118 protein-coding genes and 1 tRNA gene are annotated in these 112,515 nt (G+C 37.1%); 21 read left to right on the top strand and 98 right to left on the bottom strand.

Features of this window, described 5'->3' with window-relative positions; genetic code table 11:
- Positions 1-248 precede the first annotated feature (248 nt).
- From ND2E_RS15140 to ND2E_RS15160, 6 genes are all read right to left on the bottom strand, one after another.
- Complete coding sequence (locus ND2E_RS15140; RefSeq protein ID WP_033093021.1) at positions 249-578, bottom strand: hypothetical protein; 330 nt, start codon at positions 576-578, stop codon at positions 249-251.
- A 122-nt stretch (positions 579-700) separates the two neighbouring features.
- Positions 701-1,681 (bottom strand): questin oxidase family protein, encoded by a 981-nt coding sequence (locus ND2E_RS15145; protein WP_033093020.1) that lies wholly within the window; start codon positions 1,679-1,681, stop codon positions 701-703.
- Between the two features lie 125 nt (positions 1,682-1,806).
- Positions 1,807-2,088, bottom strand: a complete 282-nt coding sequence (locus tag ND2E_RS15150; protein WP_033093019.1) for a hypothetical protein — start codon at positions 2,086-2,088, stop codon at positions 1,807-1,809.
- 390 nt (positions 2,089-2,478) lie between these two features.
- Complete coding sequence (locus ND2E_RS23060) at positions 2,479-2,652, bottom strand: hypothetical protein (protein ID WP_190277810.1); 174 nt, start codon at positions 2,650-2,652, stop codon at positions 2,479-2,481.
- A 107-nt stretch (positions 2,653-2,759) separates the two neighbouring features.
- A complete protein-coding gene (locus tag ND2E_RS15155; RefSeq protein ID WP_033093018.1) occupies positions 2,760-3,968 on the bottom strand; it encodes an acetyl-CoA C-acetyltransferase in 1,209 nt (402 codons plus the stop codon).
- A 41-nt stretch (positions 3,969-4,009) separates the two neighbouring features.
- A complete protein-coding gene (locus ND2E_RS15160; protein ID WP_081961988.1) occupies positions 4,010-4,756 on the bottom strand; it encodes an SDR family oxidoreductase in 747 nt (248 codons plus the stop codon).
- Between the two features lie 646 nt (positions 4,757-5,402).
- On the opposite strand from ND2E_RS15160, the gene ND2E_RS15165 reads away from it, so the two are divergent.
- Positions 5,403-5,633, top strand: a complete 231-nt coding sequence (locus ND2E_RS15165) for a glutaredoxin family protein (protein WP_033093017.1) — start codon at positions 5,403-5,405, stop codon at positions 5,631-5,633.
- 145 nt (positions 5,634-5,778) lie between these two features.
- Here ND2E_RS15165 and ND2E_RS15170 read toward each other — a convergent pair whose 3' ends face one another.
- From ND2E_RS15170 to yejK, 12 genes are all read right to left on the bottom strand, one after another.
- Complete coding sequence (locus ND2E_RS15170) at positions 5,779-6,216, bottom strand: universal stress protein (protein WP_033093016.1); 438 nt, start codon at positions 6,214-6,216, stop codon at positions 5,779-5,781.
- A 34-nt stretch (positions 6,217-6,250) separates the two neighbouring features.
- A complete protein-coding gene (locus ND2E_RS15175; protein WP_033093015.1) occupies positions 6,251-6,724 on the bottom strand; it encodes a hypothetical protein in 474 nt (157 codons plus the stop codon).
- A gap of 297 nt (positions 6,725-7,021) precedes the next feature.
- On the bottom strand, positions 7,022-7,240 hold the full coding sequence (locus ND2E_RS15180; protein WP_033093014.1) for a hypothetical protein: 219 nt from the start codon (positions 7,238-7,240) through the stop codon (positions 7,022-7,024).
- A 193-nt stretch (positions 7,241-7,433) separates the two neighbouring features.
- Positions 7,434-8,000 carry a tellurite resistance methyltransferase TehB gene (gene tehB / locus ND2E_RS15185; RefSeq protein ID WP_033093013.1) on the bottom strand — a complete coding sequence of 189 codons (567 nt, stop codon included), beginning with the start codon at positions 7,998-8,000 and terminating at the stop codon, positions 7,434-7,436.
- Between the two features lie 115 nt (positions 8,001-8,115).
- On the bottom strand, positions 8,116-8,328 hold the full coding sequence (locus ND2E_RS15190) for a hypothetical protein (RefSeq protein ID WP_033093012.1): 213 nt from the start codon (positions 8,326-8,328) through the stop codon (positions 8,116-8,118).
- Between the two features lie 102 nt (positions 8,329-8,430).
- Positions 8,431-9,690: a hypothetical protein gene (locus tag ND2E_RS15195; RefSeq protein WP_033093011.1), complete on the bottom strand. Its 1,260-nt coding sequence runs from the start codon at positions 9,688-9,690 to the stop codon at positions 8,431-8,433.
- Positions 9,690-10,313, bottom strand: a complete 624-nt coding sequence (locus tag ND2E_RS15200) for a hypothetical protein (protein ID WP_033093010.1) — start codon at positions 10,311-10,313, stop codon at positions 9,690-9,692. Before ND2E_RS15200 ends, ND2E_RS15195 begins: the two co-directional genes overlap by 1 nt.
- A complete protein-coding gene (locus ND2E_RS15205; RefSeq protein WP_033093009.1) occupies positions 10,306-14,037 on the bottom strand; it encodes an ATP-binding protein in 3,732 nt (1,243 codons plus the stop codon). Before ND2E_RS15205 ends, ND2E_RS15200 begins: the two co-directional genes overlap by 8 nt.
- A gap of 38 nt (positions 14,038-14,075) precedes the next feature.
- On the bottom strand, positions 14,076-14,915 hold the full coding sequence (locus ND2E_RS15210) for a M23 family metallopeptidase (protein WP_033093008.1): 840 nt from the start codon (positions 14,913-14,915) through the stop codon (positions 14,076-14,078).
- Positions 14,908-15,798 carry a 6-carboxytetrahydropterin synthase gene (locus ND2E_RS15215; protein WP_033093007.1) on the bottom strand — a complete coding sequence of 297 codons (891 nt, stop codon included), beginning with the start codon at positions 15,796-15,798 and terminating at the stop codon, positions 14,908-14,910. Before ND2E_RS15215 ends, ND2E_RS15210 begins: the two co-directional genes overlap by 8 nt.
- A gap of 145 nt (positions 15,799-15,943) precedes the next feature.
- Positions 15,944-16,975 (bottom strand): dihydroorotase, encoded by a 1,032-nt coding sequence (pyrC, locus tag ND2E_RS15220; RefSeq protein ID WP_033093035.1) that lies wholly within the window; start codon positions 16,973-16,975, stop codon positions 15,944-15,946.
- A gap of 222 nt (positions 16,976-17,197) precedes the next feature.
- Positions 17,198-18,253, bottom strand: coding sequence for a nucleoid-associated protein YejK (gene yejK / locus ND2E_RS15225; protein WP_033093006.1), 1,056 nt, complete (start codon positions 18,251-18,253; stop codon positions 17,198-17,200).
- Positions 18,254-18,401: 148 nt separating this feature from the next.
- Here yejK and ND2E_RS0121325 point away from each other — a divergent pair, with 148 nt between their 5' ends.
- The 3 genes from ND2E_RS0121325 to ND2E_RS15235 all read left to right on the top strand — a co-directional run bounded on the left by ND2E_RS0121325 (position 18,402) and on the right by ND2E_RS15235 (position 20,643).
- Positions 18,402-18,608, top strand: a complete 207-nt coding sequence (locus ND2E_RS0121325) for a YejL family protein (RefSeq protein ID WP_033093034.1) — start codon at positions 18,402-18,404, stop codon at positions 18,606-18,608.
- 43 nt (positions 18,609-18,651) lie between these two features.
- Positions 18,652-20,436: a DUF3413 domain-containing protein gene (locus ND2E_RS15230; protein ID WP_033093005.1), complete on the top strand. Its 1,785-nt coding sequence runs from the start codon at positions 18,652-18,654 to the stop codon at positions 20,434-20,436.
- Between the two features lie 130 nt (positions 20,437-20,566).
- Positions 20,567-20,643, top strand: a tRNA-Pro gene (locus ND2E_RS15235).
- Positions 20,644-21,197: 554 nt separating this feature from the next.
- Here ND2E_RS15235 and ND2E_RS15240 read toward each other — a convergent pair.
- The 5 genes from ND2E_RS15240 to ND2E_RS15255 form a co-directional block, all read right to left on the bottom strand.
- The gene (locus ND2E_RS15240) at positions 21,198-21,413 is read right to left on the bottom strand and encodes a hypothetical protein (protein ID WP_033093004.1); all 216 of its coding nucleotides are present in this window, start codon (positions 21,411-21,413) and stop codon (positions 21,198-21,200) included.
- Between the two features lie 140 nt (positions 21,414-21,553).
- A complete protein-coding gene (locus ND2E_RS0121320; RefSeq protein WP_033093003.1) occupies positions 21,554-21,805 on the bottom strand; it encodes a hypothetical protein in 252 nt (83 codons plus the stop codon).
- Between the two features lie 7 nt (positions 21,806-21,812).
- Complete coding sequence (locus ND2E_RS15245; protein ID WP_033093002.1) at positions 21,813-22,361, bottom strand: peroxiredoxin family protein; 549 nt, start codon at positions 22,359-22,361, stop codon at positions 21,813-21,815.
- Positions 22,362-22,437: 76 nt separating this feature from the next.
- The gene (locus tag ND2E_RS15250; protein WP_033093001.1) at positions 22,438-23,172 is read right to left on the bottom strand and encodes an EAL domain-containing protein; all 735 of its coding nucleotides are present in this window, start codon (positions 23,170-23,172) and stop codon (positions 22,438-22,440) included.
- Positions 23,173-23,268: 96 nt separating this feature from the next.
- Entirely contained in the window at positions 23,269-24,408 is a 1,140-nt protein-coding gene (locus ND2E_RS15255; protein WP_033093000.1) for a cell division protein FtsZ, read from the bottom strand.
- Positions 24,409-24,890: 482 nt separating this feature from the next.
- Here ND2E_RS15255 and ND2E_RS15260 point away from each other — a divergent pair, with 482 nt between their 5' ends.
- Entirely contained in the window at positions 24,891-25,316 is a 426-nt protein-coding gene (locus tag ND2E_RS15260; RefSeq protein WP_033092999.1) for a type II toxin-antitoxin system HicB family antitoxin, read from the top strand.
- Positions 25,317-25,584: 268 nt separating this feature from the next.
- Here ND2E_RS15260 and bioD read toward each other — a convergent pair whose 3' ends face one another.
- From bioD to bioB, 4 genes are all read right to left on the bottom strand, one after another.
- Positions 25,585-26,373, bottom strand: coding sequence for a dethiobiotin synthase (gene bioD, locus ND2E_RS15265; RefSeq protein WP_033092998.1), 789 nt, complete (start codon positions 26,371-26,373; stop codon positions 25,585-25,587).
- Between the two features lie 153 nt (positions 26,374-26,526).
- Complete coding sequence (bioC, locus tag ND2E_RS15270; protein ID WP_033092997.1) at positions 26,527-27,324, bottom strand: malonyl-ACP O-methyltransferase BioC; 798 nt, start codon at positions 27,322-27,324, stop codon at positions 26,527-26,529.
- Positions 27,324-28,472: an aminotransferase class I/II-fold pyridoxal phosphate-dependent enzyme gene (locus ND2E_RS15275; RefSeq protein ID WP_033092996.1), complete on the bottom strand. Its 1,149-nt coding sequence runs from the start codon at positions 28,470-28,472 to the stop codon at positions 27,324-27,326. The genes bioC and ND2E_RS15275 overlap by 1 nt, the downstream gene beginning before the upstream one ends.
- A 127-nt stretch (positions 28,473-28,599) precedes the next feature.
- Positions 28,600-29,703, bottom strand: a complete 1,104-nt coding sequence (gene bioB / locus ND2E_RS15280; RefSeq protein WP_052056306.1) for a biotin synthase BioB — start codon at positions 29,701-29,703, stop codon at positions 28,600-28,602.
- Between the two features lie 87 nt (positions 29,704-29,790).
- Between bioB and bioA the strand changes: the two genes are divergently transcribed.
- Positions 29,791-31,140, top strand: coding sequence for an adenosylmethionine--8-amino-7-oxononanoate transaminase (gene bioA, locus ND2E_RS15285; protein ID WP_033092995.1), 1,350 nt, complete (start codon positions 29,791-29,793; stop codon positions 31,138-31,140).
- 50 nt (positions 31,141-31,190) lie between these two features.
- On the opposite strand, the gene ND2E_RS15290 is transcribed toward bioA, so the two are convergent.
- Entirely contained in the window at positions 31,191-31,580 is a 390-nt protein-coding gene (locus ND2E_RS15290; RefSeq protein ID WP_033093032.1) for a hypothetical protein, read from the bottom strand.
- A 253-nt stretch (positions 31,581-31,833) separates the two neighbouring features.
- On the opposite strand from ND2E_RS15290, the gene asnS reads away from it, so the two are divergent.
- Positions 31,834-33,234: an asparagine--tRNA ligase gene (gene asnS, locus ND2E_RS15295; protein WP_033092994.1), complete on the top strand. Its 1,401-nt coding sequence runs from the start codon at positions 31,834-31,836 to the stop codon at positions 33,232-33,234.
- Between the two features lie 144 nt (positions 33,235-33,378).
- Here the strand turns inward: asnS and ND2E_RS15300 are convergent, their stop codons facing one another.
- Together ND2E_RS15300 and ND2E_RS15305 are read right to left on the bottom strand one after the other, a co-directional pair.
- The gene (locus ND2E_RS15300) at positions 33,379-34,548 is read right to left on the bottom strand and encodes a hypothetical protein (RefSeq protein ID WP_033092993.1); all 1,170 of its coding nucleotides are present in this window, start codon (positions 34,546-34,548) and stop codon (positions 33,379-33,381) included.
- Positions 34,549-34,661: 113 nt separating this feature from the next.
- Positions 34,662-35,261 carry a nitroreductase family protein gene (locus ND2E_RS15305; protein ID WP_033092992.1) on the bottom strand — a complete coding sequence of 200 codons (600 nt, stop codon included), beginning with the start codon at positions 35,259-35,261 and terminating at the stop codon, positions 34,662-34,664.
- Between the two features lie 508 nt (positions 35,262-35,769).
- Between ND2E_RS15305 and ND2E_RS15310 the strand changes: the two genes are divergently transcribed.
- Positions 35,770-36,666, top strand: coding sequence for a DMT family transporter (locus tag ND2E_RS15310; RefSeq protein ID WP_033092991.1), 897 nt, complete (start codon positions 35,770-35,772; stop codon positions 36,664-36,666).
- Between the two features lie 171 nt (positions 36,667-36,837).
- On the opposite strand, the gene ND2E_RS15315 is transcribed toward ND2E_RS15310, so the two are convergent.
- Positions 36,838-37,536 (bottom strand): HvfX family Cu-binding RiPP maturation protein, encoded by a 699-nt coding sequence (locus tag ND2E_RS15315; RefSeq protein ID WP_033092990.1) that lies wholly within the window; start codon positions 37,534-37,536, stop codon positions 36,838-36,840.
- A 224-nt stretch (positions 37,537-37,760) separates the two neighbouring features.
- Between ND2E_RS15315 and sppA the strand changes: the two genes are divergently transcribed.
- Both sppA and ansA read left to right on the top strand, forming a co-directional pair.
- Positions 37,761-39,674 (top strand): signal peptide peptidase SppA, encoded by a 1,914-nt coding sequence (gene sppA / locus ND2E_RS15320; protein WP_033092989.1) that lies wholly within the window; start codon positions 37,761-37,763, stop codon positions 39,672-39,674.
- Positions 39,675-39,982: 308 nt separating this feature from the next.
- The gene (ansA, locus tag ND2E_RS15325; RefSeq protein WP_033092988.1) at positions 39,983-40,996 is read left to right on the top strand and encodes an asparaginase; all 1,014 of its coding nucleotides are present in this window, start codon (positions 39,983-39,985) and stop codon (positions 40,994-40,996) included.
- Positions 40,997-41,088: 92 nt separating this feature from the next.
- On the opposite strand, the gene minE is transcribed toward ansA, so the two are convergent.
- The 16 genes from minE to ND2E_RS15400 form a co-directional block, all read right to left on the bottom strand.
- On the bottom strand, positions 41,089-41,367 hold the full coding sequence (gene minE / locus ND2E_RS15330) for a cell division topological specificity factor MinE (RefSeq protein WP_033092987.1): 279 nt from the start codon (positions 41,365-41,367) through the stop codon (positions 41,089-41,091).
- Position 41,368: 1 nt separating this feature from the next.
- Positions 41,369-42,178: a septum site-determining protein MinD gene (minD, locus tag ND2E_RS15335; protein ID WP_033092986.1), complete on the bottom strand. Its 810-nt coding sequence runs from the start codon at positions 42,176-42,178 to the stop codon at positions 41,369-41,371.
- Between the two features lie 28 nt (positions 42,179-42,206).
- On the bottom strand, positions 42,207-42,926 hold the full coding sequence (gene minC, locus ND2E_RS15340; RefSeq protein ID WP_033092985.1) for a septum site-determining protein MinC: 720 nt from the start codon (positions 42,924-42,926) through the stop codon (positions 42,207-42,209).
- 187 nt (positions 42,927-43,113) lie between these two features.
- Positions 43,114-43,428 carry a cell division protein ZapA gene (locus ND2E_RS15345; RefSeq protein ID WP_033092984.1) on the bottom strand — a complete coding sequence of 105 codons (315 nt, stop codon included), beginning with the start codon at positions 43,426-43,428 and terminating at the stop codon, positions 43,114-43,116.
- Positions 43,428-43,658: a hypothetical protein gene (locus ND2E_RS15350; protein ID WP_033092983.1), complete on the bottom strand. Its 231-nt coding sequence runs from the start codon at positions 43,656-43,658 to the stop codon at positions 43,428-43,430. The genes ND2E_RS15345 and ND2E_RS15350 overlap by 1 nt, the downstream gene beginning before the upstream one ends.
- Positions 43,659-43,979: 321 nt before the next feature.
- Complete coding sequence (locus ND2E_RS15355; protein WP_033092982.1) at positions 43,980-44,234, bottom strand: hypothetical protein; 255 nt, start codon at positions 44,232-44,234, stop codon at positions 43,980-43,982.
- A gap of 205 nt (positions 44,235-44,439) precedes the next feature.
- Complete coding sequence (locus tag ND2E_RS15360) at positions 44,440-44,775, bottom strand: PBPRA1643 family SWIM/SEC-C metal-binding motif protein (RefSeq protein ID WP_033092981.1); 336 nt, start codon at positions 44,773-44,775, stop codon at positions 44,440-44,442.
- Between the two features lie 271 nt (positions 44,776-45,046).
- Positions 45,047-48,232 carry an EAL domain-containing protein gene (locus tag ND2E_RS0121315; protein ID WP_052056298.1) on the bottom strand — a complete coding sequence of 1,062 codons (3,186 nt, stop codon included), beginning with the start codon at positions 48,230-48,232 and terminating at the stop codon, positions 45,047-45,049.
- A gap of 435 nt (positions 48,233-48,667) precedes the next feature.
- Positions 48,668-51,946 (bottom strand): amidohydrolase family protein, encoded by a 3,279-nt coding sequence (locus tag ND2E_RS15365; protein WP_223303557.1) that lies wholly within the window; start codon positions 51,944-51,946, stop codon positions 48,668-48,670.
- Between the two features lie 317 nt (positions 51,947-52,263).
- A complete protein-coding gene (locus ND2E_RS15370) occupies positions 52,264-52,773 on the bottom strand; it encodes a GNAT family N-acetyltransferase (RefSeq protein WP_081961985.1) in 510 nt (169 codons plus the stop codon).
- A gap of 237 nt (positions 52,774-53,010) precedes the next feature.
- The gene (locus ND2E_RS15375) at positions 53,011-53,532 is read right to left on the bottom strand and encodes a thioesterase family protein (protein WP_033092979.1); all 522 of its coding nucleotides are present in this window, start codon (positions 53,530-53,532) and stop codon (positions 53,011-53,013) included.
- Between the two features lie 249 nt (positions 53,533-53,781).
- Positions 53,782-54,168, bottom strand: a complete 387-nt coding sequence (locus tag ND2E_RS15380; RefSeq protein ID WP_033092978.1) for a hypothetical protein — start codon at positions 54,166-54,168, stop codon at positions 53,782-53,784.
- Positions 54,169-54,279: 111 nt separating this feature from the next.
- Positions 54,280-57,147, bottom strand: a complete 2,868-nt coding sequence (locus tag ND2E_RS15385; RefSeq protein WP_190277809.1) for a DUF349 domain-containing protein — start codon at positions 57,145-57,147, stop codon at positions 54,280-54,282.
- Positions 57,148-57,199: 52 nt separating this feature from the next.
- Positions 57,200-57,523 (bottom strand): YeaC family protein, encoded by a 324-nt coding sequence (locus ND2E_RS15390; RefSeq protein ID WP_033092977.1) that lies wholly within the window; start codon positions 57,521-57,523, stop codon positions 57,200-57,202.
- A gap of 79 nt (positions 57,524-57,602) precedes the next feature.
- Positions 57,603-57,932 (bottom strand): Zn-ribbon protein, encoded by a 330-nt coding sequence (locus ND2E_RS15395; RefSeq protein WP_033092976.1) that lies wholly within the window; start codon positions 57,930-57,932, stop codon positions 57,603-57,605.
- A 336-nt stretch (positions 57,933-58,268) separates the two neighbouring features.
- Positions 58,269-58,907, bottom strand: a complete 639-nt coding sequence (locus tag ND2E_RS15400) for a DUF3313 domain-containing protein (RefSeq protein WP_223303556.1) — start codon at positions 58,905-58,907, stop codon at positions 58,269-58,271.
- Between the two features lie 309 nt (positions 58,908-59,216).
- Here ND2E_RS15400 and ND2E_RS15405 point away from each other — a divergent pair, with 309 nt between their 5' ends.
- Complete coding sequence (locus ND2E_RS15405) at positions 59,217-60,236, top strand: AraC family transcriptional regulator (protein WP_033092974.1); 1,020 nt, start codon at positions 59,217-59,219, stop codon at positions 60,234-60,236.
- 98 nt (positions 60,237-60,334) lie between these two features.
- Here the strand turns inward: ND2E_RS15405 and ND2E_RS15410 are convergent, their stop codons facing one another.
- The 31 genes from ND2E_RS15410 to ND2E_RS15545 all read right to left on the bottom strand — a co-directional run bounded on the left by ND2E_RS15410 (position 60,335) and on the right by ND2E_RS15545 (position 83,787).
- Positions 60,335-61,864: an alanine/glycine:cation symporter family protein gene (locus tag ND2E_RS15410; protein WP_033092973.1), complete on the bottom strand. Its 1,530-nt coding sequence runs from the start codon at positions 61,862-61,864 to the stop codon at positions 60,335-60,337.
- Between the two features lie 165 nt (positions 61,865-62,029).
- Positions 62,030-63,172, bottom strand: a complete 1,143-nt coding sequence (locus tag ND2E_RS15415; protein ID WP_033092972.1) for a M14 family metallopeptidase — start codon at positions 63,170-63,172, stop codon at positions 62,030-62,032.
- Positions 63,173-63,277: 105 nt separating this feature from the next.
- Positions 63,278-63,787 (bottom strand): TlpA family protein disulfide reductase, encoded by a 510-nt coding sequence (locus ND2E_RS15420; protein WP_223303555.1) that lies wholly within the window; start codon positions 63,785-63,787, stop codon positions 63,278-63,280.
- A 208-nt stretch (positions 63,788-63,995) separates the two neighbouring features.
- Complete coding sequence (locus ND2E_RS15425) at positions 63,996-64,367, bottom strand: hypothetical protein (RefSeq protein ID WP_033092971.1); 372 nt, start codon at positions 64,365-64,367, stop codon at positions 63,996-63,998.
- Between the two features lie 170 nt (positions 64,368-64,537).
- A complete protein-coding gene (locus tag ND2E_RS15430) occupies positions 64,538-64,804 on the bottom strand; it encodes a hypothetical protein (protein ID WP_033092970.1) in 267 nt (88 codons plus the stop codon).
- A gap of 172 nt (positions 64,805-64,976) precedes the next feature.
- Positions 64,977-65,372, bottom strand: a complete 396-nt coding sequence (locus tag ND2E_RS15435; protein WP_395858404.1) for a GNAT family N-acetyltransferase — start codon at positions 65,370-65,372, stop codon at positions 64,977-64,979.
- Positions 65,373-65,571: 199 nt separating this feature from the next.
- Complete coding sequence (locus ND2E_RS15440; RefSeq protein WP_033092968.1) at positions 65,572-66,981, bottom strand: M28 family peptidase; 1,410 nt, start codon at positions 66,979-66,981, stop codon at positions 65,572-65,574.
- 67 nt (positions 66,982-67,048) lie between these two features.
- A complete protein-coding gene (locus tag ND2E_RS15445) occupies positions 67,049-67,363 on the bottom strand; it encodes a hypothetical protein (RefSeq protein WP_033092967.1) in 315 nt (104 codons plus the stop codon).
- Positions 67,364-67,857: 494 nt separating this feature from the next.
- The gene (locus tag ND2E_RS15450; protein WP_033092966.1) at positions 67,858-68,148 is read right to left on the bottom strand and encodes a YkgJ family cysteine cluster protein; all 291 of its coding nucleotides are present in this window, start codon (positions 68,146-68,148) and stop codon (positions 67,858-67,860) included.
- Positions 68,149-68,221: 73 nt separating this feature from the next.
- Positions 68,222-68,554 (bottom strand): hypothetical protein, encoded by a 333-nt coding sequence (locus ND2E_RS22340; protein WP_052056296.1) that lies wholly within the window; start codon positions 68,552-68,554, stop codon positions 68,222-68,224.
- A 132-nt stretch (positions 68,555-68,686) separates the two neighbouring features.
- Positions 68,687-69,145, bottom strand: a complete 459-nt coding sequence (locus ND2E_RS15455) for an SMI1/KNR4 family protein (RefSeq protein ID WP_033092965.1) — start codon at positions 69,143-69,145, stop codon at positions 68,687-68,689.
- Between the two features lie 353 nt (positions 69,146-69,498).
- A complete protein-coding gene (locus tag ND2E_RS15460) occupies positions 69,499-69,879 on the bottom strand; it encodes a VOC family protein (protein ID WP_033092964.1) in 381 nt (126 codons plus the stop codon).
- 260 nt (positions 69,880-70,139) lie between these two features.
- Positions 70,140-70,958: a lysoplasmalogenase family protein gene (locus ND2E_RS15465; protein ID WP_052056294.1), complete on the bottom strand. Its 819-nt coding sequence runs from the start codon at positions 70,956-70,958 to the stop codon at positions 70,140-70,142.
- An 82-nt stretch (positions 70,959-71,040) separates the two neighbouring features.
- Positions 71,041-72,312, bottom strand: a complete 1,272-nt coding sequence (locus tag ND2E_RS15470) for an O-acetylhomoserine aminocarboxypropyltransferase/cysteine synthase family protein (protein WP_033092963.1) — start codon at positions 72,310-72,312, stop codon at positions 71,041-71,043.
- Between the two features lie 832 nt (positions 72,313-73,144).
- Positions 73,145-73,654 carry a GNAT family N-acetyltransferase gene (locus ND2E_RS15475; protein WP_033092962.1) on the bottom strand — a complete coding sequence of 170 codons (510 nt, stop codon included), beginning with the start codon at positions 73,652-73,654 and terminating at the stop codon, positions 73,145-73,147.
- Positions 73,655-73,746: 92 nt separating this feature from the next.
- The gene (locus ND2E_RS15480; protein WP_033092961.1) at positions 73,747-74,319 is read right to left on the bottom strand and encodes a YdeI/OmpD-associated family protein; all 573 of its coding nucleotides are present in this window, start codon (positions 74,317-74,319) and stop codon (positions 73,747-73,749) included.
- Positions 74,320-74,426: 107 nt separating this feature from the next.
- On the bottom strand, positions 74,427-74,939 hold the full coding sequence (locus tag ND2E_RS15485) for a nuclear transport factor 2 family protein (RefSeq protein WP_223303554.1): 513 nt from the start codon (positions 74,937-74,939) through the stop codon (positions 74,427-74,429).
- A gap of 126 nt (positions 74,940-75,065) precedes the next feature.
- Positions 75,066-75,677, bottom strand: a complete 612-nt coding sequence (locus tag ND2E_RS15490) for a CAP domain-containing protein (protein WP_033092960.1) — start codon at positions 75,675-75,677, stop codon at positions 75,066-75,068.
- Between the two features lie 144 nt (positions 75,678-75,821).
- Positions 75,822-76,865 (bottom strand): acyltransferase family protein, encoded by a 1,044-nt coding sequence (locus ND2E_RS15495; RefSeq protein WP_033092959.1) that lies wholly within the window; start codon positions 76,863-76,865, stop codon positions 75,822-75,824.
- A 109-nt stretch (positions 76,866-76,974) separates the two neighbouring features.
- The gene (locus tag ND2E_RS15500) at positions 76,975-77,382 is read right to left on the bottom strand and encodes a GFA family protein (RefSeq protein WP_033092958.1); all 408 of its coding nucleotides are present in this window, start codon (positions 77,380-77,382) and stop codon (positions 76,975-76,977) included.
- 42 nt (positions 77,383-77,424) lie between these two features.
- On the bottom strand, positions 77,425-77,847 hold the full coding sequence (locus tag ND2E_RS15505) for a nuclear transport factor 2 family protein (protein ID WP_223303553.1): 423 nt from the start codon (positions 77,845-77,847) through the stop codon (positions 77,425-77,427).
- 144 nt (positions 77,848-77,991) lie between these two features.
- A complete protein-coding gene (locus ND2E_RS15510) occupies positions 77,992-78,417 on the bottom strand; it encodes a hypothetical protein (protein WP_033092956.1) in 426 nt (141 codons plus the stop codon).
- A 70-nt stretch (positions 78,418-78,487) separates the two neighbouring features.
- The gene (locus ND2E_RS15515; protein WP_033092955.1) at positions 78,488-79,513 is read right to left on the bottom strand and encodes a S41 family peptidase; all 1,026 of its coding nucleotides are present in this window, start codon (positions 79,511-79,513) and stop codon (positions 78,488-78,490) included.
- Positions 79,514-79,558: 45 nt separating this feature from the next.
- Complete coding sequence (locus ND2E_RS15520) at positions 79,559-80,017, bottom strand: nuclear transport factor 2 family protein (protein WP_033092954.1); 459 nt, start codon at positions 80,015-80,017, stop codon at positions 79,559-79,561.
- Positions 80,018-80,127: 110 nt separating this feature from the next.
- A complete protein-coding gene (locus tag ND2E_RS15525; protein WP_033092953.1) occupies positions 80,128-80,490 on the bottom strand; it encodes a hypothetical protein in 363 nt (120 codons plus the stop codon).
- Between the two features lie 127 nt (positions 80,491-80,617).
- Positions 80,618-80,818: a hypothetical protein gene (locus ND2E_RS0121300; protein WP_033092952.1), complete on the bottom strand. Its 201-nt coding sequence runs from the start codon at positions 80,816-80,818 to the stop codon at positions 80,618-80,620.
- Between the two features lie 101 nt (positions 80,819-80,919).
- Positions 80,920-81,417 (bottom strand): GNAT family N-acetyltransferase, encoded by a 498-nt coding sequence (locus tag ND2E_RS15530; RefSeq protein ID WP_033092951.1) that lies wholly within the window; start codon positions 81,415-81,417, stop codon positions 80,920-80,922.
- 59 nt (positions 81,418-81,476) lie between these two features.
- Entirely contained in the window at positions 81,477-82,190 is a 714-nt protein-coding gene (locus ND2E_RS15535) for a ZIP family metal transporter (RefSeq protein WP_033092950.1), read from the bottom strand.
- 60 nt (positions 82,191-82,250) lie between these two features.
- Positions 82,251-82,619, bottom strand: coding sequence for a tautomerase family protein (locus ND2E_RS15540; RefSeq protein ID WP_033092949.1), 369 nt, complete (start codon positions 82,617-82,619; stop codon positions 82,251-82,253).
- A gap of 98 nt (positions 82,620-82,717) precedes the next feature.
- Positions 82,718-83,308: a DUF2238 domain-containing protein gene (locus ND2E_RS0121295; RefSeq protein WP_033092948.1), complete on the bottom strand. Its 591-nt coding sequence runs from the start codon at positions 83,306-83,308 to the stop codon at positions 82,718-82,720.
- Positions 83,309-83,469: 161 nt separating this feature from the next.
- Positions 83,470-83,787, bottom strand: a complete 318-nt coding sequence (locus tag ND2E_RS15545; RefSeq protein WP_033092947.1) for an antibiotic biosynthesis monooxygenase family protein — start codon at positions 83,785-83,787, stop codon at positions 83,470-83,472.
- A gap of 209 nt (positions 83,788-83,996) precedes the next feature.
- Here ND2E_RS15545 and ND2E_RS15550 point away from each other — a divergent pair, with 209 nt between their 5' ends.
- The 3 genes from ND2E_RS15550 to ND2E_RS15560 all read left to right on the top strand — a co-directional run bounded on the left by ND2E_RS15550 (position 83,997) and on the right by ND2E_RS15560 (position 91,278).
- Complete coding sequence (locus ND2E_RS15550) at positions 83,997-85,286, top strand: MipA/OmpV family protein (RefSeq protein WP_033092946.1); 1,290 nt, start codon at positions 83,997-83,999, stop codon at positions 85,284-85,286.
- Positions 85,287-85,534: 248 nt separating this feature from the next.
- A complete protein-coding gene (locus ND2E_RS15555) occupies positions 85,535-87,361 on the top strand; it encodes an autotransporter assembly complex protein TamA (RefSeq protein WP_033092945.1) in 1,827 nt (608 codons plus the stop codon).
- The gene (locus tag ND2E_RS15560) at positions 87,358-91,278 is read left to right on the top strand and encodes a translocation/assembly module TamB domain-containing protein (RefSeq protein WP_033092944.1); all 3,921 of its coding nucleotides are present in this window, start codon (positions 87,358-87,360) and stop codon (positions 91,276-91,278) included. Before ND2E_RS15555 ends, ND2E_RS15560 begins: the two co-directional genes overlap by 4 nt.
- 136 nt (positions 91,279-91,414) lie before the next feature.
- Here ND2E_RS15560 and ND2E_RS15565 read toward each other — a convergent pair whose 3' ends face one another.
- Positions 91,415-92,146, bottom strand: a complete 732-nt coding sequence (locus tag ND2E_RS15565) for a hypothetical protein (protein ID WP_033092943.1) — start codon at positions 92,144-92,146, stop codon at positions 91,415-91,417.
- A gap of 209 nt (positions 92,147-92,355) precedes the next feature.
- On the opposite strand from ND2E_RS15565, the gene ND2E_RS15570 reads away from it, so the two are divergent.
- From ND2E_RS15570 to ND2E_RS15585, 4 genes are all read left to right on the top strand, one after another.
- On the top strand, positions 92,356-93,132 hold the full coding sequence (locus ND2E_RS15570; protein ID WP_033092942.1) for an ABC transporter ATP-binding protein: 777 nt from the start codon (positions 92,356-92,358) through the stop codon (positions 93,130-93,132).
- Entirely contained in the window at positions 93,126-95,609 is a 2,484-nt protein-coding gene (locus ND2E_RS15575) for an ABC transporter permease (protein ID WP_033092941.1), read from the top strand. Before ND2E_RS15570 ends, ND2E_RS15575 begins: the two co-directional genes overlap by 7 nt.
- A 439-nt stretch (positions 95,610-96,048) precedes the next feature.
- Positions 96,049-96,747, top strand: coding sequence for a response regulator transcription factor (locus ND2E_RS15580; RefSeq protein WP_033092940.1), 699 nt, complete (start codon positions 96,049-96,051; stop codon positions 96,745-96,747).
- Positions 96,748-98,058, top strand: coding sequence for a sensor histidine kinase (locus tag ND2E_RS15585; protein WP_223303552.1), 1,311 nt, complete (start codon positions 96,748-96,750; stop codon positions 98,056-98,058).
- Between the two features lie 63 nt (positions 98,059-98,121).
- Here the strand turns inward: ND2E_RS15585 and ND2E_RS15590 are convergent, their stop codons facing one another.
- Together ND2E_RS15590 and ND2E_RS15595 are read right to left on the bottom strand one after the other, a co-directional pair.
- Positions 98,122-98,595 carry a L,D-transpeptidase family protein gene (locus tag ND2E_RS15590; protein ID WP_033092939.1) on the bottom strand — a complete coding sequence of 158 codons (474 nt, stop codon included), beginning with the start codon at positions 98,593-98,595 and terminating at the stop codon, positions 98,122-98,124.
- A 138-nt stretch (positions 98,596-98,733) separates the two neighbouring features.
- Complete coding sequence (locus tag ND2E_RS15595; protein WP_033092938.1) at positions 98,734-99,636, bottom strand: LysR family transcriptional regulator; 903 nt, start codon at positions 99,634-99,636, stop codon at positions 98,734-98,736.
- Between the two features lie 94 nt (positions 99,637-99,730).
- On the opposite strand from ND2E_RS15595, the gene ND2E_RS15600 reads away from it, so the two are divergent.
- Complete coding sequence (locus tag ND2E_RS15600) at positions 99,731-100,330, top strand: short chain dehydrogenase (protein WP_033093022.1); 600 nt, start codon at positions 99,731-99,733, stop codon at positions 100,328-100,330.
- A gap of 186 nt (positions 100,331-100,516) precedes the next feature.
- On the opposite strand, the gene ND2E_RS23280 is transcribed toward ND2E_RS15600, so the two are convergent.
- The 10 genes from ND2E_RS23280 to ND2E_RS15655 all read right to left on the bottom strand — a co-directional run bounded on the left by ND2E_RS23280 (position 100,517) and on the right by ND2E_RS15655 (position 106,615).
- A complete protein-coding gene (locus tag ND2E_RS23280; protein ID WP_033092937.1) occupies positions 100,517-101,206 on the bottom strand; it encodes a PEP-CTERM sorting domain-containing protein in 690 nt (229 codons plus the stop codon).
- A gap of 318 nt (positions 101,207-101,524) precedes the next feature.
- Positions 101,525-101,875: a DUF4156 domain-containing protein gene (locus ND2E_RS15610; RefSeq protein ID WP_033092936.1), complete on the bottom strand. Its 351-nt coding sequence runs from the start codon at positions 101,873-101,875 to the stop codon at positions 101,525-101,527.
- Positions 101,876-102,015: 140 nt separating this feature from the next.
- Positions 102,016-102,354 (bottom strand): hypothetical protein, encoded by a 339-nt coding sequence (locus ND2E_RS15615; RefSeq protein WP_033092935.1) that lies wholly within the window; start codon positions 102,352-102,354, stop codon positions 102,016-102,018.
- Between the two features lie 39 nt (positions 102,355-102,393).
- A complete protein-coding gene (locus tag ND2E_RS15620) occupies positions 102,394-103,419 on the bottom strand; it encodes a hypothetical protein (protein ID WP_033092934.1) in 1,026 nt (341 codons plus the stop codon).
- 69 nt (positions 103,420-103,488) lie between these two features.
- The gene (locus ND2E_RS15625; protein ID WP_033092933.1) at positions 103,489-104,037 is read right to left on the bottom strand and encodes a histidine phosphatase family protein; all 549 of its coding nucleotides are present in this window, start codon (positions 104,035-104,037) and stop codon (positions 103,489-103,491) included.
- A 97-nt stretch (positions 104,038-104,134) separates the two neighbouring features.
- A complete protein-coding gene (locus ND2E_RS15630; RefSeq protein ID WP_033092932.1) occupies positions 104,135-104,638 on the bottom strand; it encodes a GNAT family N-acetyltransferase in 504 nt (167 codons plus the stop codon).
- Between the two features lie 461 nt (positions 104,639-105,099).
- Entirely contained in the window at positions 105,100-105,348 is a 249-nt protein-coding gene (locus ND2E_RS15640; RefSeq protein WP_033092930.1) for a DUF3297 family protein, read from the bottom strand.
- Positions 105,349-105,557: 209 nt separating this feature from the next.
- Positions 105,558-105,782, bottom strand: a complete 225-nt coding sequence (locus ND2E_RS15645; protein ID WP_033092929.1) for a DUF3955 domain-containing protein — start codon at positions 105,780-105,782, stop codon at positions 105,558-105,560.
- An 18-nt stretch (positions 105,783-105,800) separates the two neighbouring features.
- Positions 105,801-106,106 (bottom strand): DUF1330 domain-containing protein, encoded by a 306-nt coding sequence (locus tag ND2E_RS15650; protein ID WP_033092928.1) that lies wholly within the window; start codon positions 106,104-106,106, stop codon positions 105,801-105,803.
- A 50-nt stretch (positions 106,107-106,156) separates the two neighbouring features.
- Entirely contained in the window at positions 106,157-106,615 is a 459-nt protein-coding gene (locus ND2E_RS15655; RefSeq protein ID WP_033092927.1) for an HPP family protein, read from the bottom strand.
- A 98-nt stretch (positions 106,616-106,713) separates the two neighbouring features.
- Here ND2E_RS15655 and ND2E_RS15660 point away from each other — a divergent pair, with 98 nt between their 5' ends.
- Positions 106,714-107,259 carry a TetR/AcrR family transcriptional regulator gene (locus ND2E_RS15660; protein WP_033092926.1) on the top strand — a complete coding sequence of 182 codons (546 nt, stop codon included), beginning with the start codon at positions 106,714-106,716 and terminating at the stop codon, positions 107,257-107,259.
- 296 nt (positions 107,260-107,555) lie between these two features.
- On the opposite strand, the gene ND2E_RS15665 is transcribed toward ND2E_RS15660, so the two are convergent.
- From ND2E_RS15665 to ND2E_RS15675, 3 genes are all read right to left on the bottom strand, one after another.
- On the bottom strand, positions 107,556-107,969 hold the full coding sequence (locus ND2E_RS15665) for a GNAT family N-acetyltransferase (RefSeq protein WP_033092925.1): 414 nt from the start codon (positions 107,967-107,969) through the stop codon (positions 107,556-107,558).
- Between the two features lie 29 nt (positions 107,970-107,998).
- Positions 107,999-108,490 (bottom strand): GNAT family N-acetyltransferase, encoded by a 492-nt coding sequence (locus ND2E_RS15670; RefSeq protein WP_033092924.1) that lies wholly within the window; start codon positions 108,488-108,490, stop codon positions 107,999-108,001.
- Positions 108,491-108,803: 313 nt separating this feature from the next.
- Positions 108,804-109,175: a nuclear transport factor 2 family protein gene (locus ND2E_RS15675; RefSeq protein WP_033092923.1), complete on the bottom strand. Its 372-nt coding sequence runs from the start codon at positions 109,173-109,175 to the stop codon at positions 108,804-108,806.
- Positions 109,176-109,435: 260 nt separating this feature from the next.
- On the opposite strand from ND2E_RS15675, the gene ND2E_RS0121290 reads away from it, so the two are divergent.
- Positions 109,436-109,723 carry a hypothetical protein gene (locus ND2E_RS0121290; RefSeq protein ID WP_033092922.1) on the top strand — a complete coding sequence of 96 codons (288 nt, stop codon included), beginning with the start codon at positions 109,436-109,438 and terminating at the stop codon, positions 109,721-109,723.
- 203 nt (positions 109,724-109,926) lie between these two features.
- On the opposite strand, the gene ND2E_RS15680 is transcribed toward ND2E_RS0121290, so the two are convergent.
- The 4 genes from ND2E_RS15680 to ND2E_RS15695 form a co-directional block, all read right to left on the bottom strand.
- Positions 109,927-110,487 (bottom strand): PEP-CTERM sorting domain-containing protein, encoded by a 561-nt coding sequence (locus ND2E_RS15680; RefSeq protein WP_033092921.1) that lies wholly within the window; start codon positions 110,485-110,487, stop codon positions 109,927-109,929.
- Positions 110,488-110,726: 239 nt separating this feature from the next.
- Entirely contained in the window at positions 110,727-111,026 is a 300-nt protein-coding gene (locus ND2E_RS15685) for a hypothetical protein (protein WP_033092920.1), read from the bottom strand.
- A gap of 75 nt (positions 111,027-111,101) precedes the next feature.
- Positions 111,102-111,944, bottom strand: a complete 843-nt coding sequence (locus ND2E_RS15690) for an IS3 family transposase (RefSeq protein ID WP_223303558.1) — start codon at positions 111,942-111,944, stop codon at positions 111,102-111,104.
- A gap of 11 nt (positions 111,945-111,955) precedes the next feature.
- Positions 111,956-112,264: a transposase gene (locus tag ND2E_RS15695; RefSeq protein ID WP_033092918.1), complete on the bottom strand. Its 309-nt coding sequence runs from the start codon at positions 112,262-112,264 to the stop codon at positions 111,956-111,958.
- Positions 112,265-112,515: the final 251 nt, after the last annotated feature.

Raw genomic sequence — 112,515 nt, 5'->3', positions numbered from 1 at the left:
AGCCGATCACTCAATACCATTTTGACCGAAAAGTGATCGGCATCGATGGTATTGAGTGATCGCGATGGATGGTATTAGGTGATCGGCTTAGATGGTATTAGGTGATCGCGATGCATGAGAATATGCACTAATCACACACTATCCTTATTAAAGATTCATAACGCCCAAATAATAGACAAATTATAGCTGATTAAAATAAGCGACGAAGGAGCAAAAAACAACGGTAATAGTCCTGATTAATTTGCTTGTTAGCATCTCAACTCTAATATACTAGCAACCCTATCTTGTGTCTCTTGACTGAACATTTTAAATTGCTCTTTAGTAAAAATACCGTAACTTTTTAAAGAAACTAATTTCATAAGTATATTATTACGAGTTGGATTATTGAACATCTCAGCAATTTTTGCATCTTCAGCTTGAATTAAGTCATATAGATCTAAGTACGACTTATGCTCTATACCTTCTCTTTTTTTAGATAGCTCTTCAACTTTGATAAATATTACTTCACAAGCTTTTGCTGTTAAATCATTTTGTAGTTTTCGAAATAGCTTCCAATCTTTTTCAGTTACTGATGACATGCTAGATCCTCATTGAGTGCTAACGCCCTGTTAACAGACAATAAAATAGTTGGTTAAAATAAGCGACGAAGGAGCAAAAGCCAACTGTTTTTTGTCCTTGTTTAACAGCTTGTTAGCTACGATTACTGAGATACCATTCTTTTGGCAACAGTATAATATAATGGATCTTTATCCTTAGTATATTCACAGAAACATGTATAAACTAATTTAATTACATGGGAATCATTTGACTTTAATGCACTACTAATGACAAGAGGGAAATCAAAGCTATTTTCTGATATTTGTATTTCTTTATCTGCATAATCAAGTCCAGTGCTCAGGTAAGCTACTAAAATAGCTTTCCACAGCTCTTTTAACGCAATATCAACATATTCAATGTAAGGCATGACAATAGAGAATGCGTGGCAACCAGTTACTGTGTGTAATAATGTGAAGTCATCTTTTGCACAGTAAGCTTTTAAAGCAAACTTCTTTAAATCTGACAAATTGACTGAATGTGGTTGAATAACACAATTTTCATGTTTTAGTAAACTACCAATTTCAGACATTCTATTAACTATTATTCTGGGTGAAAAATTATGATTTACCCCTACTGGAGCCAACCTTGTAAGGATTTCCTCCAAGGATTCATTCGATGTCTCAATACTAAGCTCAAACGATTGATATTCGGCACACCAATAAGCTAAAGCAATTGCTATTTCGCTTTTATTATTAGCTTCAATGGCATATGCCAAACGAATTAACGCATGAAAGGCTGAAGCTGCCACACCTGAAATTAACACGGGCAATGATTGTTTTAGGACAGTATCAATACCATGAATCCTTAGCTCACCTTTAAAATACTTTAAATAACTCCTGAAGCTATTACTGTTACCTAAGTCATGCTCTATATTTTTGACTGGGGTTATACTGTCTAAGTCACCTATGTGTTCAAGCCCCTTAACACTTTCGTCAAAAGTATTATTAAGCTTAGTTTGTGAAGCATTTAATTGCGTTAATGCAATCATAACCATAGGTAGGTGAGTAGCAAGACCTCCTCCGTAAAGTGGGTGATACTTTCCTGCTTTATCAAGCAGCACATCTAAAGTGTTCGATTCTTCCATGAGACTCCGTTAAAGATGAATAGCAGCTAACGCCTCGCTAACTGGCGAAAAATTTTTGGCTAAAATTACGAAGAATGAGCGCAAGCCAACTATAATTTTTCCGTTTAAGCGCCTTGTTATATGCATTACTCTACTTTACACCCACATTTATGGCAGTTGTCTTGAGGCCAACGTAAATCGAGGGCATTGAAACTGCGAAAAACTTGCCTAGTACCACATTTAGCACAATGTAGATTATACGCAAAAAAAAGAACATAAATACCAAAAGACATACCTAACCAGTATGTCCAGTTTGAAAGATGAAACCAATCATCTCCTTGGAAGTTTGCGATATCTGATCGATGTAAGATAGTAATTAGTATTTGAATCACCAGTAGAGTGATCAACTTCTTCTTATTTTTATTCATCAAAACTCGCAAATATCCTTATGCATATAACAGCTTATTGGAAGGCATAGTGCCTTATTTAAACAAGGTATTATGCCTACTTTTATAATTTATTGAGTTCAACCATAACGGTTAATTCAATGATTTTCAAGGAATTGCCAAGTACAAGGTTTTATACCATAAGTTGAAATAAGGCGTTATGCCTGATTTTTCTCAAAAGGTGATATCACCTCTTAATCTGTACATAAAACCAGTGATAAATACAGACGTAATGCATGAGAAAATATATGGCTAACAGCTATAGGTTAATGTCGGCAAAGCGCACCGAAAAGCCGTTAGCTGTTGTCATTTACATGTTGTTTTTGATGCTTTTAGACAGTAGAAATGTAGTTGAAGTTTTAGGCTCAAGGATTAGTTATAACCTCGAATATAATTACAGGTGACAAAATCGTTTAAACCCGTCTCGTCAAAAGCTTTAGATGGCGCAGCCCTAGCCTTTAACTTCTCATCATCTGTTGATTGTCTGTTATATTGATCTTTTTTAGTTGTCTGCACTCGTTTTTGACGCAATAGACCTTTTTCCATTAGTGCCTCCATTTATCGTTAATTTACTTGCCATTACATTGATTATATTACGTTTTTTACGCATCATCGAATAATATATTCGATGATGCGCAGACTGATTAGAGTGATTAATCGAGCAGTTTTACAATCACAGCGGTACCCATACCGCCACCGATGCAAAGTGATGCCAGTCCTAACTTGTTTCCACGTTTTTTCATTTCATGGATTAACGTAACGATGATGCGGTTGCCAGAAGCACCTAATGGATGCCCTAACGCAATAGCACCGCCATTAACATTAGTGCGTTGTTTTAAGTTATCCAAGTCTTCATCATGCTCAGCACATAACTGCTTCATTACACCTAGTGCCTGAGCGGCAAAGGCTTCATTGAGCTCTAGCAATTCGATATCAGAAAATTCAAGATTGGCTTTAGCCAGTGCCTCTTTTATTGCCGGCACTGGGCCCAATCCCATAACAGTTGGATCGACGCCTACTTGAGCATAACTCACCAACTCCGCAACAGGTTTAAGCTGATGTTGATCAACAGCCGCTTGCGAGGCAACTAAAATTGCAGCGCCGCCATCATTAACACCTGAAGAATTTCCTGCGGTTACAGTGCCCTCTTTTTTAAATGCTGCTCTCATTTTTGCTAAAGATTCTAATGAGGCATCTTGGCGCGGATATTCATCTGTTTCCACAACCGTCGTCTTACGGCGCACAGTTACGTCAACGGGCACGATTTCATCACTAAACTTGCCTGCTTCTTTTGCGCTTACAGCGCGACATTGGCTTTCTAAGGCAAAGGCATCTTGCTCTTCACGACTCACACCAACTTGTTCCGCTATATTTTCAGCGGTAATGCCCATGTGGTAGTTATTAAAGACATCAGTCAAGCCATCGGTGATCAGCGAATCAGCTAATTCTAAGTTGCCCATTTTGCTGCCAAAACGAATATCTGACGTGACGATATAAGGGAAACGTGACATATTTTCACCACCGCACGCCATCACAAGGTCGGCATCACCAGCCTTGATGTGTGACGCTGCATCCATAACCACCTTCATGCCACTGCCACAAATCATGTTAACGGTATAAGCAGGTATTGTCTCGGGAACTCCTGCTGCAATAGCGGCTTGACGTCCTGGCCCCATGCCCTGCCCGGCAGAAATGACGTTACCCATGATCAATTCATCTAATTGCTCTGGATTGACATTGGCCTCAGCCAAGACACCGTTAACGGCTGCTGCAGCTAAATTAGCGGCCGGTACCGATTTTAATGACCCGCCAAAACTTCCTATTGCGGTACGCTTTGCTGATACTAAATAGACTTTATTCATCAGTAATTCCTTTATTAAGTTTGTAGGTGTGTGAACTGGGATTAGTGCATGTATTGGCCGCCATTTATATTAAGCGTTTCACCAGTAATATAAGACGCATGTTCGCTAGCCAAGTAGCTGACTGCTTTGGCAATTTCTTTAGGCATAGCCAGACGGCCCAATGGAATTTGCGCCTTAATAGAATCGAGAATTTCATCTTTAAGTACATTGACCATAGGCGTTGCTGTATAACCTGGGGCAATCACGTTGACTGTCACGCCGCTACGGGCTGATTCTAGCGCCAATGATTTTGAGAAACCTATCATACCGGCTTTGGCAGCGGCATAGTTTGCCTGGCCAAATTGGCCTTTAAGACCATTGATAGAGGAGATATTGATAATGCGTCCGCTGCCTTGCTCACACATAGGGTTAAAAACAGGCTGAGTAACGTTGAACAAACTGTTAAGATTGGTGTCGATAACATCGTTCCATTTATCAACAGTCATGCGCTTAAATGCAGAATCTCGAGTAATGCCAGCATTGTTAACCAAGACATCGATAGTGCCATAGTCCTTCATTACCTGCTTTAATGTCTCAACGCAACTTGTTGAATCGGTGACATCTAAAGACAAAAGATTTAGTGTAGCCGAGTCAAATGATTCATCTTCAAGCCATTGCTGTGCAACATCTTCTTTGCCCGGGCGATGAGTGGCCAGTACTTTAAATCCATCTTCTACCAACTGATGACATATCTCTGTGCCAATTCCACCCATAGCACCAGTAACTAAAGCAATTTTCATATTTTCCATAACGATCCTCTATAGCTTTTTAAGGTAATAAATTCTTCTCATTATCGGAGCTAAGATTAATTGCCGACACGGCAGTTAGCCCCGATGGTTCATTAAACGTTTATTTACAGTAGACCCTACAACTCCTAATATCACTTTCTTCCAGGCTTGCTATTACTTCTATCCAAAACCAGCACATTTAGTGTGTTTTAAACACACTAAATGTGCGTCTTTCTTACAACCTTTGTATAAGTTAGCAATGGTCTGTGACGATAATATGACAGTAAGTTTTATTTGATAATTTAACTGCAAGATGGTCAGGCTAGTCAGTTAAAGTGGTATAATTAGCGGATTAAACAACATGAACTTACCACGCTGACTATCCCACGACTAACAGTATTACAATTATCACACCACAATTTAACCTACTGTTTTATAAATAATAATTAGTTTTCTCTTTGTATTTTAATGATGATTATGTGACCATGTGGTGCGTAATATTCAGCCGATGCACTAATTTGGCACCTGATAATGCTTTGCTCCATTGGTTGACGAGAGTAGCCTAAATGTCTTGGTATATAATCGATAGTTTAGTGAATTCATTTTTGTTTTTTTTAAAAGTTCAGTAAAATAGTGAGTCTTTAACAAAAGACCAAAAAGGTTAGTGATGAAACGCATTGTTTTATATATTTCAGATAAATGTCCCCATTGCCGTGAAGCTCAAAAATACTTGGATGATAATGGCATCCAATACCGATTAACAAATGCGAAAATGCAACGCGGTAGAAAAGAGCTTGATGCGATAGGTGCTCGCTCTGTGCCAGCACTTAAAATTGGTGATGAAGTCATGATTGGCTGGAATCTAAAAAACTTTAAGAAAATCTATGGCGCAGGTTAAGTAGATAAGCAATTCCAGCATGTGACTATATAGGGCAGTTTAATGATTGCTTTGGGGAATTAGCACATTTCATTTAGGGGATACTGAACGACTGCTAGTCAGGAAAATCAGCCGTTCAACGAACTTACCTCATTATTAAGATAAATCATGGTACCAATACAATAGGTACACCGACTGTATGAGCCAGTTTATTTGCTACACTGCCAAATAAAGCGTCAAAAATAGAAGATCTCCCCTGTCGACCAACAAATAGCATAACAGCATGAGTTTCGGCGACTTGTTCTTTTATGATGACGGCAGGATCACCCCAAAGTAGTTCAGTCGTAATATTTGTCGTTGAACTGTTATATTTTTCTACTAAAGGCGTTAACACTTTAGTTTTAATCTTTATTTCCTCCGCTTCTTTGTCTAATACAGGTGGAGCAACATCTTCAATAATCATAGGATGTAAATATGGCCAATCAACAACTGTGACTAGCTTTACTTTAGCACGCGTTTTTTCAGCTAAATGAATTGCACGATCAGCCGCACGGTTTCCCCATTCGCCTCCATCAACGGCAACGAGATATAATGATTTGCTCATTTTTACTCTCCCATTAATTAGTAATGAATTTGATTTATTTTACACCCTCGTTATACCCATAATAAGGATAATCACTTCTTTTAAAAGGAATTAGCTCGTAATTTGACTGTAAAAAAGTCACTAAGTTTACTAATTCTGTAACTGTCATCACATCGTTATAAACGGTCATGTTAGAAACCCCTTCAGTTTGAATGCTATCAAGCATATAACCCTTGGCAAACTTATGAGATGGATTAATCACTGACGTGAGTAAATCCGCATAAGTTTTCACTTCGGTATTTTTTCCACCAAGGAACACTGAAAATTTAGGGTTATTGTCTTGCTCCGGTTGCGGCTCTAATCCCTCTAGCACATGACATGCTAAACATTGGTATTTTAAAAATACGAGTTTACCTTCATCAATATTTCCTTCAGGCAAACTAAACCCTTTAGGTGATTTCGGCCCCAAGTCACAGCTGAATAAACCAACAGCAACTATTGCAAATAAACAAAATAATAAATGTTTCATATTCCCTCCTAACAATAAATATTTAAGGAATACTAAAATTTTAGTTTGCCGCTTAATTTTTATACAGTAACTATTCGCCGTTAACTTAAGGTAGATCAATAATTATTCAGTTAAGCTAGTTAAACACTAAAGCTTAAATTGTAGCTAGTTGGTAAGGTCAAGCAACGTTACGATAATATGTCTCTAACACCCATGATCCTTTATCGATACTTTCAATATTTAGAAACCGTCCAACACCTAGGTAGTTCATCTATTACGCCAAATAACCCTCTCTGTTTAAAGGAGTTAAATCTCTTACTATAATGTATAAATATCAGTATCAGCTCGTTTATGCATTTCACCTTGGGCGAGTAAACCATCAATTGCAGTTTGCACTTCTGCAATATTATGTGAGTACCTTTCATTGGCAAGCCATTGGTTACAAATACGTTGCGCTGACGCTGACGCCGTTGGATGAACGGAAAGGTAATTAATAATACCCCGTTGGATCTCACTATGGATGTCTTGCATTTTCATGATCACTATCCTTATTTAAAAGTGTTTCATAAACAAGTTTAGTTCGGTTTATGGTATTTTTCCTACGCTGAATGCCTTTGTTTGTTGTACGTTAGCAGGAAAAAGAAATGCACTGAATGGGAACTTGGATAACAACATAAAAAGCCTCAATAATGAGGCTTGTTATAAGAGTTGAGGTGAGTACTAATAGTTTTTAACTGGGTTTTTGCGCTAGTAGTGTTGCAAACTGCAATTTAGCACCATTGTGCATAGTGCCTACATCTTCATTGTATTTAATCAGCTCCCATCCCGCATAAGCCTCACGTAACTGATCTGTTTTTAAAGTAAATGGGAAACCAACTGGGCACGGGTGCTGTTCAGTACTCATGGCACAAACAATTAAGTTATAACCGCCAGCCAAAGTATGCTCTTGCATATCAGCAATGACTGCATTTATACGCGCTGGATTGACAAACATTAATGTCACAGTGCAGTTTATAAAGCCATAATCTTCACTAAGACTGGCATTGTTAATATCATACACTTGAGCCTTAACGTTACTCATCTCCTCTCCATTAACTATGCTTTGCAGCATATTAATGGCACCGGGGTTGGTATCTATGGCGGTAACGTTAAAGCCAAGTTGGCCAAGGTGAATCGCATTACGGCCATTGGAACACCCCATATCTAAGGTATCGCACGGCTCAATAAGTTTACACGCTTCAACGACTTCACTGTGCGCAGGGTTTAAGCCGTAACGACTATTTAGATCAACTTTCATGGTAACCACTTAATTTATGAAATAAGGGCCATTATCTTACGCTAAACATGAACAATTAATTATGAAGGGTCACACTTTGATGAGGCAGATCAACATTTATTTTGCTCAATTGGAACTATTGGTGCTCTCGGTATTTAGGATCAGTCCAACATTTAGGTAACTCTTCACCAGAAAGAAAGATTAAATCCACTTTATTGAATTCTTCAGGATCTTGTAATTCTTCACCTACTTGATAACAACCTAACACTTTATCATGAAATAAATTTGTTAGATCACTCAGTCTTTCTACATCAACTATATCGCCGTTATTTCTATTTTTTAAGAACATACCAGACTCCTATAAATCGAAATTGTTAACCTTACAATACCTCTACAGTATAGCCAATTAACTAAGGTTACGTAGAAGCACAATAACATTAACTGTTTTCGTTTAGGCCCTTAGTTCGGTTTTTAATTCTATAACAACATCACTATAACTATAATTATCTGTGGTGCCGCTTACTGCAACGCCTTTCATTTTAATATTTAGCGCATTTTGCTGAGCGCTAGTTAATTTACAATAACAACTAAAGACTAATTCAATCCAAGCTTTGGGTGCAATAGTTTGTGATTGCTCTAACCAGGCATTTTGTAGCTCTTGGTAAAAGCTTAATGCTGAAATAGCGCTACTCGTAATAATCACGCGTTCAAACAATAATTCGGTTTGCTGCTCAAAAAAATCTTCTTCGACAGATAACCTTTCAATCGGTTTAACGCTAACTTCGCTGGTCTCTCTAGCTTTAATCGGAGTGACAATACTTTGCTTACGAAGAGAATGAACCAATTCAAGTAAAGGTTGCTCAATGCTTGTTTGCTTGGTATCCACATAACTTTTAAGCGGCATGGGTGGCGCATACTTCAATGTTTCAGGTAAATTTGGCTGCTCAAAAAGATTTTCATCAAGGGTGAATTCTGGATGTTTCCGTAAAAACCTAGCCATATTACGTAGTTGACTTGCTTGTTTTTCATCACGGCGTAAGCGAAATAAACTAATGCGCATGTTATCAATGATCAAACGCAGCTTAGGCAATATTTGATTATACCAGTAAACAAAACTGGTAATTTTACGCGCGAATTCATTTGGGCATGCTAACCAATCGAGCCATTCATAACAGTCATGTGGATCAATCTGTTGCAACTCATTTAGTAACTTCTGCGCATGAGATAGGTAACGTTCATTTTGACGTATTTTGTTAGATAAACTACTTACAAAACCAAACTGACTGACAATAGCAAAATGCATATTATCTAAGTTACTGTTTAAACTATCTTTTGTTTCGTAAAGCAAATCATCGAGTTGATCTAAGTAATACTCAGCATCTTCTTGTTCTTTCGAGGTAATAGCCAGTTGGTAATCGATAACGACTTCATCAATTGCATCAATGACTTTACCCATATCAGTCAGTTGACGATAACTAGATTGCTTGCGCATTAGTCGATTTAACATGCGCTTAAGATCGGTTGTTACTCGGTACTCACCAGGTGAGTCATCAGGTCTGATCAAGCCAGATTTATGTAACAAACTAAGCGTGTTAGCATCTTGATCGTCACTGGCTATCGAACCATACACATAGGCATTAGATAACAATTCATTGTACGCACCAATTTGCCTGAGCAAGCTTGCTACTTGATTAGAATCAAAACCAGCCATTAGAAAAGTAGCTCATCTTGTTGGCTTTTTTCTTGCTCAGGTAAAGAGATTAATTCAGCATCATTTAAAAACTCAATCAGCAAATAAATTAAGTCAAAGCGCGCTGTGGCATAATAGCGACTGCTACCCGTATTTTTACGAACAAAATAATGCATCTCTTCAAGCTTTTGAAAAACCATGACTAATTGCTCACGCGTTTCAGTTTTATTGGTTTTAAATGGCTTTATTGATGTCAGTCTGCGTAGTTGCTCACTTAAAGTTTGATCATGTTCAAAGGGTTCAAACAATTCATTGATATTTAAAACAGACTTAGCACGAATCGGTAAATCAGCTTGCGTTGCGGTTAATAATAAATCTAAAAATTCTACTAATGGTCTAAAGGTACTGCGCATTTCAGTGAACAAAACACTGAGTTCGTGATGGTTATTTTCATCAACCTGATTAAACGTACAGTAGTAGGCGTCAGCACTATCAAGATAGGTTAATTTTCTATCTAAATTAGCCAGAAAATCATTCACTTTGTCATTATGACTTTCTGCTTTTAAGTATAAATATTCATCTTCATGTGCCGTTTGACAGATAACAGCACCACAAAGTAGCTTTTGAATACTTTCTTTAAACATGACTCGGCTCCCCTGCTTTATCTTCTGCTGAACTTGTTACCGATTGATTACGCTGTGCGAGTAACTCATCTAAACGAGATTGTGGAATATCTGCATGATAAATTTTGTTATCTTTTAACTTATAATGGCGATTATACAAAGACAAAATATGCCTATCAGTTGACGGTGATGCAGATAACATGCTGATATGATTGTCATTAAACATTTGTAATAACAAGTCGATATTTTCAGCCGCTAATTCACCAAGCTCATCAACAGGTAAGATTATTTGACTCGCATGTTTGCTTTCACCACGTAACATGGCTAATAAGCCAGCGAATAAAGACAACATGGCAAGATATGATAACCCTGTTGAGCTCACTTTTTTAAGTTGTTTCGCATTACGTGCCTGTTTTACTTGCCCTTTTTCGACAATGGTAAATTCTAAATCGAATAGATTATTATGTGCTAAAACAAAACCTTCATTGGGTAAGTAACTCGCCAGCTTTTGCATAGCAAAAACTAAATCATCAGGCACATCGCCTATACCATCGCGTAATTGGTCTTTATACAACTCAAATACTTCGGCAAATTTTTGCAAAGGTCCCCAGTAATCAAGCTCCTCTTGTTTCATCACAGTGGTGACATTGATATCAGCTAAGGCTTCAAAATGCGCTAAAGCAGTCACCTTAGTGGATAATTGTTTGCCAATTTGTTTAATGCGTCGACCAAAGTTTTCAATATGCTGATAAAACTCATTGATCATGGTGGCATTAACCGTGACTAGTTGATAAGTACTTTGCTGCTTTTGCTCAGCACTGTTTAATAACTCGCTAATGGGTTCACGGTACTTGAATAACGCTTTAGCCCCCGAATAACTATCGTTATCGAGCAATAGTTTTTGCCAGTTTTCAAAAAGCTCACTGCTTGAGTGGTCTTTTCTAAACCGTTCGCTAAAGGTAGTTAATTGCGTCGCCAAACGTTTTTCAATGGTTTTAAATTGCTGATAGAAGTCATGACAGAAACTGACCGTTAAATCTGCTTGGTTTGCTGGTTCTTGCTCAGACAACTCACTGTCAATGGCCGACATTTCACAGAGACGTTTATTATCATTAAGTTGCACCAATAAATCATCAGTCGCTTGTTTTTCTTGATTATTTTTTCTGATCAGCTGTTTTAAGTCATTAATTTTAGTTGTTAATTCAATACTGCTGTCTTCGTAATTAGACTCAAGATTTCGCTTGGCAATTTTTCTGTTTTGGTTTTCTTCAACGAGCGCATCACGATGGCAATAACGTTCATTAATAAAACTTTGATAGTCACGTGCTTTTTGGGCAAACACAGCACATTGCTGAAGGTTTTTCTCTAACTGTACTCGCTTGGCAATACTTTTATCGACTTCACCCTCAGGATCAAGGTGTTTAATATCGCTGGCTTGCTGCTTTTTAAGCGCAGAAGTACGTTGTTTAGCACTGGTTTTTAAAGTTTCTAGTTGCTCAGCTAAGATTGTTAACTGATTGTCTCTATCACTTTCAACTACCATGCACTTTTCTAATTTATCATTAGTCAATTCATGAAGTTGCTCTGCTTTATTTTCTTCAAAGCTGTGCTGCTTTTTTTCTAAAGCTTTTAATTGTTGATTAAAGCTTTGTAGCTGTGTTTCTACCGTTTGGCGATGTGCTTTAATAGCTAATTGCTTTTTAACCACGAGGCTTTCTTGTTGTGTTTGCAATTGGCCCATGGTCAATTTTTTCTGATTTACACTTTGGGCGTGCTCAGAAGCGCTTACTTTTAACTGATTAATTTCTTTCGCGATAGCTTTTAACTGCTCATCAAGGTGAGAAATTTTATCTGTTTGCGTTTGTAACTTGCTCTCTATTGCTTGGCGCTTTTCGCGTAACTGCGCTTCGTCTAAAAATAAAGAATCGTCACAAGGCAATTGTTGTAAATCAATGGATAAGCCATAAAGGCTAGCGGGCGTATTATTATTCTCTAACCATTGCGGATTTAAATCCGATCGTGACAGTTGTTCTGTTGTCAGTAAACGGCCAATAGTATTTTGCCAACCAAGGGCTTGTGGCTCGTTGATCAAGTAATGATGTAAAGAGTCAGCTTGTGGTAATAATTGTAATTCAACTTGATGGTAATCATGTCGTAATTGCTCAAGATAACGATTCGCTTCGCTGCGCAGAGTTAATTGCTGATCTTGTTGCTTATCTAACTGGTATTGCTGTTTCTGTAACGTTGACTCTTGTTGCAGCAATTGATTATAACTTTGCTGAGCCTGTGACAGCGCTATGATGTTTTCTTCAATATCAGTAGTTAATTGTGCCGGTATTATCGGCTGCGTTAACTGTTGTTGAGCATTACTTTGTTGGTGCTGTAAATATTGCTGATCTTTTTGTAACTTCAATTCTTCTTTATGAAGTTGAGCATTGAGTGATTGTTCTTGCTGATGAAAAACTTCATTGATATGCGCTAGCTGAGTATTAGACTGACTCGTTATCAGCGCAGATTGTTCTTTATTAGTACTAAAAGCTTTAAGTTTTTCTACTTCAATCTTTTGAATGAGCTTCTCAAATTTCTGCCCTATTTTAGTGATATTACCTTCAAAGGCTTCAATCACGGCAATGACTTCGTTTAGCTCTGCTTGAATTTGTGGTGCTTGGTCGGCCTTAATTTGATAACTACTGGCATCATCATCATCAAAATTAAGTTTATCATCGTCGAGTAATTCAATTTTACTTAAATCGGCTTCAATTTTAGCATTAAGATCTGACGATGCTTTTTGATATTGTTCAACAGTATTGGTTAATTCAGTTTCAAGATTATTGCGTTTTGCAATACTGCTTTTTTTAAGCTCATCGCGTTGTTGTTGCTTCACATCCAGGCGCTCTTGATGTGCTAATGTTTCCGCATGAAGATGTTGTAACTTGTTGACTAAACTTGCAAAGACGTTAAAGTCACTTTGCCAAATTGAAATTTTTTCGGCCACTTTTTTGATTGCGCGACTGGCTTGAATATCGGCAAGCCAGTTAGTTATATCGGCTTTATTTAAGCTGAGTTGCTCTTTTTCATCACTGATATTACGGGCAAGATGATCGCTAGCGATAGCCACCAACATACGTTTAACCGCCTCAAAATCAAGATTTTTTTCTATTGTACCGTTAATCACTTTATCAATATGCGGACATGATTGTTCACTAAATGAAAAGCGATTTTGTAGTATTCTTATTTCTTTGTGTTTACGACCACTGCGTAAGTTTTGTATAACTTGGCGATATTTATCTATACCTAAAAACTTTGAACTTTCTTTACCTACATTTCGATAATTTCTTTCTATTTCACTTATCGTAAATGGTTTAGCTTTGCTAGCTTCAGTGCTAGAAATAAAATGCTGACTTTCGTATGCGCCATCTATAAATTTAAAGTGCACGCCTCTGCCATCACTAGTTGCTAATACTTGGCACGTTTGCCCAAACGGTCTAGCATATTCGTATACTAAAATACTGGATTCTCGTGGTAAGTAAAAATCAGCAAAGTTTTTTGCTTGGTCCACTTTACTGACGATATCACTTGGTCGCATACCATAAAAAAGTGGTAACAAACGCATTAATGAGGTTTTACCTGCGCCGTTGGTACCTTCAAGCTGAGTATGGCCCGTTAAATCAAGCTCGTTGACTTGTCCTTGCCAAAAACTGTCAATAATAATAATGCGTAGCAGCGAATAACCATGTTCTGCCATAGTTTAACCTTAGGGAAATTTAGTGAGTGTCGATAATATTAATGAAGAGGTTTTACTTTTAAAACCAGCGCCGGATCAATTTTCACATTGAACCAATTGATACGCCAATCTAAATGAGGTCCGGTTGCTCTGCCACTTTTACCCACGGCAGCAACTACTTGGCCTTGTTCAACTGTATCGCCCTGTTTTACATAAGAGTTACTTAAATGTAAAAAAGTAGAGCTAACACCATGGCCGTGATCAATAATCATGGTGCCACCGGAATAAAACATATCAGGTACCCAAAGTAATACTGTACCAGATGCCGGTGCTTTTACTGGATCACCGGTGTTACCCGCATAATCTAAACCAAAATGAGGGTTTTTAGGCACACCATTATATACTCGTTGACTGCCATAAACGCCAGTAATGGTACCTTCAATCGGTGGAATAAACCCTTGGGCAAAATAGTTAAGTGAGCTGGCAACTTTGCGTGCAGTTTTCACTTGTTTGCTATCTTGTCTAGCCCTAGCAACCGATTTTGGGTTTGGCTGCATAATGCTTTTTTTAATGCCTTCAATCCGTTGAATATTATAACTACGTTTTTCAGGGCTTAGTGTTTTCTCTACCCGATCACCATTAACTGAAGTGATAACTAATTGGTAACTTTGATCATCGTCCCGAGAAAAACCAAAAGTGTAATAGCCAGATTTTGATACGGTGATCGGCTTGCCATTTAAGGTCACCGTATTTTGCGCCAAGGTTTTACCTACCAGTAGACCACCCTGCTTAATTTCACCTGTTAATACTATTTCTTGTGCAGCCGATACGAGAGCGCTAGTAACAAAACTGGTGCTAAGTGCTAAAGAAATTAAGGTTTTCCTAATTGGCTTAACCATGAACAATTGCCCCTTTAGCGACACCTTCATAAGCAATAACTTTTACACCGTTATTAGCAAGTTCAGTATATTGCGCTTTTATTTGTCTTAAAATGAAGTCTGCTAATAATTCTACCGTTGAATCACAATCAACAACATCAAGTACTTTGCTCTGTACGGCGATATCAAATCGACCTTGAGGTGCAAAGTAACTAAAATATTGGTGATCGGGCATTAAATTGTTCATTGCTTGTGCAGATAATTGAATATCATTGACAGAAATCCTGTCCGCTTCGCTAGCAATATAGATATCTTTCCATCGTTGACACCACGCAGCTTCAAGCGTTGCGTCTCTTTTATCGTCAACTAAAATTTGAATTTTAGAGCGATGACCATGTGCAATGCGTTGGCAATTTCCGTCATGTAACTTTAAACCATGAGTATAATGATAAAAATCTGTCGGGATATTTTCAGGGCGCAAAACTAAGGTTAAACCTTGCACATTATCTGGTAGGTGAGCCAATATAATTGCAGTTAAGTGTTTAGTGACTTCAGGTATAGTGATCGTTAAACAATCTATTGTAGCAAAAGCACTCGCCGGGGATTGCAGATAGTAACTTGCGACATCACTGATAAAATCAACGGTTTGATGACCATCATTATGTGTCGACTCTGCCAAGGTCAAGGCTTTCTCTTGCATAGGTAATAACAGTTTGTGATCAACTGCATCATCTATAATGGCTTTGATTTGCTTTTTTACTACGGCAAAATCAAGCACCATACTCATTTCATTTAACGATCCATCGAGTAACACATCCACAATCCAGCTCTCACCCACAATACCGCGCTGTTTACACAGGTATGAGAAATCAATAACGGTAAGATCATCTACAAATAATTGCATTTTTTTCCTTATATTAAACTTAGGTTTACTTTATTCTTTATTCTTTTTACAGGCTAAACTTATTTTTTTTTTGCTTACACCAAAGTGTAAAAATAAGCTTTATACCCAAGCCACTTAACGTAAAGGTGCTTGGGTATAGCAATATTTAACTTTCTACTTGCCACTGAATTTCTTCTTCAGCGCGAACAGGTACAACGACATCATCGCCAAAGCTCATCGTTGCTGGTACTTGCCAAGCTTTTTTAACTAGGGTGATTTTATCTGTGCTTACGGGTAATTGATAGAAGTTTGCACCATTTAGACTGGCAAATGCTTCTAATTTGTCCAACGCATTCTCTTGTTCGAAAACTTCAGCATATAACTCAATCGCTGCGTGGGCAGAATATACTCCTGCACAACCACAAGCGGACTCTTTGGCATGCTGTGCGTGTGGCGCAGAATCAGTACCTAAGAAGAATTTTTTATCACCGCTTGTTGCGGCTTCTATTAATGCTTGTTGATGAATGTTGCGTTTTAAAATAGGTAAACAGAAGTAATGTGGACGAATACCGCCAACTAACATGTGATTACGATTATACAATAAATGGTGCACGGTAATGGTAGCAGCAACGTTGTCGCCAGCTGATTTGACAAATTCTACCGCATTCTTAGTCGTGATATGTTCTAACACAACCTTAAGATTTGGGTAGTTAGCAACTAAAGGCTGTAAAATGGTATCAATAAATACTTGTTCTCTATCAAAAATATCAATCTCATCGGCAGTTACTTCACCGTGAACCAATAACGGCATACCAACAGATTGCATTGCTGCAAATACGTCAGTTAAATTAGCGACATCTGTTACCCCTGAAGAAGAGTTTGTTGTTGCACCGGCGGGATACAATTTCGCCGCATAAACGAGGCCAGACTCTTTTGCTTCGATAATATCTTGTGCGCTGGTATTATCTGTTAAATATAACACCATTAAAGGCTTAAAATGGGCACTTGGTGCAGCTGCCATGATTCTATGATAATAACTTTCTGCTAACGCAGCATCAGTTACCGGCGGTACTAAGTTTGGCATTACAATAGCTCTACCAAAATAACGACTAATATCTGCAACGGTATTTTTTAGTACCGCACCGTCGCGTAAATGCACATGCCAATCATCAGGACGAGCGATAGTTAAGGTGTTAATTGAGGTATTACTTTCATTTGTCATGTTCATATTTCCACTTTTATGCGTACCATTAAGGTACTATTCATATATTTATAAGTATTGGTTGATTTTTCATCCACCTGTCAAGAGGTAACACTCAAGTACTTGTTATATATACTTATTCGTACAAAAACCAATTCACCACCATAAAGTAACGCGATACCTTCCTGGTAACGAGTTACTTTAATTGTTGTTGTATTTTTACTCTTCTTGGCTTTGGTCACTTTCAAGAAGCGCCATAAGCTGCTCTTTTAAATTTGGCGGTACTTTATAGATAACTAACGAGTCATTATGAGGATTATAAACGACATCTTCACCAAAGTGACTACGCTCAAAACTTAAACTTATACCGTTTCCGTAGCCTGAATATTTAGTAATTTTGTTCACCACGGCTTGTTCGTGCGGAAACGATTCTTCAATAGGATAAGATTGCGTTTGGCAAAATTCATAAAAATCTTGTTCAGATCCTGCACTTTCAATGACCTTGCCTACTTCTTGTAGCGATACATCTTGAGAGCTCGCTTTTTGATCTTTACAGTAGCTGAGTAAATCTTTACGTGTTTTTTGCTTTTCTGCTGGATCTAATTGATTAACCGCAACGTAGTCTTCAACCGCTTGTACCAACGTTTGTGTTTGCTCTTTTGCATTTAAACCTTCTTCACAACCTAAAAAGTCTAAAAAGAAGTCAGACACTTTACGACCAGCTCTGCCTTTAACAAAAGATATATACCGATTACCTTGGTTATTCTCTTTATAATCAAATAAATCAATGCGTGCAGCTAGCTGTAACTTATTTGTGTCTAAATGCTGCGCTGCTGAAATATTTAATTCTCCATCTACGCTGTAATGTTCAGAAACTGGGATCACCGCAACGAAGAGATAACGACCGCCCATGTATTCATAATGACATATAACAAAATAGCCTGTCTCTTCTATGTCGTATTTTTCGATTTCATTTTTCAATACATTGCCAGCTTGCACACTAAAATCATAAAAGTTTTGTTGTTCTGTTAAGTAGCTTTCCATTAAATCAACAAAACGGGCTGAATCACCTTCACTTGGCATAGAGGAAAAACTGCCATACGCCTTACTGCCCTTTGCATTATATATGGCATGCAAACCATCAACAAAGTTGATTACCTTTGCATTTTCTTGTTCGAATTCAGCATTTTCAGGACCTAGGCGTAAAACAACTTCGCCTGATTCTTCCTTTTTAGACAAAAAATGTAGTGCAATATTATTAATTATTAAGCTCATATGATTCTTTATGTTCAGTGACTGATGTTAATTAAAGTTAGTGTTATATAGGGTAATGACTGTTATTTTTATATTAGATATATATTAAAGTGTGCAGGCATTTGATAAACTAGAGAAATTAAATTTATCATTAACGAAAACTATTATTATGCCTATTGTATCTAAATATTCGAACGAACGTGTAGAAAAAATTATCCAAGATTTGTTAGACGTGCTTGTAAAAGAGAAAGCAACACCTGATTTAGCCCTAATGTGTTTAGGTAATGCAGTCACTAACATTATTGAGCAAGTACCTGAAAGCAAACGTGTTGCAGTTGCAGACAACTTTACCAAAGCATTAAAACAATCAGTTTAACCCCTTTTTTTAATTTTACCTGCAACGAGAAGAATTATTATCAATGGTTTCATTTGATACAAAAAGCTACAGTAAAAAACTATTACATTTGATCAGTTGGAGCCATTGGTTCACATTTTTCAATATTTTAGCAGCAATTGCACTCTCCTCTTACTATTTATTTAGCGAAGCTGCACCAACGACACTCTTTGGTCAAGTTTACTTAGTAACAACTTGGGTGAGTCATATTGCATTTCTAACCTTTATGAGTTTCGTTTTAGTGTTATTTCCATTAACACTAATTCTGCCGCACACAAAGTTTATTAGAACCAGTGGCTCTATCATCTTTACCATTGGTTTATTACTGTTAGTTTTAGATGGCTTTATTTATAGTCGTTTGGGCTATCATTTAAATGCTTCTTCTAGTGCACAAATCATCAGCTTAATACAAGAAATAGCCAAAGAAAACAATTTGTTGTATACCTTTATCGGTGCTCTGGCTATCGTTATTTTGGGCTTTGAATTTGTTGTAAGTAATTACGCATGGAAACATTTAAAGCAATTACAAAAAACAATTTTTGCCCGTTTTGTAATTTTTGGCTTAGTTTTATCATTCTTCTTTAGTCATGTAAGCCATATATGGGCAGATGCAAATTTAAATTATGATATTTTACGTCAAGACACTGTTCTCCCCTTGTCATATCCTGCAACAGCAAAAACACTGTTAACCAAATATGGCTTATTTAACATTGAAGATTATATAGAGCGTAAAAATAGCCCGTTATCCTTTAGTCATGCTATTCCAACTTACCCGACTATAGAACCTGGTCTTTGCCTGAGTGAAAATGAGAACAAAGCACCAACCAACTCGACTTTCTTGATTTTAACCGAGCAACAAGTCTCAATTCCTCAGCTGAATCAATTTATTAATCGTGCCAGTGCTACCTCTTTGCACTTAACAAATAATATAGATACAGGGTTGAACGATGATGCTTGGTTTAACCTACTTTATTCTTTACCAAGTATTTACCAAGACGATATTTTAAAGCAAGGTATTAAGCCCCTTTTGTTTCAACGTATCGAACAACAGGCATTATCCACAAGTTTAACGGTAATCTCTGATGATTTTTCACCTTCTTCCCTACAAGATACTGCAGAAGAAGGAACTGTAACTGCAAATGATACCGTTATCGAACCACGTTGGTTTGAAGCGTTATTCAGTGATATAACGAAATTAGAAAATGTCTCTAGTTTGTTGTTTGCCGATAAATTAAATAATAAAGCCCCTGGTTTGCACATTATCTATTTTAAAAATAGCCTTGCTACTGATGCCAATAAAGCTGCTAAAAACAATAATCAATATCAATTTGAATTATTTATTGATGCCTTACTGTTAGCGCAGAAACAAAAAGTTAAAAAGGATATTATTTGGATCAGCTCGATTGGCAATCTAAACGATGAAACGCGTTTAAATACTAAGCCGGCCTTATTTATATACCCACAAACAGGTAAAACAACTCATACAGATCTTAGCTTTAATACCAGTAATATGGACTTACAGCCGACATTGATGAAGCAATGGTTAGCATGTAATGTTAGCGGAAATAATAATGGCAGTGATTTATCTACATTAAACAAAGATAGAGTCATTGCCAATACCACTGATAAAGGAATTATTATTTTTGATAAAGATAAATCTGTTTTTGTCGATCAAAACGGTAACTTTCAAAGTTACTCTCGGCAGTTTTCTTCGCCTATAACTGTGAATGAAGACTTCCCATTAATGATTGATGGTGTGCACTTTATTAAGCTGTTTAGCCAAGCTGATAAGCTAAAATCTTCTCAATAAAGCTTAGATCGAGTAATAGTTAGCCATTTAGTTCATCTAGGCTAACTATTCTTTTAATTCTCGTTGCATTACGTTAATAAATCATTAATATACAAGCGGTAAACTTGTTAAGCCCTAAAGTTTACATTGTCGGGGTATAGCGCAGCTTGGTAGCGCGTGCGTCTGGGGGACGTGAGGTCGCAAGTTCGAATCTTGCTACTCCGACCATATTAGTTAATAAAAGAGCCACTTTGTGAGAGTTCTCAAGACTTTCCAAGTGGCTTTTTTGTATCTGGCTGTTAGACATTACTGCTAGCAATCTTTTATCAAGTTTTCTCACTCCCTACTCAAGACATATTGTTAATTAGTAGCGCTTTATTGCACGTTACTTTATTCAAAAAACTCTTCACCTCTAGCATACTGTAAGCGCATTTTCGGCTCTGCAATATAATCATGTAGTGTCAAGCTACCTCCCTGTAACAATTATTTTAAAATAAATGCCTTTGCTCTTTAATTTTATTAAAGAAACTTGTTATTTTACTATTCTTGCCTTTCAGCAAAATATAAAACAATCACCACAGGTAACGCGTTACCTGCTATGTCATTGTTATTTATATGAATAATATTATTCCTGACAACAACTAAAGTGCACATTGGAATAATGCTATTAAGAACATAATAATCTTCATGTTGTTCAAGAAATGAGTAAAAGTAAGCGTTTTATAAAACACTAGCGCTTATTTATCATTTTGTTAGTTGAAAAATTGATAAGTTTTAAAGTGCTAATCGGCATTGATCAATGTGATTTTGTTAGAATATGTCTGCAAAAAATAATGAATACGATTAGAGCGCCTTTTAGATAACATCACTCGAATATGCCCAGCAAGTAATGCTTCACTTCGTTTCACTTTAATTAAAGGCACAAAAGGTTTGTTATCGATACTGATCGTGGTCATGTGATGACATAGTGCTTTTATTCTTGCTTGTTCGATATCCAATGAACCAATCCTACTAGAAGTTATAAGTTATGCGTATGATAGCTATCGCATAACTTATAACTGATTTAAGTTGTTCTGGAAATGTGTCATTTTGTACAAATATACTGATTTAATCACCAAGATAATAGTGATATAACACGTTATTTACACCACACTTTACCGCCAATTATTTTAAAGGCTGGTGTGCCTCTGATTAAGCAATCTCGGGCGAATACCTTGTTACATTTTGGGCAAGTACAGGGGGATTCGGTAAAGTCTTGGCTAATACGTTCTTTGAAACACTTAAGTAAAGCGCCCTTACCGCCTTTACGGTACTTAAATAAAAGAAAATTACAGCCTTTGCAGTATATATCAACTGTTTTGCTTGGGCCTTTTTTGTTAGGTTTTGCCATCAATCAATTATTTCTTCGCAATTCCTAACGCCGCTAAGTTATTTGCCATATCTTGAGCGGCCGTCTTTGGTGAAATATCTTCGTCAATTTTCACTATTTTACCTTCTTTAGAAATATAGAAAGTGATACGACTGGCAACTCTAAACATATTTAGCACCTGATAGGCTTTAGCCGTTGCTTTTGTAGGATCGCTTAACATAGGAAAGTCAGCACCGGTCTTCTTCGCAAAGTCTCTGTTATCGTCAATTGGGTCAACGCTAGCCATAACATAACTAACATCAAATTCTCGAATAAGATGCCCTTGTTCGGTCAACGATTTACACTCAATAGTGCAACCACGAGTATTTGCCATTGGATACCAAGCTAAGACTACTGCTTGTTTACCTTTGTAATCACTTAACTGGTAATAATCACCTGTGGTTGCTTGTAGTTTAAAATTTGGTGCTATATCGCCAACCCTTAACTCAGTTGCTTTCGCTGAGAAGCCAACAAGACTCGCTAAGCTACAAATGACGAGAAGTGATTTTTTTAAATTGTTTTTAAGAGTAAAGTTCATGTTAACTTTCCAGTGGTTGTACTTTATTTAATAGGGCTACTACAGTGTATTGTGTTCGCCCATTGATTAACAGTTATTAAGTGACATTCTTAAATTGATCTCGATAGTAAAACCCTTGCACAAAATCACACTTAAGCTGTTTAGCGAGTTGTAAATCTTCATACGTTTCAATCCCTTCTAAGATCACTTTTTTGCCTGCACTGTGAGCATAATCAATAATTGATTTAACAAGCAGCATGAAGTTTCGATTATTTCTATTTTTGACAACAAACTTGTCTAACTTTATGTAGTTAACCAATTGGATTACCGACGTAGAAATCATAGACTGGGGATTGCATACATCGTCAATCGCGGTGTGAATGTTGCTTTTCGCTAAATTATCAATCATGGCCAGGCTCATAATGGCATCATTGATTTCTGAGTTTTCAATTAACTCAACGACGACATTAGACTTTTGAAATGCTTTGAATAGTTTTAAGAATGGATTGCTTTGGTCAATGACACCACTAGAAAAGTACGAGTCTTGATCTAAATTGACAAAAATATCGTGACCATTAATAGCATAGGATAGTTGTAATTTTTTTTGTTGGTATTCAACTTGGAACAAACTTAGTGGACTGGTATGAAGTGATTCATAAACAAGATCGGGTCGAATAAGTTCATTACTTGCGGAATAGAATCTGGCCAGAGACTCGTAGGCAAAAATTTCTTGGTTTTTACAACTTACTATTGGCTGGTATTCAACACCGAAACGCCTATTTTCGATCAATTCGATTAAACACTCAGGGCTGAGTAATGTCTTATCTTTCATTCATTAAGGCCGATAATTTCTTTCACGACCATTCCTATAACAGTTATTTACCAACGACTGTAAATAAGAACCATTATCATGTAAAGGTTTGTTTCGTTAATCGCGATTGATTGCCATTAATTTGCGCGTAATTGCCGGTATATCGGTCATTGTTTCACCTTGATTGATAAAACTAAGTTCCTCATCGATATAGGCGGGATCGTCTGACTCAACAGCCTTGTCTGTTTCGTTATTCTTGTCTTTAAGCACTATTACTTCTTTAATCGATTCAGAAGGTACACTGCATATACCCGACCCTATTATCAAAATTTCAATTTCTGATGATAAATTTGGGTCTAAGGTAACGCCTGGCACGATAAGAACTGATTGATTGATCACCCTTGTTCTGATGTGATCAATTAAGCCATTGTAAGTAGATAGTTTTGGTTCAGATTTACAGAATAATTGAAAAATAATCCCTTTGGCAGTATCTATGTTTGCAATAGAAACCAATGGATTATTAAGCGCTTGGTCGAGTGCGTTATAAGCTTCTTCTTCTGAATTAGCTTTGCCTACCCCTAATATAGACTCCCCTTCAAACGATAAAATAGTTGAGAAGTCATTTTTGTCTACATTGACATAACCTGTTTCATTCAACATTTGTACTAAAGCAATTAACAAATTTTTAAGTACTTCATTACTTTGGTTAAAAGCAGAAAACAGACCAACGCTTTCACCTAAGCCTGCAAGTAATAGATCATTTGAGAGGGTAATATACGCATGTATTGGATCTTTAATGTCATCAATACCTTGTAGCGCGTAATCCATTCTAATTCGTCCTTCTGACTCAAAGGGTAAGGTCACGATAGCTAAACAGTTTATATTAAGTTCACGGGCTATGTTAGCGACTAGTGGACTCGCTCCTGTGCCTGTGCCGCCACCAAAACCGGCTGTAATAATAACAATGTCACTGTCCATTATTGCACTTCTAAGTAGCCCTTCACTTTCTTGCGCCGCTTGAAAACCTATACTGGGATCAGAGCCTGCGCCATATCCATTCGTTAGGTTCTCACCTATCAAAATTTTGTTTTCAACATTAATGCTATTTAACGCAGCAAGATCAGTATTAACGGCAACGAGGTTAACTTGAGTCGATAGATTATTTTCGTGGAGCATATTTACAGTATTGCATCCACAACCGCCAATACCGATCACCGTAATCAATAACTCTGGGTTACCTCTTAAAAGTTCTTTCATATCTTTCCTTGTTCGATCAATAAAGCAATTGCTAAATCTACTGCCTAATTTGTCATTAAAGTCTAGAGAAAAGGCAACTGTTTAGTTGTAAATATTAGGTCATATTTCTTACAAATTTATCTTGTATATATTTCATTATAGAGATCAAATTCTGCATGATCCAGATTAAAAGATAACCCTTATCTCTCTAAATTAAATTTTTTGCTACAACTACTTTATAAGCAAAATTTTAGTAGCAAAAATAACTAGAATTTATTTAATTATAAATTTACTTACCATTAACAAAAGCTCCTACACATAGTAAACAGTCACCTACAAATCAATTACGGGGTTATCAGAGCTATCAATACAACAAGTAAAGGGTTACCAGGGTTATATCGATAACATCTCAGAGAGTTGCTGGGGTTGTATAACTCTGGCTTTATAGGGGTATTGGAGTTACAATGATTTTTAGGACGTTTTAGTCGTGTTAGGAGTTAAAAATGAAATATGCAGTTGTGTTTATTTATGATGATAAAAAGGATGCTTATCAGGTATCAGTACCCGACCTTCCTGGGTGTGCAATTACAGAAAGAACTATAGATTTAGGTATGGAAGAAATAACAAAATCGATTAAATCTCACCTCTCGATATTAGCGGAATACGGTGAGAAAGTGCCTAATGCAAGAGGGTTAGAAAGCCATCGACAAAACTATATACTGGAAAATCCACATACATTTTCTCAAGCTTTTTGGGCGATAGTCAGTATTGATATTACCCCCTACCTTGGTAAGAGCCATAAAATAAACGTAACTCTACCCGAGTTATTGATTGCACAAATTGACGATAAGGTTAGTAAATCTTCTGAATACAAAACACGATCCGGATTTATTGCCAGTGCTTGTATTACGGAATTGGAAAAATATTAGCGATTGACTTTAAAAATCATAAACCGTGTAGTTTAAAAAAAATTTGACTGGAGAAAAATATTTGAAGCGCAATATTAGGATATTGCATTAAGAATGGATTTATTTTTAAAACTGAGCTCGTCATTGCTTTATTTTGATGATTGTTGAGTTAACACTAAGCTAAGTTTTGTTTCATCGTGATGAAGTTGAATTTATTCTTGCTAAAGTTGATTTCTGTAAACTCAAATCAGCTTTAGCAATATAAAACTAAAAGCATGCCCCATATTTATCACAGTATCGATAAATTTATCTTGTTCGCTGCACGATTTACTTTTTCAAAGTATGAAACAGTTTTACCTTCTTCATCAACATCATTGATAAAATCGAGTTGTGCAATCTTAGGCATGGGAAGAATATTTTCAAGCTCAGTAATGTTTTCTGATAAGTTATTCATCGGCTCATTAGAAGCGCAATTTGCAATCCACGCAATACACTTTAGGCCGTCAGCTTTAATTGTTTCATAGGTCAACAACGCATGATTTAAACAACCTAATTTCATATTGACAATTAGAATGACTTCTAAATTGGCCTCTTTGACAAAGTCAGAGAGAAATTGGTAAGTCGGTTTATTCGTCTTGCCATTGCTAATTGAATTATTATCAGAGCAAGTTGACACCGGACCTAATGGTAAACGCCACCCCCCAGCCCCTTCAACTAAAGTAACATCAGCATTAAACGATTTAACTTGCTGATAGTAAGAGTTTATATCTGAAATGGTAATCTTTTTGTTTTGTTTTTTTGCAGCAATGTGTGGTGCGATAGGCTCTTTAAAGGCGATGGGATTTATTTGGGCAATAGTTTGATCACAATTAGCAAAGTCACTGAGTAATTTTGCATCTTCATTAATTAGTTGACCGTTAATTAATTCACAACCGGCAGAAATAGGTTTATAGGCCGCAACTTTCAACACTTCATCATTGGCCACTTTGTTGTGTTGAGTTAACGCATGGATTAAAGCGCAGCTGACAAATGTTTTACCCGCATCGGTGTCTGTTGCCGTGATAAAGAATTGTTTCATATATATTTCTTCAGTAAATTTAAAAAGAGTTTCTCTGTTGTGTTTTTATTTTATGATTCAAATTTGTATCGTGATCAAATAACATTAAAAAGCCTTAGTACTTCTTAGAAATGCTAAGGCTGATGTATTGAAGTAAATGATAAATACCTAGCGTTAGTGGTTTAATTTAACCACTAAGCCTGAAAACAAACGATAAGTAGCTGGATATATTCCACTAGGCTCTAGAAAATCTTGATAGTGTTCTGTCATTTTAAACCACTTATCTTTCCCTGATAGGCCTCTATTTTGTTTTTCAGCTAGATGATTAGCACCTAAACCTTTTAATTCACGTGCTAAATGAATCACATTTTGGTATTCCAATACAATATCTTGGCACTTTTGTTCTACCAGTTTACCATTTTCATTATTGAATAAGGTATTTAGCTCGTTAACCGTTTTAAAATCGATAACATGCTGATCATCATCAACTTGTTTCCAAGATGACTTTAACTCATGCAATGTTCCGTCAACTAGTGTAGTGAAAATAAGTAATCCACCTGGCTTTAATACTCTTAACATTTCAGCAATAGCTTCATCTAGTGGATCAAACCATTGAATGACCAAGTTGGAATAAATGAAATCTATGCTGTTATCTGTCAGTGGTAATTTATGTGCATCAGCTTCTAACCATACAATTTTTTTATCACGGTGTTCTTTAGCGAAATTCAGCATTTCATTGGAAATATCTAACCCAATAACATGCTTGTATGTGCCCGCTAATAAGTCAGTAAAAAAACCAGTGCCAGAGCCCAAATCTAACACCGTAAGGTCATTACGATTGGGTAACCAGGGCATTAAATGCTTTCCTGAAAAACGTTGTAATCTTGCTGACACATCATAAGATTTACTGGCAGACCCGAAACTTTTACCAATGTTTACTCTGTTTGTGTTTTTATGTTCTGTTTGAACCATTAAGCTATTGCCTTATTAATGCATCCTGCTAAATACCTGATATCTTTACTGTTATGATTAGCGCAAATAGTAACACGTAACCTAGAGCTGTTAACAGCAACCGTCGGTGGCCTTATTGCGGTTAGCCAAATCCCCTGTTTTTTGAGAGTTTCACTTACGTTAAGTGCTTTTTTCTCATCGCCAATTATTATGGCATGAATTGAAGATTCTGTTGAAATTAACTCAATTTCTGGTGCTAACAACTTGCCAAACAATGCGCTCAATTCACTGATTTTTTCTCGACGCCATTGTTCTTTTCTTATGAGTTCTATACTTTTTCTTGTTGCCCAAGCAACAGCCGGTGAGATTGCGGTAGAGTAAATATAATGCCGAGAAAAGTTGATCATATACTCATGTAAATCATCACTACAGGTTAAAAAGGCACCGCTTGTTCCAATCGCTTTGCCCATGGTCGCCATGGTAATATCAATATCTGAAAAGTAATTACTACCCTGTCCTTCTGTGCCAATGACACCAATACTGTGTGCGTCATCTAAATAAAGCCAGGCATCTTGTGATTTTGCAGTTTGTGCAAGCTCGACAACTTTCGCTTGACAGCCATCCATACTAAAAACGCCTTCAGAGGCGATGAGTTTATCTGCAGACTGGTTAGCTTTCGTTAACAAGGTAGTTAAATGTTCAATATTATTATGATTGAAACGTTTTACCTTTGCCTTACTGTGGTAGGCACCGTCAATCATGGATGCATGGCTAAGCTTATCTAAATAAAAATGACTTTCTTCACTTTTCCCTAGCGCTTGAAATAGTGCCAAGTTGGCAGCAAAACCACTAGAAAATAACAAACATTTAGGTTTGTTTAACCACTGACAAATATCAGCTTCTAATGATTGATGAGCATAATGATAACCAGTCACCAAACTAGAGCTGCTTGAACAAACACCAAACTGGTCAGCGCCTTCTTGTAGTGCCCTATTTACTTCAATATGATTATTTAATCCTAAATAATCATTAGAAGAAAAATTAAGATATGACTTTCCGTCGATAACAATTTCATTATCTTGGCTTGTCGTACTATTACAAACCAACTGACGGTATCGAGACTTAGATTTTTGCTCAATGACATCATGTTGAATAAAATCAAAATTCATAAGGAATTCTACTTAAAGGGACAAGCTTATCAAAGAGATATAGGGATTAAACACCATTTCTGTTGAAGAAAGTGATTAAACCCTAATTTAATTTTCTTACACCAAAACCAGATCGCTTTTAAAGCGCTTATGCTGAAGCATTATAAAATAAATCACTATTTTGCTGATCAACAATCGCAGTTTTAATAATCTTGTCAGATAGCTCAGTATCGCCAGCTACAGTTTCGGTATTTATGCCGAGTTTTTCAAACAATGCAATATCTTGATTCGTTTCAGGGTTTTCAGCAGTAAGTAGTTTGCAACCATAAAAAATAGAGTTAGCACCCGCTAAGAAACACATGGCTTGCATTTGCTCATTCATAGCGGTACGTCCCGCTGATAAACGCACATGACTTTTTGGCATCATAATACGCGCAACAGCAATACAACGGATAAAATCAAAACTCTCTAAATCATCAACATCAGCTAATGGGGTACCTTCAACTTTAACTAACATGTTAATTGGCACACTTTCAGGCTGCGGACTTAAATTAGCAAGTTGAATTAATAAAGATGAGCGATCTACAGATTTTTCACCTAAACCAACAATACCACCACTACATACTTTCATGCCGGCACCACGAACATTACTTAAGGTATCAAGCCTATCTTGGTATGTACGCGTAGTAATAATTTGATTGTAATGCTCAGGAGAGGTATCTAAGTTATGGTTATAATAATCTAAGCCAGCGTCATTTAACTGATCAGCTTGATCACCCGATAACATACCTAAGGTCATGCATGTTTCCATACCAAGTGCTTTAACACTTTTAACCATATCAAGTACATAGGGCATATCGCGTTCTTTCGGGTTACGCCATGCTGCGCCCATACAAAAACGGGTAGAGCCCATTTCTTTGGCGCGTTGTGCTGCTTCTAATACTTTTTCAACAGCTAATAAGCTTTCTTTTTCTAAGTCAGTTTTATTGCGTGCACTTTGAGAGCAGTATTTACAGTCCTCTGGACAAGCACCCGTTTTAATAGATAACAAAGTACTAACTTGTACTTCATTAGCATTAAAGTTTTCTCTATGAACCGTTTGTGCTTTAAACATTAGATCATTAAAAGGCATAGCAAATAATGCTTCTACTTCTTTTAAATTCCAATTGTGGCGAACGGTAGAGTTTAACGACTTTGATTGTGAAGATAACTCTGGTGATTGTACTGCTTCTGATATATTTAAATCTGACATAGAACTCAATTGCATCTAATTAACTTAACGAGTAGTCTAGCCAGACTACTCATGATGTCAACGATTAATAACTTCTTTGGTTAACAAATGCACAATAAACATACAGATTTAACGCCTTCCGAACAAAATTCGCTACTTCTTTTTGATAAAGAGAACGTTTGGCATCCATATACTTCAATGTCTGAGCCTTTGCCAAGCTATTTAGTTGATAGTGCAAATGGCGTAACGATTAATTTAGCCAGTGGTGAAGAACTTATTGATGGTATGTCATCATGGTGGTCTGTTTTGCATGGTTATAATCATCCAGCTTTAAACAAGGCCCTACAAGAGCAATCGGCAAAAATGTCGCATGTAATGTTTGGTGGTTTAACCCATAAAAGTGCGATTACCTTATGTGAAAAGTTAATTAGCTTAACCCCTGATGGTTTAGATAAAGTTTTTTTATCTGATTCCGGTTCAGTAAGTGTTGAAGTCGCAATGAAAATGGCTCTACAGTATCAACATGCAGTGGCTGAAAAAAAGAAAACCCCCTTAACTAAAACAAAATTATTTACGGTTAAGAACGGTTATCATGGTGATACTTTTGCTGCAATGTCAGTATGTGATCCTGTTACTGGCATGCATCAAATATTTGAACAGGTATTAATGCAGCATTATTTTGCACCAGCCCCTTCAATTAAGTTTGGAGATAAATGGTCAAATAATGACATTACTGAACTATCAGCCTTATTTGAACAACACCATAACGAAATTGCTGCTTTTATCATCGAGCCGATCGTACAGGGTACCGGGGGCATGCGTTTTTACCACCCGGAATATTTAAAAGCGTGTCGTTTACTTTGTGATAAATATGATGTGTTACTGATAGCCGATGAAATCGCCACAGGTTTTGGCAGGACCGGTAAACTGTTCGCGTGTGAGTGGTCAGGCATTACGCCAGATATTATGTGTCTAGGTAAAACACTCACAGGCGGTTATATTACTTTAGCGGCAACATTATGTAGTTCGCACATTGCACAAACCATTAGTGAAGGCGCTGCCGGTTGTTTCATGCATGGGCCTACCTTTATGGGAAATGCCCTCGCCTGTGCCGTTGCAAATGCCAGTATCGATTTATTATTAGCAAATGATTGGCAATCTCAAGTACACGCTATTGAAGAGACCCTTGTTGAGCATATTACCCCTCTAAACAAACACGTTAGAGTAAAAGATACACGTGTTTTGGGCAGTATTGGTGCTATTGAGTGCAAACAAAGTGTCAACGTAGCACAGATACAAAAACGTTTTGTTGAATTAGGGGTTTGGATTAGGCCTTTTGGCCCACTGATCTATATCATTCCACCACTTATCATTAACACCGAGCAATTAAAGACATTAGTTAATGCAATGGCAACCGTTCTAGACGAAGACGAGTGTTTTAATTTAATAAATGAATAACTCGTTAAAAAGTTAATTGTTAAAGGTACAGTCATTTATATCTATGGAAATTACTGTGCCTTAACTAAGATATATACTAACCACGTTAAGTTAATAGCCAATAGAAACATTAAATTTCCTAAGGGAGCGTCACTGCGACGCCGGCTACGATATTTATCTGTCATCAATGCTAAATAACTGCCCAATGCACTGAGCCATAATAAAATATAAAGATAACCGGTTAATGGTGTTAACCAAAATTGACGAATCTCAATGTCATAATAGCGTAGCACGCCATAATCTTTATCTGGTGCAGCGTAATAAGACATCACCAAAGCGATTATGAAAAGCAACCAACTTAGCAGAACTAAAACAACTTGCGTGTAACTCCAAAAGTCTGTCGCTACTCGTCTGTCAGCTTTTTGCTTTATATTAGTGTGATCATCACTATTTTTTTTCATTGCCCCAGCTTTCATCCGTTTATGCGCTTTATACTACTATAGCAAAGGGATAATTAATTAACCCTATAGCTATTTGTTATTGTTCGATGCAATTAAGCATTGCATTTCAGCCTTGTCACGGTAACATATCACCCCATTTTCAGCATAATGCCATTTAGTTTAACTTTATCCTTCACCTAACGTGGATAGGTAGCACGTAAACTACTGGCATAACGCAATTTCAATCATTTACATAAGAATAAGAGGTCATTAAATGTCAGTTATAGCAATTACTGATGTATTAGCAGGAAAATTCCCTGTTAATGAGAGCATTACCGTCCACGGTTGGATAAGAACACGCCGTGACTCAAAAGCTGGTATTTCATTTTTAGCATTACATGACGGTTCATGTTTTGATGCTATTCAAGCCATTGTACCTAATGAACTCGACAATTATGAAAGCGATATTCTTAAATTAACGACTGGCTGTTCTGTCAAAGTAACCGGTATTTTGGTTGAATCTCCTGGTAAAGGCCAAGCATTTGAAATTCAAGCAACTGCGGTAGAAGTCTTAGGTTTTGTTGAAGACCCTGATACTTACCCTATGGCTGCTAAACGTCATAGTATTGAATTTCTACGTGAACAAGCTCATTTACGTGCACGTACTAATATTGGTGGCGCCGTTACACGTGTGCGTAACTGTTTAGCACAAGCGGTTCATAGATTTTTGCACAGTAAAGGTTATTTCTGGATAAGTACTCCACTGATCACTGGGAGTGATTGTGAAGGTGCTGGTGAGATGTTCCGTGTTAGTACATTGGACATGGAAAACTTACCACGTAACGATGAAGGCAAAGTTGATTACAACAAAGACTTTTTTGGCAAAGAAACGTTTCTTACGGTATCTGGCCAATTAAACGTAGAGACTTATTGTAACGCGTTATCAAAAGTATATACTTTTGGCCCTACGTTTAGAGCAGAAAACTCTAATACTACCCGTCACTTAGCTGAGTTTTGGATGGTTGAACCTGAAATAGCCTTCGCCGACTTATCTGATGCAGCTGATTTAGCTGAAGAAATGCTAAAGTATGTGTTTAAAGCGGTACTTGAAGAACGTGCTGATGATATGGCTTTCTTCCAGCAGCGTGTCGATAAGACTGTTCTTGAGCGTTTAGACTCTGTTATTAATACCGATTTTGTTCGCCTTGATTACACGGACGCTATCACTATCTTAGAGAACTGCTCGAAGAAATTCGAAAACCCAGTATCTTGGGGCGTAGATTTAAACTCTGAACACGAACGTTACTTAGCTGAAGAGCACTTTAACGGTCCGGTTGTTTTGCAAAACTACCCGAAAGACATTAAATCATTCTACATGCGTTTAAATGATGACGGTAAAACGGTTGCTGCTATGGATATTTTAGCGCCAGGTATCGGCGAAATCATAGGTGGTAGTCAACGTGAAGAAAGACTCGACGTATTAGATAGTCGTTTAGAAGAAATGGGCTTAGATGTTGCTGATTACGGTTGGTATAGAGACTTACGTCGTTACGGCACAGTGCCTCATTCAGGTTTTGGTTTAGGTTTTGAACGTTTAGTGGCGTATGCAACAGGCATGCAAAACGTACGTGACGTGATTCCATTCCCGAGAACGCCTAACAACGCTGCGTTTTAATTGTTCTAGTTAATGTGACAAATTCGAAAAAGGCGACATGATGTCGCCTTTTTTATATTATTTTGTCAATTCAATTATTTAGACGCTAATACTAATAACTAAACAACGTTTACAACTTCATTAAACCGCTTAAATTAGCTTGCTCTAAATGAAGTCACCTAGGGCTTGATATAGTAGAGTACATACAGAATATTCATCTTTATAAAGGGTTTCTGTTTCTTTAGCGACTAACCTCATCGATTCAATTTCACCATATAAATCTAGATTGTTCAGCCAAAATCTCATCAACCTATCATCTAAGAGCATCATATAATGGGATTTTTCAGTTATGTTACCCCGTAAACTGTCAGTTAGTGATTGTATTTTTTTTTGTCGTAATTTAATAGCTTCGATATTACCTTGAAATTCAGAGATTTTACTCTGGAGTGTTATGCCAATCACTTTACTTCCAATGCGTATACTTCGCCTTTCAAGTTGTTGACCTAATGATAAACAAGCATTAGTTTTAATTGACTCTTGTAAGTCTCTTATACACCATTGAATTATTGAAGAATAACCATTTGATTCTGCAGTTGCTAGTTTTCCTATAGCCGCGATAATGTTTGCCTGAAAATTGTTTTGCGGTGAGCCTTCTAATGCATTTGTATATAAAAGTAGTTTCTCGCCATATCTTTCGTTAAATAATTGTGATTTCTCAAGTTCAACTATAGAATTAATAAAATTCTCAATATCGTCTTTAGCTGCGTAGAAATTCGCAGCATACAACCAAGTAGCTCCATTATCTCGATCGAAGCTTATCGCCTGTTTGATTAAACTTTTAGTACACCTGTTATCTGAAGAATTCGCACATAAAGAAATAATATCACTAGCAACAATTGGGTTACTGGGATCTTGTTCAAAGTATTCAAATAGTAAACTTAACCTATTTTCTCCTTCTGGTGGTGTTGCATACAGAGCATAGTATAGAGGGTCAGCCATAGAAAAATAGCTTTCACTTGATTGGAGATACTGTTCGGTTTTATTCTTATCTTCTTCTTCATCAAATGAGAGTTTTAAGAAATCAAAATCGATACGCTGTAAACAGTTTAAAAAATCGAAGCTCTGATTATCTTCTGTTGAATTATTTTGAGCTTTTCCCTGTGAAGGCTCGCTAGTTGAAATACCACTTTTAATATTAATATCTTGCGAATTATAGTCTGAACTCAACATGCTTACATCGTACTGCTGAGTTATAACGCTATTGCGATTATAATTTACATATAAAACCGTAACTAAACTAAATAAGATCGAAGTTATAACTATTCTTCTTAACATATAAAAATCCATTTTTATGGTTTATATAAATAGTGTAAATATCAATCCATAACCTAAGACAACACACTTATTTGAATGTAATAATCGGTTTTTCAATAAGATATAAAGTTTTGTTATGATTGCCAGTAAGTGACTTTATCCTGATAATCTTTTGCTGGTTTAGTATTACATTCTTTCTTTGGTGTACCTATATATAAAAAGCCAGCAATCTCATTGCCCGCTTCAAGGCCTAAACCTTGTTTAACTGTTTCATCATAGGCTAAATCACCGGTACGCCACATAGCGCCATAGCCTAGAGAAAATGCAGCCATTTGCATAGCCTGAGCACAACAACCCGCGGTAATTAACTGCTCTTGCAATGGCACTTTGTTATGTTCAACATATTGGGTTGAAATGACAATAATCATAGGAGCTCGAAACGGCATTTTTGCGACCTTTGCCATTTTTTCTTTTAGCGCTTGCTCATCAATGTTGGCTCCTTCAAGTAAGCCTGTTTGCTTAGCAAGATTAATAGTGGTTGCTTCTACATAAAGATCACTTAAGCGTTGTAAGCCTTGTCCTGTGATCACATGGAAATGCCAAGGTTTCAATCCGCCGTGGTCTGGTACTCGCATACCTGCGGATAATATTGTCGATAGATCTGCTTCATTAGGCGCAGGCTCTGTTAAAACTGGCGTTGATTGTCGTTGTAATAATAATTCAATAGCGTCCATAAAGTACTTCTAACAAGTGGTTATTGCTAAAGTTTATCCTTAAGTTCAAGCTTGTGCACCTAGTTATCAGAAATAATTACATTAAACACAAAGTAATTATTTTTATCCTTGACTTAAATTAACTCAACCGCCAAGATGAAACGTAACTTAAATGTAAATTAAAAATCAACATTATTAAGATTAATTAAACAATGAAAAGCACCCTACTGGCCATAACAAATATTCGAACCTATAAAGCAGTTGCTGTTAGCTGTCTGTTTATAGTCAATCGACTGTGGCTAGTTAAGGGCCAGTCAAATTGGCCTTCCCTCTGCGGTGCATTAAAAAATCAAAATTAATCAAATCATTAATTAGTTCACTTTTAAAGCCGCAGAAATCATCTTTTGCGGCTTTTTTGTTTCTCGATTATTCCTTACAAATAAAACCGTAAAAATCTGCAGTCTGCTGGAGACATACAGCCAACTTAACCGCAGCTAGCAATTTTAAACGTAAAAAAAAGGAGAAAGAAATGTCAGTGTCAATTGCCTATTTAGCAGTACTATTAATTTGGTCTACTACACCGCTAGGCATCGTATGGAGTAGCGAATCAATTAATCCAAGTTTAGCTGTATTAGCCAGAATGCTGATCGCTTTAGTATTAGGAGCTCTTGTGATTAAAGTAAGAAATATTCATATTCCTTGGCACAAACAAGCATTAAAGCTATACAGTTTTTCAGCCTTAGGTATCTTTGGCGGCATGTTATTCTCTTATTTATCGGCTGCTTATTTATCTTCAGGCGTCATTTCCTTAGTTTTTGGACTGTCACCCGTTATTTCAGCCTTGTTAGCAAGGAAAATACTAGCAGAGCCAAGTATAAGTGCTATGCGTAAATTCTCTATGGCTATTTCATTAGTGGGCTTGGCCATTGTTTGCTCAGACAACTTCAATGTAGCGGAAAATGGTATTTACGGAGTCATTTTTATATTAATAGCGGTATTCTTCTTTAGTTTAAGTGGTGTATTAGTTAAAAGTATCTCGCTCGCAATTCATCCGCTAGCAACGACTGTGGGGGCGTTATCAGTTGCCACCCCGTTGTTTCTAATTACTTGGTTAGTACTAGATGGCACTTTACCCATTGATACTTGGCAAGCAAGATCAATTTGGGCAACCGTATATTTAGGTGTATTTGGCTCATTGATTGGTTTTTATGCTTACTTTACCGTGCTACAAAAGTTATCTGCCAGTAATGTAACCTTGATTACGCTTATTACCCCAGTGATCGCTTTGACCTTGGGAGCATTGTTAAATGGTGAAATTATCAATGACAAGTTGATACTAGGAGCCTTTATGGTGATATTAGGATTAAGTATTTATCACTTTGGCCATTTATTGCCTCAGTCAAAAAAGAAGTTGTTAGGTCGTTAACCATCCAATAAATAATCCGCTTTTAATAGTCTAAACCAGTAAATGTTAGTATTTTAGAAGTGCCGATAAAAAAAGCTGAACAGAAATATATTCTGTTCAGCTTTTTTAGTTTTGCTGGCTTGTAAAATCAGATGATCATTTCAACAACACAATGTGGTATCAGAGATTTAGCTAACTAAAGCGTTTCTCTTCTATCAAAAATCGATTGGCAACAAAATGATCAACGCTGGTATAGCGTCCCGCGCCAATAAAGAACAACGAAAGTAACATGATAAAATACGTGGTTGAAAACTCGATCCCATTGTTTAACACTACAATATTACCCTTCTCATAAAGCCAATCAGTATTACCATTTTCTTCAATTAACTCTCGCATTTTTTCAAGTCGCGTAGCTGTTTGTTCACTATTATCTAAACTAGCTTGAGCACTATCAATACCAAGCCAAGTAGCCACTTTAGCTGGGCTAATATCACTATTAGTCGGTGTGATGGCAAACCAACCATTTTCTGCATGCACAGAAGTAGCAGCAACGATCATAGTAAACATTAAGGGAATACTGATTAAACGTGTTAGCGCACCTACTAGTAATAACCAACCGCCAAAAAATTCCACCAAGATGACTAGATTAGCTAATAATGCCGGAAAGGGTAAACCTAAGCCCCAATCGCTGTTACCAAACCAGGCAATGATATTAGGGTCAGCCATAAAGGCACTAAAACCTGTGACTTCTTCATTAAGTAATTGAGTTTTACTAAAGCCAGCCATGATAAATACAGGAGCAAGGTATAACCTTATTAGTAAGGCGGGGATACCATCAAAGTTTTTGAGCTTTGCTAGAAAGGTTTGGTAGTAATATTGTAATCTTTGCATAGTGGGTATCTTTTAATAAAAATAATGATTAGTTATAAGAACGTTGAAAGCTAAAAAGTCTTTCAAATCATCTTGTAAAAAGCAGAAAAAGTTATATTAATTGATGTAAAAAGGCAATTGCCATAAATAGTTACAATCTAGCTTAGGTCGTATGTTAAGTTTTAGTGAACATTAAGGTAGTATAGCTCTGAGTTTTTAATTTAATCAATTTAAGATAAATATATATGAATAATAATCCAGGCATTATTAAACGGATCTTTTCTTCAATCTGGCGTGTATTTACGTTTACCCGCTCTTTTGTGCTAAACCTAGTATTTTTTATACTGTTATTTTCATTTATTGGCATTATTCTCTCTAGTGGTGAAGAACAAGTTCCGGTACCTGATAAAGCAGCCTTAGTACTCAATCTCGTCGGTGATGTAGTAGAGCAAAAACGTGAAGTTGATCCAATGGAAGCTTTTTTAAGTGAAGCCATGGAACAAAAAGATGAAAAGCCTGAAGTTTTATTGGCTGATATTATTGATGTTATTGGAACAGCTAAAAAAGATGATCGGGTAGAAATATTAGTTTTACAACTGCAAGGTTTAAACCGAGCAGGGTTAACTAAGTTGCAAGACATTGCTGCAGCACTAGAGGACTTTAAAACTAGTGGTAAACAAATTATTGCCTTGGGTGACCAATTCTCACAGGACCAATATTATCTTGCCAGTACTGCTAACGATATCTGGTTAAACCCACAAGGTTTTATGTTACTTGATGGTTATGGCCGCTATAAAATGTATTTTAAAACGGCATTAGAGAAATTAGCAATTAACCAGCACATATTCCGTGTAGGTACGTTCAAATCAGCGGTCGAACCTTTTATTCGTGATGATATGTCAGAGGCAGCCAAGAAAGCTAACAAACTATGGTTAGCTGATTTATGGATGCAATATAAAGAAGATGTTGCTAATCGTCGAGGTTTTGGTATCGACAATTTTGATGAAAATATAGATAATTTAGTAGCTAAATTTAGCGCCGCTGACAGCAGTTTCGCTCAATATGCACTTAAAAATAACTGGGTTGATCAATTAAAATCTCGCCATGAAATGCGCAGCGAACTCATTGAATTGGTGGGTACCAACAAAAAAGGCGATAGTTATAGCCATATTGGTTACAAAGATTATATGGCTGCGACTAATTCTTCGTTAGATAAAAGTGCAGAGCTTACAGGTAAAAATATCGATAGAGTTGCTATTGTTGTTGCAAAAGGCAACATATTAGATGGCACACAAAAGCCTGGCACCATTGGTGGTGACAGTACCGCAAAATTACTACGTAAAGCACGCAACAATGATAACGTTAAAGCGGTAGTACTACGCGTAGATAGTCCTGGTGGCAGTGCTTACGCCTCTGAAATTATTCGTCAAGAAGTTGAACTATTGAAAAAAGCAGGTAAGCCTGTCATTGCTTCAATGGGTACTTACGCTGCATCAGGAGGTTACTGGATTTCAGCGCCTGCAGATAAAATATATGCAGCCCCCTCTACCATCACAGGATCTATCGGTATTTTTGGTATGATGATGACGTTCGAAGATTCATTAAGCAAAATGGGCATTCATACTGATGGTGTAGGCACCACTGATATTGCCGGATTTGGGCCAACTCAAGCCTTGACTCCAGGTATGGCAAATTTATTCCAACTATCAATTAACCGAGGGTATCAAGAATTTATACAACTGGTTGCAACTAATCGCGATATGACATTAGAGGAAGTTGATGCTATTGCTCAAGGACGTGTTTGGTCAGGTAAAAAAGCAAAAGAACTAGGGTTGGTTGATGAACTCGGAAATTTAACTGATGCTGTTGTAGCTGCTGCAACACTGGCAAAGCTTGAACAATACGACACCTTATTGATTGAAAAAGAACAATCACCACGTAATAAAATCATGCAACAGTTATTGGGGCAATCTACAACATTAGTAAGTTTATTCTCAGCTAATGAAGAACTGTTTTCAATTGACTTAGCGACTCATTCAGTGAAGAACAAACCGTTATCACAGTTTATTACCATGATGACAGACGAGTTAAAGCTGATGAATCAATTTAATGATCCACAAGGTCGCTATACTTTATGTATTGCCTGTGGTGCGAATTAAGCTCATTGTTAGCTGAAGTAGAAACATAATACTCAATTGAACGTCAACTCGTATTATTTTGAAGAGGTAGTTAAGTAATTAACTACCTCTTTTTTATGTCATATTTCTTGTCAAACGCCCTCATTTTAATCTAGCTGCAATCACTCATTTGTCCGTAAATTAAAGCAATTGATGTTACGACTATAGTAAATATCACAGTTGCTAAGATATACTATGACTCATCTCAAAACGGTCAGATAAATCATTACTCACATATTAATGAATACCGATCACATTAATTTATCGAAAGAGAATAAGTAGTCAAAGTTATGATGAAAAAAAGAATTTACGTTGCTTACACTGGCGGCACCATAGGCATGATGCAAAGTACTCAGGGTTTTGTCCCAGCTAAAGGCCATCTTACTGAATCTATCAATGCCCTACCTGAGTTTCATCGTAGTGAAATGCCAGATTTTACCATCAGTGAATATCAGCCATTAATTGATTCATCAAACATGACACCGAGTGATTGGCAACGTATCGCCAACGACATTAAAGCTAATTATGATGATTACGATGGATTCGTGGTATTACACGGTACTGATACCATGGCTTATACCAGCTCGGCTTTATCATTTATGTTCGAGAATTTGAGTAAACCCGTTATTGTTACGGGCTCACAAATTCCATTAAGTCAACTACGCTCAGATGGACAAGTCAATGTACTCAATGCGTTATTCATAGCTGCTAACTACCCAATTAGTGAAGTTAGCTTGTTTTTTAATAACAAACTTTATCGTGGTAATCGCTGTATTAAAGCCTATGCTGATGGTTTCAATGCATTTGACTCACCTAACATGCCAGTATTACTTGAAGCTGGTATTAACATTCAGTTGGTTGCAGGTACTCTAGCTCATTCTGTAGACAATGTTGAATCTTTGCAACTTTCAACAATGACACCACAACCAGTCGGTGTTGTTCATTTATACCCTGGCATAAGTAGCGAAGTCATTGAAAACGTAATAAAACAACCTGTCAAAGCACTTATTTTACGAAGTTATGGTGTAGGTAATGCGCCACAAGATAAGGCATTACTTGCTTGTTTAAGAAAAGCTAAAGAGCAAGGTATTGTAGTGGTTAATTGTAGTCAATGTATCAAAGGTACGGTAAATATGTCGGGATATGCGACAGGTAATGCTTTGAGCGAGACAGGCGTTATTAGTGGCCATGATATGACTCTAGAAGCGACATTAACCAAATTACATTATTTATTAAGTAAAAACTTACCCTATGATGAAATGTGCCGGCAAATGGAAAAAAACTTACGTGGTGAATTGAGTTAAACTGTCAGTTTTATCAGGTAATTGCAAACAAAAGATAATTCTACCAACCGGATAATTTTACAATGCCAGTTGGTAGCTTAACACAGAAAAGTCTAGCCTGTTTTCTGCTCATCATGTAATTCAATATTTAGTTCTAATACGTTTAAATCGCCATCTTTTTTATCTAGATTGATCGAAAAACTTTCATCAGATACTTTAATATATTTACGTAATACTTTAAGAATATCTTCCGTCAGTTGTGGTAAATAATCTGGCTGTTTATTTCGATTATTACGCTCATGGGCAACAATGATTTGCAGACGTTCTTTAGCTTTAGATGCTGTTGTGACTTGCTTTTCTTTTTTACGTAAAAAATAATCTAAAAGTGCCATGTTATCCTCCAAACATACGACTGAAAATGCCTTTTTTCTCGGCAACTAAAAACCTGAAATCAACTGTTTCACCTAAAAGACGATCTATAACGTCTTGATAAGCCTTACCTGCATCACTTTCAGTATCTAAGATGACTGGCTCACCAGCATTAGAAGCTTTGAGAACAGCTTGAGATTCTGGAATAACGCCTAACAAGGGTATAGATAGAATATCTTCAACATCTTCTACACTGAGCATTTCTCCTTCTTCGACACGTTTTGGTGAATAACGAGTTAACAATAAGTGTTCTTTAATTGGCTCTAAACCAAGCTCAGCTCTGCGAGAGCGACTCGCTAACATACCTAAAATTCGATCCGAGTCACGCACCGAAGACACTTCAGGGTTGGTCGTTACAACTGCCTCATCCGCATAATAAAGAGCCATCATAGCCCCCGCTTCAATACCAGCTGGCGAATCACAGACAATAAAGTCGTAGCTTTTGCCAAGTTCTTCGAGCACTTTACCTACATTTTCTTTATTTAGCGCATCTTTATCACGGGTTTGTGAAGCCGGCAAAATAGATAAACTGCTAACGCGTTTATCTTTAATTAATGCCTGATTTAACGTTGCTTCACCATTGATCACATTAACAAAGTCATACACTACGCGACGTTCACAACCCATGATCAGATCAAGGTTTCGTAGACCAATATCGAAATCAATTAGCACAACTTTATGACCTTTTAACGCTAATCCAAGACCAATTGCAGCGCTTGATGTTGTTTTACCAACACCACCCTTGCCTGATGTAACCACTATTATTCGTGCCATAGACCGAATATCCTTTATAAGTTAATAATTAAATAAGTTTTGCTGATGACAATTCGCTATCAGTCAAATTAATAAATGCAGGAGAGCCCCAGTGTTGCTCCATTGACTCACTCAGCCAATAATTACCATTGATAGAAACTAATTCAGCCTCAAGATTCTGGCAGTAAATTTGTGCCTTATCGTGCCCTTGCGCTCCGGCAATTGCTCGCCCACGTAATGAGCCGTAGATATGTATGTTACCGTCAGCAATCACTTCTGCACCTGCTGAAACTGAGCCAATGACCACAAGGTTTTGAGCTTTTGCATAAATCTGTTGACCAGATCGAATTTGTCCTCGATGTATCTTGTCAGTGAATAAATGCTTTTCAGGGCTAGCAGTAATTGCTTGAGGTTCTTTTACTAATGCTTGCTGTTCTTGAGGATTTTTTTGTGAGTGTTCAATTTTGCTTGTATTAACAAAAGAAAAGCCAAGTTCACGAATAAGTTTGCGTTGCTCATTGCCCACAGCACCAGTAAAACCGACAAAAGTAAACTTTAATTCTTCTATTAAGCTTTTGACCGCTTGATAATCAATTGAACAATCAAGTTGTTCAATATTTACCACGATTGGAACGAGATAAAAAAAATCGGGCGCTTGGGACACTTTTTTTACTAAATCTGCCCGTATATTCGCTAATTCTGCTGTTTTTATATGTAATACTGATAGGGTAAAACTTGTACCTTTAAATTCAATGCTGGCATCAGCCATAATGAAAGTTTTCCTATATAAGACAACTCAATGTCACCAAGTATTATAGCTCTAAAAGATATGTCTTCAGACAGTAGATATAGAGGCTATATACCTAGAAATAAAGTTTTCAATATCACTGGTACCTAACTAGTGGATAGCGGTCATACTGAATAAATCACAACGTTTAAAATACTCAATGGATCAATTATTGATCATTTATAGATAATTGATCCGATTGGTATAACGCACTTTTTAGTGTAGAAATTAACGCATCTTGCCCATGCTGGTTACGCTCAAGTTTATCATTCGCAATTAACAGTGAATAACTTAAATTAATTGATGCGACCAATAAAGCACGTTCGTTGTTAGCCATACTATGCTTTTTCTTAATGTCTTCACACATTACCGCGAGATTGTTAGCTGCTTGATTTAAATCCTCTGCTTGTTCAGCTGAGCAATTAAACTGATGTTGTTTGCCCATAATTTCAATGCTGATACCTTTAGAGTCTTCAACAATCATTAATTAACCTCTTCTACACTTTGTAATTTACCTAATAAACTGGTTAATACACTGTTGGTTTGTTTTTGTTTCTCTTCACCATCAAGCGCTTCAAGTTGCAATGTTTCATTTTCGTCAAGCAATAAAGACTTTTGCTGCTCAAGTTCAGCCACTTGCTTTTTTAGCTGGTTATTTTTTTCAATGATATCTTCAATCAGTTGTTCGAGTTGAGGGAGAGTATTTTCTAACATAAGGCGCTCTTGTTAACTGTAATAAATTAGGGCGGCAAATTTAATCTAAACTGAGACAGAATGCTACTCTTTAGCAAGATTATTAGCGTAAATAATGTAACAATTTTCAACGCAAGGAAGGATTAATTAATTACGTTCAAAAAACAAACGTTAATGTTAAAAATCATACAATTACATTAAAAATATAATGTAAGAAATTCTGAAAGGGGAAATGCGTAATTTTAACTGAGTTGAGCACAAAGCTGGGAAATTTTGAAATAGATCCCTTGAGTATTTCGACAGTAACCTAAGGTACTTTACCTCGAAACTTAGCGAATTAGCTTATTTTTTTCTCGCTACAGTCAAATTTGCGTAAATAGTTGTCGCACCACCGGCAATAATAGATAGCATTGCAACACCAAACATGGCGTTGTTTTGAGACTCAAATGCTAAAAGATATGCCCCTAAAGCGACAAAGAACAAACCAACTAAGGCGAAGGCTTTTGGATTAGACGAAATCAAACCTGCGGGTGCTGTTTTTACTGAAGTTGTTTTAACATGAGAAGTTGCTTTTCGTTTGTGTTTATTTGTTGGCATCACCGACTCCTTGCGTTAACGTAACTAACTCGATTGAGTACTTATCAGGATCCACATTATCAAATATTTTATTACAATAACATTCAAGTTTTATAAACTTACTGGTTAGTTATAATGGAGTAGCCAGTGTTGATGTCGACAATGCTAAAGACCCTCTGATCTGAAAAATTAAACTAAAGAGAGTCATCACAGCAGAATAAATATTTTATTTACCACAACATTTTTTATATTTTTTCTCACTACCACACGAACATGGATCATTACGATTAGGTGTTTTGTCAAATATAGTGGTCGTTGGCTTGTTTAGCAAACCTTCAAGCTCAAGAATATTTTCTTCAACAGCACTATCTACAGTGATGTCAGCAAAAAGCTCATTTTCATTAGCAATTGCTGCCACTTCTGCTTTTCTCTCATCACTTGCCACCACCAACGTTAAAGGATGTTTTTCACTACCAAGCTTAACAGCACGTTTATTATTATAACCGGTGTTTATATGGTTATGTCTGGTGTGAATACGCCCTTTGTAATAAAGATCGTGCATAATGTTCTCCGCAAATAGTAAAAACTTGATTTTATCGCGGCAGTATAACGCAAAGTAATAAATAGTCGACTGATGAATTGAGACTCAGCGCATTATTTTTATTATTCACTGCATTGGCTTTTTCTTACACCATGTTACCTTACCAAACACATGTTAGTCAGAGTGGTTTAATTCTGTGATTTTTACAATTGTTTCAATAATATCTATTTTTTACTCCTTCTTATTCAACAGCTAATGGAGGTAAATAAGGTTGATATCCGTAACTACTTAGCTATAAAACGGCTTGTTTTTCTAAGACTGAAAGTAAATCATCAAATACACTATGTAAGTTAGTCAGTTCGTTTTTGGTGGGTGGTTTGAAATTAGCCTGACGATTATTAACAAGCTCTTCAGTGACAAAGTTCACTACATTTAGTGCCTGCTGTAGTTTATTAAGCCATATATCTTCGAATAAGTTTTCCTGTCTCAACCGAATAATCCATTTATCAAAATGACAACTCATGACACATGAATCTATAGAAACATCCACATCACCTTGTAAAAATAGCTCTACATTCTTCAACCAATGGTTGAAAATTAATTCAAGCTGTTTCATCCTCTTGACTGGAAGAGTCATGTTCACCTGAGTGCTTTCCGACCAAATTTTGTTAGGTTTGTAAGCTTTAATCCACTCGACTAATTTATCAGTAGGAATCGGTTTAGAAATAGCATATCCCTGTGCATTTTTACAGCCCATTAAAAGTAACATAAGGCCATGCTCTGTGCTTTCTACTCCTTCGGCAATAACATCTCGGCTAAAAGACTTACTCAAACCAATGACACCATCAATAATTGCAAAATCATCAGGGTCGATTAAAACATCTCGGACAAAGCTTTGATCTATTTTGATTGTATCAGCGGGAAGTTGTCTCAGGTGTGATAATGATGAGTAACCTGTACCAAAATCATCTAAGGCAATTTTCACACCTAAATCATTGCGACAAGCGCTGATTATTTTACTAATGCGCTTCAAGTTCCCTAATGTACTACTTTCTAACACCTCTAACTTGAAGTGGCGGGCATTAATTGCATGGTGACGTTTGAGAGATGCCTTAAGGCTATCTAGAAAGCAATCACTTAAGAATTGCATCGAAGAGACATTGATACTCATTTCAATAGTAAATCCCTCTGTATTCAATCGTTCAAGTTGAGTCATGCTTTGTTCCATGATCCACTCCCCTACTTGAATTTCTATATCTGTTCCTTCAATCAAAGGTAAAAAATCTACGGGGGAAAGCAGCCCTTTAACCGGGTGTTGCCAACGAATTAAAGCTTCTACGCCAATGAGTTTGCCTGACGCCATATTTACTTTTGGTTGATAATATAGACAAAGCTCATGATTTATAAGAGCCTGCTGAATTTCTTGAGATTTGACATGTCGTCGATTAGTTTTTTGTTCTCTTTCTAAATCAAACAGTTGGTAATTTTTCTTTCCTTCTTGTTTCGCTTGATACATAGCATGGTCGGCGTGACGTAGTAATGAGTCTAACTCCATCCCATCTAATGGCGAGAGGCTAACACCTATCGATGCGCTAATATTGATTGAATGTTCATCGATAAAATAAGTAGCACTAATGGAGTGGATAATCCTTTCCAACATTTCATAACATTGATTTCTTGACTTTATATCGCCTAGTAACAGGGAAAATTCATCTCCGCCAAGACGTGAAACGGTATCTTCAGATCGCAAAGCTAGCTTGAGACGATGTGCTACATCAATCAACAATTTATCACCTACGTCATGTCCAAAAATATCATTAACTGGCTTAAAATCATCTAAATCTAGAAAACACACTGCTAGCAATGTGCCCGAACGCTTAGAGTGTGCAATTGCTTGATTAAAACGATCGAACAGGAGAGCTCTATTGGGTAACCCAGTCAATTGATCATAATGAGCCATCCGACGCATACTTTCTTGCTGGCGTTTACTGTGAGTGATATCAGTAAACATGCCTAAATAATTAACTATGTGACCATCTGAGTCCTTTAATAATGAGGTGGTAAGTAATTCTGCATAAATTTCACCATTTTTTCTCCGATTCCAAATTTCACCTTGCCAATACCCTTGATCAGTTATTTGTTGCCACATCATGCTATAAAACTGAGGTTGGTGTTTTCCTGAACTCAAGATGTTAGGCTTCTTCCCTATCACCTCCTCTCTACTGTAACCTGTTATATCAGTAAACGCTGGGTTAACATCAACGATAATTTTATCTGCATCTGTAATTATGATGCCTTCATGTGTGTCGCTGAACACTCTCGATGATAATCTTAATTCCTTTTCGAGTTTTTTAAGTTCAGTTATATCAACAATACTCACAGGAACATTGCGGAAATGGTTTGTCGACGAAGGTGTTTGAAATGATATTAGTGCTTTGATTTCCCGACCATCTATGGTTTTAAAAGCTGCTTCTGATAAGAAAGTTTCTTGCTTAGTCCAAATGGCACACATTTCATTTATAAACACATCAATAGCATCTGGGCCAAAGGTTTTGTCGATTTTGGTCATAAATTCACTTTGGCTTTTTGCACCAAATAGCTTTAACGTGGCATTATTCACAGAATTAACTTTTATCATGCCAACTAAGTCCCAAGCTTGATCTAAATTTTCATGCAAGTATTTTTTTAAATCAACGACACCTTCTTGCCTTAACTTTTCTAAGGCTACAACAACGGTAGAAAAATCTTCGCTCCAAATAGACACTTCAGCATTATTAAAAATAGCTTCAAACCGTTCTTCACTTTCCTTACGCGAATTCTCAGCCTTTTTGACTAGAAATATGACAAAAATGGCGGTAAAAATACTCGACAAAATAGTAAAGATGAGTAAAGAATAAAAAGAAGTCTTGCTTAAATCGTGGGAGTCTAAGCTCGTATCCTTTAATTCTATCGCCTTATTCCTAGCAAAATCAGTTAAAAAATTCATGCTCTTGTTTAATTTTTTAACATGTTCAGCCCCTTTACCTTTCGTAATACTTGCCGCTAGTTGATGTTGATTATTGCGCTTCAACGTGAGCACTTCATCACGGATAGATTTCCACTGAATAAAAGTCACGAAAGCGGCATTAATTTTTTCTTTATCGCCAAGAAATCGATCTTTGATTAACTCAAAATGGCGGAAGACGTCCTGTTCATGATGATTTACCAGAGAGATAGCTGAATCTAATTCACTTTGATTACTCGCTAATACGACATCCTTCATATAGCGATGCATAGCAAGTATGTCACCTCTTGCTTGTAAAACCGCGATACTGACAGAAAAGGGGTGCTTATACATTGTCGTATTGAGATCGGCATGTTTTTTGTTTTCTTGTACTGCCATATAGGCAAACAAAATCACTAACAAAATGATGATGACAAAACCAGCTGATATGATCCGTATAGATGATTTACTGTGGGATGAGTCATAACGCATCATGCTAACTCTATAATCGTTAAACGCAATATAGAGATAAAATTACATATCATTTTAATCACAATCCTTTGGTCAAATAAAATAATGTAAGTCGGTACACCGCCAAAACTATTTACGATTAATATCAGTTATTGTTCATTTACTAATATTAGTTGTTAAATATGGCAAGACCTTCACATTCCATACTAGGTCGTTAATTATTGTAAGTCCATATTTAACGTGTATTTTTTGATCGATTATTGGGCGTATCGGTTAAGATTCGAGCTAAAAAGGTGGCTGATATTGTTCTATGAAAGGGTAAGATCTGTTTTTAATTTAAAATGACATCCCCCATAGATTAACTAGGATTTTTACTTATAAAAAAGCCAGTAAATGATTATTACTGGCTGATATATGCGCTATGTTAGCTCTTATTCGCTAGGGGACAAGCTAGCTGCTTCACAGCTTCTTTTCGAAATAGAATTTTTTACGCTTATTATCGTAATTACCTATTTCATTCATCGTATCTGCATTATACAAACGGCCGTTGATCATGGTGTGGCTAACTTTATCACTAAGGCGAATATCTTTAGTGATATCACCGTCAATAACAATCATGTCCGCCAGTTTACCGACACTTAATGAGCCTAAATCCTTATCTAAGCCAAGTGATTTGGCTGGTGATATCGTTGCCGTTCTAATAGCTTGTAATGGCGACATGCCACCTTGTGCCATCATCCACATTTCCCAATGCATTGCTAAGCCTTCACGTTGACCATGCCCCCCTGCATTAACCTCTACACCTAAATCTTGCATTTCTTTAGCTACTTTTGCGACATTAAAGTGATTGTAATGATGTAGTGGTGCTTTTGGGCGACGCATAGAACGAGGGTCTAAAAATTCACTCGGTACATACTGACTTAGACGTGGGTGCTGCCATACATCAGTTGTATCATACCAGTAGTTTTCACCGGAAATTCCCCCATAAGCTACGCCCATCGTTGGTGTGTAAGCCATTGCAGATTGTGACCATAACTGTTTGATATCAGCATACACTTTAGCGGTAGATATAGAGTGTTCTAGTGTTGTATGGCCATCAACAACCATGGTTAAGTTGTGCTGTAAAAGTGAGCCTCCTTCAGGCACAACCATCATTTCTAATTCACGTGCCGCTTGGATAAACTGTTGACGTTGATTTCGACGTGGTTGGTTGTAGCTTTTCACACTAAAGGCCCCTGCCGCCTTTAAGCGTTCAACATGAAATTTTGCATCATCTAAACTATCAACATGTGAGGTATACCCAGGGATAGTGGCACCATATAAAATAGTGCCGGTTGAGAATAAGCGTGCAGCAACAATTTTACCGGCTTTTTGCATTTCACTTGCAGCAAAAAACTCAGTGGTATCATTAGATGGATCATGAATGGTTGTAACACCTAACGCTAAACCAGCATAATTTTTCCAGTTTTGTTGTGGAATAATTTCATTGCTACCTTGAGGACCATGAGCATGCGCATCAATTAAACCAGGCATCACGGTTTTGCCAGTAATATCAATTATTGTCGCATCACTTGGGATCTCTACTTGGTCCTTAGTGCCAACCGATTTGATTTTATTACCTTCAACAATAACAACCCCATTATCAATAACCTGCTCGCCCTCCATCGTAATAACTTTACCGCCAACAAACGCGATATGACCCGATGGAATATCAACTTTTTGTTTGTAACTTAAGTTAATAACATTTATGTCATGGTTAACAGTCGGTGCACTCGTATTAGATTTTGACTTTTCCTCTTCTTCCTTCGAGGTTTTAGCAGTAATGGCAAATAATCCTTTTATTGATGCTTGATATAAATCAGCCCCAAGACTCCAATAAAGTTCGTTCGATTTACCATTCCAATTGATGCCTTCACCCGCTCGCATTGATAACTGCTCTACCGGCAAGTTTTCAGCTTCAGGACCAATCTCTATAACATCACCTCGTTCAACAAAGGGAGTAACAAAGACTTTAAAGCGTTCGGCAAACGCTAGATACTGACCATCAGGCGAAATACGATACTCAGAAGCAAACTTGCCTTGATATAACTTGGTATCATGCTGACCATCAATATCTATGCGTGAGATATGTGGTGTTTCCCCCTCACGGGTTACATAAATACGATCATTTCGAGCACCAAAGTGGGGTTGAATACCCTCTTCAGTCACCAGAGTTGCCTTGCCACCTTTTGCCGAAACAGCGTATACCCCCGGATTCAAACCCCAGGTAGGATCCGTAATAAAACCACCACTTACTTTACGGTAAACCACGGTTTTTCCATCAGGAGAAAAACTCGGCTCAACATATTTCCCTGGTTCTCGGGTAATGGTTTTCCCTTTACCACCACGACTAGAGACAACACGAACTTGGCCTAAATTATCATCATCCCAGCTAACATATACTATCTTTTTACCATCGCGCGAAAAACTTGGGTTTAACTCAAACTGACTTTTTTGTTTAGTTAAGCGTTTAGGCTTGCCCTTTGGAAGGCTCTTGCTGTAAAGGTGGCCCATTGACTCATAGACAACGAGTTTACCGTTAGGTGAGACTTTGACATCACGAAGCATTCTGGTGTCAAAGCTTGTTTGATCTAAGTCTTGCTGAAAACGTACGGCGGTTTGAATTTTCTTGGTTGTTTTAACATGAAAGTCAATCACTTTAGTGGTTTTTGATTCTAGTGATAATTTGTTAATTTTCCCTCCAGACCAAAATACTAAACCGTCACTATCAGGTGTCCACGCCATGGTAGGATATACTCCGTGAATGGCCCACGTTTCTTGCATATCGCGCTCTAAACCATCATAAACTTTGGTTTGTTCACCGCTTTTAAGGTTATAGACATATAAATTTGATTGAAAATCATCACGACTAATAAAGGCTAAATATTTTCCATCAGGTGAAAGTGTTGGTCTTATTGCTCCACCTTTCCCTGATACCACAATTTTAATTTCACCCGTTTCGAGTTCAAGGCGCTTAATTTTATAAATACCTTTTTCAGAATCTTTTGAATAATGAAAAGTTTTACCTGGTGTTGCATCTTGTGAAAAGTAAACATACTTACCATCATGTGAAAAAGCTGGCTCACCTAAATCTTTCTGTTCGTTCGGGCGTTTAGTCAGCATTACGCCATTACCACCCGACTTATGATACATCCACACTTCACCAGCACCTAAAGACCGAGAGCCCGTATAATGTTTACGGCCAACAATATAGTTCCCATCTGGTGACCAGGCTGGGCTGTTTAATAAACGGAAAGTTTCGGTTGTTACTGCTTTTGCTTCGCTTCCATCCGCTTTCATGATCCATAAGTTGTCACCGCCATCTTCATCTGATGTAAAGGCGATATATTTACCGTCAGGGCTAAACCGTGGTTGCATTTGCCAAGCAATATCAGTCATTAATGGTGTTGCTTCACCGCCAGAAGCTGGCATAGTGTAAATATCACCTAATAAATCAAAAACAAGAGTTTTGCCGTCAGGACTTAAATCAACATTCATCCAAGTTCCTGAGCGTACATCTATATCAGCTGTAGTGAAATTGCCTTGTGGCGCGTTAACTGACCATTTAGGCGTAGTTTCTTCTGTCGAGGCTTCATTATCCTTAAGTGATTGTGCAAAAGTGGTTGGCAGAGCCAACATAATGCTAAGCGCAACACCTGAAAGTAAGTGTTTTTTTGACAACATGGTTTTCGATGGCATAAATGCGTACCTTTGACGTTTGTTTCAATTAAAGTGAATATTTGTAATGGCACCTACTTAATCATAAACACTCGAAAAATGTAAGGGAATCACCTTGGATAATACAAATTGTAGGATGCGGTTAAAACGATAAAACCTGTTGGATTGTAAGGCTATGCTGCCAGTGTAAATAGTGATATGTGCCAAATGAGTTTGTTGTTACTAGCAAGTTTTGTGCTTTAGGTATTTGTTAGTTAACTTTTTAAAAAGACTGCTATTGGCTTATCAAAAAGCAAGCACCCTGTTGCAAAAGGGGTATTTTACGCTTTAACCATTCCCTAAATAGTTACTTGCCAATAACCAACATCTAACCAACGGTTAAATTTCCAGCCGACTTCGTTAAAGTGTGCAACTTTTATCATGCCGAATTTTTCATGTAAAGCGACACTCCCTTCATTTGGCAGCGTAATTCCACCGATAGCACTGTGAATATTTTTACCTTTGAGCTCGTCAAATAATACTTGATATAATTTCGTGCCAAGACCCTTTGAAATATACTTAGGGTCCAAATAAACAGTGACTTCAACTGAAAACCGATAAGAAAACCTATCACGCCATTTAGCTGCGTAGGCATAACCTAGGATATTGCCAGCCCTATCTTCAGCAACAAACCAAGGTAAACCGTCAGCAGTAATTTTTCCGATACGCTTGGTTATCTCCGATGCCGTTATAACTTCTTCTTCAAAGGTTACAACTGTATGTACAATGTAATGGTTATAAATAGCACTAATACGGTTAGCATCTTCTACTTGTACTGCTCTAATCATTAGATTTGTTTCTAATTTCATTATTGATCGCTTTTATTTCAGCTTTACATTGTGTATTTTGCTTACTAGTGCCTTTCGTACATGGCTTTGATGGATTGCCCCCAAGGTCACGTTGAACACCATAATAGACACACGACGACAGTAAAAAAGGACAAAGTAAGGCAAAAATAAATTTCATTTTAATTAGGCTAACAAATTGTTTTATTGACGATAATTAGATTGTATAGAGAATATAGTTTTGTGTAAATATAATCGCAGTTACGGCCAAGGTCGCTGACTTTCAGCGTCAATCCATGCATTAACCCACTCAGGAACATCGAAGTTGGGTATTGGTTTACCGTAGGCAGCTAACACTTCTGTGGCAGGAACTAATCCGTTTTTTGAGGTAAATGCAGCTTTAATTAACGCTGACGAACAAATTTTGTTTTCGGCATGAGTTTCTTGTAAAAAATAAAACCAACGTCCATCATGACAAATAACTTGGCTAGTGACGGTAAATTTTTTCCAAAAAGCGATCCTTCTTCGATAGCGCACACTTGCACCACCAACGGCAAAAGCCCATTTGTTTTGCCTCATCAGGCTAAGTAAGCCAGTGCGTTGAGCAAAATCCCAACGACCAAATTCCATATACGTTAGATGACGTGCATTATTTAATTCAACAAAAATATCAATATCAGTTAATCCTGCACGGCAACTCAACACACTTTTATCATCCAAGTTGAGCTGAGGGCTCTTTTTGGCCCTCAATAGGGTTGCGATTAACTTAAAATATGGATACATACTATATTTCACTCCTTTTTTATATTGAAAACAAGCAGTAAGAGTACGCGGTAGCATTAAGGAAGGAAAGCAATAATAGCAGAAGGATTTATTTATTGAGCCGTTTAGCGTTTCGAATTATTGCATATGCCCGTTAATTTTTGAGCAATATAGTTGATTAGGTCAATAATGATACGTCGACTTACGAGCTTGGTTGCTCATTAGGTTTTTCACACAAATCGAAATTATTCATTAATAGAATTCAAACACTTACTTCATTGCACCGGTTAATGTTTGTAATGCTTTGGCCATAGTTTTTTTACCTTCCTCTGTTACCATCATGTTATTAAGCATTCTTTGTTTAAATAAACACTGTTGTGCTAATACCGCAGTAGCTTCGACATTGTTTTGTTTGGTTACCGGGCGATAAGGCGAGCGCTTAACTAAATCCATCACTGCTGGAAAATTATTTTTAAATAACGACAGTGTTTTGCTAAAGGCAGCTGCATCTTGTTTAGGGCACAATGCCAATGCACCATCTGTAAGTTGATATATTCCTTTAACTATTCTGCTTCTTTGTTGCTCTCTTTCAGAAAGATTAGCTGAGGTTGCTGAATAGCATAGTAAAATTAACAAGAGTGTGAGGTATTTTTTCATAGTAATACTCCAGTTTTATATCTGGGAGAATAAAAAAATCAGTGTGTCTCTTAGGGCAGAGACAAACTGATTTTTCATTTAGCTATAGGGCTTATTATCACCATTTATCTATTAGCAATAAATGGCTTTTAACCGCTCAATAAGTGGTAAATCACTTTCAACCAGTGCGCCTAACATCAACCAATCAACCAGTAACCTATTTAAATTGATGTCAGAGCCTGAAAGCATTTGTTCTTGCATTAATTGCACTTGAACTTTCATGCGCTGCTCAGCTAACTCCGCAGGAGAATCGCTTTTACCTAAAATTTCAATCTCTAATGTTTTGTCAAAGCGAACACCGGCTTGCGCTTCTTTTGTTAACTTTGCATGCTCTTGAAAACGTTTTTGCCAATAACTAGACATACTATTAAACAGCGTTGACGTTTGCAATGTTTCGAAGTCTTGGCTGTTTTGAGCACTCAGAGACATTAATTCAAACAAATTACACCAAGTTTGTTGCTCTTTCGCTTCAGTCTTAGTTTGAATTAATTGAGCAACTTTTTTAATAATTTTTTCAATGCGATTAACCACAGGTTTAATTACGGGTCTATTTGCAATAACTTCTGCTAATAATGCCTCAGCTTGCTGTTCAATTGATTGTAGTACTTGCTGATCATTCTCAACCGTAACGGCGTTTAACGACTCTTCAATAATAATGACTTTGTCAGTAAACAGTTGTTGTTGAGTCGATAAAACCGCTTGTTGCTCTGATTTAAATTGCTGCCTTTTACCAAATAACTCATCATTTACTTGACGAAATTTTTGCCAAAGTTGATTTTCTTGATGATTGCCAGCAAAGCCAACTTTGCGCCATGATTGTTGCAACTGCTTAGCCGTTTCGATTGCTGCTAATATGTCTTCATTTTCCAATAAAGCTTCAGCTTCAACAATTAGCGCTTGTTTTGCGGCAATATTACTCGAATGAAAAATACCTATGGCAGTTTTAATCGGTGCTATCGAATTTTTAAATTTCAACTGCAATTTTTTGTATTGATTACGATCCACTTCACCCGCATTATTCCATTGTTGTTGCAGATTATTGAGCTGAGCATCAAGTTGTTTAAAATCTGGCTTATCTGATGCTTGTTCATCATTAAGCTGCGCAGCATATAACTCTGCTTTGGCAATTATTTTTTGACGTTGATCTAAATGCTGCAAACGCATTTTATCTTGTTCAGCATAGAATATACGACAAGGCGCAAACGCTTGCTCGCATCGCTGGTTAAACTGCTCATTTAATTGCTTATCTATATCTTCATCTGCATGACCTAATGAATTCCAAGTGCTACGAAACGCTTTAACTTTTGCTGCTTGTTCATTTGGATTATCTAATGGTGCATCAACAAGTTCTTGAATGGCTAACAACAGTTCTTGCTTACGGGGTGTCGCAATATAATGTTCCCAATCGCTTAGCTCGATCATTTTTTCATTTACTTGATCAAAATCACGTTGTAATTGCTGATGTTGCTGAGAAGACAGCTGATGAAAACTTTCTTTCACCCCCTTAAATAAACCAAAACAAACTTTGTATTTGCCATTGTTAAGTAGACGCTTTATGTCTTGGAGTTTTTTCTTGTGTTGAAAAAACAACTCTTTTTGCTGGCTTTGCAGCGACTTTAATCCGCCCTGCCACGTTGAAACTATTTCTTTTTGAGCTTGCACAATCGACTCAGGTAAAATACCAGCAGTTTTCTGCTCAATAACACGCCAGGATTTTAACCAATCATTATAGGTTTGCTGACGATCGTTTAGTTCATCTAATGATTTAGGTAATGTCAGTTGTGATATTTTTGAAATTAAATGAGTCGCTTGACTAACCGATTCAGCTATTTCAGGTATTTCATTCAACCGTTTAGTTAATTGCACAACTTGCGCAATAAACACTTGTTGTTCCTCTTTATTAAGAACAGAAGCTTTAATACGGGTTGTTAACGTTTTCAACAACTCTTTGAAAGATTCCTCATCAAATTTGTCACTTGAAAAAACGGCTGTGGTAATCGATTGACTAATGTGATTAAGCTGTTGTGTAAAATCTTTTTTATCTTGCTGCTTATCATGGGCCAACTTATCAGCAATGATTTGTTGTTGATAGTTTTCAGCTTTGGCAATGAACAACTTTTCTAAATGCGCAATAATACTTTGATATTTTTCTGTAAACGCTAAGTTTTTTTCTTCCGGAAAAATATCCAAATCTGTTGCAAGTAGTTGCCAATCATTAATTAGCGTTGCTTTACGGTTTTTATAAACACCATAATCACCCACATCTTTTAGCGCTTGTAATTTAGCTAATGTTAATTGTATTTGCTTTTCTAATTTTTGAGGTTTCTCAACGGCAGTTTGTATAGCACTTAGTTTGTCTTGAATCTGTTGCGTTAATTCTTTATTACAAGCTTTTTTACTTAATTTTTCTAACACTTTGCCATCGTCAACTTGATTGATAATGTAAGCTTGAAATTCTGGGTCTTGCTTTTGACTGAAGCTGTGAGTCAATAGATGCGTTGTGGTTTTACGCGCACTGATTTGTTGATAAAGGGAAATCATAATAGCGCTATCTTGTTCATGAGCTAGCCATGCTTCTAATAATGCTGTGCCTAATAGTGATAAAGTATCTTGTTCGGCTAATAGTGATTGTTTTTGCTGTGAGCTGATCACAACATTATGATCTGTCGTTAAAATATCGTGTACTTGTTTGTTAGCAAACTGCTTTACTTTTGGTTGATCATTATCCTGACTTGCAGCTAGATAACACTCAAGTGTTCCTACTTTGATTAAGGCTGCGCGACGCACTAAATCACTGCTATCTTGCTTGATAAGGTCCATCAAAATGGCAAGTTGTTCACTGTTATCAGCTGATAATTCATCATTAATCGCTGCAATGCGCACGGTAGCGTCTTTGTGTTGCCATTTAATTTTTGTTTTAAATAATTTGGAGAAGATCATAGTTTTTTAATTCATTCAGTTGGAGAATAACAAGAGCGATTTGAATACAGGGCTACAGCTCATTGTTACTGAAATAAGCGATATCCGCTTGTGTTGGTTTTGTGCAGCTTTTCAATTCTTCTTCGGCTTTATAGCTAGAGAATTCAGACTTTAACTGACGTTTGTTTTTTTCAACTACATGGCCATCTGGACCGATAGTGAGCAATTCATCATTTTTCAGATGTCTCGCTTGATAAGCCATACTTAATTGTAATGCCGTGGCACGTTGAGCTTCGTCGACAACGGTACCTTCAGGCCACTTTCCTGTTTCGGCAGCACATTTTAGGCGTAAGTACATGTCATTTGACATTGCGTCTATGGTTTTGATTACATCCATTAGAATTCCGAGGTATAAGTTGTATGAAAATTAGGGTAAACATTTTTATTCTATGCATATCAATGATGGCATTATTAAACTATTTTGCTTTGCGTTTGGTAAACAGCAACATGGCACGGATGACGATATACATGACAAATCCGATAATAGTACTGCCCATAGCAAGATTGTGCTGCCAACTGCCCGGCTCGACACCTTCCCAAAACATAAAAAGGAATCCACCACAAAATAATAACATGGCGATAAAAGAATAGTTCATTAAGCGTTGTGTTGTATTGATTAAATTAACACGGTTTAGGCTGGCAAGTTTATCGGCGTCGAGTTCAGATAAATCAAGGTTACAATGATTACAAGTTTTTGCTTTATCAGAGATTTTTTTCTTACAACTCGGACAATTGATAACGGCCATTTAGATACTCATACAATGATAGTTAAACGTTTAAGCAGGCACTTTAGCATAAAAAAAAATAAGACTGCCTGAATTAATGTCGCTTAGTATACCTGACCTATTTTGCTATTTCACTAATCTAGCGAGTAGAAATAACCAAGATTGAATTAATAATTATTTAAGTGGATTAATCATGCGTTACTCGTCTCACCATCAAATAGCAGTTTTGTAGTAAGCATTGATAAGTTCTAGCGGCACTATTTTTATATGTTCTGATACTATTACAACGTTATGAAAAACAGCAACGACCCAAGAAACTACGCCTAGAAAAGTTATACGAATAATAGATGATTAGTATTACACACCATCATATTTATCCGCGCGTATTTCAACTAAACGGTCAACAAACTTTGCTGCCCACATATCAAGTAATTCTTTGACCACCTTTATATTATCTTCGCCTGAGTTAGCAATAGTTGTATCAACATATTTAGTGCTAATTGCAGCAAGAACCCTTTCACGGCGAATGCCTTTTAAAAATTCAATTTCTACTGAGACCTTAGTGGTCACATCACTTTTATCAACTATTTGCAAATATGCCAAATTCCCCGCATTCATTACCATGCGAAAAGGAACAAAGTCTGTTGGCATTATTGCTGGCTCTTCAAATTTCACCCCTGAAAAAGCACCTTGGATAATTAACGTTCTTGGGCCCAAAAAATCAACCACTTCGTAGTTATTTGCAGTTAATCGCGCTGTCATTTGTTGATGAAAATATTGTGAAAATTCTTTCAACTCTTCAGGCGTAAACTTAGCGTCATCTCTTGGTGTAATCCACATTTCAAATGGCACTAATTTTACCCGTTGCATATCTGCAATCATGTCTATAGTGAAATTTTCACTTCGATACACTTTCGTGTAATCAGGATCATAAACATCTTCAAACCCATCATAGTTTTTGAGAAATCCTGATTGTTGTTGCTCAGTAATATTCATGCATCCACTAAGCAAAAAAATAACCAATAAAATACTGTTCAAAGTAGAAAATGTTTTATGTATTTTTACTAACATTGTTTGCCTTTATATATGAATTATTTTCAATGCATAAGGAGGTTTATTTTCCCACTGAAATTCTGCATTTTGATTGCTTACGGGTATATAATGCTAGAATTTAATTTACCTCGCTGAACACCTTGTGCCATTTTCTGTGCAAAATAGGACAATCTACTCTTGTGGATACCCGCTAACACAGATTATTGATAAAAACGTAAGGTTGTTTTTTATAAATAACTCAATAGAGAATTTATGAGCCAAACTACACTGTCAACAATTCCACGCCTCATTGCCCAAGTACTTTCTATTTACGATGTAGAGCCTGACCCAATATTTTTAGCGGCTAATATTGATATTACCAGTGATGCTCAAACGCGAGTATCTATGGAAAAAATGGCAATATTATGGAAAATCGCTGTACGAGAAACCCAGAATAATGAACTTGGTTTAGTTGCCGCTTCTTTATTTCAACCGGCTTACTTAAAGAGTATCGGTATGGCTTGGCTTGCTAGTGCAAATTTAGAAGAAGGATTAAAACGTTTTATTGCTAGTAGCCAGTTGATTAATACCGCGATGCAAATTGAATTAACAGAGCGTGATAATGGCGACGGGCAAGAAGTATTAATTGAATATCAACGGCGATTAACTTACAACGATATCATTAAAACCCACCCTTGTGCTATTGAACTAGGCCTTGGTTTTTTCTTAAAAATGTTTCGATTGGCTGCAGGTAAAAACATCCCTGCTAAAGGTGTATATTTTAAATTCCCCATAGCGGAGAATAACACAACCTATGAAGAGTATTTTCAGTGCCCTGTTTATGGTGATCAAGCAGTCAATGGTATCGCTTTTTCTAAAGCGCTGCTCACTGAAACACTACCTACTCATGATACAGAGTTAGTCGAAATGAACGAAGTGTTTATTAATAAACAACTTGCTTCAATGAATAATGGCGAAACAAGTAATAAAGTCATTAAAATGATAAATGAGCTATTACCTTTAGGCTGTCCAACAGAAGATGTCATTGCCTATAAATTACATATGAGTAAACGTACTTTGCAAAGAAAACTGAGTGTTGAGAAGCAATCATTTTTAGCCCTCCTCACCTCAGTCCGCCTAATGTTAGCCAAGCAAAAATTAGCGAGCAAAAATATATCAATTACTGAAATAACCTACCAACTTGGTTACAGCTCTCCCAGTACATTTGCCCGGGCTTTTAAAAAACAAACGCATCTTTCCCCTCTTGAATACCGTAGCAAATTATTGAACTAACCGTAAACGAACAGTTGCTTCAAGTTGGTTCATTTTATTAAAAGTACCAATAAAAAAGCCGTTCATCATGAACGGCTTTTGTTAATCACTGTGAATTATTAATCTGCAGTATTTTTGTTTATTGATTTACTTGCTTGTGAGTTTTCTTTCGCGAAGCGTTCTTCCCAAAAATCAGCATTTTTAATGCCTAATGATTTAGGGTCAAAAGTGAATTTTGTTACGCCTGCTTTTTGCTGAGCTTCATAATCTTTTAATGCTTTTACAGCAGGTTTTGCCATAAAGAAGATAATGATAATGCCAATGATATTAAGCCAAGCCATCAAACCAACACCAATATCACCCATGCCCCAAGCTGCACTTGGTTGTGCGACTGTGCCATAAAAGACAGCTGCCATGAGAATGACTTTTAACACAAATCGTAATGCTGGAATTTTAATGGTTCTATTGATATACGAAACATTGTTTTCTGCGATGAAATAGTAAGCAAGTACTGTAGTAAAGGCAAAGAAAAATAAGGCTAGAGCGATAAATGGTTTACCGAAACCTGACAATACGCTATCTACGGCAATCTGCGTAAATGCAGGGCCACTGATCACAACATCAGCAGCAAGGTTTTGCACTAACAAAACACTGCTGCCTTCAGGCATTACATTATAAGACTTAGTAATTAAAATCATAAACGCAGTAGCAGAACAAACAAATAAGGTATCAATATAAACAGAGAATGCTTGCACTAAACCTTGTTGTGCAGGATGTTCAACTTCTGCAGCGGCTGCAGCATGAGGTCCAGTACCTTGACCAGCTTCATTTGAATAAACACCACGTTTTACACCCCAACCTATTGCGGCACCAAAACCAGCCATAGGCGTAAAGGCATCTGAGATAATTGACATGAATATCGCAGGTAAAATATCAATGTGCAAAGCGATAATAACACAAGCAATGATGATATAGGCCAACGCCATAAATGGCACAACAATTTGTGTGAAGTGAGCAATACGTTTTACACCACCAAAGATGATAAACCCTAGAATTAATACAATCATTGTTGCTGCATAAACTTTAGTTAATGGTAAGTCTCCTAAAAATGAAGTAACTGTGCCACCATTACCAAAAACATTAACCAATGAATCACCAATACCATTAGATTGAACGACAGGTAATAATACACCACACGCCAAAATTGTTGATATTGCAAAAATCCATGCATACCACTTTTGCCCCATGGCTTTTTCGATGTAATATGCTGGACCACCACGATAAACACCGTCTTCTTCTTCTTTATATATTTGTGCGTTGGTTGATTCTATATAAGCCGTCGCAGCACCAAAAAATGCGACAATCCACATCCAAAAAACAGCACCGGGGCCACCAAAACCGATTGCTGCAGCAACACCTGCAATATTACCAGTACCTACACGTCCTGATAATGAAACAGCTAATGCTTGAAACGATGAAATACCCTGGTCTGAACTTTTACCTGAAAGTAATAAACGAAACATTTCCCTAAAATGACGTAATTGAACAAAGCGCGTCACGACAGTAAAAAATAACCCCGTACCTAAACACAAATATATAAGGGCTGGGCTCCAAATGACGCCGTTAATAGTATTGACTAATTCTTCCACAGTTAACTCCTGTTGCTTGTTATTATTCTTATTTTTTCTTTTGTTTTTTTAACTCATACTTAGTTGAAAACTGTATAAACGTCATAAACAAAAAAGCACAATGGTGACCAAAATCACTCAGTGCTTTTAATGTATGAATTAGCTTATACAGTGCTCAACTCAAAACTAACGTAAATCATCTACCATATGATATACACCAGTTAAAAAGTCTCTGCCGAGTAAACTACTGCGTTCATCAGACCAACCCACGCTGTAATCAGGTAATAAATCATTATCTTTAAATGGCATTTCAATAGTATAAGCTAAACACTTAAATTGATTGCCAACCCAGTTTGTACCAACGGTAGGGTTGGCTTTACCTGGTTCATCTTTATCATAACCACGATCATCTTGAAATTCAGGTGTGATAGCAATCATGATTTCTTTAAATTTATCTTCAAGTGCTTTATGACGGGCATCATAGGCAACAACACCTTCACACCCTGCAACAAAGTTAACTGGCAGCGCTTCGTCACCATGAACGTCAAGGAACATATCCACGCCAGTAGCTAACATTTTTTCACGTACCAAAAAGACTTCTGGGCTACGCTCCATGGTTGGCTCTAACCACTCACGATTTAAGTTTGCACCTACAGCGTTAGTACGTAGGTGGCCTCGAGCACTACCATCAGGGTTCATGTTGGGCACCACATAGAATACGGTTTTGTTTAATAAAGCACGGGCAACACCGTCATCTTCATCAAGTAAGCGGTCTAACATTCCTTCAACAAACCATTCTGCCATTGTCTCCCCAGGGTGTTGGCGAGCAGTGATCCAAATTTTACGTTTACCTTCGCCTTCTTCACCAATTTTTAGCAATGTCATATCACGGCCATCAAGTGTTTGACCTAATACTTGCAACTGACAATCAAGGTGCATTTGCGCATTATGAATCAAGTCTTGATGACGTTCGTAACTGTATGGTGCAAAGTAAGCAAAATATACTGAATCGTATTCAGGTGTTAATGTGATAGTAAGTTTTTCACCATCATATTGGGTAGGTACACGGAACCAGTGTTCACGATCATAAGAAGCAACGGCTTGGTAATCTTCCCAACCTTCAACGTAAGCTGCTTTACCTGCATTGTTTAAATGCATAACATGCTCTAGACGATCGCCATTAGCACTAAGGTCAGTTTGCAGCTTAAAGTGAAACCATTGATAAAAATCAGACTGATTGTCTTTTTTTATTTCTAGTTGAATATTGCTTGCATCAGATGCATCAATAACTCGAATGTTACCGCTGTCAAAATTGTCAGTAATTTGCATAATAATTATTTCTTAGATTGTTTGGTTTTAAACCAATGAATAATTGAATAAGACAGTGTACACAAACAATTTGAAGATCACTATACAGATCGCACTAAATTTTTTTTATAATGATCGCAAATACAGCCCTAACTCTGAAGAATATCCCATAGATTTACCAATAATCACATTATCTTCATTTAAAACGTAATAACTCGGATATCCAGTAATTTCAAAAGCATGCTTAATGGCTTCATTACCTAAAGCAATAGGAAAAGTTAACTGATGTTGGCTAGTAAAACCCATGACTTCTTTCGCACCGGTATAGTCCATTGCGACGGCAACTACATCTATATTTTCATTTTTTTGAAATAAGGCTTGTAAGTTACCGATACTGGCATGACAAACCTGACACCAAGGGGCAAAAAAGTACAATATGGTGGTTTTGCCTTGAGCGTTTAATGAGACGGTATCTCCCATCAAGGTTGGGATTTTATCTATATCTAGACCCTGCGTGGCAGTAACGGCTTCCGTCAGTGGTGTATCGGTTGCTAACATACTGGTTTCTCTTAAAAAAGATAACAGCTGAAAAGCAACTAAAAAGATAACGGCTTGAATTGCAAAACTTCGTAGCAAAGGAAATTCCAGAAATTAGTAAATGTGTCTAGCTTAATAGACCTGATCACACCAATTTTTATTTTGTAAAATATTGTCTAGAATTTCATTGAAATGTTATTTTTTATATCATTGTTATTTATTATCAATAACTTGAATTAATTTTTGAGCTGTTGACTAAGTAGAGAATAACCGTAATTAACTGCTTTTAGAAAGATTTAGCGCTACTTTAGTTAAATCGAATAGCTTTGCCATTGATGATATTTTCTTCACCCGCGGGCTCACCATCAAAACCTGATAATTTTTTCATACTTGAATTAGTAATTATCACGCCATGTGCGCCAATACTGGCTGCTTCAACTTTAAGGGCTTGTAACGCACGTTCCTTTTCTTTCGCTTGTGTTAACCCAGTACCATGTGATTCGACTAAACCAATAACAGTATAGGCTTGCTTGGGCAGTTCGAAGTATATTTTAATCTCTGAAACCTTAGTGGCTTCAAAGGAGTCACCTGTTGAAATATGAGAGGAGTCAGATAAAAGACTACTACACCCGGCTAAAAAAGAGACTAAGAATACTGAAGCTATCTTGGTTTTGATCATGTTCAATCCTTGAATATGTGATTTTAAAATAATGTCAGCGTAAAAGTTTACAGCATACAAACGGTTAGATCGACCGCATTAAGTTTCTATAGCCACTAATCCGCTAATGTTAAAAAGAGAATAGTTTAGGCTGTATGATAGCTAATTCATGTTATGGGGTATGCAAAAGTTTACTCTTTGTTCTTAAAAAACTTTCTAATGAGCGTAGACACTAAAAACGAAACACCAAAACCAACAACGAAATAAAGTACAAGTACAAAATTTTCTATATTAGAGGTATAAACGTCGCCACCTTCAAGTAAGCATTTAGCAGAGGAATAATCAAAAGAGCCACCGTGATCTAAGCAATCATCTACCACTAACAGGGTATGTAGCAACCAAATAACAAACAAACTAGTAAATACGCCAACAAGTGTCGGAAGAAGTGTACGGTTCATATAATAGTAAAACCTAAGCTGAGAGTGTAAAAACGAGTAGAATAACAGATAAAATGAAGTGAAACTGCTCTTGTGTAAGACCTTATACTTTTAATAAAGACTAATTAAGCAGGTCAGAGTATATTTAATGACCTTTTAAACACTTACTTTATTGATCCGCAAACGAAAAGCATTAACGAGAACTGTTATAAACATCTGGTTGATGCAATTCCATAAAAGAGTCTGGTGAACTAAGTGCAGTAAAACCAAATTGTTGATATAAACCATGAGCATCACTTGTAGCCAATGCCATCCGGCGAATACCTTGCAACTTTGGGTGTTCTATAATATTTTGCATCAAATATTTACTTATCCCTTTCCCCCTATGCTCTTCCAGTACAAAAACATCAGCTAAATAGGCAAATGTTGCCGTATCAGTAATCATACGAGCAAACGCAACTTGCTTACCATCGTCAGTAAAAACCCCAAAACATAAAGAGTTATTAATGGCTGTTTCCAGAGTATTTATTGGAATGTTTTTTGCCCAATAGGACTGCGACAAATAACCATGAATAACAGACAAATTCATATCACTACTTTGTGAACTAATTTTATAACCGACTAGCAATGAAATCCCCTTGCAATACTCAACTTTATCTACAAGTTAACACGGCTGTTAAGCAAGTTCGATAGTTTGATATTTTATAACGGAAATAAAAAAGCACCGAGTAATTGCCCAGTGCTTTTTAAATAACTTAACAGATGCTTTTTACATCAGCGTTTTTCTATTACTTACCAATAATCCGTGTATTAGCATTAGCTGCCATGTAAGCGAAAATGGCGTAACTTGCTACATTGTGGCGTAACTTTTCAGGGTCTACCTTATCTAAGGTATCATCTGCAGTATGGTGGTAATCGAAATAATCCGTACCGTCTTGCGACAAAGCAAACGCGGGCACCTTAAACGGTCTAAGCGGAATAAGATCAGGTCCATTTCGTGCTGCGTTGTTAGCAATATACTCAACATTTAGCGGTTTCAGCATAGCAGCAATTTCATTAACCAAAGGTAGCGAACTTTCATGTACATTTGACTCAAACGCCCAGATTTTATCTGCGCCAAAGTCAGACTCCGCCGCTGCAACAATATTTGAAAGCGTTTTTTCATTGGCTTTTGCGTATGCTTTAGCGCCCCATAAACCGAATTCTTCTGCAGCAAATAATACTACTCGAATACTACGCTTAGGTCGGCCTTTTAACGTAGCAAATTTTGCCGCAGCCATTGTTATTGCTATGCCTGCGCCATCATCTAGTGCACCAGTACCAAGATCCCAAGAATCTAAATGGCCACCAATAAGGACATGTTCTTTCGGAAATTCACTACCGGTAAATTCGCCAATAACGTTGTATGAAGTGCCCTCACCCATTGATTTTGCCTGCACATTAATATTAATGGTAACTGGGTTACCTAAAGCCACTAAGCGGTGCAATTGATCAGCATCTGCATTAGAGATGGCTGATGAAACAATTTTGGTTACCCCTTCTTTATAGTGACTCCCGCCTGTATGAGCAAACCTATGAGTGGCTGTACTTACTGAACGCATCACATAACCCACCGCCCCTTTTTGTGCGGCTACTACTGCACCACGACTACGGGCCTTAACTGCTGGACCGTAACCGTTGCCATCTCTATCACGATCCATACGGTAGTTAATAAAAACGATTTTGCCTTTAGCGACATGATCAGGAGCACTTTCTAATTCAGCTAAGTTTTCAAATTCAATTACTTGAGCTTCAATCCCCTCTTTAGGTGTACTAATACTGTTACCTAATGCTGTTATGTGTAGGGTCTGTGGTGAAGGGCTAACAACTGAGGCTGATTCAGAATAACGGATCCATTTAGGAAACGTAGCAGGCTCAGTCCATACTTTGTCAAAGCCCATTGATTTAAACTTAGCAACTGCCCATGCAACACCTGCTTCATCGCCCGGTGTACCTGGCATTCTTGGCCCTACTTCAGTCGTTAGAGACTCAACTAAATCCCAAGCAAGATTGCTTTGAAGTGCTTGTCTTTTTATTTCTTTTACATGTGATAATTGTACTGCTGAAAAGTTATCTGATTTGCTCTGTGCTTGCACAGGGGTAAAACTGAGTGAAGCTAGGATCAGTGTTGATATCACTGAAGTTAAACGTTTTTTCATAGAGTGAAGCCTACCGTAATGTAAGTAAAAGAGGGAATTTAAATTAGATGTTTACCGAGTAACCGTACTAGCGTTTATTCTTTTTCATGTTAACCACGTCACGTGCTATTGCAAGTAACTTAGGAGAGACATCGTCAGCACCATTTTTAATTAATTTGCTAACGTCACCTGATGAGAACAGTGAACCTCTCTCAGATTTTACCCCCAACGATCTTACATAATCTTTTGTTTTACCGGTACTTGCCGTATCAATATATTTATAGATTATTTCCTCATTTAACCCCTGAGGTTCTTGCTTCAAGGTCTCAATAGTTTGTGAAAGAGCTTTAATCTCTGACTCTAGGTTTGCAATTAAATCGGCAATATCTGTATATGGATTCATGAAATTATTTGCTCTTATAGGGTTAGCTGGTGATGCAAAAAGCATCCAGAAAACAAACAAGTGGTATTCATCCACTTGTTTTTACTAGGGTCTGTTGGCCTTTCGCGGTTAAATTTTGTTCGAGACAAAAGCGTTTTAATCGCGGCGAGTAGTGTGTAGCCTAGTCACTCTAAGCAAAGACTACTCAACAATGAGTAAGACGCTTTTAGCCGAATCTTTCGGACAGCGTTTGTTTGACATTTTTACGGCGTTATCGCCTTTTTATGTGGAACAACCACATGACAAAGGCTCTGCCTTGTAGACAGTCACAACAAACTACTGCAAAAAGAATCTCGAAAAATCAACTGCCCCTATTGTACCGTGAAAAAAACTGAGTAAAAAGGCAAGTACGACTCAGATCATACTATTATTGTATACACTAAGGGTGTCATTAAGGAAATGAATGTGTACAGTGTCACTGTGGGCCGGTAAATTTATTCGCTAAGTTCTGGCGGTTACATTTTATCTTGTCGTTCTTCAATACATTCAGTAGAACCCATCTCAAATATTCGACATACCCAAGGTCTGTTCTCGTAAATGCTACACAGCAGCGTATCTCGATCTAATGCCGAGCACCAACCATCCTCAAAGCGAAGCATAGTTTCTTTACCATGCTCATCCACATAGACATGTCGATCAGGAACCCCTGTATCGCTTAGAAGCATGACTTCTAAGCTACAGCAACATGCCTGACATGTTGCACAAGTGACGTCAGAAATTGGAATGTTTTTTACGTTAATAGTCATAAACAGCAACAAAATTTTTAATGACGGCTAGCATACGCTATATGTGGCGATTTCACGAGTTGTTACAGCAGATTTACGCTGCAGTAAAAGAAAAAGTTAACTTACAGTCAATATATTTGAGCATACGGTTGACTATCACTGGAGCCTCAACAAGCCCCGACCTTGAGTCAACGTTTGCAGAAATCAAAATATCACATGCTGCTATCTCAATTCGTTGACGAATGAAATAATCATTTATATCCTCAAAGTTCTGCGTTGTTAACGGTACGCAGGCGATAAAACACTCGCTTTCACTGTATTTTTCATGTGTTGAACCTGAAATTTCACGAACTAAAGAATACGCTTGAAACTTATCTAAGCTCAAAAACCGGAAGCTAATTTCAGCTTCAACATTATTTTTTTTCACTCTACTCTCACTATATTAATAAAGCTAATTTACACTTTGAATCGCCATAAGGCATCAGATTAACACGCGAAACAAGGCTTTAAAAAGCTGACAAACCATTTTTAACTAAAGTAAATTTTTCATTGAAAATTATTATCCCTCTTCAAGGGGATTAAACTGTGCTAACCAATCACTAAAAGAATTAGACACCTTTTCAATAGTGCATAAAGCATGATTATAAAACCATACAGGAACATTAGTTTGCTTATGTTGACACTCGGCAAGTTTGAAACAAAACATATTGCCGTCGCAATCAGAAGCAAATAGTATATGCCCTTTTGGCATGCCACTCATTTCATATAACTTTGACAATGATAAGACATCATCTAGGCTTAAAAAGTCTCGAACATCTGATACTTCAACATTTAAATCAACGGTTTTAGTCATTACGTTGGGTGTATGAACCAATCCATAAGTAGATATCAGGTATTTATATGAGTCGGGTAAAACAGCCGTTAACTCTGTTTCTAACGCTTCAATATCCTGTTTTTCAAGGGGGAGCATAGCTTGTTTACTTCCCCAGTTTTTTACAAATAAATCAATACTCTTCATGAAGAGAAACTCCAAATAAAAGATCAGCCAAGTTAATGGGTAGAATAGTGTTGTCAAGTAGGTAGTAGAGCTAAATTAGCCTACTTATGAGGGGAGATTTTTACATAATTGATGAGCTGTATATTTGCGTATAATAACGCACTCTTTACATATGAGGAAGTACAATTGTTCTAGAGATGGGCTAGTGGCTAAGGTCAGGATATACTGACATGTGGCCAAGAGTTCAAATAAAGAGTATTAACTTTTCAATGGTTTGTTGCAATATAAAATATGATCGATAGCTCACGTTCACGGCAAGCAACAAAATTTAATCATTACCGAGAAACGCAGCTATATTATGTAAGTATCGACCGTTAGCCTATACGGTGAAGCGCACAAATTTTGTTATCTGACGGATCACGTAAATAGGCAAGATAGAGTTTACCTATTGCCCCTTCACGAACTCCAGGAAGATCCTCACAAGTGGTTCCACCGTTTGCAACACCAGCTGCATGCCAAGCATCTGCGATAGCAGGCGTTTTAGCTGCAAAACCAATTGTAGTGCCATTTCCATTACAGGCTGGCTTGCCATCAATAGGTTTAGTCAATGCAAAAACACCACTGTCAGTAAAATAAAAGCAGCGACCTTTCTCATCAATTACACCGGCTTCGTATCCCATTTCACCAAGAATAGCGTCATAGAAAACCTTTGATTCTTGTATATCATTCGCGCCAATCATAATATGACTAAACATTGCCTCTCTCCTCGTTAAAATATAACTATACCGAAAAGCGGTATACGCTATAACACCCAATGCATGGGTTAAAATCATTTGCTATGGTGAACAGCTTGATACAGATCACCTATTATCATTGTTACTTTAGCTGTTAACATTACTCATCCCTAGTAACAGCAGTAACTTATAGTACTAACAATACCATAGAGTAATTACCTATTTCACCATTGTTCGCTACAATAACATTCACGCGCAATAATCACGGTTAACAATTATTGTTAGCGTAGGTAATTTGCCATTTCCTTTTTATTCAACACGGCGAGACGAGCTATATGTATTAGCAAACATTGAGAGCCGATATACAGTGACCAATTAATGTATTTTGCTGTAGGAAAGAAGCCTTCCCCACCATTACCGTAAATCCAAAATTGACCAATAATGCCATCAGCAACCGCAGCTAAGACAAGCCCTATAGCAATAAGCCAAACATTACATCGTTTCATTTCGTTACGCAGCTCAGTTACTAAGATGAAACCACTTGCACCAACAAGCGTAATGAGCACAGCATAACTACCCGTTATAAGAGAAACGAATGTTCCGGTACCTGGTAAATGCATCGAATAAAAAGAGGCCGAACCTACTATTGATGAAATGACTAGCCAAATAAGCAGAGTTTTAGGTTTGATACCATTGGCAATAACCAACCAGCAGGCAAGGGATAAAAATAAAGCATAGCCTGGAGCAAAATAGGTGACTGAATCAGCAAGGTAATCATGTTTTACAATGCCACCATAGCGATAATATGTCTGCGGTAAATTAAAATTGACAACGTCCCCACAAACGCACAAAACTAAAGCGACAAGCGTAACCCAAGCAAAAACCCGATGTGACGTTTCTTTAGAGTGACGATATACCCAATTCTTTATGGCATAACAATTTGCCAGAAGCGCAACAAGCACTGCGCTTTCAATAAACAAAATAACGAAACGTTCGTTGCCTGTAATAGACCAATAGCCAGCTAGACCACCAAGTGATTCAACCGTGGCAACAAGCCAAATAATCAGTGAAGTCCCGAGATACCTATCTTTAAGGTTCATTGAATAGAACCACTTTTAACAATCATCAACGAATAGTCAAACGCACAATAATGACGCGTTAACGCGTCATTATTACTCGTTGCTATACTTTATCTAACGCTTGGCTAACATCTGCAATGATATCGTCAATGTGTTCGATACCAACAGATATTCTGATCAAATCAGCACTGACACCTGCGGCCGCAAGTTCTTTCTCATTTAACTGTCTATGCGTAGTAGAGGCTGGATGACAAGCGAGAGACTTTGCATCACCTATGTTCACAAGGCGTAAAATCATTTGTAAGGCATCAATAAATTTAGTGCCTGATTCAAGTCCACCTGCAATACCAAAGCTTAAAATACCGGAAGCTTTACCTGAGGTGATTTTTTCACAGTTTGCGCGGTAAGGGCTTTCTGGTAATGCAGCATAGTTTACCCATTCAACTTTATCATGCTGTTGTAGATACGCAGCCAGCTTTTCAGCATTGTCACAATGACGATCCATACGTAGACCAAGAGTTTCAAGGCCCTGTAAAATCTGGAAAGAATTCGTTGGTGATATTGCCGCGCCCGTGTTTCTTAATGGGCCAACTCGACATCGACCTATGTAAGCTGCAGCACCTAACGCTTCGGTGTATACCACACCGTGATAGGCTGGATCTGGTTCATTCAATACAGGGAAACGCTCTTTATTGGCTACCCAGTCAAACTTACCCGAATCAATAATAACACCACCAATGGATGTTCCATGACCACCAATGTACTTCGTGAGTGAATGCACAACAATATCAGCACCTAACTCAAATGGACGACACAAGTAGGGCGTCGCAACAGTATTATCTACGATTAGCGGTACACCATGTTTATGAGCAATCTCTGATAGGCGAGAAATATCAACGACGTTACCGGCAGGGTTGCCAATAGACTCACAAAAAATTGCTTTCGTTTTAGCATCAATTGATTGCTCAAACCCTTCAAAATTATCATGTTTTACCATACGAGACTCAATACCTTGCTTAGGTAAGGCATGAGCGAATAAATTATAGGTACCGCCATAAAGCTCACTGGTACTAACAATATTATCACCCGTTTCACAAATACACTGTAGTGCATAAGTAATTGCAGCCATACCAGACGCAACACAAACTGAGCCTATACCGCCTTCCATTGCAGCGATCCGTTTTTCCAATACATCAGTTGTTGGGTTCATAATACGTGTGTAAATGTTGCCCTGCACTTTCAAGTCAAATAAATCGGCACCGTGCTGAGTATCATCAAAGGTATAAGAAGTTGTTTGGTATATAGGAACTGCAGCTGCTTTCGTTGTATCTTCTGATTTGTAGCCTTCGTGTAACGCTATTGATTCTAATTTCATTACGTCTCTTTCCATGGTTAAGTATAAATATATATTTTTGGCTTAATTTAAGGTGCAATAATAAATAGCCACCTTAAGTGACAAAAAGCAATTGGTTAACATAGTAAACAGAGAGAAACCAACCCTAACTTGTCCATTTATAAGCCCGTATGGATAATCATCCATCACGTAAAAATCTGCACAAAAATTTCACAAAACGTGTGAGCGACATTGTGATACTTTGCGGTTAATTGTAAACAAAGCGCTTTATGCGAGAGCGCAATTAATTACAATCGCCTTCCTTTGAGATAAACAACATCAACAATGTTGAATTATTCGCCATAACTACATTGAAAATATTAGCTAGTCATCAGTCTGAATAGTGAGGCTGAGTCAGCTTATTATGAATAGCATAAATAATCAAAATGAAATTACCCCCTTTGATAAAACAATACAACTTAGATCAATATTTAGTGCAAGCTCCTCGATATTTATTTAACAATTAAAAATATATTTGCAAAAGCCAAAAGGTATATTTTATTAGTTACTTATCACATGATCCCATATCAATAAATAACCTAGAACTCTGTATATTTCAGACTTAATTAACACCTGAGTAAAGTGAATGTTAAAGCAATACAACTTAACATGCTTAAAACTAGATTATTGAAGTGAATATAAAATATAAAAAAGTAAATATTTATTAAGTATAAAGTCGTTAATTACCCGCATTTTCATTGAATCTCTCATCTAGCTTTTTGCTAACAATAAATATTGCCAGTAAAATAGATTGGCAAGCATGTTATAGAGCGAATATAGCTACTGTATTTTCATGCCGAATATCTTATTAATATTATTGTGATCGGTATTCATATATATTATTTTTTGCGCCATATAATTCCATTACCCCTAAGGAATTAAATCCAGCTTTATTTAATAACGTGATTGAATTTACGTTATCGGGAGATGTTACCGCTAATATTGTCTGCAAAGAGTGAGTTGTAACTGCATCATTTAGTATTGATAGAGCCGCTTCATACGCATAACCCATTCCACAATATTCTGATAAAAAAGCATAGCCAATGTCAGGATGTTCAAGCTCTGTTCTTTTCAACAAGCCACACATACCTATTGGCGTGCCCGTTTTTTTTAATACAACGAGATTAAGACCATAGCCAAAAGCCTTATAACTATCAAGAGGACCATTCAAGAGATAGTTTTCTGCGTCCATTTTCGTGCGCACATTTTTATCAGCTATATAACGAATAAAAGACGCTTCATTTAACAATCTAATAATAAATGTAGCGTCTTTAAGCTGAAGGTGCCTGATAATTAATCTGTCTGTTTCGCACACTACTTTCATTAATACCCACCCTACCCTGATAAACAGCCAACACCCAATTAATAGTCAACTGTTTATAGTCTTTGAAAACGACTTCGAATGAATTGCATTTTTTAAGGCTTTTCTTCAACAGCAAGCATGTTGATGAATTTTTCAAACCGTCTTAGCCTAGTTTCTGGTTTCTTAGCACTGATCAATCCGTACGCAATAGTATAACGGCTCGATTTATTGAGTGTTGCAAAAAACGCTTTAACCTTCGGCTTGCTCTCTACTGCGATAAGAAAGTCCAAGGGCACTTCCATTTCACTGACCACGTAGGCGTTTTCCCAACGACCGTCTGCTTTTGCAGCATGAATATGCACTAAACCAGGCTTCATCATTCGGTTCTCACTTATCAAGCGTTCTGCATGCTTTGTATTCCTTTTAGACCAGTTACTTCGAGTTTTTCTAGGGGTAATGCGCTGAAGGTAGGCTTGGTCATCAACTGACTTTTTAATACCGTCGATCCAACCCCAACATAAGGCCTCGATCACGACGTCATTCCAAGTCACGCTCAAAACTCCAGTTTTTTTCTTGTATATTTTTATCCAGAGTTCACTTTCACGATCATGATTATCTTTAAGCCACTGACCGAGATCTGCGGGTGTTACAAATGACTTTATTCTCAATAAGTTTGGTTCTGTCATGCAACGTGCTTCTCTTTGGCATATCAGCCCATAATGAGTAAAAAATGGTTACTAAAAAAAGCAGCGAAATAACAAGAGTCATGGTTGTTTTTCTTTTAGAAAACTTGCTATAACTCTTTTCTTTCAAGCACTTCATTCATATTTTTACCACCTAAGAAATTAGCTCTCGGTGTGTAATTAATCCAGTCTGTCTGTTTGATGATCTTATTTTCCGAATCGAACTCTAGCGTAATAACAAAAAGCCAAGGTCCAAGCTTTTGGCCGTAGTAACTAAAGGTATGGAAATAACCTTCTGTTATCACTGTATTTTTTCCATAAGTATGCTTTGTAACAGTTAAAGCTTTAGTGCCCATAAGTGTTTCAAACTCGCCTTTATCCCAGTTTAAAAACTCCTTTATTTCATCTTTGCCCTGTAAGCTATTACCATAAATAATATCCTTAAATTGGGCATTATCAGCGTAGTAGCTCATAAACTTTTTGAAATTATCTCGTTGTGAGTAGGTATCAAAGTATTCCTTGACTACTTGAGGCAACTGATTGTTTTCGTGGGTAGAAGCACAAGCATTTAGAATAAAAATGATGAATAAACTTAGAATAATACGCATAATTTGAGCTGTCACTAATTGTTATAATGCCTAAGAAAGGCAAATTATGATTGGCTAAAATACAAGTGCTATATGATAGCTCGCGTTAAACTGTCTAATAATTAACTTATTAAAAGCTTTTAAAACTGGCTCTGCTAACAATTATCTAGGCTTAGCGAAAACTTGTGTCCAATAATAGTTATAGGTTGCATCGCTATTTGCGCTACACGCCAAGCCCATTTCTGTCGTATTATCGCTCATGATATTTTTGCAATGCCCGTCACTCGACATCCAGGCATCCACGACAGATTGTGCCGAAGTCTGTCCGCCAGCGATATTTTCAGCCACAGAAGACCAGGTGTAGCCTTGCGTTGTAACCCTTGTTGAGACAGTGCTATCATCAAGGCCTGTATGGCTGAAAAAATCATAATTCGCCATATTATTCGAGTGCTCTTGTGCAGCCAAAGTCAATAAAGTATTCCAGGTTAACGCATCCACTGGGCCATAGTTCTCACCGCCACAAGATTGTTGCTGTGCCCGTACTTTATTAATCAGAGCCAAAACAGTAGTCAAGTCATCATTACAGTTGATTTGACTAAAATCGATATCCTCGGCGTCGTTGTCGACCTCGCTACTTGGATCGGGACTTTCAGCAGAGCCTTCATCACCTGAAACGGTTTCACCAGATAACTGATTGCTGCCAGAATCTTCATCGCCACTACCACAGCCTGACATTACACTCAGATAAAATAAACCTACTAACCAATAACGCATACTACTCTCTGGCTATTATTAAATAAAACGGTCTTCATAATAACAAAAGTTTGAACGATTGAAAGTAATTGATTTTAGGTTTTTAGCTTCTGATAACTCAACTATTAGCAGTACTTTTACTCATGATAAAATAGAGAATGTCCATTAAAACGGGGTAACTTCACAGTCACGCTTGATTGGCTTATCAGATGCTACCCTTCGTATTAACTTAGCAACTGGCTCCTCAAAATATCTAAATGATATATAGGCTATTGAGATTGTTAAAGCGAAAGACAGTAAAAGCTTAAATTCAACAGTCAAAGTAAGCTGATTTACTAGAGTAATTATTGGCATATGTAATAAGTATAATGAGTATGATATTTTTCCAATAAAATCACCAAGCTTATTAGCCAATAACACGTTGTTATCGGGCACTAAGAACACGATGCAAAAGAAAACGCTGCTCATCACAAGCAATACTTCGTAACTTAACCACATTCTAGTCCTAGCATCAGAAGTAATATTAGTGATCTCTGGATACATTAATGGAATTAGAAAAAGAACCAAAATAAACCAATGTTTCCTAAGGTACTTTGGTACCTTTAAGGAGTTGAAATGCATTCCCAAAATAACCCCAATAAAAAAATAAGGCAGACTTCTTAGCGTATTAAACACGTTGTATGGGACACCGTTTAAGTCACCGTAGACACGTGGAAAATTTGTAAAAAATAAAAAGATCAATACCGCTATAATAGTAAGATAAATATACCCTACTCTACTTTTCGCAAATGCCCAAAATATAATAAAAATGAAGTAAAACTGTATCTCTGGGGGAATAGACCAAAGTACACTTTCTCCATATACAAATAAAAGATGGCCAATTAATGCGTTGTAATTTGAAATATTATACAGACTGTTATAGTCACCTAGTGAAACCAAATATGAGCTCAATACAACAATCAAATACAAGGGCACTACCCTTGCTGCCCGTGCCAAGAAATAACGTTTGATATTAACCTTATTGAATTCTTGACCTAAATAAAGGTAGGACATTAAAAAGCCACTCAATAAGAAAAACAACATTACCCCATATGCTCCAGAGCCTCCACCAAACTTCCCACCAAGCCAATTTGTTATGTCGCTAAAATGGGTAATGAAAACAATAAGTGCTGCTAACCCTCGCAATGCATTGAGTTTTTTAATTTCCAAAAGTAACACCACATTCAAACATTGCAGACATTCAATGTCATATTAAAGAGCTAAAAATTGTGTCGCAAAAAAAGCGGTTATCTGTCCCGTTTTAAATATTGTTTTAGAACTACTTGCGACTAGGCTCAAATGAGTCATACCGTGGGAGCTTAACATCAAGCTCTTCCCAGTTGGCTTTTGACGAAATAAAGTTATGAGACATAGGTCTTTCAGTAATATCTGAATCTAAGATTCCGAGTCTTATTCTATAACGGATAGGATCTTGTTCATTAGAACTATAAATAGGAGAACCACAGCTTGTACAAAAATGTCTATTTCGGCCAGGTTTAAAAGAGAAGGTGCTTAAATTATTTTTACCTGAAATAATTTCAAATTCAGACGCATTTATAAATCCATTAGTAGCAAAAGCAGTGCCGCTATTTTTTCTGCACAAAGAACAATGGCAGTGAATAATATCACTGATTTCACCGTTAATTTTTATTTGTACTTCACCACACAAACATTTACCAAAATACATAGTTTACTATTACTCCTGCTTTAAGTTGATGTTATATGTAGACTAACCGTGATGCCGACGAATATGAGTAATAAGTCCTCTCTCGTTAAATTCTACAGAAAGTACATTGGTTTTAGTGTATTCAACGACTCGATTAAGGTGGCTAGGTTTCCCCTTGATCGTTTCAGTCATTTTAATAAAAGTTACATTTTTGCCAATGATTAAGTCATCAATTTTGAGTGAACTAAATATGATTTCACCAGTCATTTTAGCAATCATATCTTCTCTTAATTTAACTTTATCTGTGTATGTAAATTTATATTTGATGTGCTCATCAATGAAATTGTCGTCTAATAAAGAAATATAGTGATCAATGTCTTCAATCTTTGTATCTGGTTGTTGTCTGGAATCCATTGCTTTAACAAAGTCGTATGACAATTTTTCTAATTGTTCAGGGGTAAAATCACCTTTAGCGTGTGTCGCCATTGATATGAATATGAAGAGACTTATTATAAATTTTATCACCGATATATCCTTGTAATCATTATGCCCCATTAAGAGGGAAATTTAACCTGGCTAAAATGCGAAGCTGAACCGGCCAATTGTTATTCAATCAGCTGCAACAGCCTGTTATATGTAACTGTTTCCATTAACTTTAACATTGAGCCAAAGTGTTTTCCAGCGCTCTATTTTTTCTTTTATTCCAAGTCGTTTAGGAGAAACAAGAGTAGACTTTTGCAAAAGTGAAAAATCAGATAATAATGTTGAATTTAGGGTTCCTACAAGTTTATTTTCTAACTGCAAAGTAGCTGCTATGACAGTTTTACAACTTCCACATGTGATAAAGCCCGCTTGGTTCGACCCCTGACGCTGTACTTCAAGAGGATCTATGCTTTCAATTTCCAGCTCCCCGTCAGGATGTGAAAGGTAGGAAATATCTCTAGCAGTACAAAAGTCACAATCACATGCTCGAGGACTATATTCATCTAGAGTTTCAGGAAGGTAAACTTTGACCATAGTTTTCCCGCAGCGACATTTACCGATATTTGTGTTCATAGCTGAATCCTTCATGAGCAAATAACATCCTATAATTTTTCGATTGAGCAATTTGTTAATTGCGCACAAGTTATCCTTGCTTCTTACTCGACAATTCTTGTAGTTTGTCACTAATTTCTTTCACTTGGTACTCATCAATTATTGAGTTTTTAACGTTCTTAAGCGCCATTTGATAAGCCACATCTAAGGCGTTCTCGCGTGATGTTTCAATGTGAGGCTTGACACCAACTGACTCCCAATTCGTTTTTGTGTTTGGATTAATTGCCTTAGCGATAGGAATGCTAGCTCTAAAGCCATTTCCTAACTCATAAAACTGCCAAGGGTTTGCTCCACCTTTGGTGGTTTCACCCACTAAACTGGCTCGATTAAGGTGCTTTAAGTTATAAGCGAACTCTTCTGCCGCAGAAAACGTATCACGGCTAGTTAGTATGTATATAGGTGTTGTTAAACTGACTGAACCGTTAACTTTATCAAAGGTACGAAATTCACGAGTGGTGTCAGTCGTTCGCCAGTAAATACTGTTTAAATGGGTATTGGGTTTTAAAAAATAGCTACTAATTAACTGCACCATTTCAGCACTACCACCACCATTATTACGAAGATCAAATATAAGAGCATCTACATTAGACACAAATCCCATTACCCCTTCAGCGACTTTTCTTGAATTTTCTGACAATGCATCAAACCCCCAAAAATCTACATACCCTATATTACCATCAAGTATTTCAACTCGATTAAATCCTGAATTTTTCCGACTTAATTTGGCAAACCAAGGTTCATATCTTGTTTGCTGATCTGGCTTTGCATTAGAATTTTGCCATTGCACTGCAAAATGCTTGTCTATTTTTTGTAATTCTGCGGTTAGTAGAGAGGCAAATTGTTCTTCTGATTGGCTATTACTAAAGGCGGGGCTCACTTTAAACGTTGCTAAAGCGCTTGAAATTTTATCTATCTTTTTTATTTCAACATATTGTGACTTAATGTTGGTTGTAAGCGCATTTAATATACTATGTTTATCAACTGAGCTTATGTCCGCATGAGCTAACGAGGACAAAATTATAAAGTAGCCTCCTATAATTACATTTCTAACTTTCATTGCCATTCCTCTTTGAATATTGTCACACTTTAATTACTTTTCAGCTTACGGTTTACTCGAATGCTTCTTCGTATCGTGGTATTGCCACAAAACGTTAATTATTTTCCACTCGTTGTTTTCATTTTTATATAAGTGCATGTAATCAATCCAATCATCCACGGTTAATTTTACCGATGCAACTCGATTATCAATATCGAGTATGTTGATATCAACTTTTGGGGATGATGAGAATTTATTACCATCTTTGTTGTAGTTTTCAGCTACCCACACCATAGTGTCAAAATCCGTTTCCATGATAATTTCTGAGCCATCTTTAGATTTCCAGTAGGTTCTTTTAGCTAATTTTTTATCTAGGCCTCTTTTCATTAAATCTGGTTCTACATTATGTTGTGACTCAATATAATCGAGCACTGCTCTTTTTATATGTTGATCATCAATATCAGTATCTGCGATGACAGTACAAGAAAAAAGAACGATTGAGATTAACACTAGAATGCGATGCATTGGCCTTCCTTGAGTAAGTTAACGCCTCATTCAGAGGCAAATAATTGTTGGTTAAAATAAACAACACAGGAGCAAAAGCCAACTATTATTTGTTCCTATTCAACAGCTTGTTATATTGCCTTACGCTTATTTTGATGTAAAAAAAGCATCAGCATTGCAGCAAGTAAAGTCGCAATAATGTCTCCTAGGTCAAAAAACATTGAAGTCCAATATTGCTCCGCTTCATATACTAATGCACCGGCAGTAAACATTAAAATAGACTTATTAAATGTTTTAATATTAATCTTTGGCTGAATTATTGGAATGAGCGACAAGATTCCGAATAAATAGAAAAAGCTTGGGGAAGACCCTAAAATAGTATCTAAAAAAACATTGATACCAAATCCTTCAGTTCTCGTTACCTTAACTATAATGGCAAAAAAGCCACATGTAATGAAGCTAGCGATATAAAAGCTTTTATCTCGAAACGACAAACCAACTCCTTGGCAACGCCCACATTAATGGGCTAAATATTGTTGGTTATTAATGAGAAACGGAACACAGCCAACTTATGTGGACTCCCTCACTCCCTAAAGAGTGAGGGAGTCCAATTATCTGTTTTTAGTCCTGATTAATTGGTTTGTATTGCAGCTTTACGATACCTTTTTTGATGCGTAGGAAGTATCCTACTTCCGCTGCAGCAATTACTAGAAGCATGACTTTTAACCAATAACCAGCTAAACCATAGAACACAATTAATATAGGTATGATAATCGCTAATATTATAAAAACAGCAATACCACCACTATTTTTATTGCACAACTTTACCTAGCCTCCTGCTACATAATTAAGCTGTCCCTTGCCTTCAAAGTAAAACTTCAGAAATACCCCAAAATTATTATCATCACATTCTAATTTTCAGACTAGTCTTCATCCACTTCTTCTTTGTAGAGTTTAAAACCTCGCGCTTTGTAGTTTTGCATCGCACTCGGGTGGTCGAGACTACAAGTGTGCAACCAAACGCGTTTAGCACCAGGTAGAGACCAAGCCGATTCAATAGCACAGGTAAGAAGGTAGCCACCATGGCCTTTGCCAATGAAGTCTTCTGCCAAACCAAAATACTTGATTTCAACATCACCTGTTTCAGTATTTTGAAGTTCAAAATAACCCGCAATAGCACCACGATAATAGGCCACATAAGTACTGACCATTGGACTTTCAGCATAAGTTTTCCATAATTCATCACTATGAGTAAGTTTATCGGTCCATTCCCATGGTTCACCAACATACTGGTATAGAAACCGATTGAATCGGAAATTCTTAACTTCAACTTCTGTAACGGTTAAACCTCTAGCATCCAATTTAGGGTTTAGTTCATTCAATGTGTTCATTTCTAGATAATAAATGATGACTTCAGACATCTGTTAATCCTGTTAATATTGATAAATGACAAATTACAATCATTACTACAAATCACTTTTTATGTAGTAAACATGAAACCAAGCATGCCTAGCACAAAACCGAGTACTGCGCCCATGGGTGGAGCCCAATGTTTTTCCAGTTTAACTTGCGGTGCTAAATCTTGGAATATCGAATAGAGAATACCGCCAGAGGCAAAAAGCATGATCGCTGCGATAACTTCTGGATAATCTGATAACCATAAATAACCAGACACGCCTGAAATGGGTCCGAGCAATGCCATTAAGGTAAACATAATAATAATTTTTTTCGGTTTATACACCGCAGTTGTACTCAACTCTCGATAAGCACTAAACCCTTCCGGTACATTTTGTAGCGCAATTAATCCAGCAAGTAAGAAAGCACTACTATCACCTGTGGCAAATGCTGCACCTAGGGCGATTGATTCCGGAATAAAATCAGAAAGCATCGCGGCGAGTTGACTCGCTGGGGTATCAATTTTCTTAAGGTAAATATCGAGCAACATAAAGCTCAGCCCACCCACAATAAACCAAAAACAAACAGAGAGGGGCTCAAGCGTAGCCATGCCTTCAGGTACTAAAACTAACGCAACAGCTGACAATAACGCCCCGCCGCCAAACGCCATTACACTGTGTCTAAATTCTTCCTCAATCCATTTTTCTTTAATACTTTCAAAATGGGCAATTGCCGCACCTAAGGGCATTGCCAAACCAGCAATCAAGGTTGAAACAATAACGGTTAGTAAAAGATACATGTGCTCATCCGTGTTGGAGTTTAAATTCCTGTAAAAGGCTGGTAATTATTTTATTGATATTTAACGGCCTGCATTATCGTTAATTCTCTGCAAATTATCACCGTCAACACAATGAATGTTGGTGGTGTAGTAATTCAAACTGTATTCAATGTTTAACGAAAAATATAAGCTTTGTTTTAAGTGAGATTTTATTACCGATTCTATTTCATTACTTAATTTTTGTGTAAATAGTTCGTCTCGGTGCGGTTTAGTTAATAATGACACAGTTACCAGTAGGTGAGCGTACTTGAATCGCGAGCAAGGATACGCTCTTGATTTACATTCCCCTGCACTTTTATCATGCTTATTTATAACCTCTTCTACTTCATCGAACACTATATTGGTATCGAGCTTTATATTATCTGAATATTTAATTTCTACATGGGGCATTCGGAAAACTCCTTAAAAACAGAGAATGAAAAATTGATCGTTTCATTTGTAACAGAGTAAAACGGCACCCTTGCGATGCCGCGACTAGTAATCTCAAGTTAATTAGTAGTGACTTTTGTTAATTGCTGATTATGACTTTTTGATAAGACGAGTAATGAACATATAGCCCCTAATAAAGCTAAGCCCATATCTGACTGTGTATCCCATATATAACCTTGTGTTCCTAAAAAGGCCTCCGCATCTTCACCAGACATTAACGCGACCCACCATTCAATTAATTCATAAAAGGCGCTGAATGCTAGACAGATAGAAACAATAATCACATTTTGCCATACCTTACCGTTGATCACACTTTTACGAATTAAAATTTCTCTTGCTAAAAGCGCAGGAACAAAACCTTGAAAAAAATGCCCAACTTTATCGTAGTTATTACGTTCTGCTCCCATTAAACCATCAAAAAAAGGCACTTCAGCATAGGTATAATGACCGCCAACCATTAACACGATGCAATGTAATAATATAAAGAAATATAACATGGGTGTAAGACGAAATGATTTGTAAGTATAGGTTAGTAACGCTGCACCGATAATTGCAGGAAGTACTTCAAGAAACCAAGTGAACTGATCTTTAGGAGATATTCCCGACCAAATAAATACCGTGATAAAGATGATTATCCATAGCGATTTAATGTGTAATACTCCTGATAAAGGTCACGAACATTTAACTAGACGCTAAAGCTGATTATCCAGTAAGTATGTTCTCAGAACAACTCTTTGTATTTAATCAGTTTAAAATATTGTTGACCACTTTTAAACTAAAATATAGTCGTTGTCGACTTATAACAATCCCATTAGATACCGTAATCGCGTTCTACTTTTGAAATACGCACTCTAAACGACTCATACCAAGATTGACGACCCATTTTTTGCGCTTGTAAGTGTTCAGCGTTCGCCTTCCAATTTTTAATAGAATCTAAATCTGCCCAATAAGAAACGGTAATACCCACCTCTTCTCTTGCAGATTCGACGCCCAAAAAACCTGCTTGCTCTTGTGCTAGTTCAACCATTCTGTTGGCCATTTTACCATAGCCATTATCCCCTTCCGATCGTGTTGACGTGAAAATAACTGCGTAGTACGGCGGTTTGGGTGTATTTGAAATCAATGACATTGTTTCTCCTAGTTAAAATATTTTTAGCCTAAACGCTGAAATTCGTTGCTTAAAAGCCGTATGTTAACGTTAGAACTGCATTCTAATATAAATACATAAAATATGCGGCCACGAGTGATAATATTATTTACTTTATATTAATTCCTAGGTGTACTCACTATACTGCTAACATAAATGCTGTAAACCTCACTGATTTTAGAGAAGTAATTATGCGCTTAATCATTTCATTCATTATCTTTTTATTAAGCATGAATGCAATTGCTAAACCTGATCATGAAGAGAAACCTTGGGGTCTAGGTCTTCTCGTTAGGAGTGCGAGCATTCCATTTGAAGCCGAGGATGATAAGGTTAACAGTGTTGTACCTATGATGTTTTACGAAGGTGATAATTTTTTTCTACGCGGCATTGAGGGTGGCGGACACCTACTAACAAGAGTCGACTGGGAGCTCAATGCCATAGGTCGTCTTCGCTTTGTTGATATTCCCAACGAATACCAAAATGAAACACAAGCAGATACTTTTGATTTTGGTTTTCAATGGCGAAAAAACACCAGTGACAGCCATCATTTTGATGTCGAAATTATGAGTGACCTTAATGGCAAGCCGTATACCAACTTCATCAGCAGCTGGTACTTTCAACAAGATAGTTGGGAATTTAGGCCCAAATTAACCGTGCGCTATAAAAGTGCTGAATTTAATAGTTATTATTATGCCTTGAATGAATTAACCGATGAACGCATTGGTGCAGGTCTTGATGTAAATGCAACCGTTGAATCAAGATACCATGTAATTTCTAACTTATACTTCATTGGTTCACTCGGTGTAACCGGATTAGATAATAACGCTTATCAAAGCAGCATTGTTGATAAACGCTGGCAAAGTGAAGCCTACCTTGGGGTTGCTTTTTTCAATGATAAAACTAAGCGCAAAAAAAAGACACTAAGCAATGGCAGCTACCTTCGAGTTGCTCACGGCTGGGCAACACCTTCTAATATCGGCGATATTCTTGCGGGTGATACTGAAAAAGATGAATTTAACAATCAACTCACATCACTATTTTATGGCGAACCTTTAACGGATGAATTGTTTAGTTTACCCATTGAATTATACCTCATCACAGGCTTTGCATGGCATTGGAAATCAGATGTACAAGATAGCGAGCAGGAATATCAACTCGGCATCAAAGCTTTTTACACCATTCATTGGCCAGTACGATGGCGCTTAGGGATTGCCGAAGGAATTTCATACATCTCTGATGTGACTTATATTGAAAGAACCGAGATGGAAGAAAAAGGATATAGCCCAAGTAAACTAATGAATGCGATAGATTTTTCTGTAGATATCAATTTGGGTGATATTTTTAATGTTAATGCTTTAAAAGCAACATGGCTTGGCTATAGCATTCACCATCGCTCTTCTATCTTTGAATCAGCCTCGCAGTTTGGCCGTATTAAAGGTGGTAGTAATTATAATACTGTTTATCTGCAATTTGATTTTTAGCTTGCAGTTGTGGCGCGTTTGCTAGGCATTTCAACAGATCTTTACGTATTGAAAAGTCTAAATAAAATAATGACTATTGTTGTTAGTTGTATACTATGTAAAATTTTCTAACTCTTTTTTGACGCCCCCTTTAATAACAACGCATAACATCACAGTGAGTTTGCTAATACACATGGTCACAATACGATTTATAGCGTAATATTTGCCATGTAATCAGTAAAACATTCTTCAGGATTAATATCTACTAAATGGTTTTGAACTTAACACATGACTCAAATACGCTATCGAAGATTTTTAAAATAAAAATCAAATTCTTAGCAGTGTCATTATTGTGTCTATGTTTCACCTACGTTGCTCATGCAAATAATCTAACAGTGACACTTGACGGAGAACTCCCAAAGGCGGTGGAAAAAAATATCCATTCGTATTTAGGGATTTTACCAAAATCTGATTTAGAACGATCTGCCTTTATCTATTCCGCTAAAGAGAATGCCTTCAAGGCATTAAATTCTTTAGGTTATTATCAAGCAGACATTCGAGTTGTCGTCGAAAAAGAACCCTGGGAACTGATACTCATTATCCAATTAAATGAGCCAACGTTACTGGATAATATCAACGTCAATATTACAGGCGCTGCGCAAAACGATCCTGCTTTTATTGCCCTGCTACATAATATTAATATCCAGCCTGGTGATAAACTTCATCATGGAAAATATGAAACGGTAAAATCTGATTTATTATCCTTGGCGCTACAACGTGGCTATTTCGACGGAAAATTAATCGATAGTACTATAACTATTAAACAAGATTTACATGAAGCAAACATTAATATAAGTTATGACAGTGGTGCTCGGTATCGCTTCGGGGAGGTAAATTTTAACGACTTTGATCTTAAACCTCAGTTATTAAGCCAACTGATCCCTTTCGAACAAGGTGATTTTTATAACACTTACGATTTTCATAAATTACAACAACAGCTCCAATCTACGCAGTATTTTAGTAATGTACAGGTTCTTCCAGTCGCTACATCGGAAGGTAGTGTTAATAATTTTACCATGCCTATTAAGGTCACTTTAATGCCAGCCAAGAGTCATCAATTCGATTTTGGTGTAGGTTATGCCACCGATACTAAATATCGTCTTTCAGCTGGCTGGCGCACACCGCTTATCAATAAATATGGTCACTTTCAAGAGACGAAAATTGAATATTCACCAAAAAACCCTACTGGTAACTTTATCTATAGTATCCCGTTAGGTCACCCAACTGAAGATTCATTACAATTTAAAATAACGGTTGAAACTGATGAATACCCTGATCTAACTTCCAAGTTTTATTCTGCTCAAATTGGTCGAGTACTGAGTAAAGAAGATTGGAATAGACAGATTTATACTCGAGTGCATCAAGAAGCATGGGTTTATAATTTAGACGACGTTGAGCCTAATATTGATTGGTCTACAAAAGATAATGTGCAATATATTATTCCCGGTATTCTTTGGTCTAGAACTATTCGTGGTGGCTCTGCTTTGGACCCTAGCTCAGGTTTCAGACAAGTTTATAATATAGAGGGAGCGCATTTAAAAGCCGGCTCAGACAATAGTTTTTTTAGAGTACATGGTCGATGGAATTACATTACCACGTTGAAACCAAAACATCGTTTAGTGACTCGCGCAGAATTAGGCGCTATATACATTGATAGAGACGCCGAATTAGCCCCCTCATTACGCTTTTATGCCGGTGGCGATCAAAGTATTCGTGGCTTTGCCTATCAATCAATCGGTTCTACCATTCCTGCATCCTCAGATCCTGATAACTCTAACGAGATTGTCGTTGGTGGCACTCGTTTGATGGTAGCAAGCATTGAGTATCAATATTATCTAACCAATAAATGGCGTATGGCATTTTTTTCCGATGGCGGCAGTGTGGCAAATAAAGGTGAATTTAATCCGGTTTATTCGTTTGGCTCAGGTATTCATTATCTGACCCCCGTTGGTGCAGTAAAATTTGATTACGCCTTTGGATTTGATGGTGAAAAAAAAACTAAACGAATTCATATTAGTTTAGGTGCTGAGTTATGATGTGGCATAAAATTAGTTTAGTTGTCGCAAAATATTTGGCAATATCACTTTGCTTTATTACCGTGCTCATAACTACGCCATGGGGCACGAATATTTTCTTAACATTACTCAATAATATTGAGGGTGTTACCTTTGACTATAAAAGTGGTTCCCTAGTACGAGATGTACGATTAAACTCATTTCAATTACAATTAGATAATCTTGATATTCTTGTCACTGGCTTATCAACAGAGATTAATTTTGCATGTATTTGGAATAAAACCTTATGTATAAAATCAGCAAAAGCTGATAATTTCTCTTTACACTACTGGTCTGACGATGAGAGTCAAGCTCCCGTTCCGAACGAAAATAATTCTACTTCTCAACTATTTGAATTGCCCTTTTCAATTAATGCTGATTTTGTTGAACTTAAAGAAAGCTTGATAGTTATCAATGAAACTGAAATATTAATTGAACAGTTTATTACGAAGTTGTCTATCACTAACAGTGATTTTCACTTCTTACAGCCGAAAGCAAAACAGCTATCGTTATTGTTATTGTTAGTTGAAGAGCAGAGCACAACGCCAATAACCAAGCAAAGTACAAGCACTTTGGTCAATAAGGCGTTTACTCAATTACCTGAGATTAATCTGCCTCTTGCCTTAAGTATTGAGCAATTAAAGCTTGAACAACTGGCTATAGACACCTTGACTGTAAATACTAAAACTCAGTCAACAACTCAAACTAGTTCCATAGACAATAACCAAGAAAGCCAATCACTTTGGCTTTCTAGCAATAATCAACTTAGCGCATCTTGGATTAACACCGATGTCATTATCAGCCAATTTTCAACCAAAACATCAGCGTTTTCTATTAAACAATTCACTGCTAAAGCAAAGTTACTACCGCCCTACCAACTAACAACCCACTTAGAAAGCCAATTACACAAACTATCGTGGTGGCCCGAAATTGAAAACAGTACTCAACAACTTACAATTCAAGGGGCATTTGAAGACATGAACTTTGACGTGAGCAGCCAAGGTAATTTAGCGCTTAATAGCCAAGGCAACATTAATTTTATTGATGCCGCCATGCCATTTAGCGTAAAAATAGACGCACAAAAAATTCCTACGCCTTTATCCTTATCTGAGTATGGTGAATACTCCTCGTTGCTGTTATCACTGTCTGGCGATATAACACAACAAGCGCTGGAATTAACGAGTCAGATCACAGGTTATGGTTATAATAATGCAAAGGTGAAACTCAAAGCAAAATATCAACAAGATCACGCTACCATTGATGAGTTTATTTTTAATGATAAAGACTCAGCAAGCCAATTACGTTTATCAGGTGATTTAGTCCTAGTTCCTAATAATTTTAGTTGGCAGTTATCTGCTCAATCAAGCGGCTTTACTTTGCCAACAATTAGCATCCCAGCCTTGTCAAAGTTAGCTACAAGTAAGGAACAAGCTGATCTATTAGCAGAAACCTTGCCGGATTTAATTACAGGTCGATTGCAAGGCAGCATCAATAGTCGTGGTTCATGGGCAACCAAGTCATGGTCTGTCTCACTGAAAGATACCGATATTTCTGGCAATATAAATGCACTAGACCTCACAATAAAAGCAGATATTGGTGTAAATCAATTGGGTCACTTACAGCCAGGTAACTTATTTATCAACTTCAATAATAGTGCCTTAACAGTACAATCCTCTGATAGTGATTTTTGGGATATCAAGGGGACGTTTTCGGTTGAAAATATTAATCAGTGGCAACCAGAGGTAAAGGGTAACTTTACCAGTAGTTTTACCATTACCGGAGCACAGGACAACCCTACCGTTAACCTACGCAGTCAATTAACTCATTTCAATTGGCAGCAATGGTATAGTGACTCGTTAGCTATTAAGGCGAGCTATCAGCCAATGAATGATCACAACATCCAATTTGTCTTAAAGAATAATCAATTGGACTTGATGAACGACTCTAGGCGTTTTCGCCTTGAAAATATCTTGTTTAATGTTGCCGGCAACGCAAGTAACCATCAAGTGGATGCCCAATGGATGGGTGATTTAGCTGGTGCACTTGCTCTATCTGGTCATTGGAATGATGAATTTACTCATTGGCAAAGTACGATTAAGCAAAGTGCATTAACGTATAAAAACATTAGCCTGAACAATAATAAAAATTTCGATGTAAGTATCGATTTAACTAAACAAGAAAGCCTTATTGCTAGTCACTGCTGGCAAGGTGAAGGGTTTGATCTTTGTTTACCTCATCAAGTGACTTTAGGTAACACTGGAGATGTGGCACTGAAAACAAATATTAATCTGGCGACAATTGACGAATTATTTTTACCAAAAGACACGGAAATAATTGGCGAAATTGACGGTGATATCAAGGTAACATGGACGGAAAAACAACCTATTGAAGCAAAGTCGCGCTTTGCCATGTCGCCAGGTTACTTAAAAGTTAGTGATGACTTTGGCCAACACGTATTGTCACAATGGTCACAAGGGTTATTTGCTTTGACTATTAATGAAAGGCAGTTAACAAGCAAGTTAGCGTTAATATCAACCAATAACCTTCCCTTGGTAGATATCATTTCTACCGTTGATTTTATTGATGAGACCCTAGTCAGTACTTCCTCAGGCGATTCCTCCTTTATGGATTCCACGGTAAATGCACAAGTATCATTAAATCAAATTAACTTATTACCTTTCCAGGGAATTTTAAAGGACGTGATTACTTTAGAAGGTAAAGTGACCTCAGATATAACTATTGATGGCACACTTGGCTCTCCTTTGCTAAATGGAGATATAACATTAGCTCAAGGTAAATTTCGATTACTGCAAAATGCAAATACCTTAGAAAACATATCCACTTCAGTCATCATTAACAATAATAAAGCAACACTAGACGCTGACTTATATCTTGCCGATAATCAGGCAACAGTACAGGGAGACATATCATGGCAAAAAGGTTTATCGATGAACCTAGATCTTGTTGGCAACGCATTACCATTAGTTTTCCCGCCACAATTAATCATGACTGTATCACCTACTTTAAACTTTTCTTTGCTAGAAAAAGCCTTAACTATAAGTGGTAATATTGACGTCATTGATGGCACATTCAATATTGAAAAACTACCTGAAAGCAGTGTTTCATTAAGTGATGACGTCATCATTCTTGATCAATATGGCAAAGCAGTCGTTAAAGAAACTTCTGGTTTTGATATAAAAACGGACATCAGCGTTAAGATTAAGCCGGCCTTTGAAATATCGGGACAAGGTTTAACAAGCCACTTATTTGGTCAATTGCAAATCAGCCAACAAGAGAAAAACCCGTTCCAGCTATTCGGCAAAATACAATCGTCTGATGGTACTTTTCAAGCGTATGGCCAAAAACTTAATATCGAAAAGGGAGAGTTTACCTTCAATGGACCAATGGATAACCCTTACTTTAATCTACGAGCTAGTAGACATATTAAATCGGAAGATATTGACGTTGGCATTCAAGTTACAGGTTTAGCCAACGCATTAAATATGGAACTTTTCTCAAGCCCTACCATGGAAATGCCTGAAGTTTTATCCTATTTAGTCAGAGGCAGAGGTTTAGATGCAGGTGCAGAAAAAAGTACGGTTGCTGCTAGCTTATTGGTTGGTTTTGGAGCAACCAATAGCGCAGGGTTATTTGATCAAATTGAAAAAATTCCGCTGATCAGTAATATCGCTGTTGATACTGAAGGAGAAGGCGATCAGATACAAGCAACGGTTAGTGGTTATGTTGGCAATAGAGTGTATTTGAAATACGGTATAGGCGTGTATGAACCCATTAATGAACTCACCGTGAGAATGTTCATTTTAAATAGATTTTGGTTAGAGATTGTCAGTGGTATTGAGCAATCGACAGATCTTTATTACTCCTTCTATATTGACTAACACGAAACACCAGAGGTTATCTTTATAGTTGTTTAAGCCAATAAGTCAAAAGGTACAGCAGCTATAAAATAATCAAGCAACCTGAGTAAAAGAGAGTAAATAACACCGTGTTGTTTTAATGCTTTATCTTGTTTATTTAGTTAATTTGATAGACGTAATTTGAAAATTGATCTAACGAAGTTTCGTTTATCTCAGTGAAATAAGCAAAACTGCCTTTCATCTTCATTTCATTTTGCTTGATTAGCACTGCGCCATTAATTTCTAAAAAGCTAAAAGTTATCGCTAATTCAGTAATATTTGCAGTAAACATAGGAGAAAACTCTGCATTATTCCAAATCGATATTTTCTCAATAAATTGCTGTTCTTTGTGATACGTTAACTCTCCTTGTAGCTTACCAATAGCCTCTTTACCCAGGTTATCTATACTAACATCAAATGCCAAGACGAAATATTTCTCACCAGTAGAGACTAAAGACAAACTGTTTTGATTAATGAGCTTACGTAGCTTAAGCCGACTATTTCGTACTCCATTTTGTGTACTATGTTGTATCTGTTTTTTTTCAGCAAACTGCTTAATTTGTTTTTCTGTTGGCAGTTCACCATTTAGTTGTTTAAGTAGCCATGGTTCACTGTCTTGTGGCGAGTATTGCTCAATACTACTAGTTATGTCGCCCTCCTCGTTTTCATACCGAGAAAGATGGTAAGACCAACGCGTTTTGTCTGTCATTTCAAATTTCAAAATTGCGCTGTTAACTTTATCTTTCGCAATGATAAGTTGCTCAGCCATATTTTCTATTGCATAAGAGGTGAAAGTTGCAATGACACACAACACAAATAAACACGTTTTTTTCTGGTAATGCATCTTCATTTTTCACTTTTGAGTTGTTAAGACCAATCTATGTCTTAACTGTAATTTTTCATGTGTGAAATAAAAGTGAAACCAATAATCTCCCAATGCTCAACAAGCTAAAGCAAACATTCTATGTTTTATCGTATGTTGCTGATTTATCGTTTCACATTCGTTTCACACGCCGTTTCATACGATAAAAAGATAGAATATTACTGTGGAGCAAATTAATGCCTTGTTCAATTGAATTAATAAATGTAACTCAATCTTTTAGCAACATAACTAATGACAGTTTGACCTCAAAAAACATAAACACCAAAGATAAAACTGCAACTATTACCTTATTTAATAACCTTAATTTAACAATTTACCAAGGACAGTCTTATGCTATTACAGGCCCTTCAGGCTCAGGTAAGTCAAGTTTACTCATGTTACTGTCTGGTTTAGAGAAACCCAGCTCAGGTCAAGGCTATTTCACCAACAACAATCACACTTCAACCCTAGATACCTTACGGTCGAACATTGGTTTCATTTTTCAACAGTTTCATTTATTGCCTGAATTAACCGCATTGCACAATGTTGCTTTACCGTTGAAATTAAGAGGAGATAAACACGCAATAGACAAAGCGAAGCAATGGTTAGAAAAGGTTGGTTTGTCCAATAGGTCGCAGCATAAGCCATCTCAATTAAGTGGCGGAGAGCAGCAACGTGTAGCTATTGCACGTGCATTAGTATTTTCACCGAAGTTTATATTTGCCGATGAACCAACGGGGAATTTAGACCAGAACAATGCGGATGAGATTTCTGATATATTATTTGCCTGTTGCCAAGAAAAAAATGCCAGTTTAATCATGGTAACGCACAGTCATGCCTTAGCAAATAAAGCACAGAATATATTTTCACTTGCTGATGGAGTGCTCACCAAAGCTTCATCGAATCATGCTACTGATGTAAACGAACTCGCTAACAATCTTTTAACTAACCAAAAGCAGGTAGCATCATGTTAACTCATCAAATGCAGTTAGCTTGGTACTACTTTACTCAAGAATATCGCCAGCCTCATCAGCAATTATTGCGTTGGGTGCAAACTATTTTGATGGTTTTTATCGTTACGTTATCATTATCGAGCAATACGATTCAGCAGTACTTACAGCAAAATTTACAGCGCCTTTTAGGTGCCGATGCGGTATTTACTCAAAAAGATAAGTTAACAAACGCTCAATTCACCTCATTAGCCAGTTTTAGTGACACTGTGGTTGAGACAATGCAGATTAATGCAACATTAACATTTAATAATAAATGGCAACGAACAAAACTAAAAGCGGTAGGAAATGATTACCCGTTACAAGGAAAGCTACTCACATCGAGAAGTTTACAAAGCCCAGTGACTATTGCTAAAGGTGGGCCTGAAGTTGGAAACATATGGTTAGATAGCCGTTTGTTTTCCAGTCTAATGATATCGGTTGGAGACACTCTCAGCATGGGTGAACACAACTTTATGGTATCGAGAGTACTAATTCACGAACCTGATAGGTTAATGGAAGGACACAATGTCTCTATGCGCGCTATCATCAATATTAAGGATATGGAAAAACAGGCTTTTCCAACCGATCTTATCGAACATCGTTACCTGCTTACTGCGTCAAAATCACAAGTACAGCAACTTATCGAGTGGCAAAAAGTACAACTTCCCGCGGCTAAAATACATCATAAAAACGGTTATCATCCTTTAGCTTCATTTTGGCAACGCACGGAGAATTTTTTAGGATTAGCCTCTATTGTTTTATTCTTTATGGCCGCGATCGCGATTGAACAAATCGCACAGGTACATGTAAAAAAAGAACAATATTTTTCCGCAATTTGTATGAGTTTGGGCGCTTCGAGAAAAACTGGTTTACAACTATCACTGATTAAATGGATCATTAATATCTTAGTACTTATACCCATTGTGGCTATTCTATCTGCTCTATTCCACTGGTTGGTCGTCGGTTGGTTATCTGAAACATTTGTAGAAGTTAGTTGGCAAGTAGATTTCTGGCTTACCACTAAAACGATAATGACTTGTGTATTGCTGTTTGCTGTCTTTCACTCAGCTGTTTGGCTAAATTTATATAATACATCTGTTGCCAAGTTGTTTAGTCAAAACCCAAAAAGTACCTCTTTAGGTCTTGTCAAACTATGCGCGTTCGTTGTGCTTATTTTGGTTGCAATAAAGTACTCAGATAATGCGCTATTAACTATGATGCTAGTTGGCAGTATTGCAATTACAATACTGCTAATGGCAATCATTAGTTGGGTAGTCTTAACTCTGGGTGAAAAAGTTAGTCAAACATTTTCAGGACTCATTCCCTTTACATTGTTTATGATGAAGCAGCGTTTATTAAGTAAAAGTACGCAAATCTTAGGGATTGGATTAAGCACATTTTTATTATTATTTACGTTGATGCTGTTAAAAGACCTAGGCGACACTATGGCTTCATACCAACGAACACATGACGGAAATTTGATGGTGTCCCAAGCAAGTCAGTCCCAAATGAAAGCGATGGAGCAATGGTCAAAATTGCACAATATTGGACTTCGTCAAGCTAAGCCATACTTGTACGCCAAGGTAATAAAAATTAACGATCAATCACTCAATGAATTTGCACAAAAACCTAGTGACAGCCTAGCAACGTTATCCAACCCGATTAGATTACACTGGAGTGAAAAATTACCAATGAATAATCATGTAGTCCAAGGGAAATGGTGGCAAATCGAAACTAAAAACTGGCAACAAATATCTCTTGAAGAAGAAGTGATGACAGATTTAGCCTTATCTCTTGGAGATAAGCTTACATTCATTATCCATCAACAAAACTACACCTTCACGATTACGGCAAGTCATGCATATAAACCAGGCGCAGGCTCAATTACCTTTTGGATGCAAATACCCAAGGCAGCCATGCAACATATCAATGCGCCGCAATACAATATGGCTAGTTTAGAGCTGAACGAGGAGCAATGGCCACTACTTAGCCAATTATGGCAAGAACACCCCACCATTAGAATGGTCTCACTACAAGAGTTAACAAAACAATTTGATGACATTTTAGCCATGATCACTAAAGTTATCAGTGGTTTTGCAAGCATGATTATTTTACTTGCCATTATTGTCATTCTGTCATCAATTAATGCCCTTGAAAGTAAAGAAAAGAAAAAAAATAGCGTGATCATGAGCTTTGGCTTTTTAAAAGGTACCTGTTTACAGCTAAATATTATTGAATGGTTAATTACGGCATTAATCATCGCTATCGGCGCGATTGCCGGTACTTACCTTACAGGTATGTTAATTTACCAATCGCAGTTTTCACTGTCTTATCAACCCAATTTATTCATACTGTTCATAACATTAGCCATTATTTTGATCGCAGTCACCTTATTAGGCGTCTATGCAAGTCGACATAGTTTAAAGAGTTCTGTGAAGCGATTAATGGCCGATGTTTAACCGTTGCTTTGATAAAATTTTTGTTCTAAGCAAAACAGTTTCACATCTGTTTCACCTTGTCTCGGCCACAATGGTTTTATAGAAAGCAAAGGTGATAACAGCACAGATACGGGATATCTTATTTATTTCGTCGGTGTATATGGCTTTTATTACCTAAAACTCGCCAAAACACCGTTCGATGTTGAACAAGCTTTAGCTTTAATATTGGTAGGACAAAAAGCCCTTAACAATCCTAATATTGATTTTAAAATAGCTAAAACGCAGTTAAGATTAGAACAAGTAGCTAATGAAAAACGACTTTGAATCAGTTGATTACTGCTAATCCAGATTTTAAAGCAACACAAGAAATGCTAAAAGCCCTGTAATATATTGGCTAACATAAGCAGCCCTTCTACTTTTACACAAAATTTTAAAAGAGCTGTTCAATTCGAGAAACTAAATGAATAATCACTCGTTATATATTCTGGTCGTTGAAGATCAGCAAAGTATCGCCCAAAACATTGCTAACTACATGGAAGCGAAAGGACATATATTAGACTTTGCAACTCAGGGCGATCAAGGGTTGGCATTGGCGTTAACTCATCATTATGATTTAGTTATTCTCGACTTAAATTTACCCGTGATGGATGGTCTTGAAGTTTGTAAACAATTACGTGAACACGCTCACCATCACGTACCTATTATCATGCTCACCGCAAGAGACAGTATTGATGACAAAATTACTGGCTTTACCCTTGGCGCCGATGATTATTTAACTAAGCCCTTTTCTTTAGCAGAGTTGGAAGTCCGCTGTTTCGCATTATCAAGACGGCATTTATTACAAACCAATGATACCTTAATATTTGATCAACTAAGCATTGATAGAAAAAAACAACAAGTTACACGTGCAGGACATAATCTAGAGTTACATAGCATGGGCTATCGCATTCTCACCATATTAGCGGAAGCCTATCCCCAAGTTGTCAGCCGGTCAAAATTATCCCAGAAGTTATGGGGCGATGATCCCACAGAATCAGATGCATTGAGATCACACATTTATCAATTGCGAAACATATTAGATAAACCATTTGATTACCCAATGATAAAAACCTTGCACGGTATTGGCTTCGTCCTCAACGTAAAAAGCGATAATAACTAAATGATGACAAATAACAATAAAAGTAATCAATCGCATAGTCAGAAGGCTAAAAACTCAGAAAAATTTCACAGCTTAAGCAGAAAGATTGTTAGTCAATTTTGTTTTTTTACCCTATTAATATCAACAGTTTGGGGCATATTCTGTTTCATCTTAATGTACAACATTGAAGATGAGTTTATAGAGCGTGAAGTGAGACAAGAAGCACTATTTTTACAACAAAGTTTTGATCAGAATAAGTCTTGGCCAACACCACGCGTGACGTACATGACACTGTATTTTTCAAAAAACACTCTGCCTAATGATATCAAACAACGATTTATTGCTGATCCAAGCAGAAAAGAGTTTTCAGGTGAAAACGATCGACATTATCATTTGCTCGCATTACCACAGTCAGAAAATACCTACCTTGTAGCAGAAGTCAGCGAAATGTTATTAGTTCGGCCCTTTACTAAAGGTATCTTAAAACTCATGTTAATTACTGGTGTCATACTAACATTGCTTGCTTTCATTATTGCCTGGCAGTTAGGCAGAAAAACCGCTAAGCCATTGAAGCAACTCGCTGATTTAGTAGATGGTGTTGCTCCTGAGCAGTTACCTGATAAGTTTGCTCAGCAATTTCCTAAAAATGAAATAGGGATTTTAGCACAAACCCTAGAAGCCGCTATGACGAGAATTAACCAAAGTCTGCTTAGAGAAAAATGTTTTACGCGTGATGTTAGTCATGAACTAAGAACACCTGTCTCGATTATAAAAAATGCCGTTGAGGTTTATCGTAGTCAACGATCTACAAAAGCAAATAACCCTGTCATCGAACGTATATCACAAGCAAGCACACAAATGGAGCAAACGGTTACTACATTACTTACTCTCGCCCGGGAAGAACATACCCTAGTAGATAAAAAACAGGTGAAAATTCTGCCGTTAATTGAACAGTCGATTATAGACCAAAGCCACCTGATCAATAATAAACCGATACAAGTAGAAGTACATGATAATTGTAATGTAGAAGTTTTAGCACAGTCAGGGATGTTAACAGTATTATTGGACAATTTAATTGCCAATGCTTTTCAATATACTCAACAAGGCAAGGTTATCGTTGAGATGCATGATAAAACACTTATTGTTGCTGATACGGGGCCAGGTATTGAAGCAAGCATTTCAGATAATATAACCGAAGCCGCAGTGAAAGGAAGACAAAGCACTGGTTATGGTTTTGGTTTATCGATTGTAAAACGCTTATGTGAACATCAAGGCTGGTTATTAACGCTTTCAAGCGAGCAAGGAACTAAAATTTCTGTCACGTTAAAATAAAGTATTAATAGCAAAAAATATCAAACACAGTAACGTTAAAGTTTTGCTCTAAAAGCGGCAATGTTACCACTCGATATGAATTTTGGTGCCAACTTTTACCAGCATCATAAATTCATCCATCTCTGAGTTAGTTAGAGCGATACAGCCATTCGTCCAATTAAACCGCTGGGTAATTTTTGACAATTTACCCAGATTATTTCGTTGCCCGTGAACCATAATAAGTCCGCCTGCTGAGAAACCTTTTCTTTTTGCATTATCTAAATCTGCCTGATTAGGGTAGCTAATATGCATAGCGCGATAAAAAGAAGAATCTTCTTTCTTATAATCTAACGTATAAATACCTTCAGGTGTTTTCTCATCTCCTTCTTTTTCTTTATGCCCTTTCGGGTTGCCACCAAAAGCAACATGATATTCTTTAACAACTTTATCATTATCGAGTAAATACATTCTCCTTTCAGATTTATCGATTTTAACAAGATCGATTTCTGCAAAACAGTAAGAAGAAACAATAGTTAACATTAATGCAATTATTTTCATTGAATTGGTATTACCCCAAAAAGGCAAAATGACGGTTGACTAAAAGTTAAAACGATACAGAACACAGCCAATACTTGTGTCCCTTTGATTATCTTGGCAGATTTTAAGGCTTAATAACAGCTAACATGATTAAGTAATTTAATCATTCTCTTTCATGTCATCTAATAAATAGGCGACTAGTGATTTCATCAACGGATTTATCATTAATTTTGCAGGATAAACCAATGACACAGGAACACGTTCGAATTCAAATTCAGTTAAGATGGGTATTAAGGTGCCATCATCTAGGTACTGCTGAGTTAAAAATGTGGGTAAATACGCGATGCCTAAGCTTTGTGTTGCTAATTTTGCAACAATGTCGCCGTCATTTGCTTCAGCAAAAGCGTTTACGGCTGCTTGGTACTCCTTCCCTTTTTCTTGGTAACGCCAGCGTAAAGGAAAACGATTAGAACTATCTACTAAGCATTGATGCTCAGATAATTCTTTTGGGTGCTTAGGTTTACCATGTAGGTTGATGTACTGCTGGCTGGCAACAAAATTAACCTGGGTATAGCCATAGCGCCTTGCAATAAAGTTTGAATCAGGTAAATCACCTACACGAATAGATAAATCTATTCCTTCTTGCACCATATTGACAAAACGGTTGACGAATAACCAAGATATTTTTACTTTTGGATGTAGTTTCATAAAATCGCTTACAGATTTTAAAAAACCCAACGAAGCGGAGCCGCTTGGTGCTGAGATAGTTAAGTGCCCAGATAATACCCTATTCAAGTCATCTGCTTTATTCTCTAATTGTTCAACACTAGCAATAATATTTCTAAATTGTTCAAGGTACTGTTTGCCTTCAGCGGTGAGGCTCATAGCTCTGGTGCTTCTATACAGCAATTGACAAGCAAAGTGCTCTTCTAAATCTGACACTTGTCGACTGATAGCAGAAGTCACTATGTTTAGTTCTCTTGATGCCGCGCTAAAACTTCCTTTATCAATGACCACAATAAAGGTACTCATTGCTTTAAATACATCCACCTTTCTCTTCATGAGAATAATCATTTCTTTTTTAGGTTATTTTTCTATTTTACACAAGCAATATAATACACACAACTTAAACGAAAAAGACCCTTTGGAGGTTGATATGAAAATTTTAATAGTAGGTGCTAGCGGTACAATTGGACAAGCCGTTGAAGCAAACCTTAAAGCTCACCATGAAATTATTTCAGCAAACTATGCTAACGGTGATGTAAAAGTTGACTTAGGGGATCCAGAGTCAATCCGCAGTATGTTTAAAGCCGTTGGACAGGTAGATGCAGTGATTTCTACCGCAGGCGTCGCGGCATTTTCCGGTTTAGATGACTTAACAGACTTAGATTTCCAAACGGCACTAAACAACAAATTGATGGGACAGATAAACTTACTACGTATAGGGAAATCATCTATAAATAAAGGTGGCTCAATTACATTAACCTCAGGTGTTTTATCGAGAGAGCCTATGCACGGTAGTTCAGTCATAAGTATGGCGAACGGTGCATTAGAAAGTTTTGTTAAAGCTGCAGCGCTAGAAATAGACAGTGTAAGATTCAATGTTGTAGCACCTGTATTTGTCAAAGAAACAATGGCAATGATGGGTATGGACACAGGATCAGGTTTATCTGCAAACGATACGGCTAAAGCCTATATTGCTGCAGTTACGGGCAACATGCATGGGCAAACACTAGATGCACCTAATTACCTATAAGAACACTTGGTGCGTCATAGGTTAACGAATAAAAGTTAAGTTCACTATTAAATCTGTAGTCATAAACTTGATTACAGATTATTTTCAAACAAAATAGCTCAAAACTTAACCCCCAACACTAGAAACAAAAAAGCACCAATCGATACGACCAGTGCTTTCTAGAATCAGATTGTTTAAATGTTTACGTTATTTATTAAAGCGACGTGATGTTAAACCAATCATTCCTAATGCAAAAATAGCAATCGTTGTCGGCTCAGGAATGTCGACAGTTAATCCAATATTATTAAACCCTGCACCTTGGTAAACAGCAGCTTCACCAAAGACAACGAAACCATTATTATCTGATCCGCCAGTAACCCAGCTACGTACGATATCTGTTACATCCAGCGTATAAGTTCCGAAAGTATCTGTTCTTACGTTATTGACTAAGGTTGCTTGATTGGTTGATGTACCAGCCAATTCAAATAATGGCAAAGAACCTGGTAATGCATTCCAAGAACTACCAACCTGACCCAACATCACACTCAAGTTATTTTTATTATTCAAACGTGAATCAAAGTCGACTTCAAAAGACGCAGAAAAGAATGAAGAGTTAACTAGGTCTGTGGTAAGTGAACTTACATCAAATTGAAGAAACGATGCAATACGTTTATCTTGTTGAGACTGATTTAGTCGCTCACGAGCAACAACTTCACTTCCTGATAAACTGCCTGAATTAACCGTTCCTTCCAAATTGTTATCACCGTCTAATGATACTTGCACAATAGAGTCAGCTGACATTGTGATTAAAGTTGCGTGTGCATTAGGAAGAATCGTTATTGAAAACAAACATAAGCTTGTTGTAATAGCAGAAATTATTTTTTTTGAACTTAGCATATATTTTCCCTTTTGATCCCTCACCTTTGCAACAGGCAAGTTATCGTTTTATCGTAATATTTTATCTCGTCCAGCTTAAGCATAAATCAAGCTATAAATATAAAGTAATTATTTTTCAATGCGTTGACAATTATTGTTATTTTTATTGTGATGAGATGTGTAAATAATTTTGACACACAACAACTCGTCAACCAGTTGAATTTTCTAGATAAATTTACAATTACACCGCTAATTCAATCACTTTTTAACTCTACAACCGTCAATCGCTCAGGCAATCAGTTAAGTAAAGTACTTAATCGCGAACGATGAACCGACATTTTACAAAGCTGGACACAGGTATGCTTGTCCTAAAAAGGTTACTGACGTGCCAAAACCCATGTGTTCCTCTACATAAACAGTATTAGCGCCAACATCACTTGCTTGATTCTTCAAATCATTGATACTAGCGAGCGTGAGTTCGGTATTAGAAATGAAGAAAAAACTATACCAATGCCCTTCTGACCCGACTAGTTCGCGAATGTATTGACAATCATTTATCTGCTCATAATTACTTATGACGTTAATGTGGCGAGTATTATCGTGAAGTTGTTGAGTATCCAACACGCTGCAAGAAGTTAGCAATAAGTTACTTAACAACAACAGAACAAGTTTTACATTAACTGTTTTCATATTGCCTCATATCAAGGTTATTAACTATTTTGTTAATTTTATTCATAAGGTTAGCCCAATAACCTTAAATTAAAAACACCAATATTCACATTAAGTTAAAGTTAAGATGTATTGTCACACTTATTCCTTCACATTTTACGTTAGCCATTAACTAAGTTACTGTTAACTTTCAACCAAAAGTCTTCTTGGCATTGGTTTATAAACGTCTTTCTTTTTGGAGATATATTGCTATCACTTGATTCAGAAATCACTTCGTATGAAATCCAACATTCAGGGCAAGTTTGTTCATTAACATCTGTTAAATCCGATTCGCTGAGATATTTAATTACAACGCCATTGGAAAATTGAAAAACTGACTCAATGCAGCTAACAACAATATCTTGATCTTTATATGATTTATCAAAAGATTGTGTAGATTCCACAGATACCGCATTTACCGCACCTTTTGTTGCCGCAATATAAGTACACAGATTATTCATATATAATTTCTCAACAACGGGACTTAGCCACTAAGACACTTACTTTGATTCCAATAATTCACGTAATGCATCAGGTAAAATTTGTCGAACTCTGCGGGTAATACTTTGTTCGTGTTTTTGCCACAGTATTCCAAGATAAATAACCAACAACCCCAACACGGTTAAAACAATAGGAAATAACCAACTATCCTTGAATATATCAAAAGCAAGGTGCCCTATATAACCACTACACCCCAAAGCGCCAAAAACAACAAAAACTCTACGTACCAGCAGTACCCCAACAAAAATCATCATCAGATTTATACTAAAGTAAATGAATTTAGCAAATTCACTGTTAGAGTATTGCAGCGACATACCGATCCAAAAGGCGAGCACCCCAAACAAGTATACCCAAAAAGCGTAATCAGCTTTGTTACGAGAGCGAATATCAATCCAAAAAGCCAATGCAATCATCAATAATCCGCTATACATAGAAACCAGTTTTCTAAGCTGCCAATCATTATCTCCACCAGAAATCATTGCAGTAATATCCATTGATAAATACCACAGTGTCACCGCAATAGGCATCATTAAAAATGGGAATTTGTATTTCCAAGCCAAAATTGCACCCACAGCTAAAGTGCTCATCTCCATATATAACCAATGCCATTTGATGTATCTATGATACTCTCGGTAGACACTTTCATCTGGCCACAAGCCTAATGCTTGTTGTAATCCATAAACGGCCAAGGGCGTTAACGCAATAACAAAGGCTCCACAGATCCCCGCGGGTATATCATATCCTTTGGCTTTAAAGCTATTGGTAAGTGTTAAACCGATAGCAGCGTACAATAAGGAAATAAACACAATACCTAAGCCACCAAAGGATTCCCAGCCAAGGTTCATAAAAAGCGTCATAGCACCTATTGCTATCATGCCCCCGAGATAATACAGAATATGAGTGAAGTCGAAACTTGGGCCATTTGGAGGTTGTTTTTTCAAAAAAGCAATGAGATTTTCTGATTGCTCTGTAGAAAGGATATTTTCTTTTACCGCATCATCAAGGTTTTTCTTCGTTAAGTTCACACTAGACTCCATTCTCGTATAAGCATTAAATGCTCTGTTATTCAATGAAATAGAATTGTTTGCACAGGTTTACTTACTTTCAAGACTGGTAACACCCCAAAATGCATTACTTTTCGACTTCAGTCGCCATCCTTTTTTCATTAATGCTTTTCGAATATAAAAATTTAAATAACCATGTCCAAACAGCACAACGTTGTCCTTTACTCTCGCCAAATCAATCAATTTATCAGCCGCTAATTCAGCTCGATTTTTTGCTAAACGATAAGACTCAAAGGGGCCTTTGAAGCCAAACATCCAAATAACGCGGCAAAGATAAACCCATGTAATCGCTTTAAGTGTAAGAGGTAACTTATATCTTGGGATTTCCATTTCTCTAAATAGTTCAGATATAATCTCAGGGGGTTTACCGGTGTAAATATGAGCTGAATGTATTGCGCGTTTAAAATCGCTTGATACGGCATAACATAATTTCTGATTTACAGCCTTATTGACAGGTCGACTGTTGGTAGCGACATCTGACAAATTATAGCGACGTACCCATTTAGTATACTCAGCAGCATTCACAACGGGGTTGTCCGCAGAAGCAGGTTTTCCATGTCGAATTAATACTATTTCCATTAGATAAACTCACCTATTTAAGGCATTAAGAATTGTCGTGAACGTAATAATTAACGGTCTATTAGGAGGTGCACCTTGAACCCATAATCATCAAGCTCTACAGCACAACGTGGTACACGTCTATTTTAAATCCGCGAAAGAGAGATGATTTAACAAACTCGAAGCCTGTTCTATTAACCACGTTAACAGAGCTAGTGTTTTCAGGCTCTATAAGCGCATATACAACATCGATTTTTAGAGAGTTTTTTGCAAAACCCAAAAGGCCAAGTGTAGATTCTACAGCATAACCTTTGCCTTGTTGGTTAGCCGCTAACCGGTAGTTAATATGTATAACATCAATAGCATCTAAGTCATGTTTATTGAGCCCACAAACACCAACAAATTCACCACTAAGGGAATTATATATGGCCCAGTGTCCATAGCCATGTAATTCATATTGCTGTTGGCAATTACCAATATAGTTCATAATCTGCGCTTTAGAATGTACTCCTACCGTAGAATATTTCATCACAATAGGATCAGCTAATACACTAGCAAGTGCTTGTGCATCTTCCTTGGTAATTTCACGAATCGATAATCTTTCTGTTTCAACAATATTCAAGACAAACTCCCTGTGATATATATCGCCATAATAATTAGAAAATAATTAACAGCCTATTTTACTTAATAAGATTTAACCACAACAACTATCGTTTCCTGACCGCCCACCAATTAAATAAAACGCTTTTCCTTTTCGATATCCTCGCAACACACCAAATCCAATAAATAATGAGATTGCGCCTATTAAAGGAATATCTATGATAAATAGGCATACACTTATCACGACTAATACAATACCGATAAACAATTGCATAAATTTTTCCTAATCTATATTACTAAGTAAAGTTAAAGGGTAATAATAGGGTTGGTTGGAATATATAAGAAAGTGTTGGGAGAAAATGACTGAATCAAAAAATTATAAAGGGCCTAAATTCCTTTAAGCCCATTTACTCGATAATACTAAACTCATTTAAGAAATGACCTAGTTATCACGCTTTTTTGACAGTGAGAAGACTTTATAGCTTAACGGTAAAACGCTTCAACTTTTCCTTTAACGGTTGTGATCAAAGGTTGTCCGCGACGATCCAAAGCTTTGTGGGCAGGAATTTTAACCCAACCTTCACTGATACAGTATTCTTCAACATCAAATCGCTCTTTGCCGTTTAATCGAATACCAATATCGTGCTCGAACACTTCTTCCACGTGATGTGGACTGCGTGGATTAACAGAGAGGCGATCAGGTAAAGCTGGTAGCGAAGTAGTATCGTTCATGGTGATGACTTGTAGTAAATGAAAAGTGCGTTATTGTAGACAATATAGGTATCACGCTCAAGTGTAGGCGTAATAAATGTTAGCACACGACTACCTTATGCGCTGTCTCAATAAAAAAGCACCAGTCCCTTACACAATCAGTCTGTATGCCAATCACCCTTCATGGCATATTCCACTGATATTTGGCTTAGCCTATGTTATCTGTTCATTTACTGATGACTTAACAATTGCCAAATTTTTTGTAGCAGAGAAAATAGTAAGAATAGAATTCCCATCCAGAAACTGAGCACTCCTAATGGCATAAATAAACTTTCATGAAGAACACCTGAATCATCTACATATTGATAAAATGAGTTCTCGGCAATGATAAAAACTATACCTAAGCCAAGTAACAATAAACTCAGAAAGAAAATATTGTTAACAGAAAAATTCATTCTTCACTCTCTTTCATGCTAAATAGTCGTTTCATGTAACGATATAATCGTATTGCTTTTAACAGAACGATCAAAATACATATTTTTTACATCCAAATAATCAGGATATGAAAAAAAACTCTCCATCTGTTTTTGACTAGGAAAAGTGATTGTGAACACTCTATTAATATTATCACTTGTTTTAGATAACAAAACTTCTGATACTTTAAAATCAAAACCAAATGAACCACCAAATGATTTTAATATAGGCATCATTGCTTCACGATACTGCTGATATTCTTGCTCATCAATCACGTCAAGTCCCATTATTCTTTCATATGCCATTGAAATCCCCTTTAATTCTCACCCTCGTAAAAAACCAGTTAACAGCTTGATTAGCAGCCTAACTTGGTGAACTTATTTTGCATCATACGCAACGCTTTGCCCACTAAAACAATAATCATAGCCCCCATTAAAACTGGTGTGATCAAAAAGCCCCAACTCTGGCCTGACAACATAATAAGAATTGGGTTAGCCCCTGCAGGTGGATGAGTAGTTTTAGATAATAGCATTGCCGTAACACCTAGCCCCGTTGCTATTGCAAGCGAGATTGGTGTCACGCCAACATACTGTGTAAATACCACACCAATAAACGCAGTGATCAAATGTCCCAATATTACATTTTTAGGTTGCGCCAGCGGGCTATCTGGCACGCCAAATACCAAAACAGCCGTCGCACCAAAAGGAGCCATAAGTAAAGCAACATCGCTCAAATTAGCCTCCATAACAGATAATAAACCTATCGCTAACGATGCGCCAAGGCCAGCAATAACAGATAATAACGAATGATTCATAAACGCCTCAATATTAGTAGACCAATTTGTCTACCTGGTATAGTAGACAAAGTGGTCTACTTTTGTCAATATTGATATCAAGATCAAAGGAGAATTAGATGAATGAAAAACGAGCACTTTTGATTGATACCGCTCTAGCACTTTTTTATACAAAAGGTATTAACTCAGTTGGTATCAATGAGATATTAAAAACATCCGGCATTGCCAAAAAAACTCTTTATGGCCACTTTGAAGGCAAAGAGGCTTTAGTATTAGCTGCTTTGAAACAAAGGCATGAAAACTTTATTACCTGGCTTGAAGCTGAAATATCTGAAGCTGAATCAGATCAAGAGGTTATTAAGCGACTTTTTGATGCTCTAGGAAGCTGGTTCAATAGCAAAGAGCCAAGTTTAGGTGATTTTAGAGGGTGTTTCTTTATCAATACGGCTGCAGAGTTTAGCGATAAAGACAGCGATATCTCGCATTATTGCAGGGAGCACAAAGAAGAAGTGAAGCGATTAATAAAAAACAAATTAACGAGTCAATCTCCTCTCCTACTTGATGCAATATGTATTTTGAAAGAAGGCGCTATCACCACCGCTTACGTCACTGGCAAAGGAAGTGAGGTTACATCGAAATGTATTAAGATATTGTCTGCGTATTAAGTCGCACAACGCTTTCCAATTAAACCGCCATTACCGTAATATTATTAGGATCAGGAGTTACTGATGAAGACATAGCAAACAGATCAACTGCAATGAAATAATCCATTGTTTTTATTATAATTCCTTTCCCCTATGATGAGGTTTACACGGATAAACAGATCGGTGAAGTTATTAACTTCAGTTATTTAATTGAAAGCTAGCTCTTTCTTTATAAAGATGAAGTCGAACAGTAAAGTTGACACAGTTAAAGCAGCATATTGTATAGCCCGCCCAGCCATTACTAACACTCAAAACATCTAAAGTACTTTCACCATAAAGTATTTGCAGCCTGTTTTAGGGTAATCTTGTTGGACCCATTCTGTTGTATAACCTCGCTTTTCATAAAAAGGCATTGCTTGAAAATTTAACGTATCCAGTAAACACTTAATACAACCACGCTTCTTGCCCGCAGCTTCTATTTCTTTTAAAACTTTACTGCCAATATTTTGCCCCCTTAATTCGTCTGAAACCCATAAAGTATTGAGCAACAACCAATTTCCAAATGTACGCGCTGCAGCACCAGCAATAACAACACCTTGATCATTTTTAATTTGTACAGCTAAAGGGATTCGCTCACTGACTTCCCAGTTAGCCCAATTAAATTCAGAGATTTTATTATCTAGATAATCAATTAATTCTTGTTCTGGTTTATCTAATACTTCAATGTTCATTTAAACTCCAGTTCAACTTCATGTAATTATCACGCTTTCAAAAGACTAAACATATGACTGTTAAAGAACTCACCCTCTTTAAATATTGCTTTTTGCTGTATTACTTCTAATTGGAAACCGCATTTACTAAGTACCCGTTCAGAAGCTGTATTACCAGAAAAAACTGAAGCAAAAAGCCTAACTATATCTGTCGTTTCAAATACAAAAGGAATGAATTGCTTAATCGCTCGCGTTGCGAACCCCTGCCCCCAATAATCTTTTGCAATCCAGTAACCTAATTCAGCAGAACGTTGATACTCAAACAACCCTTTCTCGGCGCCAATACATCCTATCAACTCACCTTTGAACTCTATCGCTTTCACAATACCTATTTTACTTCCGGTAAAAACCCACCAATGTGCATCCTCAAGAGTATAAGGTGTAGGAATTTTAGATGATAAGTACTTTATTACTTGGGGTTCATTTAAAATATTCAAAAGTGCTGTTTTATCTTCTTCTTTAAAGTCTCTAAGCGTTATCATCGAACATAATTTATTAATTAAAAGTTAAGGTAATATTAACGACTTTATCGGAAATAAAGAATGGCGAACGTTAATTTTCTACAAATCAACTAGTATCATCTTACTCTCGTGGTTAAGGTTCCACAGACTGTTCTCGGTATTAAGCTGACTATTGCACTCGCGTTGTCGCTTAGTTAAGTGGCATAACCCGATTTGATCACCCATGAAAACTCATGTGCATTAGGATATATTTTTAAATATAGTAGCCTCCTCTGTAATATGAGCAGGTGTCCACTAAAGCGGGAGAATTACCCAGTCCCGCTTTAAATTTTTGTTAGCTTTCGTCAGCACCGAAAACGACTTTATTAAACACTTTGAATTGCCCTTTTTTGATTAGATCATTTTCAACGTGATAAATACATAACATTTCAATAGTACCTTTTCCTTCTGGAAAGTTCCGAGTAATTAATTCGAGGTCAATGATCATATCCTCACAAACTATTCTGTTTTTCAGCTCGGCAAATAACTCCTTCTCTTTGAATCGAATCACTATATTCTGCTTCATTTCATTGTGTCCTGAAGCTAGAACCTCACCTTCCATAGAGTACTGAATTGCATCTTTAGCATATGTACTAAGCCAGGCTTGAACATCTTTGTTGTTATATGCTTCAAGTTGTTTTTGCACTATTTCAACTGCACTAGTCATTTAATTAATCTCGGTATTAGAAAGAAAACTAACGCCGAATAAACGGCTAAGTAATGTTGGTTAAACGTTGAGTTGCGATAGTTTTAGTTTTTTGCTCCTACCACAAATTAAAAAACTACTACATATCAACAACTCACCGAAGGTGATAGATATATGATAGTCGCCCTTAAAAGGCAAGGATTAAGTTCTATCCATATTGCCAAAGCCATGGAAAAGCACCATATTTCGAGAATTTAAACGTAACACTTGTTAGCACCAAGGTGGCTCATATCGGCCGAGTAAAGCGCAATGAAGGACACAAGCCCGACGAAGTTGCTCAAAATAACAGCAGCGGCAGACTTGCTGATAAGCGAAATATCGCTGAACGCCCAATTGAAGTAAAAACGCGAAAAACTGGCTGCACCTTAAAAGATCACTTCAATGACAGAACAATGAAATCAACCAATAAACGTACCAATAAACTCATAAATAAAATGTTAGGAAAATTTAAAAAAAAGAACATCAATGGAGGGATTAACGCAACAACAATGCCATATTATCACTGCTAAATTAAATACAAGACCTAAAAAACAAAACACCAGAGAGGTGCTTCTATGAATAATGACTTTTGTCACAGTTCAAAGTTAATACTAAGGGGAACACACTAATATTTGAGAACGAGTACTGACAGCTGCTCAATAAAGGACCATAACTCATATCAACCCTAGAGCAATAAAAAGCCCTCCGTTGAGGGCTATTCACTAGTCATGCTTTACGCTTTTTTACGTTTTGACAATCCAAGGCCAGCGAGCCCAAGGCCAAATAACACAAGGCTGACAGGTTCAGGTACATCGTGTGAGGTAACCAAATCGATCCTAACCATCCGGTCTGGGCTGTAGTTTTCCGGTGTTTGCAGGCCAACCTCAATGCTGAACCAATCGGCACCGAAAGATATATCGGACTGGTCGATTGTGCCTATCTCAGAGATCGAGAGGACTGCATCGGTGATGAATCCACCCCCGCCTACCCAGTCTAGATCCGAGAAGGTGAAGAACTGATTATCGAGGTTGTAACTTAAATGCATCATGAAAGTGACGGACGAAGCATCCACGTCGATACTGGTCACAGCTGTACCAGCAGTGGTCGCTTCGAAGTTCGACCCATCACCATCAGAAATCTCAAAGCCAGCACCCACTGTCACTATATCTTCTGTCGGTCCACCGCAGCATCCATCGAATCTAATTAGGATATCGTCACCGATTAATGTGGAATTTGCCCAACTTGACGCGAAAAGAACTGTGGCCGCAATTGTATATTTCAATATATGCATCATTTTGTATTACTCCCTTTCATCGTATTATTTAGATTGCCTATAAAAACATGCATATACGATACCACCCCAGTAAAAGCGTGCTTCCGTGAACTATTCTTAGTAATAATTTGTTCTGATGTAAAGAAAACCGACAGTTTACGAGTCGACATATATGGAATGGCTGCGTTCGCCTGCTTCTTCTTTGAAAGCAAAAAAGCCTGTTTAATCGAGGGAGGATCATTGTCCTTTTAAACTACTTGTTAGGTAACCTTTGCTTTATACCAATGCTTTGGGTATTTAAATTTGATAAACACGCCAAAAGACTTTTGAGGAGACCAACCATTTAATTTGCCAAAGATTAGCGCCCAAAGTACATAACAGACTGTAACGACAATCAAGAATTCTAATATAAGAAGGGTAAACCAAAGCCAACCATTAGCTTGGTCTGTAATTGATGCTCCATCAGCAATATTTAACAATATTGATAGATATTCGCTAATAACCCACACGGGGTATGCTGCAACAAAAATAGATAGCCAGACCATTAATACACTAACCATGCTATACCTAAATTTCATCGGCATTCTCTGTGCCATAGATGGTTACTGGTGTTACCCATAAAAAGTAGACACTGGTTATGCGCAAATGCGCTCATATTCAGCAGGACTGACATAGCCCAATGCCGAATGCCTACGTAAACGGTTATAAAAAACCTCAATGTATTCAAATATACCCGATCTTGCTTCATCAATCGAGCGGTATTGTTCAGCGTAAATAAGCTCTACTTTCAAGCGACTATAGAAAGATTCCATCACTGCATTATCCCAACAATTACCACGACGGCTCATACTCACAACACCTCCTTTACTACGGATTAAGTCTTGGTATTTAACTGCCCGATACTGCACGCCTCTATCAGAATGAATAATTAAACCAGGTGCGATATCGCGACGAATAAAAGCCATCTGCAGTGCATCCGTATTGAGTTTCTCCGTCATCGTTAAATCCAACGACCAGCCAATAATACTACGAGAGAACAAATCCATGACCGTAGCCAAGTACAACCATCTATCTTTTACCCAAATATACGTGATATCGGTCACCCACTTTTGGTTAGGCTTATCAACAGCGAACTGACGCTTTAACACATTGCCCGCGACGTTAATCATTGCTGAGCTGTGATGGCTATACTTAAACGCTTTACCATTACGTGCTCTTAACCCTTCTCTGTGCATGATGTTGGCGACATAATTTTTTGAGCAACTCACGCCTAAAGCAGCAAGCTCCTTAGCAATACGCGGGGCACCATAACGCGCTTTAAATGTAGCATAAACATCAAGTACGCTCGCTGTTATTAATTGGCGTTTTAACTTCCATCTATTATCAGGACAACTTAACCAACGGTAAAAGCCTGAACGAGAAACCCGTAAAGCACGGCACATCATCACAATGGTAAAACGCTGCTTGAACTCAGCAATCAGCGCGTACTTTACTCTTGGTGCTTCGCAAAGTACGCAGTAGCCTTTTTTAGAAACTCATTTTCTTCTTCTAAATCATGCAGTTTGCGCTTTAACTGCCGTACTTCTTCGGTTTCTTTTTTCGAATAATCAACTCCATGAAGTGAATTGAATTGTTTATCTGAGAGACGATTAAACTGACGACGCCAGTTATAGATTTGTTGGGCACTGATACCTAGTTCTCGACCAACAGAGGCTGCGGTATTACCTTTTTGCTCAGCTCTACGCACAGCTTCTTTGCGAAATTCTTCAGTATAAGCTTGGGTTTGTTTCTTGGTCATGTGTCACCTCAATGTTAGACATAATCTAACTATAGAAGGTGTCCACTAATTGTGGGTAACACTGTTACCTAGACATAATGACTCCCCACGAGGTGCTAGCCTCCAAATTCGTGGGTTAGCAAAGCCAGAGCCATAATATATGTGTTAAACAATATAAATTGGAGGCTAGCATGTACAAACATAACATACTTTTCATTGGCTTAGATACCCATAAAGTGTCTACTGAAGTGGCGCACGTTGAAGACCAACGC

The organism is Colwellia psychrerythraea, from assembly GCF_000764225.1.
Classification (GTDB): domain Bacteria; phylum Pseudomonadota; class Gammaproteobacteria; order Enterobacterales; family Alteromonadaceae; genus Colwellia; species Colwellia psychrerythraea_D.
This window is presented reverse-complemented; position numbering and strand designations above follow the sequence as displayed.

What these genes read in the sequence shown, in the direction of transcription:
- ND2E_RS15215 (WP_033093007.1), bottom strand. Translation starts at nt 15,798, where the DNA reads ATGCAATTATTTGTAGATGATCTTACCGTTATTGATTTCTCATACCTG.
- ND2E_RS15365 (WP_223303557.1), bottom strand. Translation starts at nt 51,946, where the DNA reads ATGCCATCGAAAACCATGTTGTCAAAAAAACACTTACTTTCAGGTGTT.
- ND2E_RS15465 (WP_052056294.1), bottom strand. Translation starts at nt 70,958, where the DNA reads ATGAACCTTAAAGATAGGTATCTCGGGACTTCACTGATTATTTGGCTT.
- ND2E_RS15230 (WP_033093005.1), top strand. Translation starts at nt 18,652, where the DNA reads ATGGTTTCATTTGATACAAAAAGCTACAGTAAAAAACTATTACATTTG.
- ND2E_RS15590 (WP_033092939.1), bottom strand. Translation starts at nt 98,595, where the DNA reads ATGAAAATAATTGCATTAATGTTAACTATTGTTTCTTCTTACTGTTTT.
- bioC (WP_033092997.1), bottom strand. Translation starts at nt 27,324, where the DNA reads ATGGTTCAAACAGAACATAAAAACACAAACAGAGTAAACATTGGTAAA.
- ND2E_RS15315 (WP_033092990.1), bottom strand. Translation starts at nt 37,536, where the DNA reads ATGCAAAGATTACAATATTACTACCAAACCTTTCTAGCAAAGCTCAAA.
- ND2E_RS15510 (WP_033092956.1), bottom strand. Translation starts at nt 78,417, where the DNA reads ATGAACACAAATATCGGTAAATGTCGCTGCGGGAAAACTATGGTCAAA.
- ND2E_RS15300 (WP_033092993.1), bottom strand. Translation starts at nt 34,548, where the DNA reads ATGTTAAGAAGAATAGTTATAACTTCGATCTTATTTAGTTTAGTTACG.
- minD (WP_033092986.1), bottom strand. Translation starts at nt 42,178, where the DNA reads ATGGCACGAATAATAGTGGTTACATCAGGCAAGGGTGGTGTTGGTAAA.
- ND2E_RS15680 (WP_033092921.1), bottom strand. Translation starts at nt 110,487, where the DNA reads ATGATGCATATATTGAAATATACAATTGCGGCCACAGTTCTTTTCGCG.
- ND2E_RS15695 (WP_033092918.1), bottom strand. Translation starts at nt 112,264, where the DNA reads ATGACCAAGAAACAAACCCAAGCTTATACTGAAGAATTTCGCAAAGAA.
- ND2E_RS15540 (WP_033092949.1), bottom strand. Translation starts at nt 82,619, where the DNA reads ATGCCCCATGTAGAAATTAAATATTCAGATAATATAAAGCTCGATACC.
- ND2E_RS15600 (WP_033093022.1), top strand. Translation starts at nt 99,731, where the DNA reads ATGAAAATTTTAATAGTAGGTGCTAGCGGTACAATTGGACAAGCCGTT.
- ND2E_RS23060 (WP_190277810.1), bottom strand. Translation starts at nt 2,652, where the DNA reads ATGGAAAAAGGTCTATTGCGTCAAAAACGAGTGCAGACAACTAAAAAA.
- ND2E_RS15260 (WP_033092999.1), top strand. Translation starts at nt 24,891, where the DNA reads ATGAAATATGCAGTTGTGTTTATTTATGATGATAAAAAGGATGCTTAT.
- ND2E_RS15480 (WP_033092961.1), bottom strand. Translation starts at nt 74,319, where the DNA reads ATGACAGAACCAAACTTATTGAGAATAAAGTCATTTGTAACACCCGCA.
- ND2E_RS15425 (WP_033092971.1), bottom strand. Translation starts at nt 64,367, where the DNA reads ATGATCAAAACCAAGATAGCTTCAGTATTCTTAGTCTCTTTTTTAGCC.
- ND2E_RS15255 (WP_033093000.1), bottom strand. Translation starts at nt 24,408, where the DNA reads ATGAAAGAACTTTTAAGAGGTAACCCAGAGTTATTGATTACGGTGATC.
- sppA (WP_033092989.1), top strand. Translation starts at nt 37,761, where the DNA reads ATGAATAATAATCCAGGCATTATTAAACGGATCTTTTCTTCAATCTGG.
- ND2E_RS15505 (WP_223303553.1), bottom strand. Translation starts at nt 77,847, where the DNA reads ATGGCGACACACGCTAAAGGTGATTTTACCCCTGAACAATTAGAAAAA.
- ND2E_RS15180 (WP_033093014.1), bottom strand. Translation starts at nt 7,240, where the DNA reads ATGAAAATGCAAGACATCCATAGTGAGATCCAACGGGGTATTATTAAT.
- ansA (WP_033092988.1), top strand. Translation starts at nt 39,983, where the DNA reads ATGATGAAAAAAAGAATTTACGTTGCTTACACTGGCGGCACCATAGGC.
- ND2E_RS15575 (WP_033092941.1), top strand. Translation starts at nt 93,126, where the DNA reads ATGTTAACTCATCAAATGCAGTTAGCTTGGTACTACTTTACTCAAGAA.
- ND2E_RS15640 (WP_033092930.1), bottom strand. Translation starts at nt 105,348, where the DNA reads ATGAACGATACTACTTCGCTACCAGCTTTACCTGATCGCCTCTCTGTT.
- ND2E_RS15650 (WP_033092928.1), bottom strand. Translation starts at nt 106,106, where the DNA reads ATGGCATATGAAAGAATAATGGGACTTGACGTGATTGATGAGCAAGAA.
- ND2E_RS15395 (WP_033092976.1), bottom strand. Translation starts at nt 57,932, where the DNA reads ATGGCCGTTATCAATTGTCCGAGTTGTAAGAAAAAAATCTCTGATAAA.
- ND2E_RS15155 (WP_033093018.1), bottom strand. Translation starts at nt 3,968, where the DNA reads ATGAATAAAGTCTATTTAGTATCAGCAAAGCGTACCGCAATAGGAAGT.
- ND2E_RS15665 (WP_033092925.1), bottom strand. Translation starts at nt 107,969, where the DNA reads ATGAACATTGAAGTATTAGATAAACCAGAACAAGAATTAATTGATTAT.
- minE (WP_033092987.1), bottom strand. Translation starts at nt 41,367, where the DNA reads ATGGCACTTTTAGATTATTTTTTACGTAAAAAAGAAAAGCAAGTCACA.
- ND2E_RS15560 (WP_033092944.1), top strand. Translation starts at nt 87,358, where the DNA reads ATGATGTGGCATAAAATTAGTTTAGTTGTCGCAAAATATTTGGCAATA.
- ND2E_RS15460 (WP_033092964.1), bottom strand. Translation starts at nt 69,879, where the DNA reads ATGTTTAGTCATATTATGATTGGCGCGAATGATATACAAGAATCAAAG.
- ND2E_RS15250 (WP_033093001.1), bottom strand. Translation starts at nt 23,172, where the DNA reads ATGAAAGATAAGACATTACTCAGCCCTGAGTGTTTAATCGAATTGATC.
- ND2E_RS15435 (WP_395858404.1), bottom strand. Translation starts at nt 65,372, where the DNA reads ATGAATTTGTCTGTTATTCATGGTTATTTGTCGCAGTCCTATTGGGCA.
- ND2E_RS15430 (WP_033092970.1), bottom strand. Translation starts at nt 64,804, where the DNA reads ATGAACCGTACACTTCTTCCGACACTTGTTGGCGTATTTACTAGTTTG.
- ND2E_RS15610 (WP_033092936.1), bottom strand. Translation starts at nt 101,875, where the DNA reads ATGAAAACAGTTAATGTAAAACTTGTTCTGTTGTTGTTAAGTAACTTA.
- ND2E_RS15400 (WP_223303556.1), bottom strand. Translation starts at nt 58,907, where the DNA reads ATGAATATTACTGAGCAACAACAATCAGGATTTCTCAAAAACTATGAT.
- ND2E_RS15530 (WP_033092951.1), bottom strand. Translation starts at nt 81,417, where the DNA reads ATGTCTGAAGTCATCATTTATTATCTAGAAATGAACACATTGAATGAA.
- ND2E_RS15455 (WP_033092965.1), bottom strand. Translation starts at nt 69,145, where the DNA reads ATGAAGAGTATTGATTTATTTGTAAAAAACTGGGGAAGTAAACAAGCT.
- ND2E_RS15470 (WP_033092963.1), bottom strand. Translation starts at nt 72,312, where the DNA reads ATGAAATTAGAATCAATAGCGTTACACGAAGGCTACAAATCAGAAGAT.
- ND2E_RS15145 (WP_033093020.1), bottom strand. Translation starts at nt 1,681, where the DNA reads ATGGAAGAATCGAACACTTTAGATGTGCTGCTTGATAAAGCAGGAAAG.
- ND2E_RS15660 (WP_033092926.1), top strand. Translation starts at nt 106,714, where the DNA reads ATGAATGAAAAACGAGCACTTTTGATTGATACCGCTCTAGCACTTTTT.
- ND2E_RS15345 (WP_033092984.1), bottom strand. Translation starts at nt 43,428, where the DNA reads ATGATTGTTGAAGACTCTAAAGGTATCAGCATTGAAATTATGGGCAAA.
- ND2E_RS15275 (WP_033092996.1), bottom strand. Translation starts at nt 28,472, where the DNA reads ATGAATTTTGATTTTATTCAACATGATGTCATTGAGCAAAAATCTAAG.
- ND2E_RS15390 (WP_033092977.1), bottom strand. Translation starts at nt 57,523, where the DNA reads ATGGATGTAATCAAAACCATAGACGCAATGTCAAATGACATGTACTTA.
- ND2E_RS15585 (WP_223303552.1), top strand. Translation starts at nt 96,748, where the DNA reads ATGATGACAAATAACAATAAAAGTAATCAATCGCATAGTCAGAAGGCT.
- ND2E_RS15555 (WP_033092945.1), top strand. Translation starts at nt 85,535, where the DNA reads ATGGTTTTGAACTTAACACATGACTCAAATACGCTATCGAAGATTTTT.
- asnS (WP_033092994.1), top strand. Translation starts at nt 31,834, where the DNA reads ATGTCAGTTATAGCAATTACTGATGTATTAGCAGGAAAATTCCCTGTT.
- ND2E_RS15160 (WP_081961988.1), bottom strand. Translation starts at nt 4,756, where the DNA reads ATGGAAAATATGAAAATTGCTTTAGTTACTGGTGCTATGGGTGGAATT.
- ND2E_RS15475 (WP_033092962.1), bottom strand. Translation starts at nt 73,654, where the DNA reads ATGAAAGTAGTGTGCGAAACAGACAGATTAATTATCAGGCACCTTCAG.
- ND2E_RS15245 (WP_033093002.1), bottom strand. Translation starts at nt 22,361, where the DNA reads ATGAACTTTACTCTTAAAAACAATTTAAAAAAATCACTTCTCGTCATT.
- ND2E_RS15350 (WP_033092983.1), bottom strand. Translation starts at nt 43,658, where the DNA reads ATGTTAGAAAATACTCTCCCTCAACTCGAACAACTGATTGAAGATATC.
- ND2E_RS15550 (WP_033092946.1), top strand. Translation starts at nt 83,997, where the DNA reads ATGCGCTTAATCATTTCATTCATTATCTTTTTATTAAGCATGAATGCA.
- ND2E_RS15175 (WP_033093015.1), bottom strand. Translation starts at nt 6,724, where the DNA reads ATGAAACATTTATTATTTTGTTTATTTGCAATAGTTGCTGTTGGTTTA.
- ND2E_RS15595 (WP_033092938.1), bottom strand. Translation starts at nt 99,636, where the DNA reads ATGAAGAGAAAGGTGGATGTATTTAAAGCAATGAGTACCTTTATTGTG.
- ND2E_RS15210 (WP_033093008.1), bottom strand. Translation starts at nt 14,915, where the DNA reads ATGGTTAAGCCAATTAGGAAAACCTTAATTTCTTTAGCACTTAGCACC.
- ND2E_RS15380 (WP_033092978.1), bottom strand. Translation starts at nt 54,168, where the DNA reads ATGAAAAAATACCTCACACTCTTGTTAATTTTACTATGCTATTCAGCA.
- ND2E_RS15675 (WP_033092923.1), bottom strand. Translation starts at nt 109,175, where the DNA reads ATGACTAGTGCAGTTGAAATAGTGCAAAAACAACTTGAAGCATATAAC.
- ND2E_RS15360 (WP_033092981.1), bottom strand. Translation starts at nt 44,775, where the DNA reads ATGCACGATCTTTATTACAAAGGGCGTATTCACACCAGACATAACCAT.
- ND2E_RS15580 (WP_033092940.1), top strand. Translation starts at nt 96,049, where the DNA reads ATGAATAATCACTCGTTATATATTCTGGTCGTTGAAGATCAGCAAAGT.
- ND2E_RS15655 (WP_033092927.1), bottom strand. Translation starts at nt 106,615, where the DNA reads ATGAATCATTCGTTATTATCTGTTATTGCTGGCCTTGGCGCATCGTTA.
- ND2E_RS0121325 (WP_033093034.1), top strand. Translation starts at nt 18,402, where the DNA reads ATGCCTATTGTATCTAAATATTCGAACGAACGTGTAGAAAAAATTATC.
- ND2E_RS23280 (WP_033092937.1), bottom strand. Translation starts at nt 101,206, where the DNA reads ATGCTAAGTTCAAAAAAAATAATTTCTGCTATTACAACAAGCTTATGT.
- ND2E_RS15500 (WP_033092958.1), bottom strand. Translation starts at nt 77,382, where the DNA reads ATGTATTTTGGTAAATGTTTGTGTGGTGAAGTACAAATAAAAATTAAC.
- ND2E_RS15355 (WP_033092982.1), bottom strand. Translation starts at nt 44,234, where the DNA reads ATGCCAACAAATAAACACAAACGAAAAGCAACTTCTCATGTTAAAACA.
- ND2E_RS15535 (WP_033092950.1), bottom strand. Translation starts at nt 82,190, where the DNA reads ATGTATCTTTTACTAACCGTTATTGTTTCAACCTTGATTGCTGGTTTG.
- ND2E_RS15415 (WP_033092972.1), bottom strand. Translation starts at nt 63,172, where the DNA reads ATGCAAATTACTGACAATTTTGACAGCGGTAACATTCGAGTTATTGAT.
- yejK (WP_033093006.1), bottom strand. Translation starts at nt 18,253, where the DNA reads ATGAGCTTAATAATTAATAATATTGCACTACATTTTTTGTCTAAAAAG.
- ND2E_RS15170 (WP_033093016.1), bottom strand. Translation starts at nt 6,216, where the DNA reads ATGAGCAAATCATTATATCTCGTTGCCGTTGATGGAGGCGAATGGGGA.
- ND2E_RS15515 (WP_033092955.1), bottom strand. Translation starts at nt 79,513, where the DNA reads ATGAAAGTTAGAAATGTAATTATAGGAGGCTACTTTATAATTTTGTCC.
- ND2E_RS15195 (WP_033093011.1), bottom strand. Translation starts at nt 9,690, where the DNA reads ATGGCTGGTTTTGATTCTAATCAAGTAGCAAGCTTGCTCAGGCAAATT.
- ND2E_RS15200 (WP_033093010.1), bottom strand. Translation starts at nt 10,313, where the DNA reads ATGTTTAAAGAAAGTATTCAAAAGCTACTTTGTGGTGCTGTTATCTGT.
- bioD (WP_033092998.1), bottom strand. Translation starts at nt 26,373, where the DNA reads ATGAAACAATTCTTTATCACGGCAACAGACACCGATGCGGGTAAAACA.
- minC (WP_033092985.1), bottom strand. Translation starts at nt 42,926, where the DNA reads ATGGCTGATGCCAGCATTGAATTTAAAGGTACAAGTTTTACCCTATCA.
- ND2E_RS0121320 (WP_033093003.1), bottom strand. Translation starts at nt 21,805, where the DNA reads ATGGCAAAACCTAACAAAAAAGGCCCAAGCAAAACAGTTGATATATAC.
- ND2E_RS15670 (WP_033092924.1), bottom strand. Translation starts at nt 108,490, where the DNA reads ATGATAACGCTTAGAGACTTTAAAGAAGAAGATAAAACAGCACTTTTG.
- ND2E_RS15375 (WP_033092979.1), bottom strand. Translation starts at nt 53,532, where the DNA reads ATGTATCCATATTTTAAGTTAATCGCAACCCTATTGAGGGCCAAAAAG.
- ND2E_RS15570 (WP_033092942.1), top strand. Translation starts at nt 92,356, where the DNA reads ATGCCTTGTTCAATTGAATTAATAAATGTAACTCAATCTTTTAGCAAC.
- ND2E_RS0121315 (WP_052056298.1), bottom strand. Translation starts at nt 48,232, where the DNA reads ATGATGCGTTATGACTCATCCCACAGTAAATCATCTATACGGATCATA.
- ND2E_RS15310 (WP_033092991.1), top strand. Translation starts at nt 35,770, where the DNA reads ATGTCAGTGTCAATTGCCTATTTAGCAGTACTATTAATTTGGTCTACT.
- ND2E_RS15445 (WP_033092967.1), bottom strand. Translation starts at nt 67,363, where the DNA reads ATGAATCCATATACAGATATTGCCGATTTAATTGCAAACCTAGAGTCA.
- ND2E_RS15140 (WP_033093021.1), bottom strand. Translation starts at nt 578, where the DNA reads ATGTCATCAGTAACTGAAAAAGATTGGAAGCTATTTCGAAAACTACAA.
- ND2E_RS15165 (WP_033093017.1), top strand. Translation starts at nt 5,403, where the DNA reads ATGAAACGCATTGTTTTATATATTTCAGATAAATGTCCCCATTGCCGT.
- tehB (WP_033093013.1), bottom strand. Translation starts at nt 8,000, where the DNA reads ATGAAAGTTGATCTAAATAGTCGTTACGGCTTAAACCCTGCGCACAGT.
- ND2E_RS15450 (WP_033092966.1), bottom strand. Translation starts at nt 68,148, where the DNA reads ATGACTATTAACGTAAAAAACATTCCAATTTCTGACGTCACTTGTGCA.
- ND2E_RS15290 (WP_033093032.1), bottom strand. Translation starts at nt 31,580, where the DNA reads ATGAAAAAAAATAGTGATGATCACACTAATATAAAGCAAAAAGCTGAC.
- ND2E_RS15370 (WP_081961985.1), bottom strand. Translation starts at nt 52,773, where the DNA reads ATGAAATTAGAAACAAATCTAATGATTAGAGCAGTACAAGTAGAAGAT.
- ND2E_RS15645 (WP_033092929.1), bottom strand. Translation starts at nt 105,782, where the DNA reads ATGAATTTTTCTGTTAACAATATTTTCTTTCTGAGTTTATTGTTACTT.
- ND2E_RS15205 (WP_033093009.1), bottom strand. Translation starts at nt 14,037, where the DNA reads ATGGCAGAACATGGTTATTCGCTGCTACGCATTATTATTATTGACAGT.
- ND2E_RS15490 (WP_033092960.1), bottom strand. Translation starts at nt 75,677, where the DNA reads ATGCGTTATTGGTTAGTAGGTTTATTTTATCTGAGTGTAATGTCAGGC.
- ND2E_RS15565 (WP_033092943.1), bottom strand. Translation starts at nt 92,146, where the DNA reads ATGAAGATGCATTACCAGAAAAAAACGTGTTTATTTGTGTTGTGTGTC.
- bioB (WP_052056306.1), bottom strand. Translation starts at nt 29,703, where the DNA reads ATGTCAGATTTAAATATATCAGAAGCAGTACAATCACCAGAGTTATCT.
- ND2E_RS15305 (WP_033092992.1), bottom strand. Translation starts at nt 35,261, where the DNA reads ATGGACGCTATTGAATTATTATTACAACGACAATCAACGCCAGTTTTA.
- ND2E_RS15545 (WP_033092947.1), bottom strand. Translation starts at nt 83,787, where the DNA reads ATGTCATTGATTTCAAATACACCCAAACCGCCGTACTACGCAGTTATT.
- ND2E_RS15685 (WP_033092920.1), bottom strand. Translation starts at nt 111,026, where the DNA reads ATGGTTAGTGTATTAATGGTCTGGCTATCTATTTTTGTTGCAGCATAC.
- bioA (WP_033092995.1), top strand. Translation starts at nt 29,791, where the DNA reads ATGCACAATAAACATACAGATTTAACGCCTTCCGAACAAAATTCGCTA.
- ND2E_RS15520 (WP_033092954.1), bottom strand. Translation starts at nt 80,017, where the DNA reads ATGCATCGCATTCTAGTGTTAATCTCAATCGTTCTTTTTTCTTGTACT.
- ND2E_RS15405 (WP_033092974.1), top strand. Translation starts at nt 59,217, where the DNA reads ATGAGCCAAACTACACTGTCAACAATTCCACGCCTCATTGCCCAAGTA.
- ND2E_RS15625 (WP_033092933.1), bottom strand. Translation starts at nt 104,037, where the DNA reads ATGGAAATAGTATTAATTCGACATGGAAAACCTGCTTCTGCGGACAAC.
- ND2E_RS15385 (WP_190277809.1), bottom strand. Translation starts at nt 57,147, where the DNA reads ATGATCTTCTCCAAATTATTTAAAACAAAAATTAAATGGCAACACAAA.
- ND2E_RS15190 (WP_033093012.1), bottom strand. Translation starts at nt 8,328, where the DNA reads ATGTTCTTAAAAAATAGAAATAACGGCGATATAGTTGATGTAGAAAGA.
- ND2E_RS15150 (WP_033093019.1), bottom strand. Translation starts at nt 2,088, where the DNA reads ATGAATAAAAATAAGAAGAAGTTGATCACTCTACTGGTGATTCAAATA.
- ND2E_RS15615 (WP_033092935.1), bottom strand. Translation starts at nt 102,354, where the DNA reads ATGAATAATCTGTGTACTTATATTGCGGCAACAAAAGGTGCGGTAAAT.
- ND2E_RS15440 (WP_033092968.1), bottom strand. Translation starts at nt 66,981, where the DNA reads ATGAAAAAACGTTTAACTTCAGTGATATCAACACTGATCCTAGCTTCA.